107 protein-coding genes and 1 other RNA gene (1 of these 108 only partly in view) are annotated in these 113,658 nt (G+C 60.3%); 43 read left to right on the forward strand and 65 right to left on the reverse strand.

Annotated elements, in window-relative coordinates:
- Positions 1-81: 81 nt before the first annotated feature.
- Together BK667_RS09065 and BK667_RS09070 are read right to left on the reverse strand one after the other, a co-directional pair.
- Complete coding sequence (locus BK667_RS09065; protein ID WP_123597412.1) at positions 82-936, reverse strand: sulfurtransferase; 855 nt, start codon at positions 934-936, stop codon at positions 82-84.
- 33 nt (positions 937-969) lie between these two features.
- On the reverse strand, positions 970-1,641 hold the full coding sequence (locus BK667_RS09070; protein ID WP_123509810.1) for a TetR/AcrR family transcriptional regulator: 672 nt from the start codon (positions 1,639-1,641) through the stop codon (positions 970-972).
- Between the two features lie 147 nt (positions 1,642-1,788).
- On the opposite strand from BK667_RS09070, the gene BK667_RS09075 reads away from it, so the two are divergent.
- From BK667_RS09075 to BK667_RS09095, 5 genes are all read left to right on the forward strand, one after another.
- Positions 1,789-3,219 carry a coniferyl aldehyde dehydrogenase gene (locus BK667_RS09075; RefSeq protein WP_123597413.1) on the forward strand — a complete coding sequence of 477 codons (1,431 nt, stop codon included), beginning with the start codon at positions 1,789-1,791 and terminating at the stop codon, positions 3,217-3,219.
- A 28-nt stretch (positions 3,220-3,247) separates the two neighbouring features.
- The gene (locus tag BK667_RS09080) at positions 3,248-3,793 is read left to right on the forward strand and encodes a twin-arginine translocation pathway signal protein (RefSeq protein ID WP_123597414.1); all 546 of its coding nucleotides are present in this window, start codon (positions 3,248-3,250) and stop codon (positions 3,791-3,793) included.
- Positions 3,794-3,927: 134 nt separating this feature from the next.
- On the forward strand, positions 3,928-5,523 hold the full coding sequence (locus BK667_RS09085; RefSeq protein WP_123597415.1) for a GMC family oxidoreductase: 1,596 nt from the start codon (positions 3,928-3,930) through the stop codon (positions 5,521-5,523).
- A gap of 115 nt (positions 5,524-5,638) precedes the next feature.
- Positions 5,639-6,118 carry a pantetheine-phosphate adenylyltransferase gene (gene coaD, locus BK667_RS09090; RefSeq protein WP_007945531.1) on the forward strand — a complete coding sequence of 160 codons (480 nt, stop codon included), beginning with the start codon at positions 5,639-5,641 and terminating at the stop codon, positions 6,116-6,118.
- Positions 6,119-6,220: 102 nt separating this feature from the next.
- Positions 6,221-6,472: a YfhL family 4Fe-4S dicluster ferredoxin gene (locus BK667_RS09095; protein WP_010466792.1), complete on the forward strand. Its 252-nt coding sequence runs from the start codon at positions 6,221-6,223 to the stop codon at positions 6,470-6,472.
- 102 nt (positions 6,473-6,574) lie between these two features.
- Here the strand turns inward: BK667_RS09095 and BK667_RS09100 are convergent, their stop codons facing one another.
- From BK667_RS09100 to BK667_RS09110, 3 genes are read right to left on the reverse strand one after another with little or no spacing between them, the layout of a single operon-like run.
- The gene (locus tag BK667_RS09100; protein WP_123509805.1) at positions 6,575-6,898 is read right to left on the reverse strand and encodes a multidrug transporter; all 324 of its coding nucleotides are present in this window, start codon (positions 6,896-6,898) and stop codon (positions 6,575-6,577) included.
- Positions 6,899-6,952: 54 nt separating this feature from the next.
- Positions 6,953-7,765, reverse strand: coding sequence for a bifunctional DNA-formamidopyrimidine glycosylase/DNA-(apurinic or apyrimidinic site) lyase (mutM, locus tag BK667_RS09105; RefSeq protein ID WP_123509804.1), 813 nt, complete (start codon positions 7,763-7,765; stop codon positions 6,953-6,955).
- A gap of 25 nt (positions 7,766-7,790) precedes the next feature.
- Positions 7,791-8,606, reverse strand: a complete 816-nt coding sequence (locus BK667_RS09110; protein WP_185058200.1) for an HDOD domain-containing protein — start codon at positions 8,604-8,606, stop codon at positions 7,791-7,793.
- Between the two features lie 338 nt (positions 8,607-8,944).
- On the opposite strand from BK667_RS09110, the gene BK667_RS09115 reads away from it, so the two are divergent.
- The 5 genes from BK667_RS09115 to ilvD all read left to right on the forward strand — a co-directional run bounded on the left by BK667_RS09115 (position 8,945) and on the right by ilvD (position 15,951).
- A complete protein-coding gene (locus BK667_RS09115) occupies positions 8,945-10,141 on the forward strand; it encodes a class I SAM-dependent rRNA methyltransferase (RefSeq protein WP_123509802.1) in 1,197 nt (398 codons plus the stop codon).
- A 459-nt stretch (positions 10,142-10,600) separates the two neighbouring features.
- Complete coding sequence (locus tag BK667_RS09120) at positions 10,601-11,677, forward strand: SagB family peptide dehydrogenase (RefSeq protein ID WP_123597416.1); 1,077 nt, start codon at positions 10,601-10,603, stop codon at positions 11,675-11,677.
- Positions 11,674-12,639 carry a diiron oxygenase gene (locus BK667_RS09125; protein WP_123509800.1) on the forward strand — a complete coding sequence of 322 codons (966 nt, stop codon included), beginning with the start codon at positions 11,674-11,676 and terminating at the stop codon, positions 12,637-12,639. The genes BK667_RS09120 and BK667_RS09125 overlap by 4 nt, the downstream gene beginning before the upstream one ends.
- Positions 12,632-13,852: an MFS transporter gene (locus BK667_RS09130; protein ID WP_123509799.1), complete on the forward strand. Its 1,221-nt coding sequence runs from the start codon at positions 12,632-12,634 to the stop codon at positions 13,850-13,852. Before BK667_RS09125 ends, BK667_RS09130 begins: the two co-directional genes overlap by 8 nt.
- A 257-nt stretch (positions 13,853-14,109) precedes the next feature.
- On the forward strand, positions 14,110-15,951 hold the full coding sequence (gene ilvD, locus BK667_RS09135; RefSeq protein WP_123404122.1) for a dihydroxy-acid dehydratase: 1,842 nt from the start codon (positions 14,110-14,112) through the stop codon (positions 15,949-15,951).
- A 157-nt stretch (positions 15,952-16,108) separates the two neighbouring features.
- Here the strand turns inward: ilvD and BK667_RS09140 are convergent, their stop codons facing one another.
- The gene (locus BK667_RS09140; protein WP_123509798.1) at positions 16,109-17,164 is read right to left on the reverse strand and encodes an HAD family hydrolase; all 1,056 of its coding nucleotides are present in this window, start codon (positions 17,162-17,164) and stop codon (positions 16,109-16,111) included.
- A gap of 251 nt (positions 17,165-17,415) precedes the next feature.
- On the opposite strand from BK667_RS09140, the gene BK667_RS09145 reads away from it, so the two are divergent.
- Positions 17,416-18,807, forward strand: coding sequence for an L-cystine transporter (locus BK667_RS09145; RefSeq protein ID WP_123597417.1), 1,392 nt, complete (start codon positions 17,416-17,418; stop codon positions 18,805-18,807).
- Positions 18,808-18,917: 110 nt separating this feature from the next.
- Here the strand turns inward: BK667_RS09145 and BK667_RS09150 are convergent, their stop codons facing one another.
- Positions 18,918-19,430, reverse strand: a complete 513-nt coding sequence (locus tag BK667_RS09150; RefSeq protein WP_123597418.1) for a dihydrofolate reductase — start codon at positions 19,428-19,430, stop codon at positions 18,918-18,920.
- 85 nt (positions 19,431-19,515) lie between these two features.
- On the opposite strand from BK667_RS09150, the gene BK667_RS09155 reads away from it, so the two are divergent.
- Together BK667_RS09155 and BK667_RS09160 are read left to right on the forward strand one after the other, a co-directional pair.
- A complete protein-coding gene (locus BK667_RS09155) occupies positions 19,516-20,886 on the forward strand; it encodes a DUF2868 domain-containing protein (protein WP_123509795.1) in 1,371 nt (456 codons plus the stop codon).
- A complete protein-coding gene (locus tag BK667_RS09160; protein WP_123597419.1) occupies positions 20,879-22,243 on the forward strand; it encodes a GTPase/DUF3482 domain-containing protein in 1,365 nt (454 codons plus the stop codon). Before BK667_RS09155 ends, BK667_RS09160 begins: the two co-directional genes overlap by 8 nt.
- A gap of 106 nt (positions 22,244-22,349) precedes the next feature.
- Here the strand turns inward: BK667_RS09160 and BK667_RS09165 are convergent, their stop codons facing one another.
- The 8 genes from BK667_RS09165 to BK667_RS09205 all read right to left on the reverse strand — a co-directional run bounded on the left by BK667_RS09165 (position 22,350) and on the right by BK667_RS09205 (position 31,942).
- Positions 22,350-22,778 carry a hypothetical protein gene (locus BK667_RS09165; protein WP_123597420.1) on the reverse strand — a complete coding sequence of 143 codons (429 nt, stop codon included), beginning with the start codon at positions 22,776-22,778 and terminating at the stop codon, positions 22,350-22,352.
- 85 nt (positions 22,779-22,863) lie between these two features.
- On the reverse strand, positions 22,864-23,430 hold the full coding sequence (locus BK667_RS09170) for a phosphonate degradation HD-domain oxygenase (protein ID WP_123597421.1): 567 nt from the start codon (positions 23,428-23,430) through the stop codon (positions 22,864-22,866).
- On the reverse strand, positions 23,430-24,563 hold the full coding sequence (locus BK667_RS09175) for a TIGR03364 family FAD-dependent oxidoreductase (RefSeq protein WP_123597422.1): 1,134 nt from the start codon (positions 24,561-24,563) through the stop codon (positions 23,430-23,432). Before BK667_RS09175 ends, BK667_RS09170 begins: the two co-directional genes overlap by 1 nt.
- Before the next feature lie 141 nt (positions 24,564-24,704).
- Positions 24,705-25,730 (reverse strand): putative 2-aminoethylphosphonate ABC transporter substrate-binding protein, encoded by a 1,026-nt coding sequence (locus tag BK667_RS09185; RefSeq protein ID WP_123509790.1) that lies wholly within the window; start codon positions 25,728-25,730, stop codon positions 24,705-24,707.
- Positions 25,731-25,769: 39 nt separating this feature from the next.
- Complete coding sequence (locus BK667_RS09190) at positions 25,770-27,494, reverse strand: putative 2-aminoethylphosphonate ABC transporter permease subunit (RefSeq protein WP_123597424.1); 1,725 nt, start codon at positions 27,492-27,494, stop codon at positions 25,770-25,772.
- Positions 27,494-28,570, reverse strand: a complete 1,077-nt coding sequence (locus BK667_RS09195) for a putative 2-aminoethylphosphonate ABC transporter ATP-binding protein (protein WP_123597425.1) — start codon at positions 28,568-28,570, stop codon at positions 27,494-27,496. Before BK667_RS09195 ends, BK667_RS09190 begins: the two co-directional genes overlap by 1 nt.
- Positions 28,571-28,791: 221 nt before the next feature.
- Complete coding sequence (locus BK667_RS09200) at positions 28,792-29,655, reverse strand: LysR family transcriptional regulator (RefSeq protein WP_033060537.1); 864 nt, start codon at positions 29,653-29,655, stop codon at positions 28,792-28,794.
- Positions 29,656-29,671: 16 nt separating this feature from the next.
- Positions 29,672-31,942 (reverse strand): heavy metal translocating P-type ATPase, encoded by a 2,271-nt coding sequence (locus tag BK667_RS09205; protein ID WP_123597426.1) that lies wholly within the window; start codon positions 31,940-31,942, stop codon positions 29,672-29,674.
- A gap of 86 nt (positions 31,943-32,028) precedes the next feature.
- On the opposite strand from BK667_RS09205, the gene cadR reads away from it, so the two are divergent.
- On the forward strand, positions 32,029-32,478 hold the full coding sequence (gene cadR / locus BK667_RS09210; RefSeq protein ID WP_123509786.1) for a Cd(II)/Pb(II)-responsive transcriptional regulator: 450 nt from the start codon (positions 32,029-32,031) through the stop codon (positions 32,476-32,478).
- A gap of 129 nt (positions 32,479-32,607) precedes the next feature.
- Here cadR and BK667_RS09215 read toward each other — a convergent pair whose 3' ends face one another.
- From BK667_RS09215 to BK667_RS09225, 3 genes are all read right to left on the reverse strand, one after another.
- Positions 32,608-33,579 carry a thymidylate synthase gene (locus tag BK667_RS09215; protein ID WP_123597427.1) on the reverse strand — a complete coding sequence of 324 codons (972 nt, stop codon included), beginning with the start codon at positions 33,577-33,579 and terminating at the stop codon, positions 32,608-32,610.
- Between the two features lie 50 nt (positions 33,580-33,629).
- A complete protein-coding gene (gene lgt / locus BK667_RS09220) occupies positions 33,630-34,442 on the reverse strand; it encodes a prolipoprotein diacylglyceryl transferase (RefSeq protein ID WP_123509784.1) in 813 nt (270 codons plus the stop codon).
- 74 nt (positions 34,443-34,516) lie between these two features.
- Positions 34,517-35,299 carry a sulfite exporter TauE/SafE family protein gene (locus BK667_RS09225; protein WP_123509783.1) on the reverse strand — a complete coding sequence of 261 codons (783 nt, stop codon included), beginning with the start codon at positions 35,297-35,299 and terminating at the stop codon, positions 34,517-34,519.
- A 132-nt stretch (positions 35,300-35,431) separates the two neighbouring features.
- On the opposite strand from BK667_RS09225, the gene BK667_RS09230 reads away from it, so the two are divergent.
- Positions 35,432-36,178, forward strand: a complete 747-nt coding sequence (locus BK667_RS09230; RefSeq protein WP_123597428.1) for an NRDE family protein — start codon at positions 35,432-35,434, stop codon at positions 36,176-36,178.
- 129 nt (positions 36,179-36,307) lie between these two features.
- Here BK667_RS09230 and ptsP read toward each other — a convergent pair whose 3' ends face one another.
- Complete coding sequence (gene ptsP, locus BK667_RS09235; protein WP_123509781.1) at positions 36,308-38,587, reverse strand: phosphoenolpyruvate--protein phosphotransferase; 2,280 nt, start codon at positions 38,585-38,587, stop codon at positions 36,308-36,310.
- 22 nt (positions 38,588-38,609) lie between these two features.
- Positions 38,610-39,089 (reverse strand): RNA pyrophosphohydrolase, encoded by a 480-nt coding sequence (locus BK667_RS09240; protein ID WP_123597429.1) that lies wholly within the window; start codon positions 39,087-39,089, stop codon positions 38,610-38,612.
- A 143-nt stretch (positions 39,090-39,232) separates the two neighbouring features.
- Here BK667_RS09240 and BK667_RS09245 point away from each other — a divergent pair, with 143 nt between their 5' ends.
- On the forward strand, positions 39,233-39,889 hold the full coding sequence (locus BK667_RS09245; protein WP_123597430.1) for a histidinol-phosphatase: 657 nt from the start codon (positions 39,233-39,235) through the stop codon (positions 39,887-39,889).
- Positions 39,890-40,024: 135 nt separating this feature from the next.
- Here the strand turns inward: BK667_RS09245 and BK667_RS09250 are convergent, their stop codons facing one another.
- Together BK667_RS09250 and ilvA are read right to left on the reverse strand one after the other, a co-directional pair.
- Positions 40,025-40,450: a DUF2269 domain-containing protein gene (locus BK667_RS09250; protein WP_123509779.1), complete on the reverse strand. Its 426-nt coding sequence runs from the start codon at positions 40,448-40,450 to the stop codon at positions 40,025-40,027.
- 39 nt (positions 40,451-40,489) lie between these two features.
- Positions 40,490-42,004 (reverse strand): threonine ammonia-lyase, biosynthetic, encoded by a 1,515-nt coding sequence (gene ilvA, locus BK667_RS09255; protein WP_123597431.1) that lies wholly within the window; start codon positions 42,002-42,004, stop codon positions 40,490-40,492.
- A 305-nt stretch (positions 42,005-42,309) separates the two neighbouring features.
- Here ilvA and rpiA point away from each other — a divergent pair, with 305 nt between their 5' ends.
- The gene (gene rpiA / locus BK667_RS09260) at positions 42,310-42,981 is read left to right on the forward strand and encodes a ribose-5-phosphate isomerase RpiA (protein WP_123509777.1); all 672 of its coding nucleotides are present in this window, start codon (positions 42,310-42,312) and stop codon (positions 42,979-42,981) included.
- 110 nt (positions 42,982-43,091) lie between these two features.
- Here rpiA and BK667_RS09265 read toward each other — a convergent pair whose 3' ends face one another.
- From BK667_RS09265 to BK667_RS09285, 4 genes are all read right to left on the reverse strand, one after another.
- Entirely contained in the window at positions 43,092-44,009 is a 918-nt protein-coding gene (locus BK667_RS09265; protein WP_123597432.1) for an SdiA-regulated domain-containing protein, read from the reverse strand.
- A 175-nt stretch (positions 44,010-44,184) separates the two neighbouring features.
- Complete coding sequence (locus BK667_RS09270; protein ID WP_123509775.1) at positions 44,185-45,114, reverse strand: SdiA-regulated domain-containing protein; 930 nt, start codon at positions 45,112-45,114, stop codon at positions 44,185-44,187.
- Between the two features lie 266 nt (positions 45,115-45,380).
- A complete protein-coding gene (locus BK667_RS09280) occupies positions 45,381-46,046 on the reverse strand; it encodes a fumarylacetoacetate hydrolase family protein (RefSeq protein WP_123597434.1) in 666 nt (221 codons plus the stop codon).
- Between the two features lie 36 nt (positions 46,047-46,082).
- Complete coding sequence (locus BK667_RS09285; protein WP_123509773.1) at positions 46,083-47,477, reverse strand: D-2-hydroxyglutarate dehydrogenase; 1,395 nt, start codon at positions 47,475-47,477, stop codon at positions 46,083-46,085.
- Between the two features lie 204 nt (positions 47,478-47,681).
- Here BK667_RS09285 and serA point away from each other — a divergent pair, with 204 nt between their 5' ends.
- Positions 47,682-48,911 (forward strand): phosphoglycerate dehydrogenase, encoded by a 1,230-nt coding sequence (gene serA, locus BK667_RS09295; RefSeq protein WP_123404055.1) that lies wholly within the window; start codon positions 47,682-47,684, stop codon positions 48,909-48,911.
- Positions 48,912-49,030: 119 nt separating this feature from the next.
- Here serA and BK667_RS09300 read toward each other — a convergent pair whose 3' ends face one another.
- Positions 49,031-49,456 carry a DUF4399 domain-containing protein gene (locus BK667_RS09300; protein WP_123597435.1) on the reverse strand — a complete coding sequence of 142 codons (426 nt, stop codon included), beginning with the start codon at positions 49,454-49,456 and terminating at the stop codon, positions 49,031-49,033.
- 135 nt (positions 49,457-49,591) lie between these two features.
- Here BK667_RS09300 and BK667_RS09305 point away from each other — a divergent pair, with 135 nt between their 5' ends.
- Positions 49,592-50,179 (forward strand): transporter substrate-binding domain-containing protein, encoded by a 588-nt coding sequence (locus tag BK667_RS09305; protein WP_123597436.1) that lies wholly within the window; start codon positions 49,592-49,594, stop codon positions 50,177-50,179.
- Positions 50,180-50,419: 240 nt separating this feature from the next.
- Here the strand turns inward: BK667_RS09305 and BK667_RS09310 are convergent, their stop codons facing one another.
- Positions 50,420-50,905, reverse strand: a complete 486-nt coding sequence (locus tag BK667_RS09310) for a 2-thiouracil desulfurase family protein (protein WP_123597437.1) — start codon at positions 50,903-50,905, stop codon at positions 50,420-50,422.
- A gap of 2 nt (positions 50,906-50,907) precedes the next feature.
- Positions 50,908-51,540, reverse strand: a complete 633-nt coding sequence (locus BK667_RS09315) for a 2OG-Fe(II) oxygenase (protein ID WP_123597438.1) — start codon at positions 51,538-51,540, stop codon at positions 50,908-50,910.
- Positions 51,541-51,648: 108 nt separating this feature from the next.
- On the opposite strand from BK667_RS09315, the gene BK667_RS09320 reads away from it, so the two are divergent.
- The gene (locus tag BK667_RS09320) at positions 51,649-52,380 is read left to right on the forward strand and encodes a DUF2059 domain-containing protein (protein WP_123597439.1); all 732 of its coding nucleotides are present in this window, start codon (positions 51,649-51,651) and stop codon (positions 52,378-52,380) included.
- A 107-nt stretch (positions 52,381-52,487) separates the two neighbouring features.
- Here BK667_RS09320 and bipL read toward each other — a convergent pair whose 3' ends face one another.
- Positions 52,488-53,435 carry a phospholipase BipL gene (bipL, locus tag BK667_RS09325; protein ID WP_123597440.1) on the reverse strand — a complete coding sequence of 316 codons (948 nt, stop codon included), beginning with the start codon at positions 53,433-53,435 and terminating at the stop codon, positions 52,488-52,490.
- A gap of 96 nt (positions 53,436-53,531) precedes the next feature.
- On the opposite strand from bipL, the gene BK667_RS09330 reads away from it, so the two are divergent.
- Positions 53,532-54,110 carry a DUF6436 domain-containing protein gene (locus BK667_RS09330; RefSeq protein WP_123597441.1) on the forward strand — a complete coding sequence of 193 codons (579 nt, stop codon included), beginning with the start codon at positions 53,532-53,534 and terminating at the stop codon, positions 54,108-54,110.
- A 103-nt stretch (positions 54,111-54,213) separates the two neighbouring features.
- Positions 54,214-56,616 carry a penicillin acylase family protein gene (locus BK667_RS09335; protein WP_123597442.1) on the forward strand — a complete coding sequence of 801 codons (2,403 nt, stop codon included), beginning with the start codon at positions 54,214-54,216 and terminating at the stop codon, positions 56,614-56,616.
- A gap of 110 nt (positions 56,617-56,726) precedes the next feature.
- Here BK667_RS09335 and BK667_RS09340 read toward each other — a convergent pair whose 3' ends face one another.
- Positions 56,727-57,632: an AraC family transcriptional regulator gene (locus BK667_RS09340; RefSeq protein WP_123597443.1), complete on the reverse strand. Its 906-nt coding sequence runs from the start codon at positions 57,630-57,632 to the stop codon at positions 56,727-56,729.
- 110 nt (positions 57,633-57,742) lie between these two features.
- Between BK667_RS09340 and BK667_RS09345 the strand changes: the two genes are divergently transcribed.
- Complete coding sequence (locus tag BK667_RS09345; RefSeq protein WP_054044554.1) at positions 57,743-58,084, forward strand: carboxymuconolactone decarboxylase family protein; 342 nt, start codon at positions 57,743-57,745, stop codon at positions 58,082-58,084.
- Positions 58,085-58,203: 119 nt separating this feature from the next.
- Here the strand turns inward: BK667_RS09345 and BK667_RS09350 are convergent, their stop codons facing one another.
- Positions 58,204-59,169, reverse strand: a complete 966-nt coding sequence (locus BK667_RS09350) for a GlxA family transcriptional regulator (RefSeq protein WP_123597444.1) — start codon at positions 59,167-59,169, stop codon at positions 58,204-58,206.
- A gap of 314 nt (positions 59,170-59,483) precedes the next feature.
- On the opposite strand from BK667_RS09350, the gene BK667_RS09355 reads away from it, so the two are divergent.
- Positions 59,484-60,125 (forward strand): HD domain-containing protein, encoded by a 642-nt coding sequence (locus BK667_RS09355; RefSeq protein ID WP_123509762.1) that lies wholly within the window; start codon positions 59,484-59,486, stop codon positions 60,123-60,125.
- A gap of 239 nt (positions 60,126-60,364) precedes the next feature.
- Here the strand turns inward: BK667_RS09355 and BK667_RS09360 are convergent, their stop codons facing one another.
- From BK667_RS09360 to BK667_RS09395, 8 genes are all read right to left on the reverse strand, one after another.
- Positions 60,365-61,255 carry an ABC transporter permease subunit gene (locus BK667_RS09360; RefSeq protein WP_123597445.1) on the reverse strand — a complete coding sequence of 297 codons (891 nt, stop codon included), beginning with the start codon at positions 61,253-61,255 and terminating at the stop codon, positions 60,365-60,367.
- Positions 61,252-62,133 carry an ABC transporter permease subunit gene (locus BK667_RS09365; protein WP_185058201.1) on the reverse strand — a complete coding sequence of 294 codons (882 nt, stop codon included), beginning with the start codon at positions 62,131-62,133 and terminating at the stop codon, positions 61,252-61,254. The genes BK667_RS09360 and BK667_RS09365 overlap by 4 nt, the downstream gene beginning before the upstream one ends.
- A 35-nt stretch (positions 62,134-62,168) precedes the next feature.
- Entirely contained in the window at positions 62,169-63,311 is a 1,143-nt protein-coding gene (locus BK667_RS09370) for an ABC transporter ATP-binding protein (protein WP_123404026.1), read from the reverse strand.
- 73 nt (positions 63,312-63,384) lie between these two features.
- Positions 63,385-64,482 (reverse strand): polyamine ABC transporter substrate-binding protein, encoded by a 1,098-nt coding sequence (locus tag BK667_RS09375; protein WP_123597446.1) that lies wholly within the window; start codon positions 64,480-64,482, stop codon positions 63,385-63,387.
- Positions 64,483-64,670: 188 nt separating this feature from the next.
- Complete coding sequence (locus tag BK667_RS09380) at positions 64,671-65,765, reverse strand: polyamine ABC transporter substrate-binding protein (RefSeq protein ID WP_123509760.1); 1,095 nt, start codon at positions 65,763-65,765, stop codon at positions 64,671-64,673.
- 184 nt (positions 65,766-65,949) lie between these two features.
- On the reverse strand, positions 65,950-67,314 hold the full coding sequence (locus tag BK667_RS09385) for an aspartate aminotransferase family protein (protein WP_123597447.1): 1,365 nt from the start codon (positions 67,312-67,314) through the stop codon (positions 65,950-65,952).
- A gap of 58 nt (positions 67,315-67,372) precedes the next feature.
- Positions 67,373-68,731 (reverse strand): glutamine synthetase family protein, encoded by a 1,359-nt coding sequence (locus BK667_RS09390; RefSeq protein ID WP_123509758.1) that lies wholly within the window; start codon positions 68,729-68,731, stop codon positions 67,373-67,375.
- Between the two features lie 36 nt (positions 68,732-68,767).
- Positions 68,768-69,148, reverse strand: coding sequence for a glutamine amidotransferase (locus BK667_RS09395; RefSeq protein WP_123509757.1), 381 nt, complete (start codon positions 69,146-69,148; stop codon positions 68,768-68,770).
- A 278-nt stretch (positions 69,149-69,426) separates the two neighbouring features.
- Between BK667_RS09395 and BK667_RS09400 the strand changes: the two genes are divergently transcribed.
- Positions 69,427-70,803 carry a glutamine synthetase family protein gene (locus BK667_RS09400; protein ID WP_123404014.1) on the forward strand — a complete coding sequence of 459 codons (1,377 nt, stop codon included), beginning with the start codon at positions 69,427-69,429 and terminating at the stop codon, positions 70,801-70,803.
- Between the two features lie 200 nt (positions 70,804-71,003).
- Positions 71,004-71,636 carry a TetR/AcrR family transcriptional regulator gene (locus tag BK667_RS09405; protein WP_123509756.1) on the forward strand — a complete coding sequence of 211 codons (633 nt, stop codon included), beginning with the start codon at positions 71,004-71,006 and terminating at the stop codon, positions 71,634-71,636.
- A gap of 125 nt (positions 71,637-71,761) precedes the next feature.
- Here the strand turns inward: BK667_RS09405 and BK667_RS09410 are convergent, their stop codons facing one another.
- From BK667_RS09410 to argE, 10 genes are all read right to left on the reverse strand, one after another.
- Positions 71,762-71,977, reverse strand: coding sequence for a TOBE domain-containing protein (locus BK667_RS09410; protein WP_003229256.1), 216 nt, complete (start codon positions 71,975-71,977; stop codon positions 71,762-71,764).
- 100 nt (positions 71,978-72,077) lie between these two features.
- Positions 72,078-72,884: an aliphatic sulfonates ABC transporter ATP-binding protein gene (ssuB, locus tag BK667_RS09415; protein WP_123597448.1), complete on the reverse strand. Its 807-nt coding sequence runs from the start codon at positions 72,882-72,884 to the stop codon at positions 72,078-72,080.
- Entirely contained in the window at positions 72,881-73,663 is a 783-nt protein-coding gene (gene ssuC / locus BK667_RS09420) for an aliphatic sulfonate ABC transporter permease SsuC (RefSeq protein WP_123597449.1), read from the reverse strand. The genes ssuB and ssuC overlap by 4 nt, the downstream gene beginning before the upstream one ends.
- Positions 73,664-73,672: 9 nt before the next feature.
- Positions 73,673-74,821: an FMNH2-dependent alkanesulfonate monooxygenase gene (ssuD, locus tag BK667_RS09425; RefSeq protein ID WP_054044581.1), complete on the reverse strand. Its 1,149-nt coding sequence runs from the start codon at positions 74,819-74,821 to the stop codon at positions 73,673-73,675.
- 25 nt (positions 74,822-74,846) lie between these two features.
- Positions 74,847-75,812: a sulfonate ABC transporter substrate-binding protein gene (locus tag BK667_RS09430; protein WP_123509753.1), complete on the reverse strand. Its 966-nt coding sequence runs from the start codon at positions 75,810-75,812 to the stop codon at positions 74,847-74,849.
- Positions 75,813-75,913: 101 nt separating this feature from the next.
- Positions 75,914-76,507 carry an NADPH-dependent FMN reductase gene (ssuE, locus tag BK667_RS09435; protein ID WP_123509752.1) on the reverse strand — a complete coding sequence of 198 codons (594 nt, stop codon included), beginning with the start codon at positions 76,505-76,507 and terminating at the stop codon, positions 75,914-75,916.
- A gap of 293 nt (positions 76,508-76,800) precedes the next feature.
- Positions 76,801-77,439 carry a peroxiredoxin gene (locus BK667_RS09440; protein WP_123597450.1) on the reverse strand — a complete coding sequence of 213 codons (639 nt, stop codon included), beginning with the start codon at positions 77,437-77,439 and terminating at the stop codon, positions 76,801-76,803.
- Between the two features lie 299 nt (positions 77,440-77,738).
- Positions 77,739-79,112, reverse strand: a complete 1,374-nt coding sequence (locus BK667_RS09445; protein ID WP_123509750.1) for an OprD family porin — start codon at positions 79,110-79,112, stop codon at positions 77,739-77,741.
- Between the two features lie 598 nt (positions 79,113-79,710).
- Positions 79,711-81,009: an amino-acid N-acetyltransferase gene (gene argA / locus BK667_RS09455; RefSeq protein ID WP_092276518.1), complete on the reverse strand. Its 1,299-nt coding sequence runs from the start codon at positions 81,007-81,009 to the stop codon at positions 79,711-79,713.
- A 248-nt stretch (positions 81,010-81,257) separates the two neighbouring features.
- Positions 81,258-82,427, reverse strand: a complete 1,170-nt coding sequence (gene argE, locus BK667_RS09460) for an acetylornithine deacetylase (RefSeq protein WP_123509748.1) — start codon at positions 82,425-82,427, stop codon at positions 81,258-81,260.
- 156 nt (positions 82,428-82,583) lie between these two features.
- On the opposite strand from argE, the gene BK667_RS09465 reads away from it, so the two are divergent.
- Positions 82,584-83,951, forward strand: a complete 1,368-nt coding sequence (locus BK667_RS09465) for a CYTH domain-containing protein (protein ID WP_123597451.1) — start codon at positions 82,584-82,586, stop codon at positions 83,949-83,951.
- Between the two features lie 197 nt (positions 83,952-84,148).
- On the opposite strand, the gene BK667_RS09470 is transcribed toward BK667_RS09465, so the two are convergent.
- Positions 84,149-84,619, reverse strand: coding sequence for an Lrp/AsnC family transcriptional regulator (locus tag BK667_RS09470; protein WP_123509746.1), 471 nt, complete (start codon positions 84,617-84,619; stop codon positions 84,149-84,151).
- Between the two features lie 126 nt (positions 84,620-84,745).
- Here BK667_RS09470 and BK667_RS09475 point away from each other — a divergent pair, with 126 nt between their 5' ends.
- Together BK667_RS09475 and tfpB are read left to right on the forward strand one after the other, a co-directional pair.
- Positions 84,746-85,084: an ACT-like domain-containing protein gene (locus tag BK667_RS09475; protein ID WP_123597452.1), complete on the forward strand. Its 339-nt coding sequence runs from the start codon at positions 84,746-84,748 to the stop codon at positions 85,082-85,084.
- A 114-nt stretch (positions 85,085-85,198) separates the two neighbouring features.
- Positions 85,199-86,983, forward strand: a complete 1,785-nt coding sequence (tfpB, locus tag BK667_RS09480; protein ID WP_123509744.1) for a type IV pilus assembly ATPase TfpB — start codon at positions 85,199-85,201, stop codon at positions 86,981-86,983.
- A gap of 10 nt (positions 86,984-86,993) precedes the next feature.
- Here the strand turns inward: tfpB and BK667_RS09485 are convergent, their stop codons facing one another.
- Together BK667_RS09485 and BK667_RS09490 are read right to left on the reverse strand one after the other, a co-directional pair.
- Positions 86,994-87,698, reverse strand: a complete 705-nt coding sequence (locus tag BK667_RS09485; RefSeq protein WP_221178475.1) for an ATPase — start codon at positions 87,696-87,698, stop codon at positions 86,994-86,996.
- Between the two features lie 20 nt (positions 87,699-87,718).
- Entirely contained in the window at positions 87,719-87,940 is a 222-nt protein-coding gene (locus tag BK667_RS09490) for a hypothetical protein (protein ID WP_221178474.1), read from the reverse strand.
- A gap of 171 nt (positions 87,941-88,111) precedes the next feature.
- Between BK667_RS09490 and BK667_RS09495 the strand changes: the two genes are divergently transcribed.
- From BK667_RS09495 to BK667_RS09505, 3 genes are all read left to right on the forward strand, one after another.
- Positions 88,112-89,032, forward strand: coding sequence for an SPFH domain-containing protein (locus BK667_RS09495; protein WP_123403982.1), 921 nt, complete (start codon positions 88,112-88,114; stop codon positions 89,030-89,032).
- A gap of 10 nt (positions 89,033-89,042) precedes the next feature.
- Complete coding sequence (locus BK667_RS09500) at positions 89,043-89,492, forward strand: NfeD family protein (RefSeq protein WP_123509742.1); 450 nt, start codon at positions 89,043-89,045, stop codon at positions 89,490-89,492.
- Positions 89,493-89,561: 69 nt separating this feature from the next.
- Positions 89,562-89,879, forward strand: a complete 318-nt coding sequence (locus BK667_RS09505) for a DUF2388 domain-containing protein (RefSeq protein WP_007951791.1) — start codon at positions 89,562-89,564, stop codon at positions 89,877-89,879.
- A 162-nt stretch (positions 89,880-90,041) separates the two neighbouring features.
- On the opposite strand, the gene gcvP is transcribed toward BK667_RS09505, so the two are convergent.
- Positions 90,042-92,915, reverse strand: a complete 2,874-nt coding sequence (gene gcvP, locus BK667_RS09510; RefSeq protein ID WP_123597453.1) for an aminomethyl-transferring glycine dehydrogenase — start codon at positions 92,913-92,915, stop codon at positions 90,042-90,044.
- 154 nt (positions 92,916-93,069) lie between these two features.
- Between gcvP and BK667_RS09515 the strand changes: the two genes are divergently transcribed.
- Positions 93,070-94,197, forward strand: a complete 1,128-nt coding sequence (locus BK667_RS09515; RefSeq protein WP_123597454.1) for a DegT/DnrJ/EryC1/StrS family aminotransferase — start codon at positions 93,070-93,072, stop codon at positions 94,195-94,197.
- A 115-nt stretch (positions 94,198-94,312) separates the two neighbouring features.
- Here BK667_RS09515 and gcvH read toward each other — a convergent pair whose 3' ends face one another.
- The 9 genes from gcvH to BK667_RS09565 all read right to left on the reverse strand — a co-directional run bounded on the left by gcvH (position 94,313) and on the right by BK667_RS09565 (position 103,734).
- Positions 94,313-94,696, reverse strand: a complete 384-nt coding sequence (gene gcvH / locus BK667_RS09525; protein WP_123509739.1) for a glycine cleavage system protein GcvH — start codon at positions 94,694-94,696, stop codon at positions 94,313-94,315.
- Between the two features lie 51 nt (positions 94,697-94,747).
- Entirely contained in the window at positions 94,748-95,830 is a 1,083-nt protein-coding gene (gene gcvT / locus BK667_RS09530) for a glycine cleavage system aminomethyltransferase GcvT (RefSeq protein WP_123509738.1), read from the reverse strand.
- Positions 95,831-95,986: 156 nt separating this feature from the next.
- Positions 95,987-97,585 (reverse strand): ABC transporter permease, encoded by a 1,599-nt coding sequence (locus tag BK667_RS09535; RefSeq protein ID WP_123597455.1) that lies wholly within the window; start codon positions 97,583-97,585, stop codon positions 95,987-95,989.
- Between the two features lie 131 nt (positions 97,586-97,716).
- Complete coding sequence (locus BK667_RS09540; protein WP_123597456.1) at positions 97,717-98,721, reverse strand: extracellular solute-binding protein; 1,005 nt, start codon at positions 98,719-98,721, stop codon at positions 97,717-97,719.
- Between the two features lie 201 nt (positions 98,722-98,922).
- Positions 98,923-100,140, reverse strand: a complete 1,218-nt coding sequence (locus BK667_RS09545; protein WP_185058202.1) for a 2-octaprenyl-3-methyl-6-methoxy-1,4-benzoquinol hydroxylase — start codon at positions 100,138-100,140, stop codon at positions 98,923-98,925.
- A 9-nt stretch (positions 100,141-100,149) separates the two neighbouring features.
- Positions 100,150-100,635: a DUF4442 domain-containing protein gene (locus BK667_RS09550; protein ID WP_123597458.1), complete on the reverse strand. Its 486-nt coding sequence runs from the start codon at positions 100,633-100,635 to the stop codon at positions 100,150-100,152.
- On the reverse strand, positions 100,628-101,815 hold the full coding sequence (gene ubiH, locus BK667_RS09555; protein WP_123597459.1) for a 2-octaprenyl-6-methoxyphenyl hydroxylase: 1,188 nt from the start codon (positions 101,813-101,815) through the stop codon (positions 100,628-100,630). The genes BK667_RS09550 and ubiH overlap by 8 nt, the downstream gene beginning before the upstream one ends.
- On the reverse strand, positions 101,812-103,146 hold the full coding sequence (gene pepP, locus BK667_RS09560; protein ID WP_123597460.1) for a Xaa-Pro aminopeptidase: 1,335 nt from the start codon (positions 103,144-103,146) through the stop codon (positions 101,812-101,814). Before pepP ends, ubiH begins: the two co-directional genes overlap by 4 nt.
- A 27-nt stretch (positions 103,147-103,173) precedes the next feature.
- Positions 103,174-103,734, reverse strand: a complete 561-nt coding sequence (locus BK667_RS09565; protein ID WP_123509731.1) for a YecA/YgfB family protein — start codon at positions 103,732-103,734, stop codon at positions 103,174-103,176.
- Between the two features lie 183 nt (positions 103,735-103,917).
- On the opposite strand from BK667_RS09565, the gene BK667_RS09570 reads away from it, so the two are divergent.
- The 4 genes from BK667_RS09570 to BK667_RS09585 all read left to right on the forward strand — a co-directional run bounded on the left by BK667_RS09570 (position 103,918) and on the right by BK667_RS09585 (position 105,350).
- Positions 103,918-104,127, forward strand: a complete 210-nt coding sequence (locus BK667_RS09570) for a TIGR02449 family protein (RefSeq protein ID WP_007942437.1) — start codon at positions 103,918-103,920, stop codon at positions 104,125-104,127.
- Positions 104,124-104,441, forward strand: a complete 318-nt coding sequence (locus tag BK667_RS09575) for a cell division protein ZapA (RefSeq protein WP_007942435.1) — start codon at positions 104,124-104,126, stop codon at positions 104,439-104,441. The genes BK667_RS09570 and BK667_RS09575 overlap by 4 nt, the downstream gene beginning before the upstream one ends.
- 30 nt (positions 104,442-104,471) lie before the next feature.
- A non-coding RNA gene (gene ssrS, locus BK667_RS09580) (6S RNA) lies at positions 104,472-104,650 on the forward strand.
- A gap of 85 nt (positions 104,651-104,735) precedes the next feature.
- Complete coding sequence (locus tag BK667_RS09585) at positions 104,736-105,350, forward strand: 5-formyltetrahydrofolate cyclo-ligase (protein ID WP_123597461.1); 615 nt, start codon at positions 104,736-104,738, stop codon at positions 105,348-105,350.
- A 108-nt stretch (positions 105,351-105,458) separates the two neighbouring features.
- On the opposite strand, the gene BK667_RS33235 is transcribed toward BK667_RS09585, so the two are convergent.
- Positions 105,459-105,620 (reverse strand): hypothetical protein, encoded by a 162-nt coding sequence (locus BK667_RS33235; protein WP_185058192.1) that lies wholly within the window; start codon positions 105,618-105,620, stop codon positions 105,459-105,461.
- A gap of 195 nt (positions 105,621-105,815) precedes the next feature.
- Here BK667_RS33235 and BK667_RS09590 point away from each other — a divergent pair, with 195 nt between their 5' ends.
- The 4 genes from BK667_RS09590 to BK667_RS09605 all read left to right on the forward strand — a co-directional run bounded on the left by BK667_RS09590 (position 105,816) and on the right by BK667_RS09605 (position 111,200).
- Positions 105,816-106,265, forward strand: a complete 450-nt coding sequence (locus BK667_RS09590; protein WP_123509729.1) for an EVE domain-containing protein — start codon at positions 105,816-105,818, stop codon at positions 106,263-106,265.
- A 131-nt stretch (positions 106,266-106,396) separates the two neighbouring features.
- Positions 106,397-107,362 (forward strand): HlyD family secretion protein, encoded by a 966-nt coding sequence (locus BK667_RS09595; protein WP_123403951.1) that lies wholly within the window; start codon positions 106,397-106,399, stop codon positions 107,360-107,362.
- On the forward strand, positions 107,359-110,082 hold the full coding sequence (gene rbbA, locus BK667_RS09600) for a ribosome-associated ATPase/putative transporter RbbA (protein ID WP_123597462.1): 2,724 nt from the start codon (positions 107,359-107,361) through the stop codon (positions 110,080-110,082). Before BK667_RS09595 ends, rbbA begins: the two co-directional genes overlap by 4 nt.
- Entirely contained in the window at positions 110,082-111,200 is a 1,119-nt protein-coding gene (locus tag BK667_RS09605; protein WP_123597463.1) for an ABC transporter permease, read from the forward strand. Before rbbA ends, BK667_RS09605 begins: the two co-directional genes overlap by 1 nt.
- 171 nt (positions 111,201-111,371) lie before the next feature.
- On the opposite strand, the gene BK667_RS09610 is transcribed toward BK667_RS09605, so the two are convergent.
- Complete coding sequence (locus BK667_RS09610; protein WP_123509725.1) at positions 111,372-111,782, reverse strand: flagellar basal body-associated protein FliL; 411 nt, start codon at positions 111,780-111,782, stop codon at positions 111,372-111,374.
- A 150-nt stretch (positions 111,783-111,932) separates the two neighbouring features.
- Here BK667_RS09610 and BK667_RS09615 point away from each other — a divergent pair, with 150 nt between their 5' ends.
- Together BK667_RS09615 and glpT are read left to right on the forward strand one after the other, a co-directional pair.
- Positions 111,933-112,910: an NADPH:quinone oxidoreductase family protein gene (locus BK667_RS09615; RefSeq protein WP_123597464.1), complete on the forward strand. Its 978-nt coding sequence runs from the start codon at positions 111,933-111,935 to the stop codon at positions 112,908-112,910.
- Positions 112,911-113,189: 279 nt separating this feature from the next.
- Positions 113,190-113,658, forward strand: the beginning of a protein-coding gene (gene glpT / locus BK667_RS09620; protein ID WP_123509723.1) for a glycerol-3-phosphate transporter. Its footprint extends 884 nt past the window's final position; the window shows 469 of its 1,353 coding nt (coding positions 1-469); it begins with the start codon at positions 113,190-113,192; the stop codon falls past the right edge of the window.

Here is a 113,658-nt window from a genome sequence, read left to right on the forward strand (position 1 = left end):
AAAGCGGTGGGTCAGTCGGTATTAATGTTGACTGACCCACCGCTTTCGCGGGCAAGCCTCGCTCCTACAAGGGCTACGGGATTATTCGCCGGTAGCGATGCCCCGCGCCGGCTCATTGATCCACTCGCTCCACGATCCCGCATACAACGCCGCCAACGGATACCCCGCCAAGCACAACGCAAACAGGTTGTGGCAAGCCGTCACGCCGGAACCGCAATACGCCACCAACTCCGTCGGTGAGCGATCACCGAGTTTCGCCGCAAAGCGCTGCTTGAGCTGATCGGCCGACAGGAAGCGCCCGTCGCTGCCCAGGTTCTCGGTAAACGCCGCACATTGGGCGCCGGGGATGTGTCCGGCAATCGGGTCGATCGGTTCCACTTCGCCTTTGAAGCGCGGCAAGGCGCGGGCGTCGAGCAGGGTCAGCGCCGGTTGGCCGAGACGTTGCTGAAGCTGTTCGGCGCTGAGCAACAACGAAGCATCCGGCGTACCGTTGAAGGTGCCACGCAGAATCGAAGGTGCATCGAGACTCAACGGCAACCCGGCCCCGTGCCAGGCCTTGAGCCCGCCATCGAGGATGAACACACCATCACGCTTGCCCAGCCAGGCCAGCAACCACCACGCCCGCGCCGCGTAGGCACCGGGACCGTCGTCGTACAGAACCACTTCGCTGTCCGCATTGATGCCCCAGGCTTGCAGGCGTTCGATCAGGTCTTCGGGTTCAGGCAGTGGATGACGCCCGGTGACGCCTTTAACCACGGTCCCGCTGAGATCACGCTCAAGATCGGCAAAGCTCGACCCGGCGATATGCCCTTCGGCATAACTGCGCTGACCGTAGTCCGGGTCTTCCAGGGCAAAACGACAATCCAGAATCACCAGCCCCGGCTGCTCCTTTTTCAGGTCCAACGCTTGCGGGCTGATCAGTTGCGCAATGGGCATAACGGGCTCCTGTGCTTAAGTCGGTGCTTGATCCTACTTCACTTCTTCCAGGGCCTGGGCCAGTGGCACGTAAAACTCTTCGAACAGCGCATTCACCGCATCGCGCGCCTGATCGGTGACAAACCCGGCCTCCAGCACCAACACCTGATACACCCCGCGTTTGATTGCCTGCTCGCTCAAGTGCTTGGAATTTTCCCGCGTGGTGCACAGAAAGCGCACCCAGGACGTGAGGATGATCCAGGCATTGAGGGTCAGGGATTCAATCTGCACGCGGTCCATGTTCAGGATCCCGGCCTCGACGAACCCGACATAGATGGCGGTGCCCTGAATCACGCAGCGCTGGGAAAAGCGCCGGTAACGGGCGGCCAGATCAGGATCGCTCTCGAGCAAATGTTCGAGGTCGCGGTGCAAAAACCGGTAGCGCCACATGGCCGACAGCAGCTCCTTGAGGTAGTAGCGCTTGTCTTCCACAGTGGCAGCGCGACCCTGGGGCGGGCGCAGGAAGCTGTCCACCAGGGTTTCGTACTCACTGAACAACACGGCGATGATCGCCTGCTTGTTGGGGAAGTGGTAGTACAGGTTGCCCGGGGAAATTTCCATGTGGGCAGCAATGTGGTTGGTGCTGATGCTGCGTTCACCCTGCTGATTGAACAGCTCCAGGCTGTTCTGCACGATGCGCTCGCTGGTTTTGATCCGTGGGGCCATGGCTTGAGCTTTAATTCAGAGTGCGATGACGGAGCATCTTACGGCCAATCCGCGAGTGGATAAAACAAAGCTGCATCAGGAAGTCATTTGACTTTATAGAGCATAGACTCTAAAAAGTCCCTCATTACAATAAATCCGGAGCCGACCATGACTGCCGACATTGCCTACCTGCAGAACCTACAGCAGCCTTTGGACGAGCTCCAGACTTTGTTCGATGCGCAGCGGGCCGCCTATGCCGCCAACCCGATGCCAACCGCCGGCCAGCGCCAGCAATGGCTCAAGGCGTTGCGCGATCTGTTGAGCAATGAACGGCAGGCACTGATCGATGCGATCAGCCAGGATTTCAGCCATCGCAGCGCGGATGAAACCCTGCTCGCCGAGCTGATGCCCAGCCTGCACGGTATTCATTACGCCAGCCAGCACCTCAAGGGCTGGATGAAACCGTCGCGGCGCAAGGTCGGCATCGCCTTTCAACCCGCTTCAGCCAAAGTGGTTTATCAACCTTTGGGTGTCGTCGGCGTGATCGTGCCCTGGAACTACCCGTTGTACCTGGCCATCGGGCCGCTGGTGGGGGCGTTGGCGGCGGGTAATCGGGTGATGCTCAAACTCAGCGAATCCACCCCCGTCACCGGTTTGCTGCTCAAGGAGCTGCTCGCTCGGGTCTTCCCGCAAGACCTGGTCTGCGTGGTGCTGGGCGAGGCTGATATCGGCGTCGCGTTCTCCCGGCTGCGCTTTGATCACTTGCTGTTCACCGGCGCCACCAGCATCGGCAAACACGTGATGCGCGCGGCGGCCGAGAACCTGACCCCGGTGACCCTCGAACTGGGCGGCAAGTCCCCGGCCATCGTCTCCCGGGACGTGCCGCTCAAGGACGCCGCCGAGCGCATTGCTTTCGGCAAGACCCTCAACGCCGGGCAAACCTGCGTGGCCCCGGACTACGTACTGGTGCCGGAAGAGCGTATCGGCGCCTTCGTCGAAGCCTATCGCCACGCAGTTCGCGGGTTTTATCCGACCCTGGCTGACAACCCGGACTACACGGCGATCATCAATGACCGACAACTGGCGCGGCTCAACGGTTACCTCAGCGATGCCACCAGCAAGGGTGCGCTGCTGATTCCGTTGTTCGACCAGGGCCAGGGTCGGCGCATGGGCCATAGCTTGTTGCTCAACGTCAGCGACGACATGACGGTGATGCAGGACGAAATCTTCGGGCCGGTGCTGCCGATCGTGCCGTACAGCGATCTGGACCAGGCGTTTGCCTACATCAATCAACGACCTCGTCCGCTGGCGCTGTACTACTTCGGCTACGACAAGCGCGAACAGAACCGCGTACTCCACGAAACCCATTCCGGCGGCGTATGCCTGAACGACACGCTGCTGCACGTGGCCCAGGATGACATGCCGTTCGGCGGTATCGGCGCCTCGGGCATGGGGCATTACCACGGCCACGAAGGCTTTCTGACCTTCAGCAAGGCCAAAGGCGTGCTGATCAAACAGCGCTTCAACGCGGCGAAGCTGATCTACCCGCCCTACGGCAAAACCATTCAGAAACTGATCCAGAAGCTGTTTATCCGCTAACGATCCTCACCGCCGGGTAATAACAATAATGAGCCCAAGCTTGTCTGATACACCCGCGCTGTCACGCCGCGGTCTGCTGAAATTCAGCCTGGGCGCCAGTGCCTTCCTCGCCACGGCAGGATTGGGCGCGAGCCTCAGTGGCTGCTCCTCGAGTATTCCAGCCAATGGTTTTGCGATTCTGCGCAGCGGCGACCTGCTGTTTTTGCGCGCGTTGATTCCGGTAATGCTCGACGGCGCCGTGGCCGTCGAGAAAATGCCGGCGGCGGTCGATGGCACACTGAAAAACCTGGATAACGCCCTCAATCATTTGTCGCCGCAGATGCTCAAGCTGACTCAGCAACTGTTCGATGTGCTCGGGATGGCCGTGACCCGTGGGCCTCTTACCGGGATCTGGGGCAGTTGGGAAAATGCCAGTGCCGAGGAGATCCGGCACTTCCTCGACCGCTGGGAAAACAGTTCGTTGAGTTTGCTGCGCATGGGGCACAGCTCATTGCTGCAACTGGTGATGATGGCGTGGTACAGCCGCTCGGAATCCTGGGCGCATTGCGGGTATCCCGGGCCGCCTGCGGTTTGAGACCGAGTCGCGCCCTTCGCGGGCAAGCCTCGCTCCTACAGATTTACACGGACCCCTGTAGGAGCAAGGCTTGCCCGCGATAGCGCCAGCCGACCCACCACCGCCCTCAAAAATAACAACAAGAGAGCCTGAACATGCCCGTACCCGATCCGTTCCGCGAAGGCCTGGCCCGTGGCTGGAAAACCTACAACGGCGCGCAGTTGACCCAAGACCTGACCCTCGAAACGGACGTCGCCATCATCGGCAGCGGTGCCGGCGGTGGCACCACCGCCGAAATCCTCAGCGCCGCCGGCTACAAGGTGCTGCTGATCGAAGAAGGCCCGCTCAAGACCAGCAGCGACTTCAAGATGCTCGAAGACCAGGCCTACGCCAGCCTCTATCAGGAAGGCATCGGCCGCATGAGCAAGGACGGCGCGATCACCATCCTCCAGGGCCGCGCAGTGGGCGGCACTACGCTGATCAACTGGACGTCGAGCTTCCGCACCCCGGACCCGACCCTGGAACACTGGGCCAAGGAACACAACGTCAAAGGTCACAGCCCGACCGAGATGGCGCCGTGGTTCGAGAAAATGGAACAACGCCTGGGCGTCGCCCCGTGGATGGTTCCGCCCAATGCCAATAACGACGTGATCCGCAAAGGCTGCGAGCAACTCGGTTATAGCTGGCACGTGATCCCGCGCAACGTGCGCGGCTGCTGGAACCTCGGCTACTGCGGCATGGGCTGCCCGACCAACGCCAAGCAATCGATGATGGTGACCACCATTCCGGCGACCCTGGAAAAGGGTGGCGAGCTGCTTTACCTGGCCCGCGCCGAAAAACTCACGATCAAGGACGGCAAGGTCACCGGCCTCAATTGCGTGGCGATGGACGAGCGTTGCGTGGCGCCGACCGGTCGCAGCATCACGGTCAAGGCCCGGCATTACGTACTGGCCGGCGGCGGGATCAACAGCCCGGCACTGCTGTTGCGTTCCGCTGCGCCAGACCCGCACAAACGGCTGGGCACGCGGACATTCCTGCATTTGGTGAACATGTCCGCCGGGCTGTTCGACGAGGTGATCAATCCGTTCTACGGTGCGCCGCAGTCGATCTATTCCGACCATTTTCAATGGCAGGACGGCACCACCGGCAAAATGTCCTACAAGCTCGAAGTCCCGCCGCTGCAACCGGCGTTAGCGGCGACACTGCTCGGCGGTTTCGGCCAGGAAAACTCGCAACACATGGAAAACCTGCCCCACACCCACGCCATGCTCGCGTTGCTGCGCGACGGTTTCCACCCGGACAGCCCCGGCGGCAATGTCGAGTTGCGCGGCGATAACACGCCGGTGCTCGACTACCCGGTTTCACCCTACGCCTGGGACGGTTTGCGCCGCGCGTTCCACAGCATGGCCGAGATCCAATTTGCCGGCGGCGCCAAAGCGGTGATGCCGATGCACGCCGATGCGCGCTACGTGAAAACCCTCGCCGAAGCCCGCACCTTGATCGACGGTTTGAGCCTTGAGCTGTATCGCACCCGCTTGGGCAGCGCTCATGTGATGGGCGGTTGTGCGATGGGCGAGGACCCGAAAAACGCCGTGACGGACAGCCTCGGCCGACATCATCAGATCAGTAATCTGTCGATCCACGATGGCTCGCTGTTCCCCACCAGCATTGGCGCAAACCCACAATTGTCGGTGTACGGGTTGACGGCGCAACTGGCGACAGCCTTGGCTGATCGCCTGAAAAACCCATGAAAAACCACAATATTCCTATCGTCTATAGTGCTTTCTTACCTAACAGGCGACTTTCCCGACCGGGAAGGCTGCGATACCATCCGAGTCCCCAACGGACTCCCGCCAGGACGACGCGATGAACCGAGTGTTGTACCCAGGTACCTTCGACCCTATTACCAAGGGCCATGGCGATCTGGTCGAACGCGCCGCGCGCCTGTTCGATCACGTGATCATTGCCGTCGCTGCCAGCCCGAAGAAAAACCCGTTGTTTCCCCTGGAACAGCGTGTGGAGCTGGCCCGCGAGGTCACTAAACATCTGCCCAACGTGGAAGTCGTCGGCTTCTCGACGCTGCTGGCGCACTTCGCCAAAGAGAAGAACGCCAACGTGTTCCTGCGTGGTTTGCGCGCGGTGTCGGACTTCGAATACGAATTCCAGCTGGCCAACATGAACCGCCAATTGGCGCCGGATGTGGAAAGCCTGTTTCTTACGCCTTCCGAACGTTATTCGTTCATTTCCTCGACGCTGGTGCGTGAAATCGCGGCCCTGGGCGGCGATATCACCAAGTTTGTCCATCCAGCGGTGGCGGACGCCCTCACCGAACGCTTCAAGAAGTAACGACCGCTCAAGCGGCGCCCGCGTGCACTGCGGGCGCCAATGCGGCACAATTGCGCGCATTGGTTTATTGCGCCCGGGCCTGCCGCCCCGGCTGGAGTTAGCATGTCCCTGATCATCACCGACGATTGCATCAACTGCGACGTCTGCGAACCCGAGTGCCCGAACGCCGCGATTTCCCAAGGCGAAGAGATCTACGTGATCGACCCGAACCTGTGCACCCAGTGCGTCGGCCACTACGACGAGCCGCAGTGCCAGCAAGTCTGCCCGGTGGATTGCATTCCGCTGGACGAGGCACATCCCGAGACTGAAGAGCAGTTGATGGCGAAGTATCGGATCATTACCGGTAAGGCTTGATTCTTCTGGTGTCTGTGAGGACGCCTTCGCGGGCAAGCCTCGCTCCTACAGGGAACGCGCAAATCCTGTAGGAGCGAGGCTTGCCCGCGAAGCTTTTAAAGCTCACTCCCGCTGCTCAAACCCCTCCCCGATACACCCCAGGCACCGCACAAACGCGGCTTTCGCCGGGTCAACCACCAACGCCTGCCCCGCATCGCCCACTCCGCCACCCAGCGCGGTAAACGGCAACGACACCACAAACACCCCCGCACCAATCACCGTCGCCGCCACCAGCAAAGGTCGGGCAATCAGCAAGTCGCCGATCATGGCGTAGGCCGGTGGGTTCTGGATGGTGTAGCGCGGGTCGCCGCTGCCGTTTTCAGCCGCCAGCGCCGGCAGTCCGACGCTCAGCAGCAAGGCAACGACAAAGGTTCGAAACGAATTCATGGCACGGTCCTTCGGCTAGGCAGTGAGAACACTGACTATAGACCGTCGCACGTATCAGCTCTGGCAGCGTGGGCAAAAGACACTGGCGCGCTGGCCCAGCGTCACGCTACGCAACTCCGTGCCGCAGATTTTGCACGGCTCGCTGCCACGGCCGTAGACGAATAGTTCCTGCTGGAAATAACCCGGTTGGCCGTCGCCACCGATAAAGTCCCGCAGCGTCGTACCGCCCCGCTCGATGGCATGGGCGAGGATGCGTTTGATCTCGATCGCGAGTTTCAGGTAGCGCGCCCGGGAAATGCTCTTGGCTTCACGGCGCGGGTCGATGCCGGCGGCGAATAACGCTTCTGTCGCATAGATATTGCCGACGCCCACCACCACCGCGTTGTCCATGATGAACGGCTTGACCGCCATGGAGCGCCCACGGGACTGCTGGAACAAACGCTCGCCGTCGAACAGATCGGTCAACGGCTCCGGTCCCAGGCGAATCAGCAATTCGTGATTGAGCGGGTCGAGGCTCCAGAGCATCGCGCCAAACCGGCGTGGGTCGGTGTAACGCAACGCAAGGCCGGACTCGAGTTCGATATCCACATGTTCATGCTTGGCCGCCGGCGTACCGATTTCCACCAGACGCAGATTGCCCGACATACCCAAATGGCTGATCAGGGTGCCGACCTCGGCATTGATCAACAGGTACTTGGCGCGACGCTCCACCAGCACGATGCGCTGGCCGGACAGGCGCACATCCAGGTCTTCGGGAATCGGCCAGCGCAGGCGCCGCTCACGCACGATGACCCGGCTGACGCGCTGGCCTTCCAGGTGCGGGGCGATGCCCCGGCGGGTGGTTTCGACTTCTGGCAGTTCAGGCATGGCGCTCTCAGGAAGTTCCGCGGCCTCAGTGATGAGCGCCGAGGTCACGAATCGTTTGTTTGAGGGTCTCGAAATCGTAATCCGAGAGGCCGACATAATCGAGCACCAATGGCCCGACGCTGTTCCACTCATGGTCTTCGGTCTGGCTGCCCAGCACCCGATAGGACGCGCAAATGTGCTCGGCCATTTTCAGGATCGACAGCAGGTTTTTCAGCTGACTGTTGCGCGAGGATTCATCACTGAAAATCGCCAGGGCATTGTGGTGATTGGCGATGGCGGCGCTGATGTGCTCCGGCAAGCGCCAGGACTTGGCGGTGTAGTAACCGACCACGGCATGGTTGGTGTTGTACACCCGGTTTTCGGTGTCCACGACCCGGCAGTCGGCACTCGCGCTGGCGTAGGCCTCTTCCAGGGTTTTCATGTAATCGGGAAAACGCTTGAGCATCAGCGGCACGCCGCAATCGTGAAACAGACCCAACGCATACGCCTCGTCCCCGGCCTGGGAGCCGATGCGCTTGGCCAACGTCAGGCACGTCATCGCCACATCCTGCGCCGTGTCCCAGAACCGGTTCAGGGTGACGATGGTGTCGTCATTCATCTCGCCCTTGATCGACTGCGCGTTGATCAGGTTGATGATCGAACGGCTGCCCAACAGATTCACCGCACGCTGGATCGAGGCGATCTTGTTGCTCAAGCCGTAATACGGCGAATTGACGATTTTCAGCAATGCCCCGGAGAGGCCCGGGTCCTGAGCGATCAGTTTCGCGATCACTTCCAGGTCCGGATCAGGCATGTACTGCTCCATCTGCAGATCCACCATGATCTGCGGCTGGGCCGGCACGCTGATGCCTTGCAGGGACTGTTGAATCTGTTCGGAAGTCAGCTCTTGGGACATAAGTACACACTCTGGGACAGGCGCCGATTCTAACCTTTATAAAGTTGGATCCGACACCTTGGCTGGCCTTTTGGACAAAGTTTCATGTCGGCGTTGCATTCGAAATCGCTTTCGCGGGCAAGCCTTGCTCCTACAGGTTTTGTGTCGTACGCATTTCCGCGATCAATACAAAACCCGTAGGAGCAAGGCTTGCCCGCGAAGGCGTCATCAGCGTTTCATCGCCCACCCAGCCCGCCCAAAGCCTCAACACGCTATACTCCCGCTCTTTTTTCCGGAGCGACGTCATGTCCCTGCCTAGCCTGCGCCTCAAAGCCAACGCCGACCGACGCCTGCGAAACGGCCACTTGTGGGTCTACAGCAACGAAATCGATGTGGCCGCCACCCCGTTGCACGGCTTCAAGGCCGGTGACCAGGCGATCCTCGAAGCCGCCAGCGGCAAGCCGCTGGGCATCGTTGCCATGAGCCCGAACAACCTGATCTGCGCCCGCCTGCTGTCGCGCGACGTCAAGTTGCCGTTGGACAAATCGCTGCTGGTGCATCGCCTGAACGTCGCCCTGTCCCTGCGCGATCGCCTGTTCGACAAGCCGTTCTATCGCTTGGTCTACGGCGATTCCGACTTGCTGCCAGGCCTGGTTGTCGACCGTTTCGGCGACATCCTGGTGGTGCAGATCGCCTCGGCAACCATGGAAGCTCATAAAGAAGACGTGATCGCGGCGCTGACCCAAGTGCTCAAGCCAAGCGGCATTCTGTTCAAGAACGACTCCGCGGCCCGTGACGCTGAAGGCCTCAATCGCTACGTCGAAACCGTGTTCGGCCTGGTGCCGGAGTGGGTGGCGCTGGAAGAGAACGGCGTGAAATTCGAAGCCCCGGTCATCCAGGGCCAGAAAACAGGCTGGTTCTACGACCACCGCATGAACCGCGCACGTTTGGCACCGTATGCCAAAGGCAAGCGCGTGCTTGACCTGTACAGCTACATCGGCGGCTGGGGCGTGCAAGCGGCCGCGTTCGGCGCCAGTGAAGTGTTCTGTGTCGATGCGTCGGCCTTCGCCCTCGACGGCGTCGAGCGCAACGCCGCGCTGAACGGCTTTGCCGAGAAAATGACCTGCATCGAAGGCGACGTGTTCGAAGCGCTCAAAGAACTGAAAGCCAGCGAAGAGCGTTTCGACGTGATCGTGGCCGACCCGCCGGCGTTCATCAAACGCAAGAAAGACATGAAGAATGGTGAAGGCGCTTACCGTCGCCTGAACGAGCAAGCCATGCGCCTGCTGAGCAAGGACGGCATCCTGATCAGCGCTTCGTGCTCGATGCACCTGCCGGAAGACGACCTGCAAAACATCCTGCTGACCAGCGCCCGTCACCTGGATCGCAACATCCAGATGCTGGAACGTGGTGGTCAGGGCCCGGATCACCCGGTGCACCCGGCCATCGCCGAAACCCGCTACATCAAGAGCATCACCTGCCGCCTGCTGCCAAACAGCTGATTGCGCGGGTTTGACGGGGGCCAACAGGCTCCCCGTCTACTTTTAACCGGCGATTTCTCGCCTTATAGTTCTGTTGTATCCCCCCCTGAATCCTTCCGTTTCTTACACTTGCCGTCCTACTGACGTGCAGGAAGTTTCCCTGCATCTTTTGATCTAAAGAACACGGACTACAAGTTAGCCTGGACGTGAAGATCGCTCCCACAAAATTACTGGAACATTCCTACCGAATTCCCCCTTGATAAGAACTCATTACAAACTATGATTGAGTTGTCACCAAGAAGTGGCACTCACTATCACTTACAAGGAGTTCAAAACATGAAAGCAGTTACTCTGGAAACCAACAAAATCGCTAACCTGGCTTTTCTGGTCGCACCAAAAGCCCGTTAAGTAATTGAGACGCTGGGGAGTGCCGGCTTACCCAGCGTTTTCTATGGCACAGCCCAGAGTGAAGCGCCCGTCATGCATATAAACCCTCATCTATTCATACTGCCCCGTACGCCTGGCCAAATCGTCTGGGATTACAGAAACCATAAGCAGTTCGAACTTAATCTCGAGTATTCAACCCGACTTGCACAACTTATCGACGACCCTGACGCGTTCGATACTCACAACATAATAGACACTCAATTCCTGAACACAGGAATACTGACAACTTCAGCACAAGACACTAACGAATGGGGCTGGGATGAACTATCAAAGATATTTCACATCGGCACCAAGAACATACCTTGCGAATATACCCCACAGAATATCCATGAATGGTCGAGACATTATCTGGACCATTGCAACGACGTATTAACCTCCAGCGCACCCGACTGCGCTCTCGCGCTCCGTCCAACCAGCCAGCTGATCAACCTGCCCGCGCCGTCCGGGTTGCCCGCCGACAGCCTGGCCAATGCCCTGGCGCTGCGTAAGACCTGCCGATCCTTCACCGGCAAGGCGCTACCCCTTGGCGACGTCAGCACGTTGCTTTATTGGTCCCTCGGCTACCTGAAAGAGCGCGAAGGCGATATCGACGAGACGATAGCTGAAGGCCTGACCGCCCGCCGCAGCAGCCCTTCGGGTGGAGGCTTGAATGCCTGCGAAGGGTTTCTGCACGTGCAAAGCGTCGATGGCCTGGAGCCCGGGCTCTACGCCTACCACCCGGCCGATCACGCATTGAGCTTCGTCAGCGCACTGCCCGGCTCTCCTCTGGGTCAGCTGCTGTGCGGGCAACACTTCATCAATAACCTGCCCGTTGGCTTGTTCATCACGGCGCGCTTCGACAAGTTGTGGTGGAAATACCAACACTCCCGGGCTTATCGAATGGCCTATGTCGAGGCAGGTCATATTTCCCAGACCTTCCAACTGGTGGCCACCACACTGGGCCTGAATACCTGGCTGACGGGCGCGCTGACGGACGATCAGGTCGAAACGCTGCTGGGGCTTGAGGACAGCGCGGAACAACCGCTGTTTTTTGTCGGTTGCGGCGAAAGTGACGGGCAAGTGATGTGCAAGGAATTGAAAGCGCTGCTGAACGAGGACCGGCAACAATGACCAGTACCTCTTCCCTCCCGGACTTCTGGGCCCAGCGTTTCACCTTGGGCGACTGGAATACCCGAGCCTCGGTGAGAGCCAGCACGCACACCTACCTGTTACCGCCAGACCTGGAACAACAACTGGAAACGCGACACTGGTTTCCGCCAGCCTTTCTGCCTTACCTGAGTCACCCGAGCATCAAGGCAGCAGGCCAATCGGTCATCCATCGTTTATCGGCCAATCACCTGGTGTATTTCCTCGACTACACCACCCTGCTGGAACACCGCATCGTCAACCGTTCAGTGGAAACCATCGTCCATGGCGAACTGGACATCAGCATTCCGCTGCGGATGAAAACCGCCGCCTTGCAGCTCTACACCGACGAAGGTTTTCACGCGCTGTTCTCCAGCAGCCTCGCCGAGCAGATTGCCGAGCATTACGGCATCACCCGGCGACCCGCGATGCCACGGCGGATAACCCGGCTGAATGCGCTGCTCAACCAAGCCCCGGAACGGCACAAGGCGCTGGCCTGGTTTCTGGTGGGCTTCGTCTCGGAAACGATCATCGCCAGCGAGCTGCTCGACGTTTGCCGCGACACCCTGGTGTCCAGCGTCCAGGAAATGCTCCGGGACCACCTTTCGGATGAGGCTCGCCACAGTCGTTATTTTTCAGAAGTGTTCCATTACCTGTGGCTGACCCTGACCAGCAGTCAACGCACGTTCGCCGCCAAATACCTGGTGGAGATCATTCTGTTGTTCTTTGAAATCGATGATCGGTGGCTAAAGGACAGCCTGCACGACGCGGGTCTGAACAGCGCCGGTGTCGCCGACATTCTCGCCGGGCTGGCGGGTTCGCCAGCCGTGGTTCAGCGTGCGCGCTCGGGCGCAGGTGCTACGCTCCAGGCCCTGCGCAACGCCGGGTTCTTTGACTTGCGCAGCAACCAGCAACTTTTCGCTCAGGCAGGACTTGTGGATGAATGAAACAGAATCGGCGGTCAACCTGAAAAAACGCCGCGGCGCCATCGCCCTGCTGATGACCATGGTATTGCTTGGGGTCTTTCCGCTGGATGTCCTGCTTCCGTCATTCCCGGCGCTGTCGGAACACTTTCGGACCACTCCCGCCAACATTGCGCTGTCGATCAGCCTGTTCGCCGTCGGCATCGCTCTGTCCCAATTGCTGATCGGACCGCTCTCGGACGTGATCGGCCGCAAGCGATTGCTGCTGGCCGGCATGGCGGTGTCGATGATGGGAGCGACCGGGTGCGTGCTGTCCACAGACTACTCATTCTTCCTGTTCTTCCGTGTGGTCCAGGCGGTTGGCTGCGGCTGTTTCGTGCTTTCACAGGCGTTGGTGCAGGATCTGTTCAGAGGTGAAGAACGTGATCGCTTGCGGATTCTCATGGTGACCGCAACCGGGGTTTTCATTTCGGTCTCGCCACTGGCCGGCACCTTCCTGCAAACCACAATGGGTTGGCAGGGCAGCTTTATGCTGTTTATCGCACTGGCTGCGCTGGTATTCGTCAAAACCTGTTTTTTTCTGGAGCGCAGCCACCCTGGAGCGACAGGCGGCCGACCGAAAATAATCCAATCCTATCGACGGGTGTTCAGCGACTTCGAGTTTCTGGGTTATTGGCTGATATCGGCGTTTGCCTTCGCTTGCCATTTTTCGTTCATCGTCATCTCACCATTGATCTTCATGGAGCAGCTTCACCTCGCACCCTATGACTTCTCGCTCACCTTACTGGTCTACGGCGTGGCTTATCTGGTCGGGGGTATCGTGGCAACCTGGCTGACCCATCGAATCAGTACCAGCCACCAGATCATTATCGGGCTGAGCCTGATTCTCCTCTCGGGGCTGAGCATGCTCTACCTGTCACTGCACTTTCCGTTGTCTGCAGTCACCGTCCTTACGCCCATGCTCATTTGTACCGCCGGCACCACTATCGCGCGGCCGGCTGCCACGTCCAGAGCCATGAGCCTGTTTGCGGACAGTGCCGGGACTTCCGCCTCGGCGGGTAGCACGCTGATCTTTATTTGCGGTGGTTTGATCAGTGCCTTGATCAGCCTGAGCCCGGCCAATTTGCAAGCCACGCTGGGCTACAGCTTCATTCTGCTTAGCAGCCTGGCGTTGCTGATTAACGGTCGCATCAACGCCCGCGCGAGCAACATCAGACCCAGCCCGAATTGCGAGTAATGGCTACCGGCGGTCATCCCACACGCTACGTCAGCGCTGGATCAACACTTTCCGCCATTCCCTCCTGACGCCAGCGGTGTAGAATCGCGAGATTCATCGCCATTCATCCCCCGGCGGGTTTATGAGCTCAGGCTGAGGCAAGCGGCGATCCCGCAAAGTCATCGGCAACTTCCGGACACACGGCCATTTCTGAGTGTTCCAGACGTCAATAGAAGCTCACTCCCCTTTGATACCTGATTAGCCGCCCGGAGTGCTCCATGCCTGATTACCGCTCGAAAACATCCACCCACGGCCGCAACATGGCCGGTGCCCGCGCACTGTGGCGCGCCACGGGGATGAAAGATGACGACTTCAAGAAGCCGATCATCGCCATTGCCAACTCCTTCACTCAGTTCGTACCGGGCCACGTCCACCTCAAGGACCTGGGCCAACTGGTTGCCCGTGAGATCGAGCGGGCCGGTGGTGTCGCGAAAGAATTCAACACCATCGCCGTGGATGACGGCATCGCCATGGGCCACGACGGCATGCTGTATTCGCTGCCGAGCCGCGAGATCATCGCCGACTCCGTCGAATACATGGTCAATGCCCACTGCGCCGACGCCATCGTCTGCATCTCCAACTGCGACAAGATCACCCCCGGCATGCTGATGGCTGCTTTGCGCCTGAACATCCCGGTGATCTTCGTTTCCGGTGGCCCGATGGAAGCCGGCAAAACCAAACTGGCCAGCCACGGCCTCGATCTGGTCGATGCCATGGTGATCGCCGCCGACTCCAGCGCTTCTGACGAGAAAGTCGCTGAGTACGAACGCAGCGCCTGCCCGACCTGCGGTTCTTGCTCCGGCATGTTCACCGCCAACTCGATGAACTGCCTGGTTGAAGCCCTTGGCCTGGCCTTGCCGGGCAATGGTTCAACCCTGGCCACCCATAGCGACCGCGAGCAATTGTTCCTGCAAGCCGGCCGCACCATCGTCGATCTGTGCAAGCGCTACTACGGCGACAACGATGAGTCGGTGTTGCCGCGCAATATCGCCAACTTCAAGGCGTTCGAAAACGCCATGACCCTGGACATCGCCATGGGCGGTTCCACCAACACCATCCTGCACTTGCTGGCCGCGGCCCAGGAAGCCGAGATCGACTTCGACCTGAAGGACATCGACCGCCTCTCCCGCCACGTGCCGCAACTGTGCAAAGTCGCGCCGAACATCCAGAAGTACCACATGGAAGATGTGCACCGCGCCGGCGGTATCTTCAGCATCCTCGGTTCCCTGGCCCGTGGTGGCCTGCTGCACACCGAGCTGCCGACCGTACACAGCAAGAGCATGGCCGAAGGCATTGCCAAGTGGGACATCACCCAGACCACCGACGAAGCCGTGCATCACTTCTTCAAGGCCGGTCCTGCGGGCATCCCGACGCAAACCGCGTTCAGCCAGTCGACCCGTTGGGAAACCCTGGATGACGACCGTGAAAACGGCTGCATCCGCAGCGTCGAACACGCTTACTCGCAAGAAGGTGGCCTGGCCGTTCTGTACGGCAACATCGCCCTCGACGGCTGCGTGGTAAAAACCGCCGGCGTCGACGAGTCGATCCACGTGTTCGAAGGCAACGCGAAGATCTTCGAAAGTCAGGACAGCGCCGTGCGCGGCATCCTCGCAGACGAAGTGAAGGCCGGCGACATCGTGATCATCCGTTACGAAGGCCCGAAAGGCGGCCCGGGCATGCAGGAAATGCTGTACCCGACGTCGTACCTGAAATCCAAGGGTCTGGGCAAAGCCTGCGCCCTGCTCACCGACGGTCGTTTCTCCGGCGGCACCTCGGGCCTGTCCATCGGTCACGCTTCGCCTGAAGCCGCTGCCGGTGGCGCGATTGGCCTGGTGCAGGATGGCGACAAAGTACTGATCGACATTCCGAACCGCTCGATCAACCTGTTGGTCAGCGACGAAGAACTGGCGGCACGCCGGGTCGAACAGGATCAGAAAGGCTGGAAGCCAGTCGAAAAGCGCCCACGTAAAGTAACCACCGCGCTGAAAGCCTATGCCCTGCTGGCCACCAGTGCCGACAAGGGTGCTGTGCGTAACAAGGCGATGCTTGACGGGCTGTAAGCCTTAATCACCGCCATAAAAAATGCCCCGCCAAGTGCGGGGCTGATCGTTCCCACGCTCCCGCGTGGGAATGCCTCAAGGGACGCTCTGCGTCCAGTGACGCGGAGCGTCACGGGCTGCATTCCCACGCAGAGCGTGGGAACGATTATCGCAGTGCTTATTGAATCTCTTCAGGCTTGACGATCACCCAGTTCTTGTCCGCCGTCACCGGCAAGCCTTCTTTGGCCTGGGCCGCTGCGTGCTTGGCCATCATGCCGTTAATCTGGGTCATGTATTTGTCTTTGCGGTTGACCCACAAGTGGATGCCACCCTTGGCCACGTCAACACTGTGGAACAGCATGTAGCCGTCGCTGCTCGGGGTATCGCCGCCCACCAGCACCGGTTTTTTCCACTCATCAATGTAGGTCAGGATCGCTGCTTGCTTGCCGGCCATCCAAGTGGCGGGCGTCCACAGGTACGGGGTCAATTCAAGGTCGAGGTTGGCCTTCTCGTCATACTTGCCAGCGGTGATCTGCTTGCGTGCCGTGGTCAACTCGCCAGTCTTGCGGTCCTTGAGCAGTGTGGTCACGCCGATTACGTTCTGCGGTTTGACGTTGTAGCCGTACTTCGGATCGGCCGCGACCATGCGCACCAATTCTTCGGAGGCGGCGGTCATCACGTAGACCTCGATGCCGTTCTCCATCAGCTTGTTGTACAGCTCGGCCTGGCCGGTGAAGACTTTCGGCGGCTGGACGTCGATGGTCTTGACCACATCGCCGTCGTAATAAGTGCTCGGCACCGGTTTGCCGGACGCCATCAGCTCGTCGACATAGCCCTTGAGCTCTTTAAGCGTGAAGCCGGAGAACACCTGGGCGACCCATGGATAGCACACCATGTCGTCGATTTCGCAGAGGCGATAGTAGTAGCTGAACAGGCTTTCCTTGTGGTCGGCGGTGTCCTTGAACGGGATCAGTTTCAGGGAGGGGTCGAGGGTCTCGCGGGTGATCAGGCCTTTGTTTTCCATGAACGGCAGCAACGACTCTTCGAGGTCGTAGCGGTAACTGGTGTTGTCCATGTCGAACACCGCGAAGTTACCCTTATTGGCGTTGGCCGCGATCATCGCGTCCAGCGCCTTGGCCTGATCGGCAGGCCAGTGCTTCAAATCCGTGGCAAATACCTGGCCGGCGAGGCCGAGGCAGAGCGCAGCAACCAGCATTTTCGGTGCGAATTTCATCTGCATGCTTCCTTGTAGAGAGACCCAGATTCAAAGACATCGACGCTAACAAAAAACTATGACAGTTCCCGCCTGCCCGCGACCGCTTGCGTCCTGATTCCGTCAGGCGCATTCCCCACAGCGGCACCCGCTTATTCCAAAAACGACAGTCCACCTCAGTTTTTGGTATTAATTCATTAGATATCAAGCTGTTAGGCTTGCCGGTTCGCAGTCACACACGAAGGTGGCTGGCACAAGTCTATGGAGTCTTTATGAATCTGCCGCTGATTATCAATCTGCTGGTGTTCCTCGCCCTGCTCTTTGGCCTGGCGCAAACCCGTCACACCACTTGGAGTCTAGCCAAGAAGGTCCTGCTCGCATTGGTGCTGGGCGTGGGCTTCGGTGTGGCGTTGCATACTGTTTACGGCGCCGGCAACCCGGTGCTGAAAGCCTCGATCGGCTGGTTTGATCTGGTCGGCAACGGTTACGTGCAGTTGCTGCAAATGATCGTGATCCCGCTGGTGTTTGCCTCGATCCTCAGCGCCGTGGCCCGTCTGCACAACGCTTCGTCCCTGGGCAAAATCAGTTTCCTGACCATCGGCACGCTGCTGTTCACTACCGCCATCGCGGCGCTGATCGGTATCGGCCTGACCAACCTGTTCGGCCTGACCGCCGAAGGCCTGGTCGCCGGCACCCAGGAAATGGCCCGTCTGCAAACCATTCAGACCGATTACGCGGGCAAGGTTGCTGATCTGAATGTGCCGCAGTTGCTGCTGTCGTTCATCCCGCAGAACCCGTTCGCCGACCTGGCCCGGGCCAAGCCGACGTCGATCATCAGCGTGGTAATCTTCGCCGCATTCCTCGGGGTCGCCGCGCTGCAACTGCTGAAGGATGACGTCGAAAAAGGTCAGAAAGTGATCAACGCCATCGACACCCTGCAAGCCTGGGTGATGCGTCTGGTGCGTCTGGTGATGAAGCTGACCCCGTATGGCGTATTGGCGCTGATGACCAAAGTGGTCGCCGGTTCCAACCTGCAAGACATCATCAAACTCGGCAGTTTTGTGGTGGTGTCCTACATCGGCCTCGGCCTGATGTTCGTGGTCCATGGCCTGCTGGTGTCGGCGGCCGGGATCAATCCGCTGCGGTTCTTCCGCAAGATCTGGCCGGTGCTGACCTTTGCCTTCACCAGCCGCTCCAGCGCGGCGACGATTCCCCTGAGCATCGAAGCGCAGACCAGCCGTTTGGGCATTCCGCAGTCCATCGCCAGTTTCGCCGCATCGTTCGGCGCGACCATTGGCCAGAACGGCTGTGCCGGTTTGTACCCGGCGATGTTGGCAGTGATGGTCGCGCCAACCGTGGGCATCAATCCGCTCGATCCGTTGTGGATCGCGACGCTGGTGGCGATTGTGACGTTGAGTTCGGCCGGTGTCGCGGGCGTGGGCGGTGGCGCGACGTTTGCCGCGTTGATCGTGCTGCCGGCCATGGGATTGCCGGTGTCACTGGTGGCGTTGCTGATTTCCGTTGAGCCGCTGATCGATATGGGGCGTACGGCGTTGAACGTCAGTGGGTCGATTACCGCCGGGGCGATTACCAGCCAGATCATGCAGCAGACCGATAAAGAACTGCTGGATGCGGAAGAGCATGGGGAGTTGGCGCAGGCTTAACCCTGACCGATCGTTCCCACGCTCCCGCGTGGGAATGCCTCTAGGGACGCTCCGCGTCCAGTGACGCGGAGCGTCACGGGCTGCATTCCCACGCAGAGCGTGGGAACGATCTATGTGCGCTGCCAAACCTCAAACGCGTACGCCGGCTTTTCCCCTTCTGCCGGATTCTCGATGTTCGACACCAACTTCCACTGGTTCAAATCAAACTCTGGAAACCACGCATCCCCCACCGGGCTCAGCGCCACGCGCGTCAGATACAACCGGTCCGCCTGCGCCAACCCTTGCGCGTACAACTGCGCCCCGCCAATCAGCATCAACTCATCGACACCCTGCTCTTTCGCCCAGGCTTCGGCGCGAACCACGGCGGCCTCCAGCGACGGATAAACCTCCGCCCCTTCCAGCACCAGATCCGCCTGACGGCTGACCACGATGTTCAACCGGCCCGGCAGCGGGCGACCGAGGGAATCCCAAGTCTTGCGACCCATGATGATCGGCTTGCCCAGGGTGGTGGCCTTAAAGTATTTGAAGTCCCCCGGCAAGTGCCAGGGCATGCTGTTGTCGACGCCGATCACGCGGTTTTCACCGAGGGCTGCGATCAGGCTGAGGGGGAGTGATTTAGTCATGTCGGCGAGGATACCAGAGCCTCCCTTTTCCCGATAAGCGCCACAGCGGTTATGCTCACCGTTCATCTAAGCGACGGGATGCCGCGTGACTGAACTGAATAACCTCTGGCTGACGGAAACCATTCGCCTGCGCGAAGAACACGCCGGCCCTCTGGACGATCTGGAAGCCAACCGACTGGCCCGCAGTGCCGGTGGCGATCTGCCGACCCGCATTCAACGCCGCGCCTTGTGGCTGGCCGAGCGTGACGGAATGACCAGCGCCCTCAAACACTGGCTGCAAGGTGCACGACTGGCGCTATTGGTGCTCGCGATATTGGCCGTGGTCAGCGGCGCCGGCCTGGCGTTTGCCGCACTGGGCGACGGGCAGGTTTCGGTGAATGTGTTCTGGGCCTTGGGCAGCCTGCTCGGGCTGAACCTGATTTTGCTGCTGAGCTGGGCGTTGGGCCTGGTGTTTGCGGGTGAACATGGCGCCACGTTGGGGCGACTGTGGCTGTGGCTCAGCGAAAAACTCGCCCGGGACGCCAAAGCCGCGCAACTGGCCCCGGCGCTGCTGTTGTTGCTGCAACGGCACAAACTCAATCGCTGGGCAGTCGGTGTACTGGTCAATAGCCTGTGGTTGCTGGCGATGCTCAGTGCCTTGGCGATTCTGCTGACCTTGATGGCGACCCGGCGCTACGGGTTCGTCTGGGAAACCACCCTGCTCAGCGCCGACACTTTCGTTGCGATGACCCAAGCCCTCGGCGCTCTGCCTTCGCTGCTCGGCTTCAACGTGCCGACCGTGGAGATGATCCGCGCCAGCGGCGACACCGCGCTCAATATCGAAAGCGCCCGACAGGCCTGGGCGACATGGCTGGTTGGTGTGTTGGTGGTGTACGGCGTGCTGCCGCGCCTGCTGTTGGCGCTGTTTTGCCTGTGGCGCTGGAAAACCGGCCAAGCTTCTTTGCGTCTGGACCTGAACCTGCCCGGTTATGCGCAATTGCGTGAACGGCTGATGCCCACCAGTGAGCGCCTCGGGATCAGCGATGCCGCCCCGGATCAGCTTCACCGGGTCGAAAGCGCTGTCAGCGAATTGCACAGCGAAGGCGCGCTACTGGTGGCCATCGAGCTGGACGAGCAGCGTCCGTGGCCGCCATCACTGCCAAAATCCGTGAGCAACGCCGGCATCCTCGACAGCCGTGAGTCCCGTAACAAACTCTTGGAACAACTGAGCCGTTTCCCCCCGGCACGCTTGGCGATTGCCTGCGATCCACGGCGTTCACCAGATCGCGGCAGCCTGGCGTTGATCGCCGAACTGGCGCGCAACGCCAGCGCCACCCGCGTCTGGCTACTGCAAGCGCCAACCGGCGAAGCGCTGGATGCCGAGCGACTCGGCGACTGGCACACGGCGCTGCAACAGCTTGAGCTGCCGTTCGCCGATTGCGCGCCCATGAACTGGCTGGAGACGGGTCATGACTAAGCCTTTGAAGCTCGCGGTCGTCGGCCACACCAACGTCGGCAAGACCTCGTTGCTACGCACCCTGACCCGGGATGTCGGTTTCGGTGAAGTGTCCCATCGGCCCAGCACCACGCGGCATGTCGAAGGGGCACGGTTGTCGGTGGACGGCGAGCCGCTGCTCGATCTTTACGACACGCCGGGCCTGGAAGATGCCATCGCCCTGCTCGACTACCTCGAACGCCTGGAACGTCCGGGCGAGCGACTCGACGGCCCGGCGCGGCTGGCACGGTTTCTTGAGGGCAGCGAAGCCCGGCAGCGGTTCGAACAGGAAGCCAAGGTTCTGCGCCAATTATTGGCCTCGGACGCTGGCCTGTATGTGATCGACGCCCGCGAACCGGTATTGGCCAAGTACCGCGACGAACTGGAAGTGCTGGCCAGTTGCGGCAAACCGTTGCTGCCGGTGCTGAATTTCGTCAGCAGCGCCCACCATCGCGAGCCGGATTGGCGTGAAGCGTTGGCGCGGTTGGGCTTGCATGCGCTGGTGCGCTTTGACAGCGTAGCCCCGCCAGAGGATGGCGAACGCCGGCTCTATGAAAGCCTCGCGCTGCTGCTGGAAAACGCCCGTCCACAACTGGAGCGCCTGATCGCCGATCAACAGGCCCAACGCCTCGCCCGCCAACAAAGCGCGGCGCGGCTGATTGCCGAATTACTGATCGATTGCGCCGCGTGCCGACGCAGCGTCAGCAGCGAAGCCGAACAGGAACAACAGGCCATCAGCGAATTGCGCAAAGCCGTGCGCCAACGGGAACAGCGTTGCGTTGAAGCGCTGCTCAAGCTCTATGCCTTCCGCCCGCAGGACGCCGCGGCCAGTGACTTGCCGCTGCTCGATGGGCGCTGGGGCGATGACCTGTTCAACCCCGAAACCCTCAAACAATTGGGGGTGCGGGTTGGCGGCGGTATCGCGGCCGGCGCGGCGGCCGGTGCCGGTGTAGACCTGCTGGTCGGCGGCCTGACCCTGGGCGCCGCTGCACTCGCCGGAGCCATCGCCGGCGGCGCTCTGCAAACCGTCCGCAGTTATGGCAGTCGCTTGCTGGGCAAGATCAAGGGCCAGCGCGAACTGACTGTCGATGACAGCGTGCTGCGGCTGTTGGCCCTGCGTCAGCGGCAACTGGTACAAGCCCTGAACCAGCGTGGCCATGCGGCGATGGACAGCATTCAGGTGGCCACGCCCCAGGACAAGACCTGGCGCGAAGGCAAACTGCCCGAAGCGCTGAACAAGGCGCGGGCGCATCCGCAGTGGTCGTCGCTTAATCCGCAGGCGAAGTTGAGTCAGGCTGAGCGGCAGGAGCAGGTTGAGGGGTTGGCCCGGCAGCTCTGAGCCTGATCGTTCCCACGCTCTGCGTGGGAATGCAGCCCGTGACGCTCTGCGTCACTGGGACGCGGAGCGTCCCTTGAGGCATTCCCACGCGGAGCATGGGAACGATCTATGTCTGCCTATCCACCTTCAAAAACTGCTTCACCAACGCCATCACCCGACTCCGATCCGTACGATTCGCACGCCCGTCATTGTCCACATCCGAACTCAATATCACCTCCAGCCCACCATCGTTATCCAGATCGTGAGCCGCAGCCTTGTAGGCAATCACTTCCCCCTCATGAAAATGCAGACGCACGGTTTCCGGCGTTCCATCGCCTGAAGGATTCAGCGAGAAAACCCGCAGGTGCCGTTCCTCGCTTTCGCCCACGTTGAACCATGCACATTTGAGATAGGTGTTGCCAAAGACCCTGAGCCGCTTGAGGTCAGCCGCCGTCGCATCACGCAGCAACCGCTCATCTTCATAAAACCGAAATTGCAGCGTGTCCGCCGCCCCCTGCCCGTTTCGATCCTGGGCAATCACTTTCAAGTAACGCATCCATGCGCCCCCTTGGGAAAAACACAGCATGAATCCACGGCGTAGACCATTCCATGCAACCTTTCCCAAACCTGTGTGAGACGGTTCAGCACGCCACGCCAGACAAAAGCCCAAATGCCTTGCGCTTCAAAATGTCGAGATCCAGCACCGGCACCCGCATTTCCTTGGCCTGCTCATCCCATTGGCGCATAAGCAAACTGATCGCGCACAACGGATCCGATTCGAAGGCCTCGGCCTCGGCCAGCGTCATCACCCCGCCCTGATACTCCAATGTCCGGCGACTGGCTTCGCTCAAGCGCTCGTAGTACCCCGGCTCTTTGAGCGTCAGATAACGCTTGGCCTGCACGTGGTACTCCACCAACCGCGCCATGCGTTCGCTGAAACCGGCGCGGCGCAAGTAGTCCGCGCCGAGGCGTTCATGGCTGACCACACCATAACCGCCCATGTTCTCGGCACTCTCGGTGCAGATGTGCCCGATATCGTGAAAAAACGCCGCCAATACCACTTCGTCGTCGAAGCCTTCGGCCATCGCCAGCTCGGCAGCCTGGGACATGTGCTCGATCTGCGACACCGGTTCACCGATGTAGTCGCTGTCGCCATAGCGCTCGTACAGCGCGAACACCTCAGCGATCACTTGTTCATTGCGTTCCATCATTGCTCCCCCAACAACTGCGCCACGTTACGTTCGGCCATCGCCGGCCCGACACTCATGCCCACGCCGGTGTGCATCAGCGCCACGCTTACCCCCGGTTGCGGGCGCAGGAACGAGAACGGCCCCGGTCCCTTGGACCCATAGACACCCTGCCAGCGCTCAATCACCTGAATCCCGCAACCCAAGGTCTGCTCCGCCAGTTCAATCATCCAGTCGTCCACCTGCTCGGCGTTGAACGGTGAAGGATCGCGACCGTAATGGTGGGAATCGCCGATGATCAATTCGCCGTAAGGCGTCGGGCTGATCAACAGGTGAATGCCGTTTTCATGCAGATGCGGTACGTCGCGCAGGATTTGCGCCTGGACCGCAGCGGCTTCCGGCAGGTCGGCGAATGCGCCGTAGTGCAAGCAACTCAATCCGGTGAGCAACGCGTGTTGCAGATTCAAATCGACTCGCGGCCGGGCGCGAAGCATTTGCAGGCGGCAGATTTGCGGGTTGAGCGCGGCAATCGGTTCGGCGAGCAAGGTCTGATAGTCGTGGCCGGAACAGACGATGATCTGCTGCGCGCTGAAGCTGCCGGCGGTGCTGTGCAAGCGACCGGGTTCGATGTCGCGCACCAGGGTGGAGAAGTGAAACTCGACGCCGAGTTCGCGGCGCAGGTAATCGATCAGCGCCGGAATCGCTTCACGGGAATACAGTTGCTGATCGTCCATGCCGTGCAGCGCGGCGCGATGATGGCTGAACTGGCCGCCGTACAAATCCCGCAACGCTGCACCGCGCAGCAGCTCGACGTTGTAGTTGTGTTCCACGGCGCGACCGTTGCAAAAGGCTTGCAGCAGGTGTTCTTCAGCTTCGGTACGGGCGAACAGGTACGAGCCGTTGCGCTTGAGTTGCAGGCCGGCGACGTTGGCCCAATGACCCCAGATGTCGCGGCTGGCCTTGGCCAATTCGAGCATTGGGCCTGGGGGTTGGCCGGTGACCAGGGCCTGGCCGAAGTTGCGGACCGAGGCGCCCAAAGGTGTTGCGGTGCGTTCGAAAACCGTGACTTTCAGACCGCGTTTGGCGGCGGCGTAGGCGTGGGACAGGCCGAGGATGCCGGCGCCTACGATCAGCATGTCGTGATGTTGCGTCATGGAGTTCCCCAATGATCATTCCCACGCTCCGCGTGGGAATGAATCCCGTGACGCTCTGCGTCACAGAGGACGCGGAGCGTCCTTGGCTGCATTCCCACGCAGAGCGTGGGAACGATCGGTCGAGCGGTCGATCGGTGTCGGTTACTTGGCAACCACTTTTTCGGACTTGCCGTCATAGCGCTTGCGCCACTCGGTCAGGATTTCGTCACGATTCTTCGACGCCCAGGCAAAGTCGTTCTTGATCAAACGCTGCTCATAATCCGCCGGCAATTCGGTCTGCGGCTTGGCAATGCCTGGCGAAGCGAGCACCGCGAAGTTCTCTTTATACAGCTCCATCGCCGCCGGGCTGGCCGAGAAGTCCGCCAGTTTCTTCGCCGCGTCTTCGTGGGCGGTGCCCTTGATCACGGCCGTGGCTTCGATCTCCCAGCCCAGGCCTTCTTTCGGCAGGATGATGTCCAACGGCGCGCCCTGGCGCTTCAGTTGAACCGCCGGGTACTCAAAGGAAATGCCAATCGGGAACTCACCGGAGGCCGCCAGTTTGCAAGGCTTGGAACCGGAGTGAACGTACTGGCCGATGTTCTGGTGCAAGCCATCCATGTAGGCCCAGCCCTGCTTCTCGCCGAAGGTTTGCAGCCAGGCGCTGACGTCGAGGAAACCGGTGCCGGACGAGGCCGGGTTAGGCATGACGATCTTGCCTTTGTACTCAGGCTTGGTCAGGTCTTGCCAGCTCACCGGTTTGGTCAGGCCCTGCTTTTCGGCTTCGACGGTGTTGAAGCAAATGGTCGCAGCCCACACGTCCATGCCGACCCAGGCCGGCGGGTTGGCGGCGTCGCGGTAGTTGCCGCCGATCTTGCCCAAGTCCTTCGGCGCGTAGCTTTGCAGCATGCCTTGCTGATCGAGGATCGCCAGGCTCGACGCCGCCAGGCCCCAGACCGCATCGGCTTGCGGGCGTTCTTTCTCGGCCAGCAACTTGGCGGTAATGATGCCGGTGGAATCACGCACCCACTTGATCTCAACGTCCGGGTTGGCCTTTTCGAAGGCGTCCTTGTAAGTCTTCAGTTGTTCGGCTTCGAGGGCGGTGTACACCGTCAACTCGGTTTTCGCCGCGAAGGCGTTCAGGCTGAAAGCAGTGAGGACAGCAGCGGCCAGGGCCAAAGGCTTGAACATGATGCGGTTCCTTTTATGGGGACAGATTTATTTATTGAATCAGTTGCCAGGAGCGGTCTGCCGCCAGGCCTGGGAGCGGCGCAGCAAACCGCGCGAAGCCCAGGCCAGCAGCAGGGACACGCCCGCCGAAGTGAACAGAATCAGGGTCGACATCGCCGCCGCGCCGCCGACGTTGCCGGCGTCGTCCATGTTCAGCACCGCCACCGCAGCGAGGATGGTGTCGGGGCTGTAGAGGAAGATCGCCGCCGAGACGGTGGTCATGGCCGAGACGAACAGGTAGCGCACGATGTCCAGCAGCGCCGGCAGGCAGATCGGCACAGTGACCCGCAAGTAATGCCGATACAGCGGCGCCTTGAGCGACAGCGCGGCGGCTTCGAACTCGGCGTCGAGCTGACGCAGCGCGGTGGTGGCGGTCATTTGCGCGGTGGTCAAATAGTGAGCAATGGTGCAGACCACCAGCAACGTCATGGTCCCGTAGAGCACGTGCAGCGGGTTGCCGCTGAGGTTGAAGAAGAAAACGTAACCCAAGCCCAACACCAGACCCGGCACCGCCATCGGGACGAAACTGAGCATGCGCAAGGTCAGATTGAGTCCGCGCTGGCCCTTGGTTTTTTCCATCAGGTAAGCGCCAGTGAAGATCAGCACACTGCCGATCAATGCCGTGCACAACGCCATCTTCACGCTGTTGCCGTAGGCCAGCCAGCCACCGCCCGCGGTGTCGTTGAACTGGTAATGGTTGAGCGACAGCGACAGGTTGTATGGCCAGAACTTCACCAACGACGAGTACACCGCCATGCCGAACACCAGCAGCAACACCGCGCAGATCAGCAGCACGATGGCCAGGTAGCAACCGTCCCGCAGCTTCGACGGCGCCGGTTTGAACACTTGCGCGCGGCCGCTCATGGAATCGCCGTGACGCCGACGCAGCCAGGCATCGACGCCGAAGCTGAACAGGGCCGGCAGCAGCAAAACCATGCCGATCAACGCGCCACGACCGAATTGCTGCTGGCCGACCACAGCTTTGTAGGCTTCCAGCGCCAGCACCTGATAGTCGCCACCGACCACCACGGGCACGCCGAAATCGGTGATGGTCAACGTGAAGACTAAACAGAACGCAGCGAACACGGCCTGACGAGTCGCCGGCCAAGTGATGCTGCGAAAGGCTTTCGCCGGACTGGCGCCCATGCTTGAAGCCGCATCGAACAATCGCGCATCCGCCAACGAAAGCGCCGACAGAAGAATCATCAAGGCGTGTGGGAAGGTGTAGATCACCTCACCCAGAACAATGCCCCAGAAGCCGTAGATATTGTCCGAGAGCAACCCGCGCAACAGGCCCTGGTTGCCGAACAGGTAAACCAGCGCGATCCCCGGCAGCATCGACGGCGCCATCAGCGGCAACAACGACATGCCGCGCCAGATACCTTTGCCCGGAATCAACGTGCGTTGCAGGGCGTAGGCAAACAGGTAGGCCAGCGGTACGACAATCGCCGCGACACTGAGGGAAACCTTCAGGCTGTTGCCGAGCAACCAGTGGAAATTCTCGCTGCTCACCAATTCACGGGCAGCCACCAGACCGCCGCCCTGCCCGGCTTCGGAGCTGAAACCGCGCCAAAAAATCGCCAGCAACGGCATCAACACCGCGACACCGAGCAGCACCAGCAACAGCAGTTTGCCGCCGACCACGAACACCCGGTCGCCGATCTCGGCACGGGAGGTCTGCCGAACCTGCTTGTGCGGTATCGGCAGCGCGAGGTTTGCGCTCATCAGGCAAACACCTGCAGGCTGCGTGGCGGCAAGGCGACCATGATCTGCTGGGCGCCGAGGCGCGGCATGGCTTCCGGGGCAAGCTCCGCCAGCAAGGCGTGGCCCGGCAGTTGATCGAGTTCGAAGCTCATGCGGCAGCGGTTGCCGAGGAAGGTGATCTCGCGAACCTTGGCCGGGAACAGGTTTTCTTCATGCACCGGCGGGTTGACGTTGATCGCCTCCGGGCGGCAGAACAAACGGCCGGACGGAGTTTTCGCGCTGCCTTCGGCCAGGCGCATATTCATCCCGCCGACCTGGGCGTGGCTGTCGCTGCTGCGGCGGAATGGCAGCCAGTTGCCCTGGCCGACAAACTCCGCCACAAACGGTGTGGCCGGACGATCGTAGATGTCCTGCGGCGTGGCGTATTGCTCGACCTTGCCGTTATTCATCACGGCAATGCGGTCGGCCATCAGCATGGCTTCGTCCTGATTGTGGGTGACCATCAGGGTGGTGACGCCGAGGTTGCGTTGCAGTTGGCGCAGCTCGGTGCACAGATGCTCGCGGACTCGCGCATCGAGGGCCGACATCGGTTCGTCGAGCAACAACAACGAAGGCGCCGGGGCCAAGGCTCTGGCCAGTGCGACCCGTTGCTGCTGGCCACCGGACAACTGGCCGGGGTACTTTTTCTCACTGCCGAGCAGGCCCACCAGTTCCAGCATCTGCCCGACGCGCTTGCGCACTTCATCACGGCCACTGCCGGCGAGGCCGTAGGCAATGTTCGCTTCGACCGTCAGATTGGGGAACAGCGCGTAGGACTGAAACAGGATTCCGTAGTCCCGAGCCTGGGGCGCCAAGTGGGAAACATCGCGATCACCGAGGTACAACTCGCCGCTGTCCTGTTTCTCCAGACCGGCGATGCAGCGCAGCAAAGTGGTTTTGCCACAACCCGACGGGCCCAGCAGACACACCAGTTCACCAGCCGCCACGTCGAGAGACACGTTATCCAGCGCGGTGAACGCGCCGAAGCGTTTCTGCACGCCGCGCACTTTCATCGGCGCGCCGGGGTTGGTCAGGGCAGTTGCGATCGAGTGGTTCATGGACAGACCTCATCAAGCAGATGAGGCCCATCCTAGGTTTGTAATGCGTCCGTCATGTGGCAGTGAGGCAAAAACGGTTGATAGTGGTATTCGGGGATTTGGGTTCACCACCGATCGTTCCCACGCTCCGCGTGGGAATGCCTCAACGGACGCTCCGCGTTCGGCTCTTGGGACGCAGAGCGTCCCGGGCTGCATTCCCACGCGGAGCGTGGGAACGATCATTACGCCGGGGCCATTTCCTGCGCCAACCCGAGAAACGCCGCCGGCAACCGCGCGCCTTTGCGTTCCTTGAGGCAATACAAATACTCGGGAATCTGCGGCGCATTCTCGATGGTCAGCACGCGCAACTGCGGGTCATGCGGCACTTCCTGCCGCGCAATGATGCTGATCCCGATATTGCGCAGCACCGCTTCGCGAATCGACTCCCGGCTGCCAATCTCCAGCAATGGCCCGAAACTCACTCCAGCGCTGGCCAGCAACTCTTCGGTCAGCCGCCGCGTGGTCGAACCCGACTCGCGCATCAGCAAGGTATGCCCCGCCAACGCACTGAGCGGCACATGATCGTGCACGGCCAACGGATGATTACGATGCACCGCCAGCACCAACGGATCGCTGCCGAGCACCCGGCGAATCAGCCGCGCATCGTCCAGCAATTGCGAGGACGCGGCGACATCGACCCGGTAATCCTCCAGCGCTTCGAGCACTTGCTGGGAGTTGCCGATTTCCACCGACACTTCCACCTGTGGCAGCCGCTCGCGGAAGGTCTTCACCAGATCGAGGATGTAATACGGCGCGGTGGCGGCGATGCGCAACGTGCCTTGGACCTGGCCGCTGTTGCGCAGGAAGAACTCGATGTCGGCTTCCTGCTGCAACAACGCCTTGACCATCGGCAGCAACCGCGCGCCTTCATCGCTGACGCTGAGGCGGCGACCGCCACGGTAGAACAGCTCGACCGAGTACTGGCTTTCCAGGTTGCGAATCTGGGTGGTCACGGTGGGTTGGCTCAGGCCGAGCTTCTTCGCCGCCAGGGTAATGCTGCCCAGGCGGGCCACCATGTAAAACGCCTTCAGCTCGGCACTCAGCACACCCTTCCCTCATCGTTTATTTGCGCAGCAGGCGCAAACCGTTGAACACCACCAACAGACTCACGCCCATGTCAGCGAACACCGCCATCCACATGGTGGCGATCCCGGCGAAGGTTACCCCAAGAAAGATCACCTTGATGACCAAAGCGAGGGCGATGTTCTGTTTCAGGATGCTCGAGGTCTGGCGCGACAGACGAATGAACGCAGGGATTTTGCGCAGATCGTCGTCCATCAGGGCGACATCGGCGGTCTCGATGGCGGTGTCGGTGCCGGCTGCGGCCATGGCAAAACCGATCTCGGCTCGCGCCAGTGCCGGGGCGTCGTTGATGCCGTCGCCGACCATGCCGACGTTATGCCCTTTCGCATAAAGCGCTTCGATGGCTTGCAGCTTGTCGGTCGGCAACAGGTCGCCCTTGGCCTCGTCGATGCCGACTTGCGCGGCAATCGCCTGGGCGGTGTGGACGTTGTCGCCGGTGAGCATCAGGGTTTTGATGCCCAGGTCATGAAGCTGCTGGATCGCTTCGCGGCTGGACTCTTTCACCGTATCTGCCACGGCGAACAGCGCCAACGGGCCGGATTTGTCGAGCAGCAGCACCACGGATTTGCCTTGTTTCTCCAAGGCGAACAGCTTCTCTTCCAGTTCTGGCGAGCAGAGGTTGAGCTCTTCCACCAGACGATGGTTGCCCAAGTGGTAGACCTGACCGTTGACCTCACCGCGTACGCCGCGACCGGCCAGGGCTTCGAAGTTATCCACAACCAGCGGCGCGAATTGTTTATCCACCGCCGCGTTGGCGATGGCCAGCGAAACCGGGTGGTCGGAACGACCGGCCAGCGCCGCCGCAATGGCCGGGGCTGTTTCATCAGCCGTCGGGTCGAGGGACAGATAATCGGTCTGCACCGGTTTGCCGTGGGTGATGGTGCCGGTCTTGTCCAGGGCCAGGTAATCGAGCTTGTAACCACCCTCCAGATACACGCCGCCCTTGACCAGAATCCCTTTGCGCGCCGCTGCCGCGAGGCCGCTGACGATGGTCACCGGCGTCGAAATCACCAGCGCGCACGGGCAGGCGACCACCAGCAACACCAGCGCCCGGTAGATCCAGTCGAACCACACGGCGCCCATGAACAGCGGCGGAATCACCGCCACGGCCAAGGCGAGGATGAATACGGCTGGGGTGTAGATTTTCGAGAACTGGTCGACGAAGCGCTGGGTCGGTGCCCGTGCGCCCTGAGCCTGTTCCACGGCGTGGATGATCCGCGCCAGGGTCGAGTTATTGGCCGCAGCGGTCACCGTATATTCCAGCGAGCCGGCCTGATTGATGGTGCCGGCGAAAACTTTATCGCCCACAGTCTTCTCGATCGGCAGGCTTTCGCCGGTGATCGGCGCCTGATCGATGGTGGACGTGCCAGAGACGACTTCACCGTCAAGACCGATGCGCTCACCGGGACGCACCCGTACCCGAGCGCCCAGTTCGATGCTTTTCACATCCTGTTCGACCCAATTGCCGTCAGCCTGCTGCACCGTGGCCTGTTCCGGGGTCATCTGCATCAAGCCGCCGATGGCATTGCGGGCACGGTCCAGGGATTTGGCTTCGATCAACTCGGCGACGGTGAACAGGAACATCACCATCGCCGCTTCCGGCCACTGACCGATCAGGATGGCGCCGGTCACCGCGATGCTCATCAGCGCGTTGATGTTCAGGTTGAGGTTCTTGAGGGCGATCCAGCCTTTTTTGTAGGTGGTTAGGCCGCCGCTGAGGATCGAAACCAGCGCAATGATTGCCACCACCCAGTTCGGCGCGGCGTTGGTGAAGTGGATGACTTCAGCCGCCAACGCACCTACGCCGGACAGCGCCAAGGGCCACCAGTGCTTTTTCTCGGCGACCGGCGCAGGGGCTTCAACACCCTTTTCCAACGGCTCGGCCACCATGCCCAGCGACTTGATGGCGTCGATGATCGGCGCGGTGCTTGGCAGGTCATGAGTGACGCCCAATACCCGGTTGATCAGGTTGAATTCCAGCTGCTGCACACCCGACAGCTTGCCCAGTTTGTTCTGGATCAGCGTCTGCTCGGTCGGGCAGTCCATCGCGTCGATGCGGAAACTGCTCAGTCGTGCGCCGTCGGTCGGCGTTTCGCTCAACTTGATCAACGACGGTGCCGCCGCTTTGGAGGAACAGCAGGAATCGCCGTGGCTGCCATGATCATGCTTCTTCTGCACAGGCTGCAGCTTGTGGCTGTGATCGTGATCATGCCCGTCTTCGGGTTTGTGGATATGAAGGGAATCGCTCATCGGGTCGCGTCCAGGAAAGGTGCCTGTTGCCAAGTAAAGACCCTGTAGCCACTATAGGGTCAAGCAACCTTTTGGAGATTGTCGCGATGAAGATCGGAGAACTGGCGAAACTGACGGACTGCGCAGTGGAAACCATCCGCTATTACGAGCGCGAAAACCTGCTGCCAGAGCCCGCCCGCAGCGACGGCAACTACCGCGTCTACACCCAGGCCCACGCCGAACGCCTGACGTTTATCCGCAACTGCCGCACCCTCGACATGACCCTCGAAGAAATCCGCAGCCTGCTGACCCTGCGCGACAGCCCGCAAGACCAGTGCGAAAGCGTCAACGCGCTGATCGACGAACACATCCACCACGTCAAAGCGCGGATCGATGGGTTGCTGGCCTTGCAGACACAACTGCTCGACCTGCGCCAACGCTGTGGCGAAGGGCCGGATATCGATCAATGCGGGATTTTGCAGCGGTTGGAAGTGAGTGGCGGGGTGGTGGCAACGGAAACTGAGCATTCCCATGTGGGCCGCAGTCACGGCCACTAAACACACCGCCTGATCGTTCCCACGCTCCGCGTGGGAATGCCGCCATGGACGCTCTGCGTCCACTGTGACGCGGAGCGTCACGGGATTCATTCCCACGCAGAGCGTGGGAACGATCATCGTGCCGGGGCTTTAAACCGCCATCGGCGCGGTCATCGGCGCGTGGTGCTGATAACCCTCAAGCGAGAAGTCGCCCGGTTCGATCAACTCCAGCCATTCCGGCTGATACACACCCGTTTCGGCAAACGCCGGCACACGCTCACTGATCACCAGTTTCGGCATCGGGAACGGCTCACGGGTGAGCTGCTCATTCAGCATGTCCAGGTGGTTTTCGTAGACGTGGGCATCGCCGATGAAATAGGTGAACCAGCGCGGTGTGTAGCCGGTCAGGCGCCCGATCAGGCTCAGCAGCGCGGCGCCTTCGGTGAGGTTGAACGGCGTACCCAGGCCCAAATCATTGGAGCGGATGTAGAGGGTCAGGGAGATTTCCTTGGTCTCGACATTCGGGTGGAACTGGTACAGCAGGTGGCACGGCGGCAGGGCCATTTCATCGAGCTGGGCGACGTTCCAGCCGTGGAACAGAATCCGGCGGCTACCCGGGTCCTTGATGATGGTGTCGACGCATTGGCGAATCTGGTCGATTGCCTTGTACAGCACCACGTAGGCCTGGCCGTCTTCTTCGCCTTCGGCAATCTGGCGATAGCCTTGGCCCAACGTCTGCTCGATCGCGGCTTTATTGCTGACCGGGATCTGCTTGTACGCCGGCCATTTGCGCCATTGCACGCCGTAGATTTCGCCGAGGTCGTCTTCGCCCTGGCGGAACGGGTTAGCCAGCCACTGCGCGTTTTCGTTGGCGTTCTGGTCCCAGACCTTGCAGCCCAGGGCGCGGAATTCGGCGGCGTTATTCACGCCTCGGAGGAAACCGCACATCTCGCCGATGGCGGATTTGAAGGCCATCTTGCGAGTGGTGATCGCTGGAAAGCCTTCCTTCAGGTCATAACGCAGCATCGCGCCAGGAAAGCTGATGGTGTTCACACCGGTGCGGTTGGCTTGTTTGGTGCCGTTCTTGATGACGTGGGCCACCAGATCGAGATATTGCTTCATGAGTTACCTGTGTCCTTGAACCCGGGAGCCGTCGCCCCCGGGGTTCGAATTTATACTGCCGCCGCTGGCGCCGCCGGGGCGCGATGATACGCCAGCCAGATCAGGAACAGACCGGCGAGCACCATCGGTACGCACAAGACCTGACCCATGGTCAGCCAGCCCCAGGCCAGATAGCCCAGTTGCGCGTCCGGTACGCGGACGAATTCGACGATGAAACGGAAGATGCCGTAGAACAGCGTGAACATGCCCGACACGGCCATGGTCGGCCGCGGCTTGCGCGAGAATAGCCACAAGATCAGGAACAGCGCGACGCCTTCCAACGCGAACTGATACAGCTGCGATGGGTGACGCGGCAACTGCGCCGGGTCGCTGAACGGCGGGAAGATCATCGCCCACGCCACGTCGGTCGGCTTGCCCCACAACTCGGCATTGATGAAGTTGCCGATGCGCCCGGCGCCCAGGCCAATCGGCACCATCGGTGCGACGAAGTCCATCAACTGGAAGAACGACTTGTTGTTCTTCTTACCGAACCACAACGCCGCGAGCATCACGCCGATAAACCCGCCGTGGAACGACATGCCGCCCTTCCACACTTCGAAAATCAGGGTCGGATTGGCCAGGTACGCGCTCAGATCGTAGAACAACACGTAACCCAGGCGGCCGCCGACAATCACCCCCATCGACATCCAAAAGACCATGTCGGAGAGTTTCTCCTTGGTCCAGGTCGGGTCGAAGCGGTTCAGCCGACGGGACGCCAGCAGCCAGGCGCCGCCGATGCCGATCAGGTACATCAAACCGTACCAGTGGATTTTCAGCGGACCGATGGCCAGGGCCACCGGGTCGATCTGCGGGTAAGGCAGCATTGCGACTCCTCGTTAGAGTTGAAACCTTCAAAATACCCGGGGGACGCTGCCACCTCAGGATTAAGCCAGGATTGTCAGAGCAGGAAATTCAGGCCGACGCAGAACAGCAAAGCGGCGAACAGTCTTTTGAGCAAGCGCGGCGACAAATTGTGCGCCAGTCGCGCGCCGAAACGGGCGAAGAACATGCTGGTCAGGGCGATCCCCAGCAGCGCCGGCAAATAAATAAAACCGAGACTATGGGCCGGCAGCAACGGATCGTGCCAGCCCAGAATCATGAAACTTAATGCACTTGCCACCGCAATCGGCAGACCGCAGGCCGACGACGTGGCCACCGCTTGCTGCATCGGCACGCTGCGCCAGGTCAGGAACGGCACGGTCAGCGAGCCGCCGCCAATCCCGAAAATCGCCGAGGCCCAGCCAATCACACTGCCGGCTACGGTCAGACCGACTTTGCCTGGGACCGTTCGGCTGGCCTTGGGTTTGAAGTCCAAAGCGAGCTGAACGGAGACGATCAGCGCAAATACGCCGATGATCTTCTGCAAATGTGGACCGGAAATCGCTTCGGCGGTCAGTGCGCCGAAACCGGCGCCGATCAGAATACCGAGGGTCATCCAGGCAAAAATCGGCCAACGCACGGCGCCGCGACGGTGATGCTCGCGAACCGCATTGACCGAGGTAAAAATAATCGTCGCCAGGGACGTACCGACCGCCAGGTGCGTGAGGATCGATGCATCGAAGCCTTGCAAGGTGAAACTGAACACCAGCACCGGGACGATGATGATCCCGCCGCCGACCCCGAACAGCCCGGCCAGCACGCCTGCACAGGCGCCCAGCGCCAGATAGAGCAGAAATTCCATGGCCGTTGTCCCGTGTGTCGCGAAAATAGGAGCGGCATGGTAACGGATGCATGGCCTCAAGCTCTACTGGATGGCGATGGATGCGCAGGCAATGTCTGCGTAGAGTGAGCAAAAACACACTAGGACCACCTTATGTGCCTGATTGTTTTCGCTTGGCGCCCGGGCCACGCCCAGCCGCTGATCGTGGCGGCCAACCGCGACGAGTTCTATGCCCGGCCTACCCAACCCCTGGCGCAATGGCCCCATGCATCCCATGTGCATGCCGGACGGGATCTGGAAGCAGGCGGAACCTGGCTCGGCGTGGGCGCCAATGGGCGCTTCGCGGCCCTGACCAATATCCGTGATCCTCATCAGCCTCCGTCGCCTCGGTCACGGGGTGAACTGGTCGCAGGTTTTCTTTGCGGCGACATGTCGATTGATGACTATTTAGCCGACGTTGTCAGCCGTTCGCTGGAATATGCCGGGTTTAACCTGCTGGTCGGCAACACCAACGAGCTGTGGCACTTCAATGCCCGGGACAGCGAAGCGGTGATGTTGGCGCCCGGGGTGTATGGCTTGTCGAACGCGGGACTGGATACGCCGTGGCCGAAAGTGTTGAAAGCCAAGGCAGCGTTGAGCGAACTGCTGGACGATCCGCAGCCTGAGGCGTTGTTGGCGATTCTGGGGGACTCGGCGACGGCACCGCTGACGGAGCTGCCGGATACCGGGGTTGGGTTGGCGACCGAGACATTGTTGTCGAGTGTGTTTATTGCCAGCCCGACTTACGGGACGCGGGCGAGTACGGCGTTGATTGTTTCGGCGGATGGGTCGCGGGTGATGGTCGAAAGGAGTTTCGGGCCGTATGGCGGGCATCTGGGGGAAGTGGAGATCAGGATTTAGATTTTTGGTGTATTTGAGGACGCCTTCGCGGGCAAGCCTCGCTCCTACAGGGGTCGTGTCGTCGCAATATCCGCGAACAACACAAAACCTGTAGGAGCGAGGCTTGCCCGCGAAGGGGCCATCAGCCTTTTAAAGGGTCTTGACCGAAGCCGGATTGATCATCCGCGCCAACCCAAGGTTCTTCAGCGCCAATTGCAGCGAGCTGTGGATAACTTGCGGGTTGTCGATGGTCATCAGTTCCGCGAGCAATTCCTTGGCCTTGCTCAGGTTGATCTGACGCAGCATCCACTTCACCTTCGGCAAGTTGGTGGCGTTCATCGACAGACTGTCGAAACCCATCGCCATCAACAGCACTGCCGCTGCCGGGTCACCGGCCATTTCACCGCAGATACTCACCGGTTTGCCTTCGGCATGGGCGTCACGCACTACGTTCTGCAAGGCTTGCAGCACGGCCGGGTGCAGGTAGTCGTAGAGATCGGCCACGCGCGGGTTGTTGCGGTCCACCGCCAGCAGGTACTGCGTCAGGTCATTGGAGCCGACCGACAGGAAGTCCACTTGCCGCGCCAGCTCCTTGGTTTGATAAACCGCCGCCGGAATCTCGATCATCACGCCAATCGGCGGCATCGGCACGTCGGTGCCTTCGTCGCGGACTTCGCCCCAGGCCCGGTGAATCAGGTGCAGGGCTTCTTCGAGTTCGTGGATGCCGGAGATCATCGGCAGCAGGATCCGCAGGTTGTTCAAGCCTTCGCTGGCCTTGAGCATCGCGCGGGTCTGCACCAGGAAGATTTCCGGGTGGTCGAGGGTGACGCGAATGCCGCGCCAGCCCAGGAACGGGTTGTCTTCCTTGATCGGGAAGTACGACAGCGACTTGTCACCGCCGATGTCCAGGCTGCGCATGGTCACCGGTTGCGGATGGAACGCGGCCAGTTGCTCGCGATAAATCGCCAACTGCTCTTTTTCGCTCGGGAAACGCTGGTTGATCATGAACGGCACTTCGGTGCGGTACAGACCGACACCCTCGGCGCCGCGCTTCTGCGCCCGCGCCACGTCCGCCAGCAAGCCGGTGTTGACCCACAGCGGCATGCGGTGGCCATCGAGGGTCACGCACGGCAGGTCGCGCAGCGTGTCGAGCCCCAGGGCCAGTTGTTTCTCTTCCTCCACCACCTCGGCGAACTGCTTGCGCAGAACTTCGCTGGGGTTGGTGTAGACCTCGCCCTTGGTGCCATCGACGATCAGGTCGATGCCATCGACCTTGGCATAGGGCAGGTCGACCAGGCCCATCACCGTCGGGATGCCCATCGCCCGGGCGAGGATCGCGACGTGTGAGTTGCCTGACCCGAGGACCGAGACCAGACCGACCAGCGTGCCTTCCGGCACCTCGCCGAGCATGGCCGGCGTCAGCTCTTCGCTGACCAGAATGGTTTTTTCCGGATAGACCAGATTCTGCTGACGCTCTTCCTGCAAGTAAGCGAGCAGGCGCCGGCCCAAGTCCTTGACGTCCGACGCCCGCTCACGCAGGTAAGCATCGTCCATCAATTCGAAACGGTTGACGTGATCGGTGACCACCTGGCGCAGCGCGCCCTGGGCCCACTGGCCGGTCTTGATGACGGTAGTGACTTCGTTGCCCAGCGCAGCATCGTCGAGCATCATCAAATAGACGTCGAACAGCGCGCGCTCTTCTGGCCGCAATTGCGTGGCCAGTTTGGCCGACAACGCGCGCATGTCGGCGCGCACGCCTTCGATGGCGGTCTTGAACAGCCCGAGCTCGGCGTCGATGTCGGTGATGGTTTTGTCCGGCACTACGTCCAGATCAGCCGGCGGCAGCATGACCACCGCGGTCCCGACCGCCGCACCCGGCGAACCCGGTACGCCGACGAACTTGGCTTCCTGGATGCCTTTGCCCTGGCGGCCCAGGCCACGGATCGAACCGGTGGCCTCGGCGTGGGCGATAACGCCGGCCAGTTGCGCGCTCATGGTCACGAGGAAGGCTTCTTCACCTTCATCGAACTGACGGCGTTCTTTTTGCTGAATGACCAACACGCCGACGACGCGACGGTGGTGAATGATCGGCGCCCCGAGGAATGAGGCATAGCGCTCTTCACCGGTCTCGGCGAAGTAGCGGTAGCGCGGGTGATCCGCGGCGTTTTCGAGGTTCAGGGGTTCTTCACGCGTGCCGACCAGGCCAACCAGACCTTCGTTGGGTGCCATGCTGACTTTGCCGATCGAGCGCTTGTTCAAGCCCTCGGTGGCCATCAGCACGAAGCGGTTGGTTTCCGGGTCAAGCAGGTAGACCGAGCAGACCTGGCTGCCCATGGCCTCTTTGACGCGCAACACAATAATCCCCAACGCCGCCTTGAGATCCTTGGCGGAGTTAACTTCCTGGACGATCTTGCGCAGCGTATTGAGCATGGCTCGGGGTCGAACTCCGTCGTCAGTCGCGCGCTAAAAGGCGCGGGGCAAGCTCTTTGAGAGCGCGTCGATACACCTCGCGCTTGAATGTCACCACCTGGCCCAACGGATACCAATAACTGACCCAGCGCCAGCCATCGAATTCCGGTTTACCGGTCAAATCCATCCGCACCCGCTGCTCGTTGGAGATCAGGCGCAGGAGAAACCATTTCTGTTTCTGGCCGATGCACAGCGGTTGGCTGTGGGTACGGACCAGACGTTGCGGCAAACGATAGCGCAACCAGCCCCGGGTGCAGGCGAGAATTTCAACATCTTCGCGCTCCAGGCCGACTTCTTCGTTCAACTCGCGGAACAAGGCGTCTTCCGGCGTCTCCTGGGGGTTGATCCCACCCTGTGGAAACTGCCAGGCATCTTGATTGATACGGCGAGCCCATAGCACCTGGCCGGCATCATTCGTGAGAATGATCCCGACATTGGGGCGGAAACCATCGGGGTCGATCACGGCAACAACCTCGCAAACGCATGTCGCCGCATTGTTCCACAAAGGTTGTGAAGGCAGCAACGAGCCGGCCCACCTTATGTGCACTCTTGTGAAAAGTACGTATTCTGGGGGCCTTTCTACAGACTTTTCAGCGAGTAACTGCAATGCGGCTGGCTTTATTCGACTTGGACAACACGCTTTTGGGCGGCGACAGTGACCACGCCTGGGGCGATTACCTGTGCGAGCGCGGCTTTCTCGATGCCGTGACGTACAAGGCGCGCAACGACGAGTTCTATCAGGATTACCTGGCGGGCAAGCTCGATCAGGCCGAGTACCTGAACTTTTGCCTGGAAATTCTCGGCCGTACCGAGATGACCACCCTGAATCAGTGGCATCTGGACTACATGCGCGACTGCATCGAACCGATCGTGCTGCCCAAGGCTATCGAGTTGCTGGCCAAACACCGCGACGCGGGCGACAAACTGGTGATCATCACCGCCACCAACCGTTTCGTCACCGGGCCGATTGCCCAACGCCTGGGCGTTGAAACCCTGATCGCCACCGAATGCGAAATGGTCGATGGCCGCTACAGCGGCCGCAGCACCGGCATTCCCTGCTTCAAGGAAGGCAAGGTCACGCGGCTGAATCGTTGGCTGGAAGAGACCGGGTATTCGCTGGAAGACAGCTATTTCTATAGCGATTCGATGAATGATTTGCCGTTGTTGGAGCAGGTGACGCATCCGGTGGCGGTGGATCCTGATCCGAATCTGCGGGCCGAGGCCCAGAAGCGGGGTTGGCCGGTAATGACTCTGCGCGACTGATATCGCCTTCGCGGGCAAGCCTCGCTCCTACAGGATTTGTGTTGCACGCCGGAAATGGACACGGCGCATAAACCGTAGGAGCGAGCGGTGCGACGATTCGACTTGCCCGCGAAGGGGCCGACTCGGTCAAAAACCTTAAACCGGTTTCGCGCCCATCAAACCCGCAATCGCGATCAAGCAGACAAAACTGAACAACGCCAACGCAAAGGTAAATTTCCCAACGCCACCCGGCGCCGTGCGCAGTTTGTTGAGGCGCACCAGCAGCCAGAACCACGCCAGCGCCGCCACGGTGTAGAGCACGCTCGACGCCAGAATCCAGGTCTGCCCCAGCGGCCAGCCCACCAGATGCACCATCCACCAGCCCGTGAACGGCATGCTCAGCAACGCCAGCCCCATCAGCAGCCAGACGAACACCCGTGGCCGTTGCAGCGTGCGTGCCGCAGCAGTCGCATCGCCACTACGCCGCGTTTGCCAAACCCATATCCCCAAGCCCAGCGCACAGCCCAACAATATTGCCGTCGCCGCGGTGTGTGCCATTTTCAGGGCGGTTAACGTTTCCATGGTTCGATTTCCTTATGACTTGCCGATCAGCGTAGCCGCTCAGCCAAGAAACAGCTTATAGGCCGGGTTGTCGCTTTCATCCCAGTACGGGTAGCCGATTTCTTCCAGGGCCGCAGGCACCAGGTGACGTTCGTCGTGGGGCACTTGCAGGCCGGCGACCACACGGCCATCCGCCGCGCCGTGGTTGCGGTAGTGGAACATCGAGATGTTCCAGCGCCCGCCCAGTTTGTTGAGAAAGTTGAACAGCGCCCCCGGACGTTCCGGGAATTCGAAACGCAGAATCACTTCATCGACCACCTGCGCCGCGCGACCACCGACCATATGCCGGATGTGTAACTTGGCCAGCTCGTTGTCGGTCAGGTCGAGCACCGGAAAACCTTGCTCACTGAGGCTGGCGATCAGCGCACTGCGAGGGTCGTTGTCCGGGTGCGTCTGCACGCCAACGAAGATGTGCGCTTCGCTGCCGGTGTTGTAGCGGTAGTTGAATTCGGTGATCTGGCGCTTGCCGATGGCTTCGCAGAACGCCTTGAAGCTGCCCGGTTTCTCGGGGATGGTCACCGCGATAATCGCTTCGCGACCTTCGCCCAGCTCGGCGCGTTCGGCGACGTGGCGCAAGCGGTCGAAGTTGACGTTGGCGCCGGAGTCGATGGCCACGAACGTCTGGCCGGTGACGCCATTAAGGTCGATGTATTTCTTGATCCCGGCCACACCCAGGGCACCGGCAGGCTCGGTGATCGAGCGGGTATCGTCGTAGATATCCTTGATCGCCGCGCAGATTTCGTCGGTGCTGACGGTGATCACTTCATCGACATAGTCTTTGCAGATATCGAAGGTGTGTTGACCGATCTGCGCCACTGCCACGCCATCGGCAAAGATGCCCACGGTTGGCAGAATCACCCGTTCGCCAGCGGCCATGGCGGCTTGCAGGCAGTTGGAGTCATCCGGCTCGACGCCAATGATCTTGATTTCCGGGCGCAGGTATTTCACGTAGGCCGCGATGCCGGCGATCAAACCGCCGCCGCCCACTGGAACGAAAATCGCGTCGAGACGGCCTGGGTGCTGGCGCAGAATCTCCATCGCCACCGTGCCCTGCCCGGCAATGGTGTGGGGATCGTCGTAGGGGTGGATGTAGACGTAGCCTTTTTCGTCGACCAGTTTCAGCGAGTAGGCCAGGGCTTCCGGAAACGAATCACCGTGCAGCACCACTTTGCCACCGCGGGAACGCACGCCTTCGACTTTGATCTCGGGGGTGGTCTTGGGCATGACGATGGTCGCTTTGACGCCCAACACCTTGGCCGCCAGGGCCAGGCCTTGGGCATGGTTGCCCGCCGAGGCCGTGACCACACCGCGTGCGCGCTCTTCATCGCTCAACTGGGTCAGCTTGTTGTAAGCGCCGCGAATCTTGAACGAGAACACTGGCTGCAAGTCTTCGCGCTTGAGCCAAATGTTATTGCCCAGCCGCTCGGAGAGCTGGCGGGCAGTCTGCAATGGGGTTTCTACGGCAACGTCATAAACGCGCGAGGTGAGGATCTTTTTGACGTACTGTTCGAGCATCGGAAAGCATCACTGAGCGGGTTGGGCAGGGCCAAGGAGTCTAACCCGGCTTTTGCCTGAGCGACCACACTAAACGGGTGGTTTTACCTCACCGAAACGAATCACCACCTGTAGGAGCAAAGCTTGCTCGCGAAGAGGTCATCACATCCAATACATATGTCGGCAGAAAAACCGCTTCGCGAGCAAGCTTTGCTCCTACAGGTATCGGCGTGACGTTGAGCCGCAAACACGGCCAATGACCTTCCCCGCCCCGAAGCCTATAATGCCGGCCTTTCCGTTCTCCCCTTGCCCGCTTCGGAGCCCGCATGACCCAGGATCAACTCAAACAGGCAGTGGCCCAGGCCGCCGTCGACTTCATCCTTCCGAAACTCGATGACAAAAGCGTCGTCGGCGTCGGCACCGGCTCCACCGCCAACTGCTTCATCGATGCACTGGCCAAGCACAAGGGCGCTTTCGATGGCGCTGTCGCCAGTTCCGAAGCCACCGCAGCCCGGCTCAAGGGCCACGGCATTCCGGTGTATGAGCTGAACACCGTCAGCGACCTGGAGTTCTACGTCGACGGCGCCGATGAAAGCGACGCGCACCTGAACCTGATCAAGGGCGGCGGCGCCGCCCTGACCCGCGAGAAGATCGTCGCGGCCGTGGCCAAGACCTTCATCTGCATCGCCGACGGCAGCAAACTGGTGCCAGTACTCGGCGCGTTCCCGCTGCCGGTGGAAGTGATCCCGATGGCCCGCAGCCACGTGGCCCGCGAGCTGGTGAAACTGGGCGGCGACCCGGTTTACCGCGAAGGCGTGCTGACCGACAACGGCAATATCATCCTCGACGTGTTCAACATGCAGATCACCAACCCGGTGGAGCTGGAGACGCAGATCAATGCGATCGTCGGCGTGGTCACCAATGGCCTGTTCGCGGCGCGTCCGGCGGATTTGCTGTTGTTGGGCACTTCTGAAGGCGTAAAAACCCTCAAGGCCTGAGGACTCCCCCGTGTAGGAGCAAAGCTTGCTCGCGATTGGCGGTGTATCTGTCACACCGCGTTATCGTTCTTCGCGAGCAAGCTTTGCTCCTACAGGGTTCGGGGTGATTGTCAGGGCTGTGCGGGTTTTTTGAAGGTGTAGAACAGGTTCGGCTCACTGACGAGGTACAACGTACCGTCGTCATCCATCGCGATGCCTTCCGCTTGCGGCACGGTTTTTTTCAGGCCCTGACGCCCACCATTCAATGACATCGTGCTCAGCGGTCGCCCATCCACATCCAGCTCCATAATCAGCCGTGACTCGTCGGACAGCGCCATCAAGTGGCCGCTGCGCTCATCGTATTGCAGGCTCGACAGGTCCCGCACGAACATCCCGGCATCGCGCTTGGGATTGTTGACGACGTGCACGGCGTAGGATTTTTCCGGGTTGTAATGCGGGAAACCCTGCACTTCGTAGACCAGCATTGGGTCGCGCTCCTTGGCGACAAACAACCGCTTGCCCACCGAGTCGTACGCCAGGCCTTCAAAACCTTTGTTGCCGCTCATGTGCACACCGAGGGTCATCTGCTCGGCGTCGGCGGCGTCGAGGAACGTGGTGTCCTTTTCCAGATGAATCTTGATCAAGCGCTGCTGGCTTTCATCGGTGACCACATACGTGTCAGCGCTGATGAACTCCACGGCTTCCGGGTCGCCGAAGCCGATCAGCGAAACCCGCCGCAGGATCTTGCCGTCGAGGGACATCTCGATCAACTCGGCGTTTTTGTTGGTCACCGTGAACAGGCTTTTGCGCACCGGGTCGTAGGTCAGCGCCGAGACATCATCGTCCAGCCCGTCGATCACTTGCGCCTCGATCACCACCCGATACTGGTCCAGACCAATGGAATGCTCACTTGCCGGCTGCCATAGGGTGTGCAGATTGAACCAGGCGCGTTCGAACAGGCGCAGGTACTGGCCGATCGCAACGAGCACGATCAGCGCAATCACCGACAGGATCAAAATCAGGGGTTTGGGGCGGGCAAGTCGACGCATTCAGGCAGCTCGAAAACAGGGCGGGCGGATGAAATACCACGGCCATCTGAATTCAAGCTTAATGGCCAGTGGCCTTGAATCACAACTGTGGGAGCGAGTCTACTCGCGATGGCGATCTCAAGGACGCCTTCGCCGGCAAGCCGCGCTCCTACAGGACTGTTCCGCGCAGGGATCGTTACTTCTGCTTTTCGAAGCGATAAAACAGATTCGGTTCGCTGACCATGTACAGCGTGCCCGCTTCGTCCATGGTCACGCCTTCGGCGCGGGGAATGGTCTTTTTCAGGCCATTGAAACCGCCCAGCAAGGTCATGAAGCTGACCTGCTCGCCCTTCTCGTCCAGTTCCAGCAACAGGTGCGAGTCGGCAGACAGCACCAGGGTGTGACCGGTGCGCGGGTCGATGGCCAAGGCCGACAGGTTGCGGATGTCCAGTTCGTTACTAACCAGTTTTTGCTTGTCACCCTTGAGGGTCTGGCTGCCGTCGCTTTTCCAGCTGAACAGCGCCGGCGGACGCTCTTCACCCAGCAACAGTTGTTGATTGCGCGGGTCCCAGGCAACGGCTTCGAAGGCCTTGTTCTGGTCTTTCGACGGGCCCAGATCGTATTTCGGGAAGTTGTCGCGGTGCAGTTCGCGGGTGTCGGCATCGACCTTGACGATCGACAGCATGTGCTCGCGCTCGTCGGTGATGGCGATCAAGCCGTTGCCCATGGTCGTCACGCCTTCCGGGTTGGTCCAGCCCACCAGCGGCATTTTGCGCAACACGTCGCCCTGCAAGGTCAGCTCGACCAGGAACGGGTTCTTGCCCATGACCGAGAACAGAGTTTTGGTCTGGGGGTCGTAGGACAGGTCCGACGCCTCGTCCTTTTCCATGCCTGGCAGCAGCTTGGCGTCGATCACCGCCCGGTAATCCGGAAGCCAGACACTTTGCTGGCGCTCGGCCGGGGTTTCGAGACGCTCGCGCACCCAAAGCACACCGCGGTCATCCCAATGCATGGCAAACGCCAGGCCATAACCCGCCGCTATCACCAGCAACAGCCAGTAATACCAGCGCATCAGGAAACGGGGACGACGAGGGTTTTGCAGAGTCGGGAGCGGTTGCGTGGCCATCAGGGATGCGTTCCAGAAATTCAGGCTAAGGGTAATAGCACAAACGGGCAGGCTCGGACGCCAGGAACCGCGGAATTATCCAGACGAGATGTGAAAAAAACGGGAAATGGCGGGAAAGCCCTGCACGATCACAGAACCTGAGATCACGATCGTTCCCACGCTCTGCGTGGGAATGCATCCCGTGACGCTCCGCGTCACATTCGAAGCGGACGCGGAGCGTCCATGGCGGCATTCCCACGCAGAGCGTGGGAACGATCATGCGTGAATCAGCGGACGCTGCTGGTGAAGCTGCTGGCGCCAGTCAATTCCAGAACGATGTCATCACCGACATTCAATGGGCCAACACCCACCGGCGTACCGGTCAGGATCACATCACCGGCCTGCAGCGAGAAGCAGCCGGCCATGTACTGGATCATCGGCACGATCGGGTTGAGCATGTCCTTGCTGTTGCCATCCTGGCGCACTTCGCCGTTGATGGTCAGGCGGATTCCGATGTCGGTCAGGTCGGCGAAGGTGCTGCCGACCACAAACGGTGCAATCACCGCCGCGCCATCAAACGACTTGGCGATTTCCCACGGCAAGCCCTTGGATTTCAGCTCGGACTGCTTGTCCCGCAGGGTCAGGTCCAGGGCCGGGGCGAAGCCGGAGATGGCATCGAGCACTTCTTCGCGGCTCGGCTTGGTCGACAGTGGCTTGCCGATCAACACCGCGATTTCCGCTTCGTAATGCACTCCGCCGCGCTCGGTCGGAATGGCAAAACCGCCTTCCAGCGGCACCACGCAACTGCCCGGTTTGATGAACAACAGCGGCTCGGTCGGGACCGGATTGTCCAGTTCCTTGGCGTGCTCGGCATAGTTACGGCCGATGCACACCACTTTCCCGAGCGGGAAGTGAATACGCGTACCGTCGACATACTGGTGCTGATAGCTCATTACCGACTCCTGCCTCGTTGCTCTTAAGTTCGAAAGTCAAACAGCGAAAATTTTGCCCGGGTTCATGATGCCGTTCGGGTCGAACACTGCTTTAACAGCTTTCATGTACTCGATCTCAACCGGCGAGCGGCTGTAGGTCAAGTAGTCACGTTTGGTCATGCCCACGCCGTGTTCGGCGGAAATCGAACCGTTGTACTTCTCGACGGTTTCAAATACCCACTTGTTCACGGTCGCGCACTTGGCAAAGAACTCGTCCTTGCTCAGGTTTTCCGGCTTGAGGATGTTCAAGTGCAGGTTGCCGTCGCCGATGTGGCCGAACCAGACGATTTCGAAGTCCGGGTAGTGTTCGCCGACGATCGCGTCGATTTCCTTCAGGAACGCCGGGACTTTCGACACGGTGACCGAAATGTCGTTCTTGTACGGCGTCCAGTGGGAGATGGTCTCGGAGATGTATTCGCGCAGCTTCCACAGGTTTTGCAGCTGGGTTTCGCTCTGGCTCATCACACCGTCCAGCACCCAGCCCTGCTCGACGCAGTGCTCGAAGGTTTCCAGGGCGTGGTTGGCCACTTCTTCGGTGGTCGCTTCGAATTCCAGCAGCGCGTAGAACGGGCAATCGGATTCGAACGGTGCCGGCACGTCACCGCGGGCCATGACCTTGGCCAGGGCTTTGTCGGAGAAGAATTCGAACGCGGTCAGGTCGAGTTTGCTCTGGAACGCGTGCAATACCGGCATGATCGAATCGAAATCGGCGGTGCCGAGCACCATCGCGGTGAGGTTCTTCGGCGCACGGTCCAGGCGCATGGTCGCTTCGACCACAAAACCGAGGGTGCCTTCCGCGCCGATAAACAGCTGACGCAAGTCGTAGCCGGTGGCGTTCTTGATCAGGTCGCGGTTCAGCTCCAGCACGTCGCCCTTGCCGGTGACGACTTTCATACCGGCCACCCAGTTGCGGGTCATGCCGTAGCGAATCACCTTGATCCCGCCGGCATTGGTGCCGATATTGCCGCCAATCTGGCTGGACCCGGCCGACGCGAAGTCCACCGGGTAGTACAAGCCTTTTTCTTCCGCGACGTTCTGCAGATGTTCGGTGACCACACCTGGCTGACAAACGGCTGTGCGGTCGGTGAGGTTCACGTCGAGGATCTGGTTCATGTAGTCGAACGACACAACCACTTCGCCATTCGCGGCCACCGCCGCAGCGGAAAGCCCGGTGCGCCCGCCGGACGGCACCAGCGCGACCTTGTGCTCATTGGCCCAACGCACGATGGCCTGGACCTGTTCGGTGGTCTTGGGAAACACGATGGCCGTGGGGGCCGGGGCGAAATGCTTGGTCCAATCCTTACCGTAAGCATTCAGGGAGTCGGCATCGGTCAGCACCTTGCCAGGCTCAACCAGGGTCTTCAGCTCTTCAATCAGGGCAGGATTGGTCATCGACAGAACTCTCGAACAATTCATGGTCATCCTGAGTACGCTTCACGTCGCAGGAATGAGTGTTTAGCGGGGTGCGTATGCTAGCATACCGACCCCGCAGCATAGTGCCCAACGGCTATTCTGTGGCGACGGCTTTCCTGCCGTCGGGGTCAGCGTCTGTTGACCATTTCCTGCCATTTTTCTCCGGGATACAGGTTTACGCAGATGAGCAAGACTTCTCTCGATAAGAGCAAGATCAAGTTCCTTCTTCTCGAAGGCGTCCACCAATCGGCTGTCGACGTTCTCAAGTCGGCGGGCTACACCAGCATCGAGTACCTCACCGGTTCTCTGCCGGAAGCCCAGCTGAAGGAAAAGATCGCTGATGCACACTTCATCGGCATTCGCTCTCGCACGCAACTGACCGAAGAGATCTTCGATCACGCGAAGAAGCTGGTCGCTGTCGGCTGTTTCTGCATCGGCACCAACCAGGTTGACCTGAACGCTGCCCGCGAACGCGGTATCGCAGTGTTCAACGCGCCGTACTCCAACACCCGCTCCGTGGCGGAACTGGTACTGGCCGAAGCGATCCTGTTGCTGCGCGGCATCCCTGAGAAGAACGCTTCCTGCCACCGTGGCGGCTGGATCAAGAGCGCGGCCAACTCCTTCGAAATCCGTGGCAAGAAGCTCGGCATCGTCGGTTACGGCTCGATCGGTACGCAATTGTCGGTTCTGGCGGAAGGCCTGGGCATGCAGGTGTTCTTCTACGACACCGTGACCAAGCTGCCATTGGGCAACGCTACTCAGGTTGGCAAGTTGACCGACCTGCTGGCCATGTCCGACATCGTCACCCTGCACGTTCCGGAAACCGCCGCCACCCAGTGGATGATCGGCGAGAAGGAAATCCGCGCCATCAAGAAGGGCGGCATCCTGATCAACGCGGCTCGCGGCACCGTGGTTGAACTGCAAGCCCTGGCAGATGCGATCAAGGACAAGCACCTGATCGGCGCGGCCATCGACGTATTCCCGGTGGAGCCACGCTCCAACGACGAAGAATTCGAAAGCCCCCTGCGTGGCCTGGACAACGTGATCCTGACCCCGCACATCGGTGGTTCCACCGCTGAAGCGCAAGCCAACATCGGTCTGGAAGTGGCGGAAAAACTGGTCAAGTACAGCGACAACGGCACGTCCGTTTCGTCGGTGAACTTCCCGGAAGTGGCCCTGCCGGCTCACCCTGGCAAGCACCGTCTGCTGCACATCCACGAGAACATCCCGGGTGTGATGAGCGAGATCAACAAGGTCTTCGCCGAAAACGGTATCAACATCTCCGGTCAGTTCCTGCAGACCAACGAGAAAGTCGGTTACGTGGTTATCGACGTAGACGCCGATTACTCGGAAATCGCCCAGGAGAAACTTCAGCACATCAACGGCACTATTCGTTGCCGGGTATTGTTCTAAGAGCAGCTACAAGCGATAAGCTTCAAGCGGCAAGTTGAGTTCGCTTGGCTTACCTTGAGGCTTGCAGCTTGAAGCTTGCCGCTCTAAAAAAGGGAGCCCCCAAAAGGGGCTCCCTTTTTTTATTTCACATTAACGGTGATCTTCTTCGACACGATCGGTGGATCGAAGGCCATATGGCTCATGTCGCCCAACTCCAACTGCAAGGTGTGCTTGCCAGGTGTCAGCGTCAGCTCGGTTTCGGTTTGCGCCTTGCCAAAATGAACGTGATTGGCATCTGCCGGGATGACTGCCCCTGCAGCCACAACATCCTTGGCATCGATCAGCAAATGGTGGTGGCCGGTGTTCTTGGTGGTATCGCCCGCTGGCGCCAGCGCAACATTCTCGACAGCGAATTTAACCTTGAAGGTTTTCGGGACAGTCCCACCATCCTCAGGAGAAACGATGGACACTTCGGCACCTTTAGGGGCCGGGGTAGCGGCGCTGGCCAGCACCGACACACCCATCAACAGGCCAGCCAATGCTGCTCGTGACATAAACGTTTTCATTCTCTTCTCCAGTTTTTCCGTAAAATCCGCGCGGCCGTGACAACTTCACGGCCATTCGTTGTCGAAGGACCTCGACAACCATAGCAAAGCGAGCCCGAACCAGAGCATCGCGATAATGAATTCAAAGGAGTGACCATGCGTTTTTTGCCTGGCCTGATCTGCCTGCTACCCCTTTTGAGCCCTTTGGCTCATGCCGAACTGATTGACGATGTGAACGACCGTGGCGAATTGCGTATTGCTCTTGAGGCTAATACACCGCCCTTCAATTTCAAGGACGACGGCAAACTGACTGGGTTCGAAGTCGAGTTGGGCCAGCTGCTGGCCAATGAACTGGATGTGCGGGCCGACTTCGTCGTCACCGATGCCAGCGATCTGCTGCCAGGGGTTGAAACCGGCAAGTACGACGTTGCCATCAACCACATAGCAATGACCACGGATCTGAAGGATCGTTTCGACTTCAGCGAACCCTACAGCCACACCGATGCGCAATTGATCGCGCACAAAGAAGAGCAGCCGCAGTCAATGCTGCTGGTGCAGACGTTGAAGGAAGAGGCACCCAAGGCCAGCGCGCCCGTGAGCCTGGCGATTCCGTTCCAGAAAGGTAACCCGGCGTTCCATGCCAGCCTCGACAACGCGTTGCAGCGGATCAAGGCGGATGGTCGGTTGGAGGCGTTGACGCAGAAGTGGTTTGGGGCGGATACGAGTGTAGAGCCGAAACCCTGAGATTTTTGTCAGCTTTGGGATCCGGCCCCTCACCCCAGCCCTCTCCCCAAAGGGGAGAGGGGGAAAGGGGGCAGATCTCCATGGTTTTCAAGACCTGAGTTCAAGGTTTGATCGCAGTAGATCTGCTTTTTCAAGACCTGAGTTCAACTCGATATTTCAGGTCGATGTAGCTCTAAGAACAACTCGGTCAGTCCCCTCGCCCCTTTGGGGAGAGGGTTAGGGTGAGGGGTGGATTCAGGATCAGCTCAAAGCACTCAAAGCCCCCGCCGCCTCAACGAGCTCAAGCTCACTGAACACTTGAACCCCATGCCGCTTGAGCAACGCCGCCGTCACCCCTTCGCCACTGACCTTCACCCCACTGAAAGTCCCGTCATACGTCAGCAGATTCCCGCACGAAGGGCTGTTAGCCTTCAACACCGCAATCCGGATGCCGTGCTGTTGCACCAGCTCCAACGCCTGATAAGCCCCCGACAGAAACTCCGCACTGACATCTTCACCTTCAGTGGTGATCACCGCCGCATGCCCATCCAACACTTCACCACCCTGCCCGCCCGGAATCTCCGCTGCGGCGCGAGGTGTCGGTAACCCACCGGCCACTTCCGGGCACAACGGCACGACCCGCCCCTCGGCGATCCATTGGTCCAACAGATCAAACGGCCCGCTCGCCCCGCCGTCGTAACGTACGCGGTGGCCCAGCAGGCAGCGACTCACCAGAATCTTGTGCATGATCAGAACGGCTCATTTCCGCGACGGCGGAACCAACCGGTCAATGACAGGCGATCCCGGGTAGCGGGCAGGACTTCGTGGGGCACTTCGCCCGACAGGAACACCACCAGGCAACCGCCGGTGGGCACCACATTGTGTTCGACGCCGTTCTTGAGGTACATGCGCAATTCGCCACCGTGTTCGGGCAGCCAGGCGTCATTGAGGTAAATCACCGCCGAGACCATGCGCCGGTCGTCGTCGCGGAAACGGTCCACATGCTTGAGGTAGAACGCACCGGGCGGGTACAGGGCGAAATGGCTTTCGAAATCTTCCAGGCCCAGGAACAACCCGCGATTCATCGCCTCGCGCAGGCTGTCCATCAAACTCAGATAGCTGTCGCAGGCTTCTGTTTCGCCGGGTTCGAGCCACTGGATGTGATCGCCCCGGATCCCTTCGCGAATCTCTGAAGTCGGCCCGCGCCCCACCGCCGCCGGGGCCAGTTCACCCTCGGCCGCACGTTTACGGCACTCAGCCGCCAGTTCCCGGGTCAGACCCAGAGGCAGGAAAATATTCTGCTGCGACCAGCCCTGTTCGGCCAAGTCGTCGACGATACGTAACAGCAGCGGGTGATCAGAGGGTATTTGCATGGCGCGCATAGTATTCCTGTGCCTGCAAATCCGACAGAGCCGCGCAGCGGGCTGATACGAATTCTCGACAAGTTCTTGTACCGCACGGAGAATAGTCGCCTGCTGACAGGAGTCCCTATGCGCCGTTTGCTTTTTTCACTGTTGATGTTCTGTGTTTTGCCCGCGTGGGCAGACGGCCACGACCAGTTGTACAAGGTCGCCGGTTGGCCAGATCAACGTGCGCATTTTAACGACGCCCTCTCCGCCGCCCAGCAGCGCTACCAGAACAGCCTGCCCCCCGCCGTGTTTCAAGCCTTGGTGAACAACAGCAACCAGCGCTTCGCCCCCCAGGCCATGGACCAGCGCGCCGAAGCGCAACTGCGCAAGACCCTCGCCGATCCAAAACCGGCCCTCGCTTTCTTTCAAACACCGTTGGGCAAGAAAATCGTCGCCGCCGAACTGCTGGCGACCCGGCGCGATCAACTGGCGAAAAACGCCAAGGGCTTGCCCAAGATTGAAGCCAGCGACACCCGTCTGCTAATCATCGGCCACCTGGCCCAGGCCCTGCCCGCTCGCGAGGCGGGTGCCGAAGTGACCTTGGCGATTGCCGGCATCGCGGCCGACAGCTTGAGTTCGATGATCCCTGGTCTGCTCGGTGGCGGTCAGGCACCGGGGATGCTGAATGGTCAGCGCCAGCGCTTGATGGATCAGATTGGCGCCGACCTCAACAACACGCTGCTCTATGTTTATCGCGACTTGTCGGATAACGAACTGGAAGAATTCGCGACCTTTGCCGAGTCGGCGGAAGGCAAGGCGTATTACCAGGCGGCGTTGGCGGCGATTCGGGCGGGGTTGGCGGTGGGGCAGTAAGATTTCTTCGCCCGGAAGATCGCCTTCGCGGGCAAGCCTCGCTCCTACAGGGGTATGCATTCCAAATGTAGGAGCGAGGCTTGCCCGCGAAGAGGCCGGAACAGGCGCTAAAGATTCCGCCCCTTGATCCGCTTACTCAAAAACCCGAAATACTCCTCCCGCAACGCCTCCGTCTCATTTGCCAAATGATGCCGCGCCTGGGGCAACATCAGCACCTGCGGCCGATCAAACTTGGCCTTCAACACCTCAAGATTGTGTTCCCAATCAACCGTCATGTCCGCCTGCCCCTGCACGATCAGCGGCCGTCGCGGACTGTTCGGTGCGGCCTCGACGCGCTTGATCCAGCGGCTCAACGCACCGACCCACGCGGTCGGCAAACGCAGCGGCTGCAACGGATCGGCCTGCAGGAACGGCAGGAACGCCGGGTCATTGGAGTTCTCGCTGAAGCGCCGGGCGATGCCTTTGACGAAAGGTTTGAGGAGGTAATAACTCAACTGCGACCAGCCCCAGGCCCGTGGCCGTACCAGCGGCGACAACAGGATCACTTGGCCCTGGGCCGGACTGTCCGCCCCCTGATTGAGCACATGGTCGATCACGATCGCCCCGCCGGTGCTCTGCCCGCACAAATGCCACGGTTGGGGTAATTCCAGGGACTTCGCCTCGGCAAACAAGCCTTGCAGAGTGTCTTGATACTCGGCGAAATCCTTGATGCTCGCGCGCTCGCCGCTGGACAACCCATGCCCCGGCAAGTCGCAGGCGATCACCGCAAAACCCTGATCCAGCGCCCACTCGATCACATGCCGGTAAAGCCCGGTGTGATCGTAGAAACCGTGAAACAGAAACAGCGTCGCCTTCACCCGCTCCGGCCACCAGACCTGGCTCACCACGTCATAACCATCGACCGCGAAACGCCCGAGGCCGGTGCGCAACGTGCGTCCGGGAAAATCCAGGCCATAAAATCGCTGATAGGCCTGGCCCTCCGCCGACAGCGGCTGCCACTCGGCCAATGGCCGCAGGCTGGCGCGCAAATGATCGGGGTCGAAAGTGGCAGGCATGGTTATTCCAGTACGCGAAACAGACTTTATGGGCCTGCGATATTCATCTGTCGCGGCAAGCATGGCAAGCTGGGCGACCTTCGAGGATCGAAACCCATGCGTCCGGCCTACCGCACCACTCTGCTTGCCAGCCTGCTCGCCCTCGTGTGCGGCGGTGTGCTGTGGGCGGCTTACGACTGGTTTCAGGGGCGCTACCTGCGCGCGTTCAGCGAACACACGGCGGTGTTCTCCGGCGATCCGCTGCGCCTGCCCGACGACCTCGCCGGCCCCGGCGCCATCCGCCTCGTGCATTTCTGGGACCCGGCCTGCCCGTGCAACGTCGGCAATCAACAGCACCTCACCGAACTGGTCGAGCAATACGTACCGAAGGGCGTCGAGTTTTTTTCGGTACAACGTCCCGGCAGCCACGGCCAGTTGCCCAGCACCTTGAGCAGCCTGAAATCCATCACCGTGTTGCCCGGCTCCGAGCAGATCCCCGCCAGCCCGGCGGTGGCGATCTGGGACCGCACCGGCAAACTGGCGTATTTCGGCCCGTACAGCGAAGGCCTGACCTGCAATTCGAGCAACAGCTTTATCGAACCGATCCTGCAAGCGCTGAACGAAGGTCGCGCGGTGAATGCAACCCACACGCTGGCGGTGGGTTGCTACTGTCCGTGGCCGGTGGAAGTGAAGTAAGGCATTCCGGACTATTCGAGGACGGCAGTGCCCGGCACAGGAGGTCTGTGCTACATGTTTGCAGCCCGCACGGGCCGCAATCCAGAAAGAACAAGGAGTCACCATGAAACGCGTCCTGACCGTACTTGCCTTGCTGATCGTCGCCCTCGCCATCGGGGTTGGCGGCTACCTCTACAGCAAGCAGCCAACGCGCCAGGGCCAGGTGGAGTTACAGCACCTGCAAGGTTCGGTGACCGTGCGCTACGACGAGCGCGGCGTACCGCATATCCGCGCCGAGAACGAAACCGACCTGTACCGTGCCCTCGGCTACGTGCACGCCCAGGACCGTTTGTTCCAGATGGAAGCCATGCGCCGTCTCGCCCGTGGTGAACTGGCCGAAGTCCTCGGACCGAAACTGCTGGACACCGACAAACTGTTTCGCAGCCTGCGTATCCGCGAGCGTGCCGAGAGCTATGTGGCCGGCCTCGATCGCCAGTCACCGGCGTGGAAGGCTCTGCAAGCGTATCTGGACGGGATCAACCAATATCAGGACACCCACGCCGCGCCGGCCGAGTTCGATGTGCTGGGGATCCACAAGCGCCCCTTCACTGCCGAAGACAGCATCAGCGTCGCCGGCTACATGGCCTACAGTTTTGCGGCGGCGTTTCGCACCGAACCCTTGATGACCTACGTGCGCGATCAGCTCGGCCCCGATTACCTGAACATCTTCGACCTCGACTGGCAGCCCAAAGGCGTGCTGGCCAAGGCGCGTACCAAACCGGGCCTGGCGCTGGCCGCCGCCGACTGGAAAGACCTGAACGCCCTCGCCCGTCTGAGCGAACAAACCCTGGCCGATAACGGCCTGCCGCAGTTCGAAGGCAGCAACGCCTGGGTCATCTCCGGCAACCGCAGCAAAAGCGGCAAGCCGCTGCTGGCCGGTGACCCGCACATTCGTTTCTCGGTGCCGTCGGTGTGGTACGAGGCGCAACTGTCGGCGCCGGGTTTCGAACTGTACGGGCATCATCAGGCGCTGGTGCCGTTCGCCTTTCTCGGCCACAACCTGGATTTCGGCTGGAGCCTGACCATGTTCCAGAACGACGATCTGGACCTGATCGCCGAGAAGGTCAACCCGGACAACCCGAACCAGATCTGGTATCGCGGCAAATGGGTGGACATGGTCAACACCGAGCAGCAGATCGCCGTTAAAGGCCAGCCACCGGTAACGCTGACCCTGCGTCAGTCACCCCACGGCCCGATCATCAACGACGCGCTTGGCACCGCCGCCGGCAAGACGCCAGTCGCGATGTGGTGGGCGTTCCTCGAAACGCCGAATCCGATCCTTGAGGGTTTCTATCAGCTCAACCGCGCCGACACGTTGGCCAAGGCCCGCGCTGCCGCAGCCAAGGTTCAAGCGCCAGGGCTGAACATCGTCTACGCCAACGCCAAGGGTGATATCGGCTGGTGGGCTTCGGCCTTGCTGCCCAAACGTCCGCCCGGGGTGAAACCGGGTTTCATCCTCGACGGCAGCAGCAATCAGGCAGACAAGGAAGGCTTCTACCCGTTCAGCGCCAACCCTCAGGAAGAGAACCCGGCGCGGGGCTATATCGTCTCGGCCAACTTCCAACCCGTCTCGCCCACCGGCATGGAAATCCCCGGTTACTACAACCTCGCCGACCGTGGTCAGCAGCTCAATCGCCAGCTCAGTGACAAGAGTGTGAAGTGGGACAACGAGGCCAACCAGAAGCTGCAACTGGGCACCACCACCGCTTATGGCCCGCGTTTGCTGGCGCCGTTGCTGCCGGTATTGCGTGAGGTGGTGCGCGACCCGGCCGAACTCAAACTGGTGGAGCAACTGGCCCAGTGGCAGGGCGATTATCCGCTCAACTCCATCAGCGCCACGGTGTTCAACCAGTTCCTGTTCAATCTGACCGATGCGACGATGCGCGATGAATTGGGCAATGATTTCTTTGAAACCTTGCTCTCGACCCGAGTGATCGACGCCGCGCTACCGCGACTGGCCGCGACCGCAGATTCGCCGTGGTGGGACAACCGCAACACCCCGGCCAAGGAGACCCGCGCCGACACAGTCAAGGTCGCATGGCAGGCGAGCATCGCGCACCTCAAGACACTCCTCGGTACTGATTTCGCGCAGTGGCAGTGGGGCAAGGTGCATACGCTGACTCACGGTCATCCGCTGGGGGCGCAGAAGCCGCTGGATCGGATTTTCAACGTCGGCCCGTTCGACGCCCCCGGCAGCCACGAAGTGCCGAACAACCTCTCGGCCAAAATCGGCCCGGCGCCGTGGCCAGTAACGTACGGTCCCTCGACCCGGCGCCTGATCGACTTCGCCGACCCGGCCCACAGCCTGACCATCAACCCGGTTGGCCAGAGTGGCGTGCCGTTTGACAGTCACTATGACGACCAGGCTGAGGCGTATATCGAAGGGACGTACTTGCAGGCGCATTTCAGTGATGAAGAAGTGACGGCTAATACGCGCAGTACCTTGAAGCTGTTGCCGGCGCGGTAGGTTTTTGGTGGCCGGGCTGACGCCTTCGCGGGCAAGCCTCGCTCCTACGGACGGTGATATCTGTAGGAGCGAGGCTTGCCCGCGAAGAGGCCATCACTGACACCAAAAATCTAAATCCCCCGCCGCACCCTCCCCGGCGCCTCCCCATAAATCTCCTTGAATTTCTTGCTGAACGCCGCTTGGGACTGATACCCCACCTGCAACGCAATATCACTCAACCCCAAATGCGACTGCCCCAACAAACTGAACGCCAATTCCATCCGCACCTGCGTCAGCAACACCCACGGTGACACCCCCGCCACCTTCACAAACGCCCGCATGAACGTGGCCCGGGACATGCTCGCCGTTTCGGCCAGGCTTTCGATGGTCCACTCATGGGCCGGATCGGCCAGCATCGCCTGCCAGGCGCGGCCCAGGCGTTTGTCGCCGAGTAACGCCAGGGTGCCGCTGGCCGGTCCGAGGGTGGCCAGATGCGCCCGCAGCATCAGGGTGAACAACGCCTGGGACAATGCGTCGAGCAAGAACTTCGCCCCCGCCTGATTGCCTTCCGCCTCACCGCGCAACACCGCGACCAACGCCGGCAATGGTCCATTGGCCGGCAGCGCGCCGCTGGGAATCACCAAATACGCAGGCAGTGAGGCAAACAGCAGCGAGGCGCGGTTGTAATGAAACGTCCCGCAGAGCATGTCCAGATCAGCGCTGGCACTGCCGATGCGGTGCACCGGCAACGCACCACCGTGGATGATCTTCTGCGCTGTCGGCGCGACAGTTTTTCCGGGGCTGTGGATCACATGGGGCGTGCCGCCGGGCAGCAGCAAAATGTCGCCGGCGCGCATGGGCAGGCGCTGGCCGTCGGGAAATTCCACGCGGCACTCGCCCGCCAGCACGATGTGATAAGGCGCCATCCCCAACGCTTGTTGTTCGTGGGCCAGCGCCCAGTCGCCCTGGAATTGGCAGCGCAAATCCAGGCTGCCGCGAACATTGGCCAGGGTGATGAGTTTATCGATCGGATTCATTTGAGCGCATCGAGGAAATGACTGAGCGGATCGAACAAACCCGAACCGCGCCAAAGGGCAAAACTGAGCGTGTCGAAACAGTACACCCAACCCGCTCAGGAGTTAATGCAATGTTCAATAACTGGTCCGAACTGCTGCCCACCATCCAGAAAGCCTTTGGCGCACTGGGCAAGAGCAACCCGAAAATGGTCAAGGCCTACATGGCCCTCGGCGAAGCCGCCGCGGAAAACGAGGTGCTGGATGCCAAGACTCGCGAACTGATCTCCATCGCGGTGGCGATCACTACCCGTTGTGATGGTTGTATCGCGGCGCATACCGATGCGGCGATCAAGGCTGGCGCCAGCCGCGAGGAAGTGGCGGCGACACTGGCCACGGCGATTTCACTGAATGCCGGAGCGGCGTACATCTACTCGCTGCGTACGCTGGAGGCGTATGACTCACTGAAAGGTTGAGTCGCTGAGATCGTTCCCACGCTCTGCGTGGGAATGCCGCCATGGACGCTCCGCGTCCGCCTTTGGGACGCGGAGCGTCCCGGGATGCATTCCCACGCAGAGCGTGGGAACGATCAGCGTTAGACCATCGCTGTGAAGTTCAGCCTGAACTGCTGCGGAGTCACGCCCAGTCGGCGGTTGAACACGCTGCGCATGTGCTGCGCATCTCGAAATCCACATTGATACGCCACCGTCTTCAGCGGCGATTTGGTGCTTTCCAACAACACCCGCGCTGCATCCACCCGCGCCCGCTCGACAAACTCCGCTGGGGTGACCTTGGCTTCCTTGGCAAACACCCGTGAAAAGTTGCGTGCGCTCATGTTCGCTGCGTTGGCCAGGTCGGCGAGTGCCAGGTCGCCGGTCAGGTTGGCGAGCACGTAGAGCTGCACCAGCGCTACCGCCGAGGTCGGTTCGGCATGGGGCGTGAGGAACGGGCTGAACTGCGATTGCCCGCCCGAGCGCTGGGTGAACACCACCAGACGCTTGGCGACGCTGAGCGCGACTTCCGGGCCGTGATCGCGCCCCAGCAGGTACAGCGACAGATCGATCCCCGCCGTCACCCCGGCCGAGGTGTAGAGCTCGCCGTCCTGCACGTACAAACGATCCGCCTCCACCTGGGTCGATGGACACAACGCCGCCAATGCCACCGCATCGCCCCAATGGGTGGTGACGGTCCGGCCTTCGAGCAAACCCGCCCGGGCCAGCATGAACGCGCCGTTGCAGATCGAACCAAAGCGCTGCGCCCGCACGCAGGCATCCCGCAGCCAGGTGTCGAACGTCGCACCGAAATTCAGGAACGGCAACTGCGGCCCGCCGGCCACCAGCAGCAAGTCATAAGCGTCCAGCGCTTCGCTGAAATGCCGATGCGCGTTCAAGGACAGACCGTTGGAACACGGCATCACCCCGCGCTCGATACCGATCACTTCCAGCCGATAGTGATCCTGCGGCGCGAGGAAGCGATTGGCTTCGGAGAACACATCCATGGGGCCGGTGACGTCCAGGGACTGCACACCGGAAAACACCACGATGGCGACGGTTTTTTGCATGGTTCGAAACGCCCTCAATCAATCAACGCTTGCCTGTGGCAAACACAAAACCTGTGGGAGCGAGCTTGCTCGCGATAGCGGTCTTTCAGTCAACATCTCTATCAACTGACACGGCCTCATCGCGAGCAAGCTCGCTCCCACAGGGACCGCGCCTGAGTTCCAACCCTAGCCAATCCGCGCCCAACAAGCGAGGTTGGCGCGATATGCATGCTCATTGGCCGGGATCGCAGCCATGCATCGATTGTCCGGTTCCGGGTGCGGGAACAGACTTTACCCATCAGCGCCGCCACGGCGTTCCCCACGAGGAAAGCACCATGAGCAGCATCATTGCCGGTATCAAAATCCCCGATAGCGCATTGGCCAAGGCCACCACCGAATACATTCGCGACGTCGAATCCGACCTGCTGTTCCACCACTCGCGCCGGGTCTTTCTGTTCGGCGCGTTGAGCGGTGAACGCAAACAACTGGCCTACAACCCGGAGTTGCTCTACGTCGGCGCGATGTTCCACGACCTGGGTCTGGTGGAAGGTCAACGCAGCGACAATGAGCGGTTTGAAGTCGACAGCGCGAATGCGGCCAAGGCATTCCTCAAGCCTTTCGGGTTGAGCGACGACGATATCGAACAGGTGTGGTTGTCGATTGCGTTGCACACCACGCCAGGCGTGCCGCAACATCTGCGGCCGAATGTGGCGCTGGTCACGGCCGGTGTCGAGATGGATGTGTTGGGTATCGATTACGCGGCGTTCCCGACAGAACAACGTGAGGCGGTGGTACACGCCCATCCGCGTGGCGAAGGGTTCAAGGAATGCATCCTGTGTGCGTTCGCCAATGGTTTCAAACACAAGCCGGACACTACGTTTGGCACGGTGAACGCCGATGTGCTGGTGGACAGCGAGCCAGGGTTCAAGCCGATGAACTTTGTCGAGATCATCCGCAAATCCCCTTGGATTGCCTGAAAACAACTGTGGGAGCGAGCCTGCTCGCGAAGAGGCCCAGTCAGTCGACGAAGATGTCGACTGGTAGACCGCTTTCGCGAGCAGGCTCGCTCCCACAGGGATTTGGTTGGCCACGAAATGATTGTTCCCACGCTCTGCGTGGGAATGCAGCCCGGGACGCTCCGCGTCCCATCAAGAGCCGAACGCGGAGCGTCCGAAGAGGCATTCCCACGCGGAGCGTGGGAACGATCATCCGTGGATCAAGCCGCTTCTGGCGCCTGCGCCCGACGCACATCCGGTTGCTTCCAGGAATCGGCAGCGCCTTCTTCGATCGCTTGCTGGATGGCACGCTTGCGGCTTTCTTCGGCGCGGCGGCTGAAGAACCAGACCAGGAAGGTCACGATCGACACCGCCAGCAGAATCAGACTGGCCACGGCGTTGATCTCCGGCTTCACGCCCAGACGCACCGCCGAGAACACTTCCATCGGCAGGGTCGTCGAACCCGGACCCGACACGAAGCTCGCCAGTACCAAGTCATCCAGCGACAAGGCAAACGACATCATCCCGCCCGCCGCCAGCGATGGCGCGATCATCGGAATGGTGATCAGGAAGAATACCTTCCACGGCCGCGCACCGAGGTCCATGGCCGCTTCTTCGATGGACAGGTCCAGCTCACGCAAGCGCGCCGACACCACCACCGCCACATACGCCGCACAGAACGTGGTGTGGGCGATCCAGATCGTGACGATGCCGCGTTCCTGTGGCCAACCGATCATCTGCGCCATGGCCACGAACAGCAGCAACAGCGACAGACCGGTGATCACTTCCGGCATCACCAACGGCGCGGTGACCAAACCACCGAACAGCGTGCGACCCTTGAAACGGGTGATCCGGGTCAGCACGAACGCCGCCAGAGTACCGAGCGCCACAGCGGCAATCGCGGTGTAGCAGGCGATTTCCAGCGAGCGCACCACCGAGCCCATCAGTTGGGTGTTGTCGAGCAGGCCGACGTACCACTTGATCGACCAGCCGCCCCACACCGTCACCAGTTTCGAGGCGTTGAACGAGTAGATCACCAGGATCAGCATCGGCGCATAGATGAACAGCAGACCCAGTACCAGCATCAGACTGGAGAAACGGAAGTTCTTCATTCTTTACCCTCCATTTCCTTGGCCTGACTGCGGTTGAACAGGATGATCGGCACAATCAGGATCGCCAGCATCACCACCGCCAGGGCAGACGCCACCGGCCAGTCGCGGTTGTTGAAGAATTCTTGCCAGAGCACTTTACCGATCATCAGGGTTTCCGGACCGCCGAGCAGTTCCGGGATTACGAACTCACCCACTACCGGAATGAACACCAGCATGCAGCCGGCGACGATGCCGTTTTTCGACAGCGGAATGGTGATTTTCCAGAAGCTGTTGAAAGTGCTCGAACCGAGGTCCGATGCGGCTTCCAGCAGGCTGTAGTCGTGCTTCACCAGGTTGGCGTAGAGCGGCAGGATCATGAACGGCAGATAGGAATAAACGACGCCGATATACACCGCGAGGTTGGTGTTGAGAATCTGCAGTGGTTCGTTGATCCAGCCCATGGTCATCAGGAAACCGTTGAGCAAGCCGTTGTTGCTGAGGATGCCCATCCACGCGTAAACGCGGATCAGGATCGCGGTCCAGGTCGGCATCATGATCAGCAGCACCAGCACCGTTTGCAGCTCTTTACGGGCGCTGGCGATGGCGTAGGCCATCGGGTAGCCGATCAGCAGGCACAGCACGGTGCTGATCAGCGCCATCTTCAGCGAGCCGAGATACGCAGCGATGTACAACTCGTCGTCGCCGAGCATCGCGTAGTTGCCCAGGTTCAACAGCACCTGGAGCTTCTGGTCGATAAAGCTGTAAATCTCGGTGTACGGCGGGATGGCCACGTCGGCTTCGGCGAAGCTGATCTTCAGGACGATGAAGAACGGCAGCATGAAAAACATGAACAGCCAAATGAACGGAACCCCGATGACCAGTTGGCGGCCACCGGGAATTATTCGATTGAGGCGGCGTTTGAATTTGCGCATGTTCATGAGCGAAGTACCACGCCGCTGTCGTCTTCCCAGTACACGTAGACCTGATCGCCCCAGGTCGGACGCTGGCCACGGCGCTCGGCGTTGGCGACGAAGGACTGCACAAGCTTGCCGCTCGGCAATTCGACGTAGAACACCGAGTGACCGCCGAGGTAGGCGATGTCATGCACCTTGCCGCTGGACCAGTTGTACTCGCAGGTCGGCATTTCGGCGGTGACCAGCAGTTTCTCCGGACGGATCGCGTAGGTGACGGATTTGTCCTGCACCGAAGTGCTGATGCCGTGGCCGACGTAGATCTGCCGATCCAGGTCTTTGCAGGTGATGGTCGCGTGGCCTTCGGCGTCGTCGATCACTTCGCCTTCGAAGATGTTGACGTTGCCGATGAACTCGCAAACCAAACGGCTGGTCGGGGTTTCGTAGATGTCGATCGGGCTGCCGATCTGGGCGATCCAGCCCAAGTGCATGATTGCGATGCGCTCGGCCATGGTCATGGCTTCTTCCTGGTCGTGGGTCACCATGACGCAGGTTACGCCGACGCGCTCGATGATCTCCACCAGCTCCAGCTGCATTTGCGAACGCAGTTTTTTATCCAGCGCACCCATCGGTTCGTCGAGCAGCAACAGCTTCGGCCGCTTGGCCAGCGAACGGGCCAGGGCCACACGCTGACGCTGGCCGCCGGACAACTGATGCGGCTTGCGCTTGGCGTACTGGGTCATCTGAACCAGCTTGAGCATGTCCGCGACACGGGCATCGACTTCAGCGGCGGGGATCTTGTCCTGCTTGAGGCCGAAGGCGATGTTCTGCGCCACGGTCATGTGCGGGAACAGCGCATAGGACTGGAACATCATGTTGATCGGTCGCTCGTACGGCGGCATCTCGGTGATGTCGACGCCGTCGAGGTAAATGCGCCCCTCCGTGGGCCGTTCAAACCCTGCGAGCATGCGCAGCAAGGTGGATTTGCCCGATCCCGAGCCGCCGAGCAGGGCGAAGATCTCGCCTTTCTTGATTTCCAGGGACACGTCGTCCACGGCAATCGTCTCGTCGAACTTCTTCGTGACCCGGTCGATTTTGACCAACACCTGTTTCGGTGATTGGTCGCCCTCGAGGGCTTTCTTATAGGCGCCGGAGGCAACTGCCATTTACGAAACTCCCAGAAAAAAAGAGTGCAGTTCGCCCGAGGTGGGCCAACCTTGGATAGTTTGAGCCTTGAAGCTATTTACCCGTCTTGACCGTGGTCCAGCTGCGGGTCATCAAACGTTGAATCTTGGGCGGCAGCTCGACCGACACGTAGGTCTTGTCGAGCACGGCCTGCGGTGGATACACCGATTCGTCCGTGCGGATGGATTGCTCCATCAATTTGTCCGAGCCAGGGTTGGGGTTGGCATAGCCGACCGAATCACTGACCTGGGCAATCACTTCAGGTTTGAGCAGATAGTTGATGAAGGCATGGGCCTCTTTGACGTTGGCCGAGTCCTTTGGAATCGCCAGCATGTCGAACCACAGCGCCCCACCCTCTTTCGGAATGACGTAGGCGACGTTCACGCCTTTGCCAGCTTCGGCGGCCCGGGCCTTGGCCTGGAACATGTCGCCGGAGAAACCGATGGCGATGCAGATGTCGCCGTTGGCCAGGTCGGTGATGTATTTGGACGAGTGGAAGTAGGTCACGTACGGCCGCACCGCGAGCAACTTGGCGGTGGCCTTCTTGTAATCCTCCTCGTTGGTGCTGTTGGCGTTCAGGCCCATGTAGTTGAGGACCGTCGGCATCATTTCATCCGCCGAATCAAGGAACGCTACGCCGCAGCTGTGCAGTTTCTTGATGTTCTCCGGCTCGAACAGCACGCTCCAGGAATCGATCTTGTCGACGCCCAGCACTTGCTTGATCTTGTCGACGTTGTAACCGATGCCGTTGGTGCCCCACAGGTACGGCACGGCGTACTGGTTGCCCGGATCGTTCTGTTCCAGACGCTTGAGCAGCACAGGGTCGAGGTTGGCATAGTTGGTCAGTAACTTGCGATCAAGCTTCTGGAACGCGCCGGCCTTGATCTGCTTGCCGAGGAAGTGGTTGGACGGCACGACCACGTCGTAACCGGTACGCCCGGCCAGCAACTTGCCTTCCAGGGTTTCGTTGGAGTCGAACACGTCATACACCGGTTTGATCCCGGTTTCTTTCTGGAAATCGGCCAGGGTGGTCGAGCCGATGTAATCCGACCAGTTATAAACATGCACCGTACCGGCAGCCTGGACACTGACGGCAAGCGTCAGCCCGGCACCGACCAGCAGGGCATTGCGAAACAAAGAAAAAATAGGCACGTGGAGGTCCTCTAAAATTAGTTGGGCCCAAGTTGCCCAGCGTTACATGACAGCCATGGCTGCCTGGCAACAAAACCGGCGCGCAACTTACCCTCGATAAACCATTCCAGCAAAACTTTCTGTCATTTAATTATTCCTGTTGCCGCCACCGCGCAGGCGGCGGCAACAGGTTGTTACCTCAAACCGGCTTATTTACCGGACTTGATCTTGGTCCAGCTGCGGGTCAGGTCACGCTGGGTGGCCGCCGGCAAATCGGCAATCGCATACAACTTGGCCTGCACATCGGCAGTCGGGTAGATGCCCGGGTCCGAGGTGATGTCCTTGCTCACGAACTGGGTCGCTTCAGCGTTACCGTTAGGAAAACGCACGGCGTTGGTGATGTCGGCCATCACTTTGGGCTGCAACAGGTAGTTCATGAACTTGTAGGCACCGTCGACGTTTTCCGCGTCTTTCGGAATCGCGACCATGTCGTAGAAGCTGCCAGCGCCTTCCTTCGGAATGGCGTAGCTGACTTTGACCTTGTCACCGGCTTCAGCAGCACGGGACTTGGCTTGTTGCACGTCACCCGAGTAACCGACGGCCACGCAGATGTTGCCGTTGGCCAGGTCGGAGATGTACTTGGACGAGTGGAAGTAAGTAACGGAAGGACGAATTTTGAGGAACAGCTCTTCGGCTTTCTTGATGTCTTCTTTCTTCTGGCTGTCGGTTGGCAGGCCCAGGTAGTGCAGCGCGACCGGCAGCATTTCGGTCGGCGAATCGAGGAAGCTCACACCGCAGCCCTTGAGCTTGGCGATGTTTTCAGGCTTGAACAGGGTGTCCCAGGAATCGATGGTGTCGACGCCCAACGCGGCTTTGACTTTTTCCGGGTTGTAACCGATGCCGATCGAGCCCCACATGTAAGGGAAGGCGTGTTTGTTGTCCGGGTCGCTGACGGAAACCGCTTTAAGCAGCGACTTGTTCAGGTTGCCGTAGTTGGACAGCTTGGACTTGTCCAGCTCCTGATAAACCCCGGCCTTGATTTGCTTGGCAAGGAAGTTGTTCGACGGCACGACCACGTCATAGCCGGACTTGCCTGCCAGCAACTTGGCTTCCAGGGTTTCGTTGCTGTCGAAAACGTCGTAAACCACTTTGATCCCGGACTCTTTCTCGAAGTTCGCGATGGTGTCCGGTGCAATGTAGTCGGACCAGTTGTAGACGTGCAGCACCTTGTCATCGGCCTGTACTGCACCCGCCATCACGCCCATCAGGGACACGGCGAGGAGGGTCTTGCCAGCTATCTTCATACCTAATGCCTTCATGTGGGTAATGCTCCAATTTTTCTTTTTAACCACGCGCTCAGCGGCCTGTTACTGGGCATCCGAACAACCGGTAGTCTGGCAAGTTCCGAGGCAGGCTTTCAAGGAAAGACCCATCCTTTATTTGCACTGGGCGAAGTGCCGACCGCACACCTCGCCCAGAGCCTAGCACTTAGCCCTGCAACGCACTCAGGGTCAGGTCCAGACACTTGCGTGCCTTGGTCACCAACTCATCGATTTCCGCCTCGGTAATCACCAGTGGCGGGGAAATGATCATGGTGTCGCCCACGGCACGCATGATCAGGCCGTTGTCGAAGCAGAAGGTGCGGCAAATCATGCCCACGCCCTTGCCTTCGTAACGTTTGCGAGTGGCTTTGTCCTGGACCAGTTCGATGGCTCCCAACATGCCTACACCGCGCACTTCCCCCACCAACGGGTGATCGCTCAGTTCCCTCAGACGCTTTTGCAAATAGGGTGCCGTTTCGGCATGGACGCGCTCGATAATTTTCTCTTCGCGCAGGATGCGGATGTTTTCCAGTGCCACCGCAGCCGCCACCGGGTGCCCGGAATACGTGAAACCGTGGTTGAAATCGCCGCCCTCGTTGAGCACCTTCACCACGTCGTCACGCACGATCAACCCACCCATCGGGATGTAGCCGGAGGTCAGGCCTTTGGCGATGGTCATCATGTCGGGCTTGAGGTCGTAGTAATCGCTACCGAACCACTCACCGGTGCGGCCAAAACCACAGATCACTTCGTCCGCCACGAACAGGATGTCGTACTTGGCGAGGATTTCCTTGATGCGCGGCCAGTAGCTGTCGGGCGGAACAATCACGCCACCGGCACCCTGGATCGGCTCGGCAATAAAGGCACCGACGTTGTCCACGCCGAGTTCCAGAATCTTCTCTTCCAGCTGATTGGCGGCCCAGATACCGAACTCGTCCGGGCTCATGTCGCCACCTTCACCGAACCAGTACGGCTGGGCGATGTGGACGATGCCCGGGATCGGCAAGTCGCCTTGTTCGTGCATGTACGTCATGCCACCCAGGCTCGCGCCGGCCACGGTGGAACCGTGATAACCGTTCTTGCGACTGATGATGACTTTCTTGTTCGGCTGGCCCTTGATCGCCCAATAGTGGCGGACCATACGCAGCATGGTGTCATTGCCTTCCGAGCCCGAACCGGTGAAGAACACGTGGTTCATGCCTTCCGGCGCGATGTCGGAAATGGCTTTTGCCAGTTCCAGGACCGGCGGGTGGGCGGTCTGGAAGAACAGGTTGTAATAAGGCAGTTCGCGCATTTGTTTGGCGGCGGCGTCGGCCAGTTCATCGCGACCGTAACCGATCGCTACGCACCACAGGCCGGCCATGCCGTCGAGGATCTTGTTGCCTTCACTGTCCCAAAGATAAACGCCCTTGGCGCTGGTGATGATGCGCGGGCCTTTCTCCTTGAGCTGTTTGAAATCGCTGAACGGCGCCAAGTGGTGATCGCTGCTCAAGGCTTGCCATTCACGGGTTTGCGGGTTGTTGCTGGTCATGCGAATTCTCCTGTTTTTGCAGTGAGAGGCGCGGAATATCCATCCGCGCCCCGGCGCATCAGACGGCGAAGAGCAGGAATTCCCGCTCCCACGAACTGATCACGCGCTTGAAGTTTTCATGCTCGGCCCGCTTGACCGCGACGTAGCCAGTAATGAATTTCTTGCCCAGGTATTTCTCGATAGTCGCGCTGTTTTCCATGCGATCCAGCGCGTCCTCGATGGTCAGTGGCAGGCGCAGGTTGCGGCGTTCATAGCCACGCCCCACCACCGGCGCACTCGGGTTCAAGCCTTCGACCATGCCGATGTAACCGCAGAGCAGGCTCGCGGCAATCGCCAGGTACGGGTTGGCGTCGGCGCCCGGCAGGCGGTTTTCCACCCGACGGTTTTGCGGCCCGGCATCCGGTACGCGCAGGCCCACGGTGCGGTTCTCTTCGCCCCACTCCACGTTTACCGGTGCCGAGGTGTCCGGCAGGAAGCGGCGGAACGAGTTGACGTTGGGCGCGAACAGCGGCAGCAATTCCGGAATCAGTTTTTGCAGGCCACCGATGTGGTGCAGGAACAACTGGCTCATGGTTCCGTCTTCATTGGAGAAGACGTTCTTGCCGGTTTCGATGTCGATGATGCTCTGGTGCAAGTGCATCGCGCTGCCCGGCTCGCCGGTCATGGGCTTGGCCATGAAGGTCGCCGCCACGTCGTGCTTGAGCGCGGCTTCGCGCATGGTGCGCTTGAACACCAGGATCTGGTCGGCCAGGGACAGGGCATCACCGTGACGGAAGTTGATTTCCATCTGCGCCGTGCCGTCCTCGTGGATCAGCGTGTCGAGGTCCAGCTCCTGCAGTTCGCACCAGTCGTAGACGTCTTCGAACAACGGGTCGAATTCGTTCGCTGCTTCAATGGAGAACGACTGGCGACCGGTTTCCGGGCGACCGGAACGGCCAATCGGCGGTTGCAGCGGGAAGTCCGGGTCCTCGCAGCGCTTGGTCAGGTAAAACTCCATTTCCGGCGCTACGATCGGCTGCCAGCCACGGTCGGCATAGAGTTTCAACACCTTCTTCAATACGTTGCGCGGCGACAGCTCGATTGGGTTGCCTTGCTTGTCGTAGGTGTCGTGGATCACCTGAGCGGTGGGCTCGATGGACCAAGGCACCAGAAACACCGCGTTCTGGTCGGGGCGGCAGATCATGTCGATGTCGGCCGGGTCGAGCAGTTCGTAATAGATGTCGTCTTCGACATAGTCGCCGGTCACGGTCTGCAATAGAACGCTCTCGGGCAGGCGCATGCCTTTTTCGGCAATGAACTTGTTGGTCGGCGAAATCTTGCCCCGGGTGATCCCGGTCAAGTCGGCGATCATGCATTCGACTTCTGTGATCTTGTGGTCTTTCAACCAATCGGTGAGCTGGTCGAGGTTGTTACTCATAAATGCCTCTGGGCTGAGTTTCCTGACTCTTATAAGTCAGGCGTTGTTTGACGCGTCGGCGTCGCGTGTTACAGATTGCCACTGCAAGGGCCGCGCACAAACACTCGCCGCGACCATGGCGTGGGGCAGGGAGAGCGTAGTCGGGCGTGCAGAATCATGAGCAGGGCCTGACGCATTGGTCGGGCCGCTGAAGAGAAACGGTTCTATATTGGGAGTAAGGTCGGTAAAGAGAATGTCGTGCGGACCGTCCAGAATATCGGACGGGGCCAGCGAGGCCACCGGGGAAGGAAGAGTCGACGGCACGCCATTGGCAATGAAGGCCTTGGTGTGAACGCAACGATCGCCACTGATGTGATAAGCATGCAGACCGATCTGCCCAGAGCAGACGGCGACGCCGATTAACGGCAGGCGAGACATGAAGCACCCCGGTATTATTGCTGTTATGGGTTTGAATCGAGCTTAGCCTTGTTCATTTTTTTACACAACACCCCCGTAAAAAATACAACACGGCCCGCTCAAGCCCGCGGGCGACAAAGCGCTCAAAGGCATAAAAACGCCCCAAACTGCCTCAAAAAAGCCTTGTGAGCGCTTTTTTAGGGCAAAAAAGGCCTCGCTTGACTTCGGCATGCCGTTCGGGTTGACTGAAACCCGAAGAGATCAATGATTGATATTTTTAACAACAAAGGTGTTGCATCATGTCGGTACCCCCGCGTGCCGTTCAGCTTAACGAAGCGAACGCGTTCCTTAAGGAACATCCTGAGGTTCTGTACGTTGACCTTCTGATTGCGGATATGAATGGTGTGGTGCGCGGCAAGCGCATTGAACGCACCAGCCTCCACAAGGTTTACGAGAAAGGCATCAACCTGCCGGCCTCTCTATTTGCTCTGGATATCAATGGCTCGACGGTGGAAAGCACCGGCCTGGGCCTGGACATCGGCGATGCTGACCGAATCTGCTATCCAATCCCTGACACCCTGTGCAATGAGCCTTGGCAAAAGCGCCCTACCGCGCAACTGTTAATGACCATGCACGAAATCGAAGGTGAACCTTTCTTCGCGGATCCCCGTGAAGTGCTGCGCCAGGTTGTGACCAAGTTCGATGACATGGGTCTGACGATCTGTGCCGCGTTCGAACTGGAGTTCTACCTGATCGACCAGGAGAACGTGAACGGCCGACCGCAACCGCCGCGCTCGCCGATCTCCGGCAAACGCCCGCATTCGACTCAGGTCTACCTGATCGACGACCTCGACGAATACGTCGACTGCCTCCAGGACATTCTGGAAGGTGCGAAAGAGCAAGGCATCCCGGCCGACGCCATCGTCAAGGAAAGTGCCCCGGCGCAGTTCGAAGTGAACCTGCACCACGTGGCCGATCCGATCAAGGCTTGCGACTATGCAGTCCTGCTCAAGCGCCTGATCAAGAACATCGCCTACGACCATGAAATGGACACCACCTTCATGGCCAAGCCTTACCCAGGCCAGGCGGGTAATGGTCTGCACGTCCACATTTCGATTCTCGACCGAGACGGCAAGAATATTTTTGCCAGTGAGGATCCCGAGCAGAACGCCGCACTGCGTCACGCGATCGGCGGTGTGCTCGAGACCCTACCGGCGCAGATGGCTTTCCTCTGCCCGAACGTCAACTCGTACCGTCGTTTCGGCGCACAGTTCTACGTGCCGAACTCGCCGTGCTGGGGCCTGGATAACCGCACCGTGGCGATTCGCGTCCCGACCGGTTCTTCTGATGCCGTGCGTATCGAACACCGGGTTGCCGGTGCCGATGCCAACCCGTACCTGCTGATGGCTTCGGTCCTGGCAGGCGTGCACCACGGCCTGACCAACAAGATCGAGCCGGGCGCGCCCGTGGAAGGCAACTCCTACGAGCAGAACGAGCAAAGCCTGCCGAACAACCTGCGCGATGCATTGCGTGAGCTGGACGACAGCGAAGTCATGGCCAAGTACATCGATCCGAAATACATCGATATCTTCGTGGCCTGCAAGGAAAGTGAGCTGGAGGAGTTCGAACACTCCATCTCCGACCTTGAGTACAACTGGTACCTGCATACCGTTTAAGTGGTTGCAGTAAAAAAAACGCCGCAGGCTTCACCGCTTGCGGCGTTTTTTTATGGCCGCCTGCGGCGGTTCGCGGGCAAGCCTCGCTCCTACAGATTGCAACACGAGACCTGTAGGAGCGAGGCTTGCCCGCGAAGGCGTCCGACAAGACAACATCAAACCCTGCTCGTACAATGCCCGCTGCCCCGCAGGAGACGCCAATGACCCGCCCCGCCCCTATCCGCAAACCCCGCGCACGCAGTCAGGCGCGGATCGATTCGATCCTCGATGCCGCCCGCACGCTGCTGGCCGCCGAGGGCGTGGCCAGCCTGTCGATCTACAGCGTCGCCGAGCGCGCAGAGATCCCGCCGTCGTCGGTCTACCACTTCTTCGCCAGCGTCCCGGCGCTACTCGAAGGGCTGACGGCCGATGTCCACGCCGCGTTCCGCGCCTGCCTGCAAGAACCGATTGATCACGACGCGCTGCATGACTGGCGCGACCTGTCGCGGCTGGTCGAGCAACGTATGCTCGATATCTACGACGAAGACGCCGCCGCCCGCCAGTTGATCCTCGCGCAACACGGCCTGACCGAAGTCACCCAGGCCGACCGTCAACACGACCTCGAGCTGGGCGATCTGATGCACACGTTGTTCGACCATCACTTCGAACTGCCGAGGCTGCCGATGGACGTCGATGTGTTTGCGTTGGCCATGGAGTTGGGCGACCGCGTCTATGCGCGCTCGGTGCAGCAACATGGGCAGATCACCCCGCGCATGGCTGAGGAAGGGATGCGAGTGTTCGATGCGTATCTGGGGCTTTACCTGCCGCCGTATCTGCCCAAACGCACTCTCTGATCGTTCCCACGCTCCGCGTGGGAATGCCTCTAGGGACGCTCTGCGTTCCAATGGGACGCGGAGCGTCCCGGGCTTCATTCCCACGCAGAGCGTGGGAACGATCGGCGCTTACCTTTCGGCGTTGCTTACAACTTGGCGATCGACACTTCAGTGGATTTCACGAAGGCGATCACTTCGCTGCCGACCACCAGTTCCAGCTCTTTCACCGAGCGTGTGGTGATCACCGAAGTGACGATGCCGGAAGCGGTCTGAACGTCGATTTCCGACAGCACGTCACCCAGTACGATTTCCTTGATCGAGCCTTTGAACTGGTTACGAACGTTGATGGCTTTGATAGTCATGCGATTTCTCCTCGAGTCGAAATGAGCGGCTAGTCGCAAGCTACAAGCTGCAAGTAAAAGCGCTCTGCTTCTTCTTGCAGCTTGCAACTCACCGCTGCTTCTATTGCGCCCAACGCAGTTGCGTAGGCAATGGTGAAACAGGTTCCGGTTCCGGCGGTTCGCCGGGCAGTGACAGCACGCGATTGAGGACTTCGGTTTCCAACGCCGCCAGCCGATGGGAGCCGCGCACCCGAGGGCGCGGCAGTTCCACGTGCAGGTCGAGGCCGACTTCGCCGTCTTCGATCAGGATCACCCGATCGGCAATCGCCACCGCTTCGCTGACGTCGTGGGTCACCAGCAACACGGTGAAGCCGTGCTTTTGCCAGAGCCGTTCGATCAGCTGCTGCATTTCAATTCGGGTCAGGGCATCCAGGGCGCCCAAAGGCTCGTCCAGCAGCAGCAAGCGCGGTTGATGGATCAGCGCGCGAGCCAGGGCCACACGCTGCTTCTGCCCACCGGACAGCGCGGCTGGCCACTCATTGGCGCGATCCGCCAGGCCTACCGACTCCAGCGCTTCCAACGCTTGAGGGCGCCAGTTGCCCTTGAGCCCGAGGCCGACGTTGTCGATGACCTTTTTCCACGGCAGCAAACGCGCTTCCTGGAACATCAATCGCGTGTCATCCCGGGCGTCGCTCAGTGGCGCAGAACCGGCGAGCAATTCACCGCCCGTGGGCTTGTCGAGGCCGGCGAGCAAGCGCAGCAAAGTGCTTTTGCCACAGCCACTGCGCCCGACCACGGCGACAAATTGCCCGGCCGGAATATGCAGGTCGACCTCGCGCAGCACTTGCCGCGAACCAAAGGTCTTTTGCAGCTTGCGCACCGCCAGCGGAATCCCGCGCAGCAGGCGTGGAGGTTGTTGAGCGGTCATACGGCACCTCCCTTGGCAACTTGATAGGCCGGATGCCAGCGCAACCAAACGCGTTCAAGTCCACGGGCCGCGAGGTCGGCCAGTTTGCCGAGCACCGCGTACAACAGAATCGCCAGCACCACCACGTCAGTCTGCAAGAACTCCCGGGCATTCATCGCCAGGTAGCCAATGCCGGAACTGGCGGAAATGGTTTCTGCCACGATCAGCGTCAGCCACATAAAGCCCAGGGCGAAACGCACACCGACCAGAATCGAAGGCAATGCCCCCGGCAAAATCACCTGACGGAACAGGCTGAAACCGCTCAAGCCATAACTGCGCGCCATCTCCACCAACGCCGGATCGACGTTGCGGATACCGTGATAGGTGTTGAGGTAGATCGGGAACAACGTGCCCAACGCCACAAGGAAAATCTTCGCCGACTCATCGATCCCGAACCACAAGATCACCAGCGGAATCAGCGCCAAATGCGGCACGTTGCGGATCATCTGCACCGAACTGTCGAGCAGGCGTTCGCCCCATTTCGACAGGCCGGTGATGAAACCCAACGCCAGACCAATGCCGCCACCGATGGAAAAACCAAGCGCCGCGCGCCAGCCGCTGATCGCCAGGTGGGTCCAGATTTCGCCGCTGCGTACCAGGCTCACGCCGGCTTCGATCACCGCAATCGGTGCCGGCAGAATCCGCGTCGACAACCAGCCCGCCGACACCGATAACTGCCACACCGCCAGCAGCAACACCGGCAACGCCCAGGGCGCGAGGTTGTGGATAATTCTCTTCATGGCGGCGCCTCAGCTCTGGGACGCGGCTTTGGGAAGAATGTCGTTGGCCACCATCTCACCGAACGGGCTGACGAAGTTGGCACCTTGTGGCTGTTCCGGGCGCTGCACGTCGATGTGCGGGAACAGCAACTCGGCGACGCGGTAGGCCTCTTCCAAGTGTGGATAACCGGAGAAGATGAACGTGTCGATGCCCAGGTCGGCGTATTCCTTCATGCGTGCGGCCACGGTCGGACCGTCGCCCACCAGCGCTGTACCGGCGCCACCGCGTACCAGGCCGACACCGGCCCACAGATTAGGGCTGACTTCCAGGTTATCGCGGCTGCCGCCATGCAGCGCCGCCATACGTTGCTGGCCGACCGAATCGAAACGCGACAGCGAAGCCTGAGCCCGGGCGATGGTTTCGTCATCGACATGGGAAATCAGGCGATCCGCCGCGGCCCAGGCTTCCTCGTTGGTTTCACGCACGATCACATGCAGGCGAATACCGAAGCGTACGGTGCGACCGAGCTTCGCGGCTTTGGCCCGTACTTGTGCAATCTTCTCGGCCACTGCCGCTGGCGGTTCACCCCAGGTCAGGACCATCTCCACTTGTTCCGCCGCCAAGTCTTGAGCCGCTTCCGACGAGCCGCCGAAGTACAGCGGCGGACGCGGTTGCTGGATCGGCGGATAGAGCAACTTGGCACCCTTCACGCTGATGTGCTGGCCGTCGTAATCGACGGTTTCGCCTTCCAGCACCCGGCGCCAGATGCGGGTGAATTCCACCGAGGCTTGATAGCGCTCTTCGTGGCTGAGGAACAGACCGTCGCCGGCCAATTCATCTGGATCACCGCCGGTGACCAGGTTGAACAACGCGCGGCCGCCGGACAACCGATCCAGCGTCGCGGCCTGGCGCGCCGCGACCGTCGGGGAAATGATCCCGGGGCGCAGGGCAACGAGGAATTTCAAACGCTGGGTCACCGGGATCAGCGACGCGGCCACCAGCCACGAGTCTTCACAGGAGCGACCGGTGGGGATCAACACCCCGCCGAAGCCCAGGCGATCCGCTGCCTGGGCAATCTGTTGCAAATAACCGTGGTCAACGGCGCGAGCGCCTTCGGCGGTGCCAAGGTAATGGCCGTCGCCGTGGGTAGGCAGGAACCAGAAAATATTGAGGCTCATGGAGTGGTCTCCTTAGGAATTCGAATTACTGCGCTTTGGCAACGGCCGCCGGTGGCGTCCAGATCACGTCTTTGATGCTCAACTGTTTCGGGATCAGCTTGAGCTGGTAGAAGCTGTCGGCGATTTTCTGTTGTGCGGCGACCACTTCAGGCGTGAGGAACAGCGCGCCGTAGCCCTGGCGTTTGACCGAGGTCAGGGTGATGTCGGCCGGCAGGCCGAGCAGCGGCGAAACCTGTTTAGTCACGTCTTCAGGGTTGGCTTTGGACCATTCGCCGACGGCGCGCACTTCTTCGACGAGGGTCTTGATCACCTCGGGGTTTTTCTGTGCGTACGGTTTGGTCGCCAGGTAGAACTGATGGTTGTCGACGATGCCTTGGCCATCACGCAGGGTGCGTGCTTGCAGTTGCTGTTCGGCGGCAGCCTGGTACGGGTCCCAGATCACCCAGGCATCGACACTGCCACGTTCGAACGCGGCGCGGGCATCGGCGGGTGGCAGGAATACGGTCTGGATGTCGGTGTACTTGAGGCCGGCATCTTCGAGTGCACGGACCAGCAAGTAGTGAACGTTAGAGCCTTTGTTCAGGACGACTTTCTTGCCCTTGAGGTCGGCAACGGATTTGATCGGCGAATCCTTCGGCACCAGGATCGCTTCACTGTGGGGCGCTGGCGGCTCGTAGGCGACGTAGAGCAGATCGGCGCCGGCGGCTTGAGCGAATACCGGCGGCGTTTCGCCGGTGACACCGAAGTCGATGGACCCGACGTTCAGGCCTTCCAGCAGTTGCGGGCCGCCGGGGAATTCAGTCCATTGCACGTCCACGCCTTGGGCGGCGAGGCGTTTTTCCAAAGTACCCTTGGCTTTGAGCAGCACCAGGGTGCCGTACTTCTGATAGCCGATTCGCAAGGTCTCGGCTTGTGCTTGAGAAATAACGCCGAAGGACACAGCCGCAGCAAACAGAGCGACCAGACCACGACGCAAAATGACAGTGCGCATAGCGCTCTCCTATTTGCTGTTGGGTTTTGGCTGCACCTGCTTGGCCGTTGGCGGCTGAGTAAGGTGAGTACTTCAAATTCAGGTGTGGCTTAAGTGCAGGGTCAAATGCTCCAGCGAGCACTCAACAAACGTTCGTTCAACAGGTGCGGGTCGAGCGGCTTGGGCCGTCGCGCCATGGCGCTGAAAAACAGCTCCAGGGATTCATTCAGTCGTTGTTCCAGCTCCGGCGCCAACTGCGCCTGGGCACTGCCTTCGCCGTAGGCAATCTGGCTGTCCACGGCGAAAATCCCGTGGAGCATTTCCTGGGCTTTCAATGCCGACAGCACCGGCTTAAGCGCGTAATCCACCGCCAGCATGTGGGCGATGCTGCCGCCGGTAGCCATTGGCAGAACAACTTTGTGGGCCAAGGCGCGTTCGGGCAGTAGGTCCAGTACGGTTTTCAGTGCGCCGGAGAACGACGCCTTGTAGACCGGCGTGGCGATCAGCAGGCCATCGGCGTTTTCAATCTGTTGCAACAGGTCGATCACCTTCGGGCTGTCGAACCGTGCGTGCAGCAAGTCTTCGGCCGGGAAGTCCCGTACCTGATAACTCACCACTTCCACCCCTTGTTCCTGCAACCAGCGTTGCGAACGCTCCAGCAGCACCCCGGAACGAGAGCGTTGGCTGGGGCTGCCACCGAGTGAGACGACCAGCATTCAGACGATTCCTTGAGCGGTGTTGGCGATTCGCAGTGCGCGATCTCGCTGAGATGGAAAGACCTTAACAGGTGATTTATATATCCATAAATCATATTTATTCATTTGGTTATTCTTTTTAGGTCTATGCAGAATCCTTTATCCCAGGCAAAAAAATAGGCCGTCAAAACGGCCTGAAAATCCCCTGCTGATCGTTCCCACGCTCCGCGTGGGAATGCATCCATGGACGCTCCGCGTCCAAAGTGACGCGGAGCGTCACGGGCGGCGTTCCCACCAGAGCGTGGGAACGATCATTAACGATTCGGCTGCGGCGTCAGGCGCAGGTACGGCTTCACCGCGCGATAGCCCTTGGGAAAGCATTTCTTGATTTCGTCTTCGTCCTTGAGCGACGGCACGATCACCACTTCATCACCGTCCTGCCAATTGGCCGGGGTGGCGACTTTGTAGTTGTCGGTGAGTTGCAGCGAGTCGATCACCCGCAGGATTTCATGGAAGTTGCGCCCGGTGCTGGCCGGGTAGGTGATGGTCAGCCGAACCTTCTTGTTCGGGTCGATCACGAACAGCGAGCGCACCGTCAGGGTGTCGTTGGCGTTCGGGTGGATCAGATCGTACAGGTCCGAAACCTTGCGATCAGCGTCGGCCAGGATCGGGAAGTTGACGAGGGTGTTCTGGGTTTCGTTGATGTCCTCGATCCACTTGTGGTGCGAGTCCACCGGGTCAACCGAAAGGGCAATGGCCTTGACGCCGCGCTGGGCAAATTCATCCTTGAGCTTGGCGGTGAAGCCCAGTTCGGTGGTGCACACCGGTGTGAAGTCCGCCGGATGGGAAAACAGCACGCCCCAGCTATCGCCCAGCCATTCGTGGAAACGGATGGTGCCAGCGCTGGAATCCTGTTCGAAATCGGGGGCGATATCGCCAAGTCTGAGGCTCATGGTGCTGCTCCTGGTGAGTGCTTGTTGAGCTCAACTGTGCCTGCATTCCGAATGAATTAAAAAGAATAAATATCGATTTATTTAGATCATAAGTGAATATTAAACATCTGTTCACTGGACCTGCACGGCCATCGCGACCAACATCGCCCACAAGGTTCGAGAAGGCCTTGAGTAGCTGCAAAAGAGGGAATTTTCAGGGCGGGATTACGGGGGTGACTCCGCTCTGAAAATGCAAAAGCCCCGCCCGGCGAGGTGCCGGGCGGGGCTTTTTTTACCGCAGGCTTACTGGAGCGCGCTGATTACAACAGCGGGATCGAGTAGCTGACGATCAGACGGTTTTCGTCCTGGTCGCGTTGGCCTGGGATGTCGTTACGCCACATGGCGTTTTTCCACATGAAGCCCAGGTTTTTCAGCGGACCTTCTGGCACAACGTAAGCCAGGGTCAGGTCGCGTTCCCACTCGGAACGGCCACTGCCCGAAACACCACCACCGGCAGTAACGGTGTCGATGTTGTCGCCACGCAGGTAAACGATGCCGGCGGTTGCGCCTGGCAGGCCAACCTTGGCGAAGTCATACGAGTAGCGTGCTTGCCAGGTTTTCTCGCCGGCACGGCCGAACTTCTGGATTTGCATGTCGGTGATGGTGTAGTTCGACGAACCGTCGCCCTGGTTCAACCAAGGGAAGTCGCTGCTACCGTTGCTGACCTGGTAACCGCCACCGAAGGTGTGACCGGCCACCGAGTACAGGAACAGGCCGCTGTACAGGTTGTTGTCGACTTTACCGCGACCGCTTGCAGCGCCCGAGTAGTTACCGCTGCTGTAGTAAGCAGGGGTGTTGCCGTTGGCACCGTCGTCACGGCTGTTGAAGTAACGCAAGTCAGACTTCAGCACGCCCGGGCCGATTGCCCAGTTGTGAACCAGACCCAGGAAGTGTTGCTTGTAGAAATCTTCCAGGTTGCCGTAGTAGTACTGGGCAGTCAGGTCTTTGGTGATTTTGTAGTCACCGCCGCCGTAGATGAACTTGTTGCTGTCGCGACCGCTGATGGTCGGGCTGTTCGCGCCGCCAATCGACAGTTGCTCAGTGTTGCTGGAGTTACGACCTTTCACGGCTTCGATCTGACCGCCAACCAGCGTCAGGTCTTTGATGTCGCCGGAAGTGATCTGGCCACCCTGCCAGGTTTGTGGCAACAGACGACCGTCGTTGGTCACGATAACCGGGTTCTTTGGCTGCAGAGTACCCAGCTTCAGTTCGGTCTGGGAGATCTTGGCTTTGGCAGTCAGGCCCAGGCTGGAGAAGTTATCAACCGCTTCGCCGTTGGACTTGCTTGGGAAAACCGTGCCGCCGTACGAAGTAGCGGTAGCGCCGTTGGTGCCGCCGCCCGAATCCAGCTTGATGCCCAACAGGCCGATGGCATCGATACCGAAGCCGACGGTGCCTTGGGTGTAGCCGGAGATGAAGCGCAGGTCAAAGCCTTGGCCCCATTCTTCGTTCTTGCTTTGAACGCCAGCGTTCTTGTTGGCAGTGGTGCCAGCAGCGCTGTCGCGGTTATCGGTGTTGATGTAGAAGTTACGCAGACCCAAGGTAGCCTTGCTGTCTTCGATGAACCCCGCGGCGCCTGCCTGCTGCGCCAAAACCCCTACGGCCACAGCCAGGGCCAAGGTGGACTTATTCATGTTTCGCTCCTCTCGTTTCTAATTCTTGTGTTCCTGGTCCCGGGTCGAATGCCCTGGATCCTAAGATGCGCGATTAGCGCCAGACCGTGACTGACAAGTCAATCGTAACCTTGTGTGTCTACGACCAAGGTCTAATCACCGTGATTTGGTCCCTGCAGGGTAATGAATTACTCATAAACCCAAAAAGAATTATTTCATTCTTTTTCATACCGCAATGGAATATAGCCCATCACCGCAAAACCGCACCGGGATATCAGGTATCGGCCCATGAGCTCATTACTAAATAGTCTTTGTTAGCCTTTTTTTAGATCGAATAGCGCTGACGCATATTCCAAACGTCATTCCCTATCGAAAAGGCGACGCCATGATGGCCAAACGCGCACTATCCAGTCAAATTGTTACAGTTTGTATATCGGTTTTATTTTTTCAGGCGCGCAGTCGGGCGGCCTCAATGTGGCTGATAACTGAATGAGCGGGACGGCCAATTCCCGTAGGAGCAAGGCTTGCCCGCGAAGAGACCGTCACGTCCAAAATCAATAGTGGCTGTGACGACGCCTTCGCGGGCAAGCCTCGCTCCTACAGGAGGGTGGCGATGCGATTACAGGGTTTTTTCGAAGATCTTCGAATTACGCTGATAGTTGTACAGCGACGCCCGCGCCGACGGCAGGCGCTCGACGCTGCTTGGCTCGAAACCGCGCTCACGGAACCAGTGCGCGGTGCGGGTGGTGAGCACGAACAGGGTTTTAAGCCCCTGGGCCCGGGCACGGGTTTCGATCCTTTCCAGCAATTCATCGCCGCGTCCGCCATGGCGATATTCCGGGTTCACCGCCAGGCAGGCCAGCTCCCCGGCATCCGAATCGGCAATCTGATACAGCGCCGCGCAGGCAATGATCATGCCTTCGCGCTCGACCACGCTGAACTGCTCGATTTCGCGCTCCAGCACTTCCCGGGAACGGCGAACCAGAATCCCCTGCTCTTCCAGCGGGCTGATCAAATCCAGCAAACCGCCAACGTCTTCAATCGCCGCTTCGCGCACCAGCTCGAATTGCTCCTGGGCCACCAGCGTACCGCCACCGTCACGGGTGAACAGTTCGGTCAGCAGCGCACCGTCTTCGGCGTAGCTGACGATATGGCTGCGCGCCACGCCGCCGCGACAGGCTTCAGCCGCCGCATCCAGCAGCTCGCCCTGATAGTTGTTGCCCAGGCGTTGCAGATGCGCCGGCACTTGTTGCGGACGCAACTCGCGCACCAGACGACCGTTTTCGTCGATCAGGCCCAGGTCGGCGCCGAACAGCAGCAATTTATCCGCGCCCAGGTCGATGGCCGCGCGGGTGGCGACGTCTTCGCAAGCGAGGTTGAAGATTTCACCGGTCGGCGAGTAGCCCAGCGGCGACAGCAAAACGATGGAGCGCTCGTCCAGCAAGCGATTGATGCCCTTGCGATCAACCCGGCGCACTTCGCCGGTGTGGTGATAGTCGACGCCTTCGAGCACGCCGATCGGCCGTGCCGTCACCAGGTTGCCGCTGGCCACCCGCAAGCGCGAGCCTTGCATTGGCGACGACGCCATGTCCATGGACAGCCGCGCCTCGATAGCGATACGCAATTGGCCAACGGCATCGATCACGCACTCCAGGGTCGCGGCATCGGTGATGCGCATGCCGTGGTGGTAATGCGGAATCAGGCCGCGTGCGGCCAGGCGGGTTTCAATTTGCGGACGGGAACCGTGGACCAACACCAGTCGCACACCGAGGCTGTGCAACAGCACCAGGTCGTGGACGATATTGCCGAAGTTCGGATGCTCCACCCCGTCGCCGGGCAGCATGACGACGAACGTGCAATCGCGGTGGGCATTGATATAAGGAGAAGCGTGACGAAGCCAATTAACGTATTCGGGCATGAACCTGGGCCTGTAATAAATAGCAGCCAAAAAATGGGCGAAGCAAAAAACGCACAACGGGCTGGTGGTTATCGTCGGAACAGGCTTGGCGACACGCGAGCTCTCCTCATGAATACGGGTTGGGACACCGGTAATTTATATTTTTCTGTAGGAGCAAAGCTTGCTCGCGATAGCGGTGTACCCGCCAACTGAGATGTTGGATGTAATGCCGCCATCGCGAGCAAGCTTTGCTCCTACAGGTGTTGCGTTCAATTGGCCAACGTAGGCGTTTGGGCCGGCGTCAGGCAGTAATGTTCAATCAATTGACGTAATAGATGCACGGTAGGCTGCAAACGTGACATTTCGAGGTATTCCCCCGGTTGGTGCGCGCAGGCAATGTCGCCCGGGCCGAGCACCAGTGTTTCGCAGCCAAGGCGCTGAAGATAAGGCGCTTCGGTGCCGAATGCCACTGCTTCGGCGCGATGGCCGGTGAGCTTTTCCGCGACCCGGACCAATTCCGCGTCCTCGGCCTGCTCGAATGGCGGTACTTCGGGGAACAACGGCGCGTAATCGATCTTCACCTGATGCCGTTCGGCAACCGGTTTGAGCCGCGCCAGAATTTCCGCACGCAGGACTTTAGGGTCCATGCCCGGCAGCGGTCGCAGGTCGAATTCCAGCGAACACTGGCCGCAGATGCGGTTGGGATTGTCGCCGCCATGGATGCAGCCGAAATTCATCGTCGGTGTTGGCACGCCAAACTGTGGATTGCGAAATTCGCGCTGCCACAAAAGACGCAAGCCACGCAGTTCGCCGATGGCGTCGTGCATGGCTTCGAGGGCGCTGTGGCCCAGGCGCGGGTCCGAGGAATGACCGCTCTGACCGAGGATGTCGATGCGCTCCATCATGATGCCTTTGTGCATGCGGATCGGCTTGAGCCCGGTCGGCTCACCGATCACCGCCGCCCGACCCAGCGGACGCCCGGCTTCGGCCAAGGCGCGGGCCCCGGACATCGAGCTTTCTTCATCGCAGGTGGCGAGGATCAGCAACGGTTGTTTGAACGGTTGGTCGAGCAGCGGGATCACCGCTTCGATGGCCAGGGCGAAAAAGCCCTTCATGTCGCAACTGCCCAGGCCGACCCAGCGGCCATCGACTTCCGTCAGCTTCAAAGGATCGGTCTGCCACAACGCACCATCGAACGGCACGGTGTCGCTGTGTCCGGCCAGCACCAGGCCGCCGGGGCCGGAGCCGAAACTGGCGAGCAGATTGAATTTGCCGGGGCTGACCTGTTGGATATCGCAGGCAAAACCCAGATCACCAAGCCAGGTCGCCAGCAAATCGATCACCGGCCGGTTGGTCTGGTCCAGGCTCGGCTGGGTACAACTGACGGATGGCGCAGCGATCAGCGCAGCGAACTGATCTTTCATGGACGGCAAAGGCATCGCTGACTCCAACTCCCGAATTGAGATCCATCATAGAACCATCCGGTGACAGGAATAAACCGCCGCGGCACTTAGGAACGTTCACTCCTGTACACTGCACGACCTTGGCAGCCACACATTCCCCCGGCTGCGCTCCCGATCCTGGATTTTCCGGCCATGCAGAAAGAAACCGAAATCAAACTCCGCGTCAGCCGCGAAACCCTCGCTGCTCTGCGCGAGCACCCGCTACTGAAAAAACGCAACAAAAGTGGCTGGGAACGCCGTGAGTTGATGAACCAGTACTTCGACACGCCTGAGCGCGACCTGGCCCGCGCCAAGGTTGCCCTGCGCCTGCGCCGCGATGGCGAAGAAGTGATTCAGACCCTCAAGACCCGCGGCCAGAGTGTTGCCGGTCTGTCCGAGCGTAACGAATACGACTGGAACCTGCCCAAAGCCAAGCTCGACGTGAAGAAACTCGACGGCGAATGCTGGCCTGAAGAGCTGGCCGAGCTGGACAAGAAAACCCTTAAAGCCATCTTCACCACCGATTTCGTTCGCGAACGCGCAGAAATTGCCTGGGGCCGTGGCAAGACCAAAGTGGTCATCGAAGCGGCGCTGGACTTCGGCCACGTGGTGGTCGGCAAGCAGAAAGAAGAAATCTGCGAGCTGGAACTCGAACTGCGCGAAGGCGAACCTGCCGCGCTGCTGGAACTGGCTGCTGAACTGGCCGCGACCCTGGCCCTGATGCCATGTGACATCAGCAAGGCTGAGCGCGGCTATCGGTTGTACGACGCCAACAGCTACTCGCTGAGCCTGCCGGCGCCAAAAATCACCGCCGAAATGCCGCTGGACGATGCGTTCGCCGCGCTGAGCTGGCACTTGCTGGGCAGCAGCCAGCGTCTGGCTGAGCAATATCGCTTCAATGGTCACTGGCGCTTGTTGCAGGACTGGGTCGAAAACCTCGGTGAATTGCGAGCGCTGCTGAGCAGCCTTGGTCAAGCCGCACCGCGTCAGTCGACTCACGACCTGCGCGTGGCGCTGGACGCCTTGCTGGAAGACTGGCGTCCGCTGGTTCAGGCTGGTCTGGACGACGAAGACGTGCGCAAAGCGGCGCCGGAGCAGTTCCTCGAAGAATTGGAAGACCCGCGTTGGGGCTTGTTCTCCCTGAACACTTCGCGCTGGTTGCTGGCTCGCACCTGGGCGGCCGACCGCAATGTACGCGGCAATCGCCAGGGCGCTGCGCAATTGGCCAACTGGCTGCCGCGCTTGCTGGGTGAAGAAGCCACGTCCCTGCAATTGCAACGCTACCAACAACAGCCGGAAGACCTGGCCGAGCAACTGCCGCGCATCGAGCGCATCCAGGCCTGGATGCACCACGCCCGTGGCGTGCTGGACATCCCGGAAATGGATCGTCTGTACGGCGAGCTGAACAAACTGGCGCAACTGGCCAACGAGCCGATCACCGACGAAGCTCTGGACGCGCGTAAACAGCAGGCGATTGCCGTGTATCAGAATCGTGCCTGGAAAATGTTGCTGCGTATGTAACACCCTGTGGCGAGGGGGCTTGCCCCCGTTCGGCTGCGAAGCAGTCGTCAATCAGCCAACGCGTTATCTCTGCCTCAACGCGTCCACATGATCGTTCCCACGCTCTGCGTGGGAATGCCTCAAGGGACGCTCTGCGTCCAGGTGACGCGGAGCGTCACCGGCTGCATTCCCACGCGGAGCGTGGGAACGATCATGCTTTACCGCAACACAGGCAAACTCGTCGTCGACTTGATCTCCGACAACGCCACAATCGAGTTCACTTCCTGAATCCCCGGCACCATCGACAGCTTCTCAAAAAAGAAGCGCTCATACGCCTCGATGTCCGCCGTGACGATCCGCAACAAGAAATCCACCGACCCCATCAGCACATAACACTCCAGCACTTCGGGAAAGCCGCGAATCGCCTCGGTGAATTCCGTGAAGTTGGAACGACCGTGGGCGTTGAGTTTGATTTCGGCGAAGATCTGCGTGTTCAGGCCGATTTTCTTGCGATCCAGCAACGTCACCTGTGCGCGAATGATCCCCTCCTCCTTCATCCGCTGAATCCGCCGCCAGCACGGCGACTGCGACAGCCCGACCTGTTCGGCAATCTGCGCGCTGGAAAGCGAAGCGTCCTCTTGCAGCAACGCGAGAATCTTGCGGTCGTAGCCATCCAGCTCGGCGTGCATAAAAAAACCTTCTATTGATAGCTTGTTGAATCAAACGATTCGATAAATCCGCATTACGCCCGATCATAGCCAAGAAATGCCCGGCACCGAATGTAAAAATTCCTCCAGTGATTTTGGAGACTGAGCATGCCGCATCTAGAAGCCGTGAACACCCCACCGACCCGCGCCGATGTCTGGAACGCCAGCAACGCCCACTGCCGCGTTCAATACCAACTGCTGGCCGAGGCCGAACCGGATTTGCTGTGCCGCGCACTCAACCTGTTCGCCTTGCAGTTTCTGACTCCGGAACAGGTCAACGCGCAGCGCATGGACGACCTGCTGTCGATCGACATCGTGATCGACGGGCTGAGTTGGCACCGCGCCGAAGTGATCGCGGAAAAACTTCGTAACCTGATCAGCGTCTGCTCGGTCAACCTGCAGAGTGCCGATGCGGCGTGGGATGAGCAGGCCCAAGCGGCCGGCTGAAAGAACTGGAAACGGCTTCGTCGGGTAGTGGCCCAACGGTAAGCGGGTCCGCGACTATCCTTTGCACACTGCGGTCTAGATCGCTGTTTGCAGGATTGTTCAAAAGGAACCCGCATGTCCGTTCAACTTGCCACTCAGGACCGCTGGCTGGATCTCAATGATTTGCTGCGAGAACTGGTCGCCCAAGGCTTTATCAACCAGGATTCGGCCGAACTCGCGCTCAATGCCCGACGCCGGCACGCCGCCAATGGCCAGTTGCACCCGTTGGAGTTTATTGCCAGCCAACACCTGGATGACCTCAGCCGTCCCGGCAAACACCTCGACTTGGAAAGCCTGACCCTGTGGCTGTCGCAACAGGCCGGTCAGCCTTATCTGCGCATCGACCCGCTGAAGATCAACGTCGCGGCCATTACGCCGCTGATGTCCTACGCCTTCGCCCAACGCCACAAGATTCTCGCCGTTTCCATCGACCGCGATGCCGTGACCGTGGCCAGCGCCCAGCCCTACGTCACGGGCTGGGAAGCTGACCTGACCCACGTCTTGAAGCTGCCGATCAAACGCGTGGTGGCCAACCCGGCGGATATCCAGCGCTTCAGCGTGGAGTTTTTCCGACTGGCCAAATCGGTCACCGGTGCCACCAACGCCGATCAGCAGACCAGCTCCCTGGGCAACTTCGAACAACTGCTCAACCTCGGCGCCAGCGACCAGGAACCGGACGCCAACGACGCGCACATCGTCAACATCGTCGACTGGCTGTTCCAGTACGCGTTCCAGCAGCGGGCCAGTGATATCCACATCGAGCCGCGCCGCGAGCAAGGCACGGTGCGGTTTCGCATCGATGGCGTGCTGCACAATGTTTATCAATTCCCGCCCCAGGTGACCATGGCTATCGTCAGCCGCCTGAAAAGCCTGGGCCGAATGAACGTCGCCGAAAAACGCAAACCCCAGGACGGCCGGGTCAAGACCAAGACCCCGGACGGCGGTGAAGTCGAACTGCGGCTCTCGACGCTGCCCACGGCATTCGGCGAAAAAATGGTCATGCGGATCTTCGACCCGGAAGTGCTGCTCAAGGACTTCGATCAGTTGGGTTTCTCCACCGATGACCTGCGCCGCTGGCAAGACATGACCCGCCAGCCCAACGGCATCATCCTGGTGACCGGACCGACCGGTTCGGGCAAGACCACCACGCTCTATACAACATTGAAAAAACTGGCGACGCCGGAGGTCAACCTCTGCACCATCGAGGACCCGATCGAAATGGTCGAGCCGGCCTTCAACCAAATGCAGGTCCAGCACAACATCGACCTGACCTTCGCCGCCGGCGTGCGGGCGCTGATGCGGCAGGATCCGGACATCATCATGATCGGCGAGATCCGCGACCTCGAAACCGCCGAAATGGCGATCCAGGCAGCGCTCACCGGTCACTTGGTGCTTTCAACCCTGCACACCAACGACGCACCAAGCGCCATCAGCCGCCTGCTGGAACTCGGCGTGCCGCATTACCTGATCAAAGCCACGGTGCTCGGGGTCATGGCCCAGCGCCTGGTCCGCACCTTGTGCCCACACTGCAAGGCGCCGCTGACCCTCGGCGAAGAAGACTGGCAAACCCTGACCCGGCCCTGGCAAGCACCGCTACCGAACAACGCCCACCGCGCCATCGGCTGCCTGGAATGCCGCGACACCGGCTACCGCGGCCGCGCCGGGGTCTACGAAATCATGCAACTGACCGACAGCGTCAAGGCGCTGATCACCCCCGATACCGATTTGCTGGCGATTCGGCGTCAGGCGTTCAAGGAAGGCATGCGCAGCTTGCGGCTGTCGGGGGCGCAGAAGGTCGCGGCGGGATTGACGACGATTGAGGAGGTGTTGCGGGTGACGCCGCAGAGTGAGCAGAAGTAGTCGGGTTGACTCAGAGCTTGTCCCAGATTGCTGACTTGAACCAGGCTGGGATCTGCTCCGTTCTCAGCTCCAGATCCTCGCCATTGGTGACTTCCGCCAACCAGATACTTTCGTGGCTGGAGTTATCGAAGATGTAGGCGCGATCGCTGTAGCGAATGGCATCAAGAAGAAGATCGAGAGAGCGGGCGTAACGACTCACAATCTTATCTTCTGGCACTGGATGACCACCAAGACGGACCCTGTTCTGCACTCGGGAAATATTGATGAGGGGGTCATCTGTTGCCACAAAATAGAGATAGGTTCGGAACCCCTTTTCTTGAGCTGTACGCAACAGCGCCACTTTATCGGGGGACGACATGACAGTTTCGAAAGTAAACGACGCCCCAATGTCCAAAAGCTTGTGGCGTAAAAAGTCCGATATCACCGAGGCATAGTAGGAGTTGACCAAAATCCCGGAAAAGTCCAAGACATCGTCATTTAGCCGAACCCGTTGAGATTCCGTCACCAAGTCTGCCTTCTTCAGCAACGTCGATCGCCCGAAAAATTCCAGCAGCGCTTGGCCAGTCCCGTTTACACCATATTCTTTCAAATCAAGAAAACCGGTATCCCGAATGTCTTTCTCAACCTCATCCGGATTGATATAGATACCCAAAAGTTCTGGACCGATAACCGACTTGATTGTGCTTTTACCAGAACCATTTGGACCGGCGAACATGCGCATCCTGGGTACAGCTGTCATTTCAGGCGTCGCTTTTCGCCACGCACGACCGTGGTCGGAGCCGCAATGTTCTTCAGCTTTTTCCGTGTTCCGTCTGGAGAAATCTCATAAAGCGCACCATTTTGACTTTCCAGCACCGTATTGCCAGAAGCCAGTGCTTGCCAATATGCCTGGGTAACGGCAGATGCCGCCATTTCAGGTATATGCGACTCCAGATAGCTCAGCGTTTTCTCTTGCATGATCATGCTTCCTCAATCAGGCATTCAAAATAGCCGATACGCTCAACGGTTTGCCAGACATGGTTACATTTTGCGGTAGTTGAATTTGACCAAACACAATCCTACAAGTCTTTTGCCTTACACTTCGGACCATCGCCAACTCATTGATCCACACCTCAACAGGGAATCGTTATGCAGATCGGTAGTGTGCTTTTACTCTTCGTCGGCCTGGTCGTCGCCATTCTGTTCATGGGTTTCAAGGTTGTGCCCCAAGGCTACCAGTGGACGGTCGAGCGTTTCGGGCGTTACACCAACACCCTCAAGCCGGGACTGAACATCATCATTCCAGTGATGGACCGCATTGGTCGCAAGATCAACGTGATGGAAAGCGTGCTGGATATTCCGCCCCAGGAAGTCATCACCGCCGATAACGCCACGGTGCAGATCGATGCGGTGTGTTTCTTCCAGGTGGTCAACACCGCCCAGGCTGCCTATGAGGTGAACAACCTCGAACACGCCGTGCGCAACCTGTTGCAAACCAATATCCGTACCGTGCTCGGCTCCATGGAGCTGGACGCGATGCTCAGCCAGCGCGACAACATCAATGAAAAACTGCTGCGCACCGTCGATGAAGCCACGGCGCCGTGGGGCATCAAGATCACCCGGATCGAAATCAAGGACATCAGCCCGCCAGCGGACCTGATGGCCGCCATGTCCGGCCAGATGAAAGCCGAACGGATCAAGCGCGCGCAAATCCTCGAAGCCGAAGGCCTGCGCGCCGCCGCCATCCTCACCGCCGAAGGCAAGAAGCAGGCGCAGATCCTCGAAGCCGAGGGCGGTCGTCAGGCTGCTTTCCTTGAGTCCGAAGCCCGGGAACGTCAGGCCGAAGCCGAAGCCAAGGCGACTCAGGTAGTGTCCGAAGCCATTGCCGGCGGCAACGTGCAGGCGGTGAACTACTTTGTTGCGCAGAAGTACATCGATGCCTTGGGCAAACTGGCCTCGGCCAACAACAGCAAAGTGATCCTGATGCCGCTTGAGGCCAGTTCGATGATCGGCGCTGTCGGCGGCATCGGCGAAATCGTCAAGGCCACGTTCGACAACAAGAAAGCCTGAGGCGCGCGCCATGTGGGCATTCCTGCAACATTTGTCGTTTTGGGACTGGCTGGCCTTCGGCACGGTGCTGCTGATTCTGGAAGTGTTCGGCGCCGGCGGTTATTTGCTGTGGATCGGCATGGCCGCGGCAGCGGTTGGCGTGTTGACCTTCGTGCTGCCCAGCCTGTCCTGGGAGATGCAATTCCTGCTGTTTGGCCTGCTTTCAATCGCCACTGCGCTGTACTGGTGGCGACGCCAGCGCAGTGCCGTGAGAGAAAGCGATCAGCCCAACCTTAATTTGCGCGGCCAGGAACTGATCGGCAAAACCTTTGTGGTCCATGAGGCAATTGTCGACGGTCGCGGCAAGATCAAAGTGGCCGATGGTGTATGGATGGCTCGCGGGCCAGACGCTGCGCTGGGTAGCCGTGTTCGGGTGGTCAGTCAGCAAGGGGCGATTCTGCTGGTAGAACCGGCTGACTGAGCAGTCATGGAACTCGATTGGGTAAATGACGATCAAAGCCCGTAGTTAACCCCCAGTGGAGTCACCCCTATGCGTCTCAAACTTGCTGTCGCTACCCTTGCCTTGCTGTCTCTCCCCGTTGGTTCAGCAATGGCCGACAGCTTTTGGCGTAACGTCATTTCCTCCGGCGCAACCACCGGTTCGACCTACCTGACGTTCAAGGATCACAAACTGATCGTTGCGGCCCAGGACGATGCCGGTAGTTTCGTCGCCAGTGACGGCGGCATCCGCGGCCCTTACCTGGAAGCCGCCATGCAGAAAGTCCGCGCTGACAATCCGGGCCTGCAAGCCACGGACATGGAACTGGCGAATGCGATCCTGGCGAAGAACGCCGTCGCTTCGGAATAAGCCTTACAGCTGTAAAAATGCCGCTCATATGAGCGGCATTTTTTCGCCCGCATTATCTGTAGGAGCGAGGCTTGCCCGCGAAAGCAGTGAGTCAGTCGATATAAATGTTGAAGGTTAAATCGCTTTCGCGGGCAAGCCTCGCTCCTACAGGTACGGGGGTTGTCAGCGGTAATCGTCTACCGGCACACACGCGCAAAACAGGTTGCGGTCGCCGTAGACGTTATCCACCCGGTTCACCGCCGGCCAATATTTGTGGGCCTTGGTGTGCGCATCCGGCGTCACGGCTTGCTCGATGCTGTAAGGCCGCTCCCACACTCCGGTGATGTCGGCCAGGGTATGCGGCGCGCGTTTCAGCGGATTGTCTTCCGGGTCCCAATTACCGTTTTGCACCTCGGTGATTTCGGCGCGGATGCTGAGCATTGCGCCGATAAAACGGTCCAGCTCAGCCTTGGATTCGCTCTCGGTCGGTTCGACCATCAGCGTCCCCGGCACCGGAAAGGACATGGTCGGAGCATGGAAGCCGTAATCCATCAGGCGCTTGGCCACGTCTTCTTCGCTGATCCCGGTCAGCACCTTGAGTGGCCGCAGATCGAGGATGCATTCGTGGGCCACCCGCTCGTTACGCCCGGTGTAGAGCACCGGGAAGGCGCCGGACAAATGCTGCGCCAGGTAATTCGCCGCCAGAATCGCCACCTCACTGGCATCCGCCAATTGCGGCCCCATCATGGCGATGTACATCCAGCTGATCGGCAAAATGCTCGCGCTGCCCCAAGGCGCAGCGCTGACCGCCCCGTTCTGCGGCTGCGGGCCGTCGATCGGCACCACCGGGTGATTGGCCACGAACGGCGCCAGGTGCGCCCGCACGCCAATCGGCCCCATGCCCGGCCCGCCGCCACCGTGGGGAATGCAGAAGGTTTTGTGCAGGTTCATGTGGGACACGTCGGCGCCAATATCGGCCGGTCGCGCCAAGCCAACCTGAGCGTTGAGGTTGGCGCCATCCATGTAGACCTGGCCGCCGTGGCTGTGGATAACTTCACAGATTTCGCTGATGCCTTCCTCGTACACACCGTGGGTCGAAGGATACGTCGCCATCAGGCAAGCGAGTTTGTCCCCCGCCGCCGAGGCTTTGTCCTTCAGGTCTTCCAGATCGACGTTGCCCGCCTCATCACACTCGACGATCACCACGCGCATGCCGGCCATTTGCGCCGAGGCCGGATTGGTGCCGTGGGCCGAGGATGGAATCAGACAAATATCCCGGGCACCTTCGTGGCGGCTTTCGTGGTATTTGCGGATCGCCAGCAACCCTGCGTATTCACCCTGGGCACCGGAGTTGGGCTGCATGCAGATCGCATCAAAACCGGTAATCGCACACAGCCAGCGCTCCAGTTCCTCGATCATCAGCGCATAACCGACGGCCTGCTCTTTCGGCACAAACGGGTGCAGGTTGGCGAATTGCGGCCAAGTGATGGGGATCATCTCGCTGGTAGCGTTGAGCTTCATGGTGCAAGAGCCCAGCGGGATCATCGACTGATTCAGCGCCAGGTCTTTGTTCTCAAGTTGCTTGAGGTAGCGCAGCATCTCGGTTTCGCTGTGATGGGCGCTGAACACCGGGTGACCCAGATAAGGAGTGCTGCGCAGTAACCCGTCAGGAATGCCGGAAACCAGGGTTTCAGCGTCCAGTTCGTCGACGTTAAGCCCATGATCGGCGCCGAGGAAAACATCGAACAGCTTCGCCACGGTGGTTTCATCACAGGTTTCATCCAGACTCAGACCCAATTGCCCGCGTCCGAGAATGCGCAAATTGATCTGCGCGGCCCGGGCGCTTTCGATAATCGCCGTTTGCGCGCCACCGACTTCCAGGGTCAGGGTGTCGAAAAACTGTTTGTTGAGGCGGGTAATGCCATGACGCTCAAGGCCGGCGGCGAGGATGCACGTCAACCGATGCACACGCTGGGCAATGCGTTTCAGCCCTTCCGGGCCGTGATAGACCGCATAGAAACTGGCGATATTGGCCAGCAGCACCTGGGCGGTGCAGATGTTCGAATTGGCCTTCTCCCGGCGGATGTGTTGCTCGCGGGTTTGCAGGGCCATGCGCAAGGCAACGTTGCCACGGGCATCTTTCGATACGCCGATGATCCGTCCGGGAATCGCCCGCTTGTACTCATCGCGACTGGCGAAAAATGCCGCATGGGGTCCGCCATAACCCATGGGCACGCCAAAGCGCTGGGACGACCCGAATACCACATCGGCACCGAGTTCCCCCGGCGGCGTCAGCAACAACAGGCTCAGCAGATCGGCCGCGACACAGGCCAGGGCTTGCTGGGCATGCAGATGATCGATCAACGGCCGCAGATCGCGAATCTCGCCGTGGGTGTCGGGGTACTGCAGCAACGCACCGAATACCTGGTGCTGCTTCAAGTTATCCACAGTGTCGATGATCAACTCGAAACCGAAGCCTTCGGCACGGGTCTGGACCACGGAAATGGTTTGCGGGTGGCAGTTCTGATCGACGAAAAACAGGTTGCTCTTGGACTTGGCGACTCGCTTGGCCAGGGCCATGGCTTCCGCCGCAGCGGTGGCTTCGTCCAGCAGCGAGGCGTTGGCCAGTTCCAGACCCGTGAGGTCGATGGTCAGTTGCTGGAAATTGAGCAGCGCTTCGAGCCGGCCCTGGGCAATCTCCGGCTGATAAGGCGTGTACGCGGTGTACCAACCGGGATTTTCCAGCACATTGCGCAGGATGACCGTCGGCGTGAGGGTGCCGTGGTAACCCATGCCGATCAGGCTGGTCCAGACCTGATTCTGTTCGGCATAGCCGCGCAGTTTGGCCAGCGCGGCTTCTTCATCGAGGGCCGGCGGCAAGTCCAGTTCCCGGTTAAGGCGAATACCTGGCGGCACGGTATGCTCGATCAACTCGACCCGAATGCCAAGACCAAGGCTGTCGAGCATCGCCTGCTGCTCGGCGGCATCGGGCCCCAGGTGGCGGCGCAGGAAGGCATTCGGATCGCGTAACTGGCTCAAGGACGGCAACTGGGACATGACGGGCTCTCTCTTGACTGGCGCTCAACGTCGATGCAACACGGTCAAACCAGCATAGCAGCCGATACCCGAGCGGATGGCGTGGCGCCTTCGCTCAATCCCGATCATCATGTTCGGCGTCTACTTAACGTCCGCTATCGGGTGTCTATTATTTATGAGCCAACTGCCATTTCTGCCGTTTTCCAAACCCGTCATCGATGAGGCCACGATTGCAGCGGTCGGCGACGTGCTGCGTTCGGGCTGGATCACCAGTGGCCCCAAGGTCCAGACCTTTGAGGCGCAACTGTCAGAGTTCTTTGGCGGGCGCCCGGTGCGCACCTTCAACTCCGGCACCTGCACCATGGAAATCGCCCTGCGCATTGCCGGCATCGGGCCGGGCGATGAAGTGATCACCACACCGATTTCCTGGGTCGCCACCGCCAACGTGATTCTGGAAGTCGGCGCCACGCCCGTGTTTGCCGACATCGACCCGGTCACCCGCAACATCGACCTGGATCAACTGGAAGCGGCGATCACCCCGCGCACCAAGGCAATCATCCCGGTGTACCTCGCCGGTTTGCCGGTGGACATGAATCGCCTATATGCCATCGCCAAAAAACACGGACTGCGGATTGTCGAAGACGCCGCGCAAGCCTTGGGTTCGAGCTGGAACGGCCAACGCATCGGCGCCACCGGTGATTTCGTGTCGTTCAGTTTTCAGGCCAACAAGAACGTCACGTCCTCAGAGGGCGGTTGCCTGGTGCTGAACACGCCTGAAGAGGTACGACTGGCGGAGAAGTACCGTTTGCAAGGCGTTACCCGCACTGGCTTCGATGGTCTGGACGTGGATGTGCTGGGCGGCAAGTTCAACATGACGGATGTCGCGGCGGCCATTGGTTTGGGGCAATTCGCGCATATCGAGGCCATCACGGCTCATCGTCGTGAGCTGGCGCGGCATTATTTCGCATGTTTTGGTGACGATTTCGAAGCGCAGTACGGGGCGCAACTGCCGCCGGCGGATTTCGTGAACAGCAACTGGCATTTGTTTCAGTTGGTATTGCCGGAGCGTAAGCCACGGGCGATGTTCATGGAGCAGATGCAGGCACTGGGTGTCGGCATCGGTTATCACTACCCGCCGATTCACTTGCTGAGTCTTTACCGCGAACGCGGCTTCAAAGAGGGGATGTTCCCGGTGGCCGAACGGGTCGGTCGCCTGATTGTTTCGTTGCCGATGTTTACCACCATGAGCAAGGCGGATGTCGAGCGGTCGGTGGCCGCAGTGAAGTCCGTTCTAAAATCATAAAAACCTGTGGGAGCGAGCCTGCTCGCGAAAACGGAGTGTCAGTCGAAATAAATGTTGACTGACACAACGCTTTCGCGAGCAGGCTCGCTCCCACATGGGTTTCGCAAGGCTTGGGTTATTCGCCGATAGCGCCTTTGTAGCCTGCTGCGTCGAGCAGCTTGTCCAACTCAGCTTTGTCGCTTGGCTTGATCTTGAAGATCCAGGCACCGTACGGGTCGGTGTTGAGCAGTTCAGGCGAACCGCTCAGGTCTTCGTTGATCGCGATCACTTCACCGCTAATCGGGGAGTAGATGTCGGAGGCGGCTTTAACCGACTCAACTACACCGGCTTGATCGCCAGCGGCAAAGGTTTTGCCGATTTCAGTCAGCTCGACAAACACCACGTCGCCCAAGGCTTCCTGAGCGTGATCGCTGATGCCCACGGTGACGGAGCCATCGGCTTCCAGACGCGCCCATTCGTGACTTTCGGCAAAACGCAGGTCGGCAGGGATATCGCTCATGTTCTGTGTCCTCAAGAAAAATGTCAGCGGTCGTTGCCCGCCAGAAAAGGGTTAGATCAAAGTTTTGCCATGGCGTACGAAGGTCGGTTTGACCACTCGGACCGGGTACCACTTGCCACGGATTTCCACTTCTGCGCGGTCGGCGGTCGCCATCGGCACGCGCGCCAGTGCAATCGACTTGCTAAGCGTAGGAGAGAAACTACCACTGGTGATCTCCCCTTCGCCAACATTGGCGATACGGACGACTTGATGAGCGCGCAAAACCCCACGCTCTTCAAGAACCAGACCGACCAGTTTGTGCTGTACGCCACCGGCCCGTTCGGCGTCCAGGGCAGTGCGACCGATGAACTGGCGAGTGGCCGGTTCCCAGGCAATGCTCCAGGCCATATTGGAAGCCAGCGGTGAGACATCTTGATGAATGTCCTGACCGTAGAGGTTCATCCCGGCTTCGACACGCAAGGTGTCCCGGGCGCCAAGACCGATGGGCGAGATGCCTGCACCGACCAGATCGTTGAAGAAACCGGGCGCCTGATCGGCTGGCAAGACGATTTCCAGGCCATCTTCACCGGTATAACCGGTGCGTGCGATAAACCAGTCGCCATCGAACTGACCTTCGAAAGGTTTGAGTATCTGGATGAGGTTGCCGCGGGACTGCGTGACCAGTTCGGCGATCTTGTGCCGGGCCTGAGGACCTTGAATGGCCAGCATCGCCAACTCTGAGCGCTCATTGAGTCGCACATCGAAGCCGTCGAGATGAGCCTGCATCCAGGCCAGGTCCTGATTCCGGGTGGACGCGTTGACCACCAGCCGATAGCCGTCTTCGAGACGGTAGACGAGCATGTCGTCGACGATGCCGCCGCGCTCGTTGAGCATGGTGCTGTACAAGGCACGGCCGGGGTTGTGCAGGCGTTCGACGTCATTGGCCAGTAAATGCTGGAGCCAGGCCTTGGCCTGGGGGCCGTCGACATCGATCACGGTCATGTGGGATACATCGAAAACCCCGCAATCGCGGCGCACCTGATGGTGTTCCTCGACCTGCGAGCCGTAATGCAGTGGCATATCCCAACCGCCAAAATCGACCATCTTCGCGCCGAGGGCGAGATGAAGGTCATACAGAGGCGTACGCTGTCCCATGGGTTTCTCCTTCCGGGCGTGGCGAAGGTGCGGACAAGCACTGCACGGGGTGAAAGCCTTGAATTAGAAGGCCTTCAGCCGATTTCAGCTACTTGATCTATCAGACGGACCGCACCGAATGCCGCGCATTGTAGCCGCAAGGTGTAGGACTGGCACCTAGGCGTTTCGATGCGCCGAACGTCGAATCAATCCGATGACCGGTAATAGCCCGACCAAAACCAGGGTCAGCGCCGGCAACGACGCCCTCGCCCACTCACCTTCACTGGTCATTTCAAAGATGCGCACCGCCAGCGTGTCCCAGCCAAACGGGCGCATCAGCAGGGTCGCGGGCATTTCCTTGAGCACATCGACGAACACCAGCAACGCCGCGCTCAAGGTGCCTGGCAGCAAAAGCGGCAGATACACTTTGAAAAACAGTCGTGGCCCACTGACCCCAAGGCTACGTGCTGCTTCGGGCAAAGAAGGCCGTATTCGCGCCAGACTGTTTTCCAGCGGACCGTAAGCCACCGCTATGAAGCGCACCAGATAAGCCAAGATCAGTGCCGACAGACTGCCCAGCAGTATCGGTTTACCCCACAGCGGGACCACAAGTTCGCGATCCAGATAACTGAACGCCAGCATGATCGACACCGCCAGCACCGAGCCGGGCAAGGCGTAGCCGAGGTTGGCCAGACTGACGCCGGAGCGGATCACCCGGGTCGGCGCCAGGCGTCGGGCAAACGCCAGCAGCAAGGCAACGCTGACGGTGATCAGCGCCGCCATGCCGCCCAGGTACAGGGTGTGGATGATCAATCCGGCGTAACGCTCATCCAGATCGAAGCGCCCGCGCTGCCAGAACCACACCACCAGTTGCAGCATCGGAATGACGAACGCGCAGGCGAATACCAACCCGCACCAACTCATCGCCGCCAACGCCTTGATGCCGCGCAGGTGATACAGCGCCTTGACCCGTGGCCGCTCGTTGCTGGCCCGATTGGCCCCCCGGGCGCGGCGCTCGCCGTACAGCACGACCATCACCACCAGCAGCAACAGACTGGCCAGTTGCGCGGCAGTCGAGAGGCTGAAAAAGCCGTACCAGGTCTTGTAGATGGCGGTGGTGAAGGTGTCGAAGTTGAACACCGACACCGCACCGAAATCCGCCAGGGTTTCCATCAACGCCAATGCCACGCCAGCACCGATGGCCGGGCGCGCCATGGGCAGCGCCACGCGCCAGAACGCTTGCCACGGGGATTGTCCAAGGACTCGAGCAGCTTCCATCAGGCCTTTGCCTTGGGCCAGGAAAGCGCTGCGCGCCAACAGATAAACGTAAGGGTAGAACACCAGCACCAGCACGAGGATCACGCCGCCGGTGGAGCGCACTCGCGGCAAGCGCAGCCCGGTGCCGAACCATTCGCGCATAAGGGTTTGCACGGGGCCGGCGAAATCCAGCAGGCCGACGAAGACGAACGCCAGCACGTAGGCGGGAATGGCGAACGGCAGCATCAACGCCCAGTCCAGCCAGCGCCGGCCGGGGAATTCGCAGAGGCTGGTGAGCCACGCCAGGCTGACGCCCAGCAACGTCACACCGATACCGACGCCGAGCACCAGCGTCAGGGTGTTGCCCAGCAGGCGTGGCATCTGGGTGTCCCAGAGGTGGGACCAGATTTGTTGATCGATGGTTTGCCAGGAGAAAAACAACACGCTCAGGGGCAGCAGGACCAGCGCGGAGATGGCGAAGACCAGGGGGTACCAGCGGCGTTGGGCGGGGTGGGCCAAGGAAAACTCTCGTTAAATGATTGTGCCCACGCTCTGCGTGGGCACACATCTTGTGACGCTCTGCGTAACGCTTCGACGCGGAGCGTCGGGGGATGCATTCCCACGCTGAGCGTGGGAACGATCAGCTCCGGTCAGTTCCAACCCGCCCGATCCATCATGCGAATCGCTTCCGCCTGACGCTTGCCGGCAATTTCCACGGGCAGCGTATCGGCGACAAACTTGCCCCAGCTCGCCACTTCCGCAGAAGGTGCAACCGCCGGGTTGGCCGGGAATTCCTGGTTCACGTCGGCGAATATCTTCTGTGCTTCCGGCGTGGTCATCCACTCCACCAAGGCTTTGGCCGCTTCCGGGTGCGGTGCATGCTTGGTCAGGCCGATGCCCGACAGGTTGACGTGCACGCCACGGTCGCCCTGATTCGGCCAGAACAGCTTCACCGCCAGATCCGGCTTCTGCTTGTGCAGGCGACCGTAGTAGTAGGTGTTGACGATGCCGACGTCGCACTGCCCGGCATTGATCGCTTCCAGCACCGCGATGTCATCAGAGAAAACGTCAGTGGACAGGTTACTCACCCAGCCCTTGAGGATCTGCTCGGTTTTATCGGCGCCGTGGACTTCGATCATGGTGGCAGTCAGTGACTGGTTGTAGACCTTCTTCGCCGTGCGCAGGCACAGACGACCTTCCCAGTTCTTGTCGGCCAGGCCTTCGTACGTGGTCAGCTCACCGGGCTTCACGCGGTCAGTGGAATAGGCGATGGTCCGCGCCCGCAGGCTCAGGCCAGTCCAGGCATGCGCCGACGAGCGATATTGCAGCGGGATGTTGGCGTCGATGGTTTTCGAGGTGAACGGCTGGAGAATGCCCATCTGCTCGGCCTGCCAGAGGTTGCCGGCATCGACGGTGAGCAGAAGGTCGGCGGTGGCGTTTTCGCCCTCGGCCTTGATGCGCTGCATCAGCGGCGCTTCCTTGTCGGTGATGAACTTCACCTGCACGCCGGTTTTCGCGGTGTAGGCATCGAAGACGGGTTTGATCAGCTCATCGATACGCGAGGAGTAAACCACCACCTCGTCGGCGGCCTGGGCGGCGGTGCTGCCGATCAGGGTCAGGGCCAGCGCAGTCAATAGACGCTTGGGTGCCAACATGGGAGCGGTCTCTCGATTGAAAAATGAGGCCAAATGATAAGGACTCACATTTGCCTTCTCAATCGAACAGTTCGCGGAGGAGTTACCAGATGTTGCATGGTTTGAAATGGGCGGTGGATGGGCCGACGCCTTCGCGGGCAAGCCTCGCTCCTACAGGGGAATGCGTTGCCCGCGAAGAGGCCATCAGCCTCAACGAAGATGTCAGGCCTTGGCCAACGCCGGCAAATCCCCGGTCAACCCCAGCGCTTCACGCACAAACAACGCCTTGGCCTCCGGCAGCTGCTCGACGATCTTCAACCCGGCATTACGCAACCAGCGCACCGGCAGCGGATCGGCCTGGAACAACCGTTCAAAGCCTTCCATCGCCGCCATCAACGCCAGGTTGTGCGGCATGCGCCGACGCTCGTAACGGCTGAGGACTTTGACATCCGCCAGGCGCTCGCCGCGTTCAGCCGCTTGCAGCAACACCTCGGCCAGCACCGCCGCATCGAGGAAACCAAGGTTCACGCCCTGCCCGGCCAGCGGGTGGATGGTGTGCGCCGCATCGCCGATCAGCGCCAGGCCTTCGGCCACATAACGCTTGGCATGGCGCTGACGCAGCGGCACGCACAAGCGAGGATCGGCGCTGAGCACCGTACCCAAACGGCCCTCAAAGGCCCGTTCCAGCTCACGGCAGAAACCTTCGTCATCCAGCGCCATCAGACGCTCGGCTTCGCTCGGCGTGGTGGACCAGACGATCGAACACCAATCCTGCTGACCATCCCGTTCCAGCGGCAAAAACGCCAGCGGACCGTTATCGGTAAAACGCTGCCACGCCGTCATCTGATGCGATTTGGAGCTGCGCACGCTGGTCACGATTGCGTGGTGCAGGTAATCCCACTCACGAGTGGCCACACCAGTCAGGCGCCGTACCGCCGAATTGGCGCCGTCCGCCGCAATCACCAACGGCGCGCGCAAGGTGCGGCCATCGGCCAGGGTCAGCAGCCAGTCATCGCCGGAGCGGCGCATTTGCTCCAGGCGCGCATTGGCCAGCATGCCGAGATCGCAATCGTGCAAGCGGTCGAGCAAGGCGTCCTGAACCACACGGTTTTCGACGATATGCCCCAGCACGTCGGCGTGCACACTCGCGGCCGAGAAGTGGATCTGCCCGGTGCCGCTGCCGTCCCAGACGTGCATGTCGGTGTACGGGCTGCTGCGCCGATTGGCGATGCCGTCCCAGACGCCGAGGCGTTCAAGAATTCGCTGGCTGGCCGCCGACAAGGCGCTCACTCGCGGCTCGAAAGGCGCGGCACCGTCGAAAGGTTTGACGCTCATCGGGCTGCCGTCCAGCAGCAGGACTTCCAGCCCACTGTCCTGTAACGCCAGCGCCAGGGCGCTGCCGACCATTCCGGCCCCGACAATCAGCAGATCTGCGCGCATGTCCATGCTTTAAGCCTGTCTCGCTTGCGGCTTGAGCCGCACGTAAAGGGTTTTTTCGACCCGCGCCACCAAGGTGCCGGCGCCGTCGTGAATATCGACCTGCAACTGTGGCAGGTATTTTTCGCCACTCGCCGTCTGCAAGCGAATCTCGTCGAGCAAGGTCTCGTCGATGTTGAAGCGGGCGAACACCGGGCCTTTGCCCGGCGCGATGAAATCGATGTCGGCCGCCTTGTCCCAGACGATGTACTGGCGTCCGAGGTTTTCCATCAGCATCAGCATGTAGAACGGATCGACCATCGCATACAGGCTGCCACCGAACTGGGTGCCAACGTAGTTGCGGTTGTACCAGCCCAGGCCCATCGACACCTTGATGTCGCGGAAGTCATCACTGATGTGCCGCACCCGCACCCCTGCACCCAGGTACGGCGGATAGAACGTCATGACCCAGCGCATCAACCGCGCCTTGCCGAATTTTGCAGTCAGCCACTCAAGCATCCGGGCGAGTACCCAAACCCATGGCCTGCCGGGCGAACCAGCGCTTGGCCGGCGGCAACAGATCAAGGCCCAGCAGGCCGATGTTGCGCCCCAGGGACACCAGCGGTTGGGTGCTGCCGAACAACCGGGTGACCTGATCGGAGAAGCCCACGGTGAGGTTCTGATCCATCCGTTGGCGTTCGCGATAGGCCTGCAAGGTCGCGAAGTCGCCGGGCGAGGTTTCGCTGGCCAGCAACGCATCGGCCAATGCCTGGGCATCGCGCAAGGACAGGTTGAAGCCCTGCCCGGCAATCGGATGCAGGCTGTGGGCGGCGTTGCCGAGAATCGCCAGATGCGGACGCACCTGCTCTTCGGCCTCGATCAATGTCAGCGGGTACAAGTGTCGCGCGCCAACCTGTTTCAAGGTGCCGAGGCGATAACCGAACACGCCCTGCAATTCGCTGAGGAAGCTCTTTTCATCGAGGGCCGCCAGCCGCTGCGCGTCCATGCCCAAACGGGTCCAGACCAAAGCGCAGCGGTTGTCCGGCAACGGCAACAGCGCCATCGGGCCTTCATCGGTGAAACGCTCGAACGCCATGCCGTTATGGGCTTCGCTCGGGGTGATGTTGGCGATCAGCGCGCTCTGGTTGTACGGGCGCTTCCTGATGCCGATCCCCAGTTGCTCACGCAAACCGGAACGGCCGCCATCGGCGAGCACCGCGAGGTCGCATTCCACAGTGGTTTCGTCATTGAGGGTCAGGCGATAGCCGTCGGTCAACGGTTCCATGCGGGTGACTTCCGCCGGGCAGCGCCAACTGACCACGTCCTTGTCCAGCCCTTGCCACAGGCATTGGCCGAGCCAGGCGTTTTCCACCACATAGCCAAGGGCCGGAACGCCCTCTTCCATCGCCGACAGTCGCGCTGTAGAAAAACGCCCTCGGTCGGACACATGAATCTGTTTGATCGGCTCGGCCCGGCGGGAGATGTCCTGCCACACGCCCAGCCGTTGATAAATCTGCCGAGCGCCGTAGGACAGCGCCGAAGAACGGGCGTCGTAGCTCGGTTGATAAGTGTCTCCGGGAGCGAACGGCTCGATCAGCACGATCTTCCAGCCCCGGGCCTTGGCCCCGGCCTGCAAGGCCAACGCCAGACTGGCGCCGACCAGGCCGCCACCGATGATTGCCAGATTGACTCGACTCATGCCGCTTGTGTCCGTGCTTGCGCCATCAAGGCCTCGATTTCAGCGACCGTTTTCGGCACGCCTTTGGTCAGGATTTCACAACCGGTTTTGGTCACCACCACATCGTCCTCAATGCGCACGCCGATGCCGCGCCATTTCTTCGCCACGTTCGGGTTGTCCGGGGCGATGTAGATCCCCGGCTCCACCGTCAGCGCCATGCCGACTTCCAGCACGCGCCATTCGCCGCCGACCTTGTACTCGCCGACGTCATGCACATCCATGCCCAGCCAGTGACCGGCGCGGTGCATGTAAAACGCTTTATAAGCTTCGCTGGCGATCAACTCGTCGACGTCACCCTGCAACAGCCCCAACCTCACCAGCCCGGCGGTAATCACCTGGACCGTGGCTTCGTGGGCCTGATTCCAGTGTTTGTTCGGCGCGATCTCGGCAAACGCCGCTTCTTGCGACGCCAGCACCAACTCGTAGATCGCCTTCTGTTCGGCCGAATACTTGCCGTTGACCGGCCAGGTGCGGGTGATGTCGCTGGCGTAGCAGTCGATCTCGCAACCGGCGTCGATCAACACCAGATCGCCGTCCTTGAGCACCGCGTCATTTTGCTGGTAATGCAGGATGCAGCTGTTGCGCCCGGACGCGACGATCGAGCCATACGCCGGCATCTTCGCCCCGCCCTTGCGGAATTCGTAGTCGAGCTCGGCTTCCAGGCTGAACTCGTGCAACCCGGCACGGCTGGCCTGCATCGCGCGGATATGCGCCTGGGCGGAAATCCGTGCGGCTTCGCGCATCACCTTCACTTCTGCCGCCGATTTATACAGGCGCATGTCGTGCAGCAGATGATCCAGGGCAACGAATTCGTTCGGCGGCTGGGCGCCGAGGTGCGCTTTAGAGCGGATCACGTTGATCCAGTCCATCAGGTGCCGGTCGAATTCCGGATTGCTGCCCATGGCCGAATACACCCGGTCGCGCCCTTCAATCAGGCCCGGCAGGATGTCGTCGATGTCGGTGATGGGGAACGCGTCGTCGGCGCCAAAGTCGCGGATCGCGCCTTCCTGGCCGGCGCGCAGGCCGTCCCACAGTTCTCGTTCGGCGTTGCGCTCGCGGCAAAACAGCAGGTATTCGCCATGCTCACGACCGGGCATCAGGACGATGACGGCTTGAGGCTCGGGGAAACCGCTGAGGTACTGGAAATCGCTGTCCTGACGATAGACATGCTCGACGTCGCGGTTGCGAATGGCCACCGCGGCGGCGGGCAGGATCGCGATGCTGTTGGGTTCCATCTGCGCCATCAGGGCCTTGCGGCGACGGCTGTATTCCGATTTCGGGATATGAATCATGGGCAGATGGCTTTCCCTGGCAGGCGATTAATGCAACGACGGTTTGGCGGCAGCCGGCTCGGCAGGTTTCTTGGTTTCGGTGAACAGCAGCAACGGCGCGACGCGCAGGTACTCCATGACTTCCATGTAGTCGCTTTCGCCGTCGTCGGACTCTTCCAGGGCATCTTGCACCTGGGCGATGGCGGCCAAGTCCTGCAGGACCTCAGTCGCTTCAGTGCTGAGCATGCTGCTGTCAGGGGAGTTCAAGCCGAAACCGGAGAGGAAGCCCTGGCACCATTGGCCCAGCGCAGCGGCGCGGTCGGCCAGCGGGGCATCGTCGGTGGGCAGCAGCAGGACGACGGTCATGTCGTCGCCGGTCAGCTCACCCTTGACCATCTCTTGCAGGCCGATCAGGGCGTTGCGGACGTTGTCTTGTGGCTCGCCTTCGAGTAGCTCGGCGGCATCGACCAGCCAGCTGTCGGCTTCGAAGCCGGCACCGGCGCAACTGCGGCCGAGCAACAGGCCATGCAGTTCGGCAGGCGAGACGTTATGCCCGCTGGAAGTCAGCAGGGTGGCGAAGGCTTGATACGGGGAATTCTGAATGGGCATGGGCAGCTAGGCGCCAGACGGCGCTATGTCTAGAATGAAGGCCTTGTATCCTACATCGACAGACTCGCCAAGACTATTAAAGGCTGTCCTCCAGCCTGGGGCTGTACGAAACTAAGCGCGCCCGAAGCGTAGGCTGTTTCCTACAGAGCCTGCCACCCATCAGACACATATTCAGTGGACACAATGGAAGACACCGATCTGCAAGCGCTGATGGCAAGACTTGAGCTGCTAATTAGCCGAGTCGAGCAACTAAAGAGCCAAAATGGACTCCTATTAGCTCAGGAAAAGACCTGGCGCGAGGAACGCGCTCACCTCATTGAAAAAAACGAAATCGCTCGGCGTAAGGTCGAATCGATGATTTCGCGCCTCAAGGCCCTGGAGCAAGACTCATGAGTTCAAGCAATAGCGTTACCGTGCAGATCCTCGACAAAGAATATTCGATCATCTGCCCCCAGGAAGAGCGCAGCAACCTGGTGAGTGCCGCCCGCTACCTGGACGGCAAGATGCGCGAAATCCGCAGCAGCGGCAAAGTCATCGGTGCCGACCGTATCGCCGTGATGGCCGCGCTGAACATCACCCACGACCTGCTGCACAAGGAAGAACGCCCGGATGTGCAGGCCAGCGGTTCGACCCGCGAGCAGGTTCGCGACCTGCTCGATCGCGTCGATCTGGTGCTGGCAACCGATCCGGACGTCACCAAGGGCTGAAACGCGAAACCGCTTGGGGTATACTCGCGTCACTCCCTGGGGTGCTTGCCAGTTGACCACGTCCCTGAGCCGATTCGCACTACCCTGGAGGCTGCACGTTGGGCTGGTGTGCATGTCCGCTAGACGGAAAGCCTTAAAGCCTACTGCATCTTCCACCTTGAACTTTCGGGTTCAAGGGCTAAGTCAGCAGCGGTTCATCCGGGGAGCCTGATTCCAGTCCGATGCCGGGTTAATTACCGGCATCGGCTTTTTTACGGGTACGCTTTGTGTACCCGCCCTGCCGAAGCCTAATTCATGAACGAACCTGCGCTGCTTCCCCGCCCGCAACTTCGACGCATGCTGCGCAAGGCCCGCCGCGCACTGACACCCAGTCAGCAGCGCCAGGCCGCTCGCGGGCTATATAAGCAATTGGCCCAGCACCCGCTGTTTCGCCGCGCCAGACATATCTCTCTTTACCTACCCACCGACGGTGAAATCGACCCGCGCCTGCTGCTGCGTGCCGCGCAACGCCGGGGCAAAGCGACGTATCTGCCGGTGCTCAGCGCCTGGCCGCGAACCAAAATGGTGTTTCAGCGGATTCGCCCCGGCGAAAAGCTCAAGCCCAACCGCTTCCGCATTCTTGAACCCCGGGCCAACCTCGGCCGGCAACGCAAGGTCTGGGCGCTGGACCTGGTGTTGTTGCCATTGGTCGGGTTCGACGATGTCGGTGGGCGCCTGGGAATGGGCGGCGGCTTCTACGACCGCAGCCTCGCTTATCTGGCTCGACGTAAAACCTGGCGCAAGCCAACGCTGCTGGGGCTGGCCCATGAATGTCAGAAGGTCGGAAGATTGGCTCAAGCGAGCTGGGATGTACCGTTGCAAGGAACGGTGACAGACAAGGCGTGGTATTTCGCAGGTTCCGCACTGTAGGAGCAAAGCTTGCTCGCGATAGCGGTCTCACAGGCACATAGATGTTGAATGTGACGCCGTCATCGCGAGCAAGCTTTGCTCCCACAATGCGGCGTCAGGAAGACAGGATCAGCGCTTGAAGGCCGACGGCTGGTGCTGTTGTTGCTGCTGCGCGATTTCGATCGGCGCGTCCGTCTTGTTGTTCCACAGGCTTTGGGCATAGCCAGTGGTCACGACGCCGAGGCCGAACAAAATAACCAAAATCCATAGTAAATCCGGTTTGCGTTTCATCGATTGCCCCCCAAAGGCATATCAACACGATGACAGCAGCGGTTTCCGTTGTAGGCCGTGCAGCAGCGTCAAGCTTAGAAGGCCGGCATTTTGCGACAACGTGAACCGACACGCAAACACTGGCGTCAACCGACTGTCGGTTTGTCATAAAATTGCCCGACAACTTGCCCACCCCTCTCGCAAGGAGCAAAAACCATGGCCTATTGGCTGATGAAATCCGAGCCCGACGAGCTCTCGATCAAAGACCTTGAGAAGCTCGGCAAAGCGCGCTGGGACGGGGTTCGCAACTATCAGGCCCGTAATTTCCTACGGGCGATGGCGGTGGGTGACGAGTTCTTCTTCTATCACTCCAGCTGCCCGGAGCCCGGGATTGCCGGGATCGGCAAGATTGTCGAAGCCGCGTATCCGGACCCGACGGCGCTGGAGCCGGAGAGTCATTACTACGATCCGAAGGCTACCCCGGAGAAAAATGCCTGGAGCGCCATCGATGTCGCTCACGTCAAAACCTTCACTAAAGTCCTGAAGCTCGATTACCTGAAACAGCAAACCGCACTGACCGAAATGCCATTGGTGCAGAAAGGCTCGCGCCTGTCAGTGATGCCGGTGACCGCCGAACAATGGGCAGCGGTACTCGATTTACGCTAAATAAAGCAGAACCACCCGGTCATCCTCTTTTGCCCGCCCAATCGGGTTAGGCTGCGTCTCAATTGACTGGCATCAAGCCGCCCCGGCGCTCGATCAGCCAGACTAGGACGCAACAGCCGCAGGATGCCCGCATGTCTACGCACAGTCGCTCTTCGATTTTGTTCGCCAGTTCTTTGATGGTTCTGCTGCTGGGCGCCGGCGGTTTCGGCTACTGGAAATCGATGCATGACCGTCTGCCCGAAGGCCTGTATGTCGGCAACGGTCGCCTGGAAGCCACCGAAGTGCAGATCGCCAGCAAAACACCGGGGCGGCTGGCCGAGGTGCTGGTCGATGAAGGCGACAAGGTCAGCAAGGGCCAACTGCTGGCCCGCATGGACACCCGCACCCTGGAAGCCCAGCGCAACCAGGCTGAAGCCGAGGTGCTACGCGCCCGCGAAAACCTTTCGGCCGCCCAGGCCAACGTGCAATTGCGCCAGAGCGAACAACGGCTCGCTCAACAGGAACTCAAGCGTTCTCAGGAACTGTTCAAGCACGGTTTCGTCAGCGGCCAGATCATCGATCAACAACAAGCACGCCTAGACACCGGCAGTGCGGCAGTCGCCGCGTCCCGCGCCCAAGTGTCGGCGGTCGGCGCCGCGATTGGCGCGGCTCAGGCCCAAGTCGCGATGCTGACCAGCGAAATCGACGACAGCAGCCTACGGGCCCCCATCGACGGGGTGATTCAGTTGCGCATGGCCGAACCCGGCGAAGTGCTCGGCGCGGGCGGGCGGGTCTTGCTGCTGATCGATCCTAACGACCAATACATGAACCTCTACCTCCCGGCCTCGGTGACCGGCCGCGTGGCGGTTGGCGATGAAGCGCGCATCCTGCTCGACGCCCTGCCCGATCACTCGCTGCCGGCAAAAATCACTTTCGTCGCCGGTAAATCACAGTTCACCCCCAAAGAAGTCGAGACCCGCGACGAACGTCAGAAACTGGTATTCCGCGTCAAACTGCGCCTGAACGACCCAAGCGCCCTGCCCCAGGCCAAGCCGGGCATGCCCGGCGCCGGTTATGTGCGCACCGCCCCTATTAGCTGGCCGGCCAACCTGCAATGACCGGCCTGGCGCTGCAAGCGACCGGCATCAACCACCGTTACGGCAAACAGCAGGCCCTGGCCGACATCACCTTCAGCCTGCCCGCCGGCACGCGCTGCGGGTTGATCGGCCCGGATGGCGCCGGCAAGTCGAGCCTGTTGGGGCTGATCGCCGGGGTAAAAACCCTGCAACAAGGTCAGCTGGAAGTGTTGGGCGGCTCGATCCAGGATCGTCGCCATCGCAACAGCCTCTACCGGCGCATCGCCTTCATGCCCCAAGGCCTGGGCGGCAACCTGTATCCCGAATTGTCGATCAGCGAGAACATTCACTTTTTCGCCACCCTGTTCGGCCTGTCGAAAGCCGAATGCGACCAGCGCATGCACAGCCTGCTGCTGGCCACCGATTTGCTGCGTTTCGCCGATCGACCGGCCGGTAAGCTCTCGGGGGGGATGAAACAGAAACTCGGACTCTGTTGCGCGCTGATCCACGAACCGGACCTGCTGATCCTCGATGAGCCAACCACCGGCGTCGATCCCTTGTCCCGTCGGCGTTTCTGGGAACTGGTGGACGATGTCAGAAACCAGCGCCCGCAACTGACGCTGCTGGTCGCCACCGCGTACATGGAAGAGGCCGAGCAATTCGAACATTGCCTGATGCTCGACGCCGGCAAGCTGATCGCCACCGGCCTGAGCAGCGAATTGGCCGCAGCGACTGCCAGCGGCAAACTCGATGAAGCCTTCACCCACTTTCAGGGCGACAGTGGCCACGACAATCAGCCACTAGTCATTCCACCCCGCACCGGCGCCAACACCGACATCGCCATCGAAGCCCACGACCTGACGTTACGCTTCGGCGATTTCACCGCCGTGGACAAGGTCAGCTTCGCCATCGGTCGCGGTGAGATTTTCGGGTTCCTCGGCTCCAACGGCTGCGGCAAAACCACCACCATGAAAGTCCTGACCGGCCTGATGCCGGCCAGCGAGGGCAGCGCCACACTGCTGGGCAATCCGGTGAACGCCAAGGACCTGGCCACCCGCAAACGGGTCGGTTTCATGTCCCAGAGTTTCTCGCTGTATGGCGAACTCAGCGTGCGGCAAAACCTCGACTTGCACGCGCGCCTGTTCGATTTGCCCAAGGCCGATAGCGCCCAACGCATCGACGAACTGATCCAGCGTTTCAATCTGGTCAACGTCGCCGATCAACAGTCTGGCGCCTTGCCTTTGGGTTTACGCCAACGACTGTCTCTGGCTGTGGCGGTGTTGCATCGCCCGGAAGTGCTGATCCTCGACGAACCGACCTCCGGCGTCGACCCAGCGGCGCGGGATGATTTCTGGCGGTTACTGATCGAGTTGTCCCGCGAGCAAGGCGTGACGATCTTCCTCTCCACCCACTTCATGAACGAAGCCCAGCGTTGCGACCGCATCTCGCTGATGCACGCCGGCAAGGTACTGGCCTGTGACACCCCGGCAGCGCTACAACAACAGTTCAAGGGCGAGACGCTGGAAGCGGCGTTTGTCACGTGCCTGGAACAGGCCCAAGGCGCTGGCGAAACGCCGACGTCGCCAGCGCCCGCCGACACGCCTGCCGCCCCGACACCACCAATGAAAGAGCGTGGTTTCAGCGTCGGGCGTCTGGTGGCGGTAGCCAGTCGCGAAGGGAAAGAGTTGCTGCGCGATAAAGTGCGGATGGCGTTCGCCCTGCTCGGGGCGATTTTCATGATGGTGATCTTCGGCTACGGCATTTCCCTGGACGTGGAAAAACTCGCCTTCGCCGTATTCGACCAAGACCAGACGCCGCAAAGCCGTACCTATCTGGAAGCCTTCCGCAGCTCGCGCTATTTCGCCGAACAAGCACCGATCCGCGACAGCAAAGAATTGCACCGACGCCTTCAACGCTCGGAAATCAAACTGGCGCTGGAGATCCCGCCGGGCTTTGGCCGCGACCTGTACGCCGGGCGCCAGCCTAGCGTGGCGGCGTGGCTGGATGGTGGGATGCCGTTTCGTGCCGAGACCAGTCGCAACTACGTCGAGGCGGTGCACCAGGCGAACATCGAGCAATTGGCCGAGCAGAGCAGCCCCGCGCTGAACCATCAGCCGGCAGCAAAACTGGAAACCCGATTCCGCTACAACCAGGATGTGGTCAGCGTTAACGCCATCGGACCCGGGGTGATGGCGCTGATCCTCGCGTTCATCCCGGCCATGCTCACCGCGTTGGGAATCGTGCGCGAGAAGGAGCTGGGATCGATCACCAACTTCTACGCCACACCGCTGACCCGACTGGAATTCCTGTTGGGTAAACAGGCGCCGTATCTGGCTGTAAGCCTGGTGAACCTCGCAGTGCTGGTGGCGATGAACCGCTGGCTGTTCGGCGTGCCGTTCAAGGGCAGCGGCCTGACCCTGGCCTTCGGCGGCTTGCTCTATGTGCTGGCCACTACCAGCATGGGCCTGCTGATTTCGGCGTTCACCCGGACACAGATCGCCGCGATCCTCGGCACCATGATCATCACCAGCCTGCCGACCATCCAGTTCTCCGGGCTGATCGTGCCGCGCTCCTCCCTCGAAGGCGCGGCGGCGGTGATGGGCATGCTGTTTCCGGCTGGGTACTTCCTCGACATTGCCGTCGGCACCTTCACCAAAGCGCTGGACCTGCGACAGTTATGGCCGCAATGCCTGGCGCTGTTCGGGTTCTTTCTCGTGTTCACCGGGCTCAGCCTGGTCATGCTGAAAAAGCAGGAGGCCTGATGCACAAGCTTGCGCATATCTTGCGACTTGGCCTCAAGGAACTGACCAGCCTGCGCCACGACAGCGTGTTGCTGCTGTTTCTGTTCTACGCCTTCACCGTGGCGATCTACATGCCGGCCGCCGGCTCGGTGATCGGCGTGCACAACGCCAGCGTGGCCATTGTCGACGAAGATCACAGCCACCTCTCGCGGCAACTGGCCCAGGCCCTGCAACCGCCGGAGTTCCAGCGACCGGCGTTGCTGCCTTACGGGCAACTCGATCAGGTCATGGACAGCGGCCAGTACACGTTCGTGATCAACGTGCCGGCCAATTTCCAGACGGATCTGTTGGCCGGTCGCCAACCGACGGTACAGGTCAACGTCGATGCCACGGCGATGAGCCAGGCGTTCATGGGCGCGGGTTACATCGGACGGATTTTCCAGCGCGAACTGCTGACCTACAGCGGCCAGACGGATCCCGCCAGCAAGGCGCCGGCGCTGCTGACCACTCGCTCGCTGTTCAATACCAATCTGGAGGGCGGCTGGTTCCTGGCGGTGATTCAGATCGTCAACAACATCACCATCCTCGCGATCATCCTGACCGGCACGGCGCTGCTGCGAGAGCGTGAACACGGCACCCTCGACCATTTGCTGGTGCTGCCGCTGACGGCGCTGGAAATCATGCTGGCGAAAATCTGGAGCAACATGCTGGTGGTGGTGCTGTGTACCTGGATCTCACTGGAAGTGATCGTCAAAGGTGCGCTGGGCGTGCCACTGGCCGGATCGATGACCCTGTTTTTGCTGGTGACCGCGGTTTATCTGTTCGCCAGCACGGCGCTGGGGATCTTTCTCGCGACCCTGGCCCGCTCGACACCGCAGTTCGGACTGCTGGCGATCCCGGTGATTATCCCGATGTTGCTGCTGTCCGGCGGCAGCACGCCGCTCGACAGCATGCCGCAATGGCTGCAATGGGTGATGCAGGGTTCGCCGTCGACGCACTTCGTCAGCCTCAGCGCCGCGATCCTGTTTCGCGACGCCGGGTTGAGCGTGGTCTGGCCGGACTTGCTGGCGCTGACCGCCATCGGGCTGGTGTTCTTTGCGATAGCGCTGATGCGGTTTCGCAAGAGTCTGGCGTCTTGAATGCAAGAGCACGGCAGCCGGCGATGGCTGTCTTAAGACCTACGCGTTGTAGGAGCACGGCTTGCCGGCGATAGCGGTTTTGAGACCTACGCGTTGTAGGAGCACGGCTTGCCGGCGATAGCGGTCTCGAGGGCGCTATCGCGAGCAAGCTTTGCTCCTACGGATCCAGGATTATTGGATGATCAGGTTGTTGAACAACAGATCCTCAACCACCGGCTTGCCGGTTTCGTCGTTCATCACTTGCTGAGTCTGCTTCAACGCTTCCTGACGCAGCTTTTCCTTGCCCTCGACGCTGTTCATCGCCTCGGTGGTCTGCTGGGTGAACAACGCCACCAGTTGATTGCGAATCAACGGCTCGTTGGCCTTGACCGCTTTGGCCGCCTCGTCACCGGTCACCCGCAGCGCCACATCAGCCTTGAAGACCTTCAACTTCGGCGTGCCATCCAACCCATAGTTACCCACGAACGGCGGGCTCAGGGTCAGGTAGCTGACTTTCGGGGCCTCGCCTTCTTTGGCGGCTTCTTCGGCCACTGCTGCCAAAGGCAGAGACAGGGCCAGCAACAACATGATCCACGCTTTCACAATTCGCTCCTTATCCGGTTTGCGGCCTAGCATATCGACCCGCCGCGCAAGCACAAGCTTATGGCTGACTATCAGGGCCGGGCATGCTCGTTGACCCATCGACTCACACACCTACACTTATCGGCCATCACTCCCAAAGGAATAGCCCTGATGAAAGCCGTGCTCTGCAAAGCCTTCGGCCCCGCCGAATCGCTGGTGCTGGAAGACGTCGCCAGTCCTGTCGCGAAGAAGAACGAAATCCTGCTGGACGTGCACGCCGCCGGGGTCAACTTTCCGGACACGCTGATCATCGAGGGCAAATACCAGTTCAAGCCGCCCTTCCCGTTTTCACCGGGCGGAGAAGCGGCGGGCGTGGTCAGCGCGGTGGGCGAAAAGGTCAGCCACCTCAAGGTCGGTGACCGAGTCATGGCCCTGACCGGTTGGGGCAGCTTTGCCGAGCAGGTCGCGGTGCCGGGCTACAACGTGCTGCCGATCCCGCCGTCGATGGACTTCAACACCGCCGCCGCTTTCAGCATGACCTACGGCACCTCGATGCACGCCCTCAAACAACGGGCCAACCTGCAACCGGGCGAAACTCTGCTGGTGCTCGGCGCGTCCGGTGGCGTCGGCCTGGCCGCCGTGGAAATCGGCAAAGCCATGGGCGCCCGGGTGATTGCCGCCGCCAGCAGCACGGAAAAACTCGCCGTGGCCAAGGCCGCCGGCGCCGATGAGCTGATCAACTACAGCGAAACCAGCCTCAAGGACGAAATCAAACGCCTGACCGATGGCCAGGGCGCCGACGTGATCTACGATCCGGTGGGCGGCGACCTGTTTGACCAGGCTGTGCGCGCCATCGCCTGGAACGGCCGCTTGCTGGTGGTGGGTTTCGCCAGCGGACGCATCCCCGAATTCCCCGTGAACCTCGCCCTGCTCAAAGGTGCGTCGGTGGTGGGCGTGTTCTGGGGCTCGTTTGCCCAACGCCAACCCCAGGACAACGCGGCGAACTTCCAGCAGCTATTTGCCTGGTTTGCCGAGGGCAAATTGAAGCCGCTGGTGTCGCAGGTGTATCCGTTGAGCAATGCGGCGCAGGCGATTAATGATCTGGGCCAGCGTAAAGCAGTCGGGAAAGTGGTAGTGCAGGTTCGCTGAGCCTGATGAAGCGGTCTGGAAGGCAAAATCCGGATCGCTTCTTCTTTATTTGAAGGACATTTCCCAAAACCCCGCACGATTCTGGCTCGAAGGCGCACAAAGGCTTACGCAGTAACCTTTCCCACACCGCCCTACACTTATACCTGAGCGACATGTTCATAAAGGAACACGCGATCTCCAACATTTCCGCTGTTTGGTCAATGCGAACCGGTGCTATTTTCGGTAACGAAACTGTAACATTCGCATCCGCAGTCAAAACAAGAAATTTGGAGCTCTTGAATGTTTGCTTTCTTTCGACCTGCCGCACATCAGGCTCCCCTGCCTGAAGAAAAAATAGACGACACCTATAAACGCCTTCGCTGGCAGATCTTCGCCGGGATTTTCATTGGGTATGCGGGTTACTACCTGCTGCGCAAGAACTTCACGCTGGCCTTCCCGGACCTGATCGCCCAAGGCTACACAAAGGGTCAACTGGGTGTGGCCATGTCGGCGATTGCGATCGCCTACGGTCTGTCCAAGTTTTTGATGGGCATTGTGTCCGACCGCTCCAACCCGCGTTACTTCCTGCCCTTCGGCCTGATCGTGTCGGCCGGGGTCATGTTCGTTTTCGGCTTCGCTCCTTGGGCGACGTCGAGCGTGACGATGATGTTTATCCTGTTGTTCATCAACGGCTGGGCACAAGGCATGGGCTGGCCACCGAGCGGCCGGACCATGGTGCACTGGTGGTCGCAGAAGGAACGCGGCCAGG

Source organism: Pseudomonas frederiksbergensis (assembly GCF_003732705.1).
GTDB lineage: Bacteria > Pseudomonadota > Gammaproteobacteria > Pseudomonadales > Pseudomonadaceae > Aquipseudomonas > Aquipseudomonas frederiksbergensis_F.

Bases quoted from the DNA above. Each gene is read 5' to 3' on its own strand.
- BK667_RS09065 (WP_123597412.1), bottom strand. From the start codon at position 936: ATGCCCATTGCGCAACTGATCAGCCCGCAAGCGTTGGACCTGAAAAAG.
- BK667_RS09070 (WP_123509810.1), bottom strand. From the start codon at position 1,641: ATGGCCCCACGGATCAAAACCAGCGAGCGCATCGTGCAGAACAGCCTG.
- BK667_RS09075 (WP_123597413.1), top strand. From the start codon at position 1,789: ATGACTGCCGACATTGCCTACCTGCAGAACCTACAGCAGCCTTTGGAC.
- BK667_RS09080 (WP_123597414.1), top strand. From the start codon at position 3,248: ATGAGCCCAAGCTTGTCTGATACACCCGCGCTGTCACGCCGCGGTCTG.
- BK667_RS09085 (WP_123597415.1), top strand. From the start codon at position 3,928: ATGCCCGTACCCGATCCGTTCCGCGAAGGCCTGGCCCGTGGCTGGAAA.
- coaD (WP_007945531.1), top strand. From the start codon at position 5,639: ATGAACCGAGTGTTGTACCCAGGTACCTTCGACCCTATTACCAAGGGC.
- BK667_RS09095 (WP_010466792.1), top strand. From the start codon at position 6,221: ATGTCCCTGATCATCACCGACGATTGCATCAACTGCGACGTCTGCGAA.
- BK667_RS09100 (WP_123509805.1), bottom strand. From the start codon at position 6,898: ATGAATTCGTTTCGAACCTTTGTCGTTGCCTTGCTGCTGAGCGTCGGA.
- mutM (WP_123509804.1), bottom strand. From the start codon at position 7,765: ATGCCTGAACTGCCAGAAGTCGAAACCACCCGCCGGGGCATCGCCCCG.
- BK667_RS09115 (WP_123509802.1), top strand. From the start codon at position 8,945: ATGTCCCTGCCTAGCCTGCGCCTCAAAGCCAACGCCGACCGACGCCTG.
- BK667_RS09120 (WP_123597416.1), top strand. From the start codon at position 10,601: ATGCATATAAACCCTCATCTATTCATACTGCCCCGTACGCCTGGCCAA.
- BK667_RS09125 (WP_123509800.1), top strand. From the start codon at position 11,674: ATGACCAGTACCTCTTCCCTCCCGGACTTCTGGGCCCAGCGTTTCACC.
- BK667_RS09130 (WP_123509799.1), top strand. From the start codon at position 12,632: ATGAATGAAACAGAATCGGCGGTCAACCTGAAAAAACGCCGCGGCGCC.
- ilvD (WP_123404122.1), top strand. From the start codon at position 14,110: ATGCCTGATTACCGCTCGAAAACATCCACCCACGGCCGCAACATGGCC.
- BK667_RS09140 (WP_123509798.1), bottom strand. From the start codon at position 17,164: ATGAAATTCGCACCGAAAATGCTGGTTGCTGCGCTCTGCCTCGGCCTC.
- BK667_RS09145 (WP_123597417.1), top strand. From the start codon at position 17,416: ATGAATCTGCCGCTGATTATCAATCTGCTGGTGTTCCTCGCCCTGCTC.
- BK667_RS09150 (WP_123597418.1), bottom strand. From the start codon at position 19,430: ATGACTAAATCACTCCCCCTCAGCCTGATCGCAGCCCTCGGTGAAAAC.
- BK667_RS09160 (WP_123597419.1), top strand. From the start codon at position 20,879: ATGACTAAGCCTTTGAAGCTCGCGGTCGTCGGCCACACCAACGTCGGC.
- BK667_RS09165 (WP_123597420.1), bottom strand. From the start codon at position 22,778: ATGCGTTACTTGAAAGTGATTGCCCAGGATCGAAACGGGCAGGGGGCG.
- BK667_RS09170 (WP_123597421.1), bottom strand. From the start codon at position 23,430: ATGGAACGCAATGAACAAGTGATCGCTGAGGTGTTCGCGCTGTACGAG.
- BK667_RS09175 (WP_123597422.1), bottom strand. From the start codon at position 24,563: ATGACGCAACATCACGACATGCTGATCGTAGGCGCCGGCATCCTCGGC.
- BK667_RS09185 (WP_123509790.1), bottom strand. From the start codon at position 25,730: ATGTTCAAGCCTTTGGCCCTGGCCGCTGCTGTCCTCACTGCTTTCAGC.
- BK667_RS09190 (WP_123597424.1), bottom strand. From the start codon at position 27,494: ATGAGCGCAAACCTCGCGCTGCCGATACCGCACAAGCAGGTTCGGCAG.
- BK667_RS09195 (WP_123597425.1), bottom strand. From the start codon at position 28,570: ATGAACCACTCGATCGCAACTGCCCTGACCAACCCCGGCGCGCCGATG.
- BK667_RS09205 (WP_123597426.1), bottom strand. From the start codon at position 31,942: ATGAGCGATTCCCTTCATATCCACAAACCCGAAGACGGGCATGATCAC.
- cadR (WP_123509786.1), top strand. From the start codon at position 32,029: ATGAAGATCGGAGAACTGGCGAAACTGACGGACTGCGCAGTGGAAACC.
- BK667_RS09215 (WP_123597427.1), bottom strand. From the start codon at position 33,579: ATGAAGCAATATCTCGATCTGGTGGCCCACGTCATCAAGAACGGCACC.
- lgt (WP_123509784.1), bottom strand. From the start codon at position 34,442: ATGCTGCCTTACCCGCAGATCGACCCGGTGGCCCTGGCCATCGGTCCG.
- BK667_RS09225 (WP_123509783.1), bottom strand. From the start codon at position 35,299: ATGGAATTTCTGCTCTATCTGGCGCTGGGCGCCTGTGCAGGCGTGCTG.
- BK667_RS09230 (WP_123597428.1), top strand. From the start codon at position 35,432: ATGTGCCTGATTGTTTTCGCTTGGCGCCCGGGCCACGCCCAGCCGCTG.
- ptsP (WP_123509781.1), bottom strand. From the start codon at position 38,587: ATGCTCAATACGCTGCGCAAGATCGTCCAGGAAGTTAACTCCGCCAAG.
- BK667_RS09245 (WP_123597430.1), top strand. From the start codon at position 39,233: ATGCGGCTGGCTTTATTCGACTTGGACAACACGCTTTTGGGCGGCGAC.
- BK667_RS09250 (WP_123509779.1), bottom strand. From the start codon at position 40,450: ATGGAAACGTTAACCGCCCTGAAAATGGCACACACCGCGGCGACGGCA.
- ilvA (WP_123597431.1), bottom strand. From the start codon at position 42,004: ATGCTCGAACAGTACGTCAAAAAGATCCTCACCTCGCGCGTTTATGAC.
- rpiA (WP_123509777.1), top strand. From the start codon at position 42,310: ATGACCCAGGATCAACTCAAACAGGCAGTGGCCCAGGCCGCCGTCGAC.
- BK667_RS09265 (WP_123597432.1), bottom strand. From the start codon at position 44,009: ATGCGTCGACTTGCCCGCCCCAAACCCCTGATTTTGATCCTGTCGGTG.
- BK667_RS09270 (WP_123509775.1), bottom strand. From the start codon at position 45,114: ATGGCCACGCAACCGCTCCCGACTCTGCAAAACCCTCGTCGTCCCCGT.
- BK667_RS09280 (WP_123597434.1), bottom strand. From the start codon at position 46,046: ATGAGCTATCAGCACCAGTATGTCGACGGTACGCGTATTCACTTCCCG.
- BK667_RS09285 (WP_123509773.1), bottom strand. From the start codon at position 47,477: ATGACCAATCCTGCCCTGATTGAAGAGCTGAAGACCCTGGTTGAGCCT.
- serA (WP_123404055.1), top strand. From the start codon at position 47,682: ATGAGCAAGACTTCTCTCGATAAGAGCAAGATCAAGTTCCTTCTTCTC.
- BK667_RS09300 (WP_123597435.1), bottom strand. From the start codon at position 49,456: ATGAAAACGTTTATGTCACGAGCAGCATTGGCTGGCCTGTTGATGGGT.
- BK667_RS09305 (WP_123597436.1), top strand. From the start codon at position 49,592: ATGCGTTTTTTGCCTGGCCTGATCTGCCTGCTACCCCTTTTGAGCCCT.
- BK667_RS09310 (WP_123597437.1), bottom strand. From the start codon at position 50,905: ATGCACAAGATTCTGGTGAGTCGCTGCCTGCTGGGCCACCGCGTACGT.
- BK667_RS09315 (WP_123597438.1), bottom strand. From the start codon at position 51,540: ATGCGCGCCATGCAAATACCCTCTGATCACCCGCTGCTGTTACGTATC.
- BK667_RS09320 (WP_123597439.1), top strand. From the start codon at position 51,649: ATGCGCCGTTTGCTTTTTTCACTGTTGATGTTCTGTGTTTTGCCCGCG.
- bipL (WP_123597440.1), bottom strand. From the start codon at position 53,435: ATGCCTGCCACTTTCGACCCCGATCATTTGCGCGCCAGCCTGCGGCCA.
- BK667_RS09330 (WP_123597441.1), top strand. From the start codon at position 53,532: ATGCGTCCGGCCTACCGCACCACTCTGCTTGCCAGCCTGCTCGCCCTC.
- BK667_RS09335 (WP_123597442.1), top strand. From the start codon at position 54,214: ATGAAACGCGTCCTGACCGTACTTGCCTTGCTGATCGTCGCCCTCGCC.
- BK667_RS09340 (WP_123597443.1), bottom strand. From the start codon at position 57,632: ATGAATCCGATCGATAAACTCATCACCCTGGCCAATGTTCGCGGCAGC.
- BK667_RS09345 (WP_054044554.1), top strand. From the start codon at position 57,743: ATGTTCAATAACTGGTCCGAACTGCTGCCCACCATCCAGAAAGCCTTT.
- BK667_RS09350 (WP_123597444.1), bottom strand. From the start codon at position 59,169: ATGCAAAAAACCGTCGCCATCGTGGTGTTTTCCGGTGTGCAGTCCCTG.
- BK667_RS09355 (WP_123509762.1), top strand. From the start codon at position 59,484: ATGAGCAGCATCATTGCCGGTATCAAAATCCCCGATAGCGCATTGGCC.
- BK667_RS09360 (WP_123597445.1), bottom strand. From the start codon at position 61,255: ATGAAGAACTTCCGTTTCTCCAGTCTGATGCTGGTACTGGGTCTGCTG.
- BK667_RS09370 (WP_123404026.1), bottom strand. From the start codon at position 63,311: ATGGCAGTTGCCTCCGGCGCCTATAAGAAAGCCCTCGAGGGCGACCAA.
- BK667_RS09380 (WP_123509760.1), bottom strand. From the start codon at position 65,765: ATGAAGATAGCTGGCAAGACCCTCCTCGCCGTGTCCCTGATGGGCGTG.
- BK667_RS09385 (WP_123597447.1), bottom strand. From the start codon at position 67,314: ATGACCAGCAACAACCCGCAAACCCGTGAATGGCAAGCCTTGAGCAGC.
- BK667_RS09390 (WP_123509758.1), bottom strand. From the start codon at position 68,731: ATGAGTAACAACCTCGACCAGCTCACCGATTGGTTGAAAGACCACAAG.
- BK667_RS09395 (WP_123509757.1), bottom strand. From the start codon at position 69,148: ATGTCTCGCCTGCCGTTAATCGGCGTCGCCGTCTGCTCTGGGCAGATC.
- BK667_RS09400 (WP_123404014.1), top strand. From the start codon at position 69,427: ATGTCGGTACCCCCGCGTGCCGTTCAGCTTAACGAAGCGAACGCGTTC.
- BK667_RS09405 (WP_123509756.1), top strand. From the start codon at position 71,004: ATGACCCGCCCCGCCCCTATCCGCAAACCCCGCGCACGCAGTCAGGCG.
- BK667_RS09410 (WP_003229256.1), bottom strand. From the start codon at position 71,977: ATGACTATCAAAGCCATCAACGTTCGTAACCAGTTCAAAGGCTCGATC.
- ssuB (WP_123597448.1), bottom strand. From the start codon at position 72,884: ATGACCGCTCAACAACCTCCACGCCTGCTGCGCGGGATTCCGCTGGCG.
- ssuC (WP_123597449.1), bottom strand. From the start codon at position 73,663: ATGAAGAGAATTATCCACAACCTCGCGCCCTGGGCGTTGCCGGTGTTG.
- ssuD (WP_054044581.1), bottom strand. From the start codon at position 74,821: ATGAGCCTCAATATTTTCTGGTTCCTGCCTACCCACGGCGACGGCCAT.
- BK667_RS09430 (WP_123509753.1), bottom strand. From the start codon at position 75,812: ATGCGCACTGTCATTTTGCGTCGTGGTCTGGTCGCTCTGTTTGCTGCG.
- ssuE (WP_123509752.1), bottom strand. From the start codon at position 76,507: ATGCTGGTCGTCTCACTCGGTGGCAGCCCCAGCCAACGCTCTCGTTCC.
- BK667_RS09440 (WP_123597450.1), bottom strand. From the start codon at position 77,439: ATGAGCCTCAGACTTGGCGATATCGCCCCCGATTTCGAACAGGATTCC.
- BK667_RS09445 (WP_123509750.1), bottom strand. From the start codon at position 79,112: ATGAATAAGTCCACCTTGGCCCTGGCTGTGGCCGTAGGGGTTTTGGCG.
- argA (WP_092276518.1), bottom strand. From the start codon at position 81,009: ATGCCCGAATACGTTAATTGGCTTCGTCACGCTTCTCCTTATATCAAT.
- argE (WP_123509748.1), bottom strand. From the start codon at position 82,427: ATGCCTTTGCCGTCCATGAAAGATCAGTTCGCTGCGCTGATCGCTGCG.
- BK667_RS09465 (WP_123597451.1), top strand. From the start codon at position 82,584: ATGCAGAAAGAAACCGAAATCAAACTCCGCGTCAGCCGCGAAACCCTC.
- BK667_RS09470 (WP_123509746.1), bottom strand. From the start codon at position 84,619: ATGCACGCCGAGCTGGATGGCTACGACCGCAAGATTCTCGCGTTGCTG.
- BK667_RS09475 (WP_123597452.1), top strand. From the start codon at position 84,746: ATGCCGCATCTAGAAGCCGTGAACACCCCACCGACCCGCGCCGATGTC.
- tfpB (WP_123509744.1), top strand. From the start codon at position 85,199: ATGTCCGTTCAACTTGCCACTCAGGACCGCTGGCTGGATCTCAATGAT.
- BK667_RS09485 (WP_221178475.1), bottom strand. From the start codon at position 87,698: ATGTTCGCCGGTCCAAATGGTTCTGGTAAAAGCACAATCAAGTCGGTT.
- BK667_RS09490 (WP_221178474.1), bottom strand. From the start codon at position 87,940: ATGCAAGAGAAAACGCTGAGCTATCTGGAGTCGCATATACCTGAAATG.
- BK667_RS09495 (WP_123403982.1), top strand. From the start codon at position 88,112: ATGCAGATCGGTAGTGTGCTTTTACTCTTCGTCGGCCTGGTCGTCGCC.
- BK667_RS09500 (WP_123509742.1), top strand. From the start codon at position 89,043: ATGTGGGCATTCCTGCAACATTTGTCGTTTTGGGACTGGCTGGCCTTC.
- BK667_RS09505 (WP_007951791.1), top strand. From the start codon at position 89,562: ATGCGTCTCAAACTTGCTGTCGCTACCCTTGCCTTGCTGTCTCTCCCC.
- gcvP (WP_123597453.1), bottom strand. From the start codon at position 92,915: ATGTCCCAGTTGCCGTCCTTGAGCCAGTTACGCGATCCGAATGCCTTC.
- BK667_RS09515 (WP_123597454.1), top strand. From the start codon at position 93,070: ATGAGCCAACTGCCATTTCTGCCGTTTTCCAAACCCGTCATCGATGAG.
- gcvH (WP_123509739.1), bottom strand. From the start codon at position 94,696: ATGAGCGATATCCCTGCCGACCTGCGTTTTGCCGAAAGTCACGAATGG.
- gcvT (WP_123509738.1), bottom strand. From the start codon at position 95,830: ATGGGACAGCGTACGCCTCTGTATGACCTTCATCTCGCCCTCGGCGCG.
- BK667_RS09540 (WP_123597456.1), bottom strand. From the start codon at position 98,721: ATGTTGGCACCCAAGCGTCTATTGACTGCGCTGGCCCTGACCCTGATC.
- BK667_RS09545 (WP_185058202.1), bottom strand. From the start codon at position 100,140: ATGCGCGCAGATCTGCTGATTGTCGGGGCCGGAATGGTCGGCAGCGCC.
- BK667_RS09550 (WP_123597458.1), bottom strand. From the start codon at position 100,635: ATGCTTGAGTGGCTGACTGCAAAATTCGGCAAGGCGCGGTTGATGCGC.
- ubiH (WP_123597459.1), bottom strand. From the start codon at position 101,815: ATGAGTCGAGTCAATCTGGCAATCATCGGTGGCGGCCTGGTCGGCGCC.
- pepP (WP_123597460.1), bottom strand. From the start codon at position 103,146: ATGATTCATATCCCGAAATCGGAATACAGCCGTCGCCGCAAGGCCCTG.
- BK667_RS09565 (WP_123509731.1), bottom strand. From the start codon at position 103,734: ATGCCCATTCAGAATTCCCCGTATCAAGCCTTCGCCACCCTGCTGACT.
- BK667_RS09570 (WP_007942437.1), top strand. From the start codon at position 103,918: ATGGAAGACACCGATCTGCAAGCGCTGATGGCAAGACTTGAGCTGCTA.
- BK667_RS09575 (WP_007942435.1), top strand. From the start codon at position 104,124: ATGAGTTCAAGCAATAGCGTTACCGTGCAGATCCTCGACAAAGAATAT.
- BK667_RS09585 (WP_123597461.1), top strand. From the start codon at position 104,736: ATGAACGAACCTGCGCTGCTTCCCCGCCCGCAACTTCGACGCATGCTG.
- BK667_RS33235 (WP_185058192.1), bottom strand. From the start codon at position 105,620: ATGAAACGCAAACCGGATTTACTATGGATTTTGGTTATTTTGTTCGGC.
- BK667_RS09590 (WP_123509729.1), top strand. From the start codon at position 105,816: ATGGCCTATTGGCTGATGAAATCCGAGCCCGACGAGCTCTCGATCAAA.
- BK667_RS09595 (WP_123403951.1), top strand. From the start codon at position 106,397: ATGTCTACGCACAGTCGCTCTTCGATTTTGTTCGCCAGTTCTTTGATG.
- rbbA (WP_123597462.1), top strand. From the start codon at position 107,359: ATGACCGGCCTGGCGCTGCAAGCGACCGGCATCAACCACCGTTACGGC.
- BK667_RS09605 (WP_123597463.1), top strand. From the start codon at position 110,082: ATGCACAAGCTTGCGCATATCTTGCGACTTGGCCTCAAGGAACTGACC.
- BK667_RS09615 (WP_123597464.1), top strand. From the start codon at position 111,933: ATGAAAGCCGTGCTCTGCAAAGCCTTCGGCCCCGCCGAATCGCTGGTG.